The sequence below is a fragment of the Acinetobacter sp. COS3 genome, from assembly GCF_000475335.1.
GTDB lineage: Bacteria > Pseudomonadota > Gammaproteobacteria > Pseudomonadales > Moraxellaceae > Acinetobacter > Acinetobacter venetianus.
Genome location: NZ_AXCD01000007.1, coordinates 1 through 115,343, shown reverse-complemented (window position 1 = coordinate 115,343; position 115,343 = coordinate 1). Strand labels below are relative to the sequence as shown.

Annotated in this window: 119 protein-coding genes and 1 pseudogene (1 of these 120 running past the window's edge); 81 read left to right on the top strand and 39 right to left on the bottom strand. The window is 37.5% G+C overall.

What is annotated here, in order from left to right; translation table 11 throughout:
• From IO68_RS21405 to IO68_RS21300, 23 genes are all read left to right on the top strand, one after another.
• Nucleotides 1-133, top strand: the 3' end of a protein-coding gene (locus tag IO68_RS21405) for a ParB/RepB/Spo0J family partition protein (protein ID WP_019384476.1). It extends 755 nt beyond the left edge of the window; 133 of the gene's 888 nt are visible here — the last part of the coding sequence; the start codon falls outside the window, past its left edge; it ends in the stop codon at nucleotides 131-133.
• A gap of 47 nt (nucleotides 134-180) precedes the next feature.
• Nucleotides 181-810 (top strand): MotA/TolQ/ExbB proton channel family protein, encoded by a 630-nt coding sequence (locus IO68_RS21400; RefSeq protein ID WP_023012876.1) that lies wholly within the window; start codon nucleotides 181-183, stop codon nucleotides 808-810.
• A 15-nt stretch (nucleotides 811-825) separates the two neighbouring features.
• Entirely contained in the window at nucleotides 826-1,254 is a 429-nt protein-coding gene (locus tag IO68_RS21395) for an ExbD/TolR family protein (protein ID WP_004879903.1), read from the top strand.
• Nucleotides 1,251-2,978, top strand: a complete 1,728-nt coding sequence (msbA, locus tag IO68_RS21390) for a lipid A export permease/ATP-binding protein MsbA (RefSeq protein ID WP_023012875.1) — start codon at nucleotides 1,251-1,253, stop codon at nucleotides 2,976-2,978. The genes IO68_RS21395 and msbA overlap by 4 nt, the downstream gene beginning before the upstream one ends.
• A 2-nt stretch (nucleotides 2,979-2,980) precedes the next feature.
• A complete protein-coding gene (gene lpxK, locus IO68_RS21385; RefSeq protein WP_004879898.1) occupies nucleotides 2,981-3,994 on the top strand; it encodes a tetraacyldisaccharide 4'-kinase in 1,014 nt (337 codons plus the stop codon).
• Between the two features lie 9 nt (nucleotides 3,995-4,003).
• The gene (gene kdsB, locus IO68_RS21380; protein WP_023012874.1) at nucleotides 4,004-4,765 is read left to right on the top strand and encodes a 3-deoxy-manno-octulosonate cytidylyltransferase; all 762 of its coding nucleotides are present in this window, start codon (nucleotides 4,004-4,006) and stop codon (nucleotides 4,763-4,765) included.
• 6 nt (nucleotides 4,766-4,771) lie between these two features.
• Nucleotides 4,772-5,755, top strand: coding sequence for a DNA polymerase III subunit delta' (locus IO68_RS21375; protein WP_023012873.1), 984 nt, complete (start codon nucleotides 4,772-4,774; stop codon nucleotides 5,753-5,755).
• 312 nt (nucleotides 5,756-6,067) lie between these two features.
• On the top strand, nucleotides 6,068-6,412 hold the full coding sequence (locus IO68_RS21370) for a PilZ domain-containing protein (protein WP_004879891.1): 345 nt from the start codon (nucleotides 6,068-6,070) through the stop codon (nucleotides 6,410-6,412).
• A 25-nt stretch (nucleotides 6,413-6,437) separates the two neighbouring features.
• Entirely contained in the window at nucleotides 6,438-7,211 is a 774-nt protein-coding gene (locus IO68_RS21365; RefSeq protein WP_023012872.1) for a TatD family hydrolase, read from the top strand.
• A 40-nt stretch (nucleotides 7,212-7,251) separates the two neighbouring features.
• A complete protein-coding gene (locus tag IO68_RS21360) occupies nucleotides 7,252-7,860 on the top strand; it encodes a TetR/AcrR family transcriptional regulator (protein WP_017196661.1) in 609 nt (202 codons plus the stop codon).
• 306 nt (nucleotides 7,861-8,166) lie between these two features.
• Nucleotides 8,167-8,742, top strand: coding sequence for a type II secretion system protein (locus tag IO68_RS21355; protein ID WP_031234712.1), 576 nt, complete (start codon nucleotides 8,167-8,169; stop codon nucleotides 8,740-8,742).
• Complete coding sequence (gene gspI / locus IO68_RS0116830; protein ID WP_023012870.1) at nucleotides 8,732-9,238, top strand: type II secretion system minor pseudopilin GspI; 507 nt, start codon at nucleotides 8,732-8,734, stop codon at nucleotides 9,236-9,238. Before IO68_RS21355 ends, gspI begins: the two co-directional genes overlap by 11 nt.
• Nucleotides 9,238-9,975 carry a type II secretion system minor pseudopilin GspJ gene (gspJ, locus tag IO68_RS21350; RefSeq protein WP_023012869.1) on the top strand — a complete coding sequence of 246 codons (738 nt, stop codon included), beginning with the start codon at nucleotides 9,238-9,240 and terminating at the stop codon, nucleotides 9,973-9,975. Before gspI ends, gspJ begins: the two co-directional genes overlap by 1 nt.
• 2 nt (nucleotides 9,976-9,977) lie before the next feature.
• A complete protein-coding gene (gene gspK, locus IO68_RS21345; protein ID WP_007481842.1) occupies nucleotides 9,978-10,934 on the top strand; it encodes a type II secretion system minor pseudopilin GspK in 957 nt (318 codons plus the stop codon).
• A gap of 107 nt (nucleotides 10,935-11,041) precedes the next feature.
• Nucleotides 11,042-11,638, top strand: a complete 597-nt coding sequence (locus IO68_RS21340; protein ID WP_023012868.1) for a 6-pyruvoyl trahydropterin synthase family protein — start codon at nucleotides 11,042-11,044, stop codon at nucleotides 11,636-11,638.
• A 44-nt stretch (nucleotides 11,639-11,682) separates the two neighbouring features.
• Complete coding sequence (gene ung / locus IO68_RS21335) at nucleotides 11,683-12,396, top strand: uracil-DNA glycosylase (protein WP_023012867.1); 714 nt, start codon at nucleotides 11,683-11,685, stop codon at nucleotides 12,394-12,396.
• Nucleotides 12,396-13,517 carry an enoyl-CoA hydratase/isomerase family protein gene (locus IO68_RS21330; RefSeq protein ID WP_004879873.1) on the top strand — a complete coding sequence of 374 codons (1,122 nt, stop codon included), beginning with the start codon at nucleotides 12,396-12,398 and terminating at the stop codon, nucleotides 13,515-13,517. Before ung ends, IO68_RS21330 begins: the two co-directional genes overlap by 1 nt.
• Nucleotides 13,518-13,523: 6 nt before the next feature.
• Nucleotides 13,524-14,033, top strand: a complete 510-nt coding sequence (gene tadA / locus IO68_RS21325; RefSeq protein ID WP_031234708.1) for a tRNA adenosine(34) deaminase TadA — start codon at nucleotides 13,524-13,526, stop codon at nucleotides 14,031-14,033.
• 66 nt (nucleotides 14,034-14,099) lie between these two features.
• Nucleotides 14,100-14,540, top strand: coding sequence for an SRPBCC family protein (locus IO68_RS21320; protein ID WP_023012865.1), 441 nt, complete (start codon nucleotides 14,100-14,102; stop codon nucleotides 14,538-14,540).
• A gap of 13 nt (nucleotides 14,541-14,553) precedes the next feature.
• Nucleotides 14,554-15,234 (top strand): (d)CMP kinase, encoded by a 681-nt coding sequence (cmk, locus tag IO68_RS21315; RefSeq protein WP_007481837.1) that lies wholly within the window; start codon nucleotides 14,554-14,556, stop codon nucleotides 15,232-15,234.
• Nucleotides 15,235-15,348: 114 nt separating this feature from the next.
• On the top strand, nucleotides 15,349-17,031 hold the full coding sequence (gene rpsA, locus IO68_RS21310) for a 30S ribosomal protein S1 (RefSeq protein WP_004879865.1): 1,683 nt from the start codon (nucleotides 15,349-15,351) through the stop codon (nucleotides 17,029-17,031).
• Nucleotides 17,032-17,188: 157 nt separating this feature from the next.
• A complete protein-coding gene (locus tag IO68_RS21305; RefSeq protein ID WP_004879864.1) occupies nucleotides 17,189-17,491 on the top strand; it encodes an integration host factor subunit beta in 303 nt (100 codons plus the stop codon).
• 17 nt (nucleotides 17,492-17,508) lie between these two features.
• Nucleotides 17,509-17,874, top strand: a complete 366-nt coding sequence (locus IO68_RS21300; protein WP_004879862.1) for a lipopolysaccharide assembly protein LapA domain-containing protein — start codon at nucleotides 17,509-17,511, stop codon at nucleotides 17,872-17,874.
• Between the two features lie 70 nt (nucleotides 17,875-17,944).
• Here the strand turns inward: IO68_RS21300 and IO68_RS21295 are convergent, their stop codons facing one another.
• Together IO68_RS21295 and IO68_RS21290 are read right to left on the bottom strand one after the other, a co-directional pair.
• Nucleotides 17,945-18,271, bottom strand: coding sequence for an AzlD domain-containing protein (locus IO68_RS21295; protein ID WP_023012864.1), 327 nt, complete (start codon nucleotides 18,269-18,271; stop codon nucleotides 17,945-17,947).
• A complete protein-coding gene (locus IO68_RS21290) occupies nucleotides 18,268-18,924 on the bottom strand; it encodes an AzlC family ABC transporter permease (protein WP_023012863.1) in 657 nt (218 codons plus the stop codon). The genes IO68_RS21295 and IO68_RS21290 overlap by 4 nt, the downstream gene beginning before the upstream one ends.
• An 89-nt stretch (nucleotides 18,925-19,013) precedes the next feature.
• On the opposite strand from IO68_RS21290, the gene IO68_RS21285 reads away from it, so the two are divergent.
• Together IO68_RS21285 and pyrF are read left to right on the top strand one after the other, a co-directional pair.
• The gene (locus IO68_RS21285; protein ID WP_007481830.1) at nucleotides 19,014-19,562 is read left to right on the top strand and encodes a helix-turn-helix domain-containing protein; all 549 of its coding nucleotides are present in this window, start codon (nucleotides 19,014-19,016) and stop codon (nucleotides 19,560-19,562) included.
• A gap of 108 nt (nucleotides 19,563-19,670) precedes the next feature.
• Nucleotides 19,671-20,351 carry an orotidine-5'-phosphate decarboxylase gene (pyrF, locus tag IO68_RS21280; protein WP_023012861.1) on the top strand — a complete coding sequence of 227 codons (681 nt, stop codon included), beginning with the start codon at nucleotides 19,671-19,673 and terminating at the stop codon, nucleotides 20,349-20,351.
• Between the two features lie 72 nt (nucleotides 20,352-20,423).
• Here the strand turns inward: pyrF and IO68_RS21275 are convergent, their stop codons facing one another.
• Together IO68_RS21275 and IO68_RS21270 are read right to left on the bottom strand one after the other, a co-directional pair.
• The gene (locus IO68_RS21275; protein ID WP_023012860.1) at nucleotides 20,424-21,341 is read right to left on the bottom strand and encodes a lysine exporter LysO family protein; all 918 of its coding nucleotides are present in this window, start codon (nucleotides 21,339-21,341) and stop codon (nucleotides 20,424-20,426) included.
• 47 nt (nucleotides 21,342-21,388) lie between these two features.
• Nucleotides 21,389-22,903 (bottom strand): flavin-containing monooxygenase, encoded by a 1,515-nt coding sequence (locus IO68_RS21270; RefSeq protein ID WP_023012859.1) that lies wholly within the window; start codon nucleotides 22,901-22,903, stop codon nucleotides 21,389-21,391.
• 157 nt (nucleotides 22,904-23,060) lie between these two features.
• Between IO68_RS21270 and IO68_RS21265 the strand changes: the two genes are divergently transcribed.
• The 5 genes from IO68_RS21265 (at nucleotide 23,061) to IO68_RS21245 (ending at nucleotide 29,328) form a co-directional block, all read left to right on the top strand.
• The gene (locus tag IO68_RS21265) at nucleotides 23,061-24,080 is read left to right on the top strand and encodes an AraC family transcriptional regulator (RefSeq protein ID WP_026094098.1); all 1,020 of its coding nucleotides are present in this window, start codon (nucleotides 23,061-23,063) and stop codon (nucleotides 24,078-24,080) included.
• 118 nt (nucleotides 24,081-24,198) lie between these two features.
• A complete protein-coding gene (zapE, locus tag IO68_RS21260; RefSeq protein WP_004879846.1) occupies nucleotides 24,199-25,344 on the top strand; it encodes a cell division protein ZapE in 1,146 nt (381 codons plus the stop codon).
• A gap of 295 nt (nucleotides 25,345-25,639) precedes the next feature.
• Complete coding sequence (locus tag IO68_RS21255) at nucleotides 25,640-27,802, top strand: malate synthase G (RefSeq protein WP_023012858.1); 2,163 nt, start codon at nucleotides 25,640-25,642, stop codon at nucleotides 27,800-27,802.
• A gap of 175 nt (nucleotides 27,803-27,977) precedes the next feature.
• Nucleotides 27,978-28,598: a 2OG-Fe(II) oxygenase gene (locus IO68_RS21250; RefSeq protein WP_023012857.1), complete on the top strand. Its 621-nt coding sequence runs from the start codon at nucleotides 27,978-27,980 to the stop codon at nucleotides 28,596-28,598.
• Nucleotides 28,599-28,665: 67 nt separating this feature from the next.
• On the top strand, nucleotides 28,666-29,328 hold the full coding sequence (locus IO68_RS21245; RefSeq protein ID WP_023012856.1) for an SOS response-associated peptidase family protein: 663 nt from the start codon (nucleotides 28,666-28,668) through the stop codon (nucleotides 29,326-29,328).
• A 64-nt stretch (nucleotides 29,329-29,392) separates the two neighbouring features.
• On the opposite strand, the gene IO68_RS21240 is transcribed toward IO68_RS21245, so the two are convergent.
• Together IO68_RS21240 and IO68_RS21235 are read right to left on the bottom strand one after the other, a co-directional pair.
• Entirely contained in the window at nucleotides 29,393-29,857 is a 465-nt protein-coding gene (locus IO68_RS21240) for a MarR family winged helix-turn-helix transcriptional regulator (protein ID WP_004879839.1), read from the bottom strand.
• Nucleotides 29,858-30,542: 685 nt separating this feature from the next.
• Entirely contained in the window at nucleotides 30,543-31,400 is an 858-nt protein-coding gene (locus IO68_RS21235; RefSeq protein WP_023012855.1) for an alpha/beta fold hydrolase, read from the bottom strand.
• A 131-nt stretch (nucleotides 31,401-31,531) separates the two neighbouring features.
• Between IO68_RS21235 and IO68_RS21230 the strand changes: the two genes are divergently transcribed.
• Nucleotides 31,532-31,987, top strand: a complete 456-nt coding sequence (locus tag IO68_RS21230; RefSeq protein ID WP_023012854.1) for a hypothetical protein — start codon at nucleotides 31,532-31,534, stop codon at nucleotides 31,985-31,987.
• A gap of 11 nt (nucleotides 31,988-31,998) precedes the next feature.
• Here IO68_RS21230 and IO68_RS21225 read toward each other — a convergent pair whose 3' ends face one another.
• Nucleotides 31,999-32,259 (bottom strand): hypothetical protein, encoded by a 261-nt coding sequence (locus IO68_RS21225; RefSeq protein ID WP_004879833.1) that lies wholly within the window; start codon nucleotides 32,257-32,259, stop codon nucleotides 31,999-32,001.
• A 393-nt stretch (nucleotides 32,260-32,652) separates the two neighbouring features.
• Nucleotides 32,653-33,954 (bottom strand): branched-chain amino acid transport system II carrier protein, encoded by a 1,302-nt coding sequence (gene brnQ, locus IO68_RS21220; protein WP_023012853.1) that lies wholly within the window; start codon nucleotides 33,952-33,954, stop codon nucleotides 32,653-32,655.
• Nucleotides 33,955-34,313: 359 nt separating this feature from the next.
• Here brnQ and map point away from each other — a divergent pair, with 359 nt between their 5' ends.
• The gene (map, locus tag IO68_RS21215; RefSeq protein ID WP_023012852.1) at nucleotides 34,314-35,111 is read left to right on the top strand and encodes a type I methionyl aminopeptidase; all 798 of its coding nucleotides are present in this window, start codon (nucleotides 34,314-34,316) and stop codon (nucleotides 35,109-35,111) included.
• A 20-nt stretch (nucleotides 35,112-35,131) separates the two neighbouring features.
• Here map and IO68_RS21210 read toward each other — a convergent pair whose 3' ends face one another.
• Nucleotides 35,132-36,055 carry a LysR family transcriptional regulator gene (locus IO68_RS21210; protein ID WP_023012851.1) on the bottom strand — a complete coding sequence of 308 codons (924 nt, stop codon included), beginning with the start codon at nucleotides 36,053-36,055 and terminating at the stop codon, nucleotides 35,132-35,134.
• Between the two features lie 128 nt (nucleotides 36,056-36,183).
• Here IO68_RS21210 and IO68_RS21205 point away from each other — a divergent pair, with 128 nt between their 5' ends.
• Entirely contained in the window at nucleotides 36,184-36,507 is a 324-nt protein-coding gene (locus IO68_RS21205; protein WP_023012850.1) for a hypothetical protein, read from the top strand.
• A gap of 52 nt (nucleotides 36,508-36,559) precedes the next feature.
• Here the strand turns inward: IO68_RS21205 and grxD are convergent, their stop codons facing one another.
• Nucleotides 36,560-36,901 (bottom strand): Grx4 family monothiol glutaredoxin, encoded by a 342-nt coding sequence (gene grxD / locus IO68_RS21200; protein WP_004772459.1) that lies wholly within the window; start codon nucleotides 36,899-36,901, stop codon nucleotides 36,560-36,562.
• Nucleotides 36,902-37,064: 163 nt separating this feature from the next.
• Here grxD and IO68_RS21195 point away from each other — a divergent pair, with 163 nt between their 5' ends.
• On the top strand, nucleotides 37,065-38,279 hold the full coding sequence (locus tag IO68_RS21195; protein WP_023012849.1) for an aspartate aminotransferase family protein: 1,215 nt from the start codon (nucleotides 37,065-37,067) through the stop codon (nucleotides 38,277-38,279).
• Between the two features lie 46 nt (nucleotides 38,280-38,325).
• Here the strand turns inward: IO68_RS21195 and IO68_RS21190 are convergent, their stop codons facing one another.
• From IO68_RS21190 to IO68_RS21180, 3 genes are all read right to left on the bottom strand, one after another.
• Nucleotides 38,326-38,757 (bottom strand): CBS domain-containing protein, encoded by a 432-nt coding sequence (locus tag IO68_RS21190; RefSeq protein WP_004879821.1) that lies wholly within the window; start codon nucleotides 38,755-38,757, stop codon nucleotides 38,326-38,328.
• A gap of 136 nt (nucleotides 38,758-38,893) precedes the next feature.
• On the bottom strand, nucleotides 38,894-39,271 hold the full coding sequence (locus IO68_RS21185; protein WP_004879819.1) for a DUF2750 domain-containing protein: 378 nt from the start codon (nucleotides 39,269-39,271) through the stop codon (nucleotides 38,894-38,896).
• 472 nt (nucleotides 39,272-39,743) lie between these two features.
• On the bottom strand, nucleotides 39,744-39,977 hold the full coding sequence (locus IO68_RS21180) for a hypothetical protein (protein ID WP_004879818.1): 234 nt from the start codon (nucleotides 39,975-39,977) through the stop codon (nucleotides 39,744-39,746).
• Between the two features lie 226 nt (nucleotides 39,978-40,203).
• Here IO68_RS21180 and IO68_RS21175 point away from each other — a divergent pair, with 226 nt between their 5' ends.
• The 7 genes and pseudogenes from IO68_RS21175 (at nucleotide 40,204) to IO68_RS21145 (ending at nucleotide 44,928) form a co-directional block, all read left to right on the top strand.
• Nucleotides 40,204-40,563 (top strand): hypothetical protein, encoded by a 360-nt coding sequence (locus tag IO68_RS21175; protein ID WP_004879816.1) that lies wholly within the window; start codon nucleotides 40,204-40,206, stop codon nucleotides 40,561-40,563.
• Nucleotides 40,564-40,674: 111 nt separating this feature from the next.
• A complete protein-coding gene (locus tag IO68_RS21170; protein WP_007483435.1) occupies nucleotides 40,675-41,004 on the top strand; it encodes a hypothetical protein in 330 nt (109 codons plus the stop codon).
• 118 nt (nucleotides 41,005-41,122) lie between these two features.
• Nucleotides 41,123-42,238, top strand: a complete 1,116-nt coding sequence (gene ftsY / locus IO68_RS21165; RefSeq protein ID WP_019384505.1) for a signal recognition particle-docking protein FtsY — start codon at nucleotides 41,123-41,125, stop codon at nucleotides 42,236-42,238.
• A 177-nt stretch (nucleotides 42,239-42,415) separates the two neighbouring features.
• Complete coding sequence (locus tag IO68_RS21160; RefSeq protein ID WP_004879809.1) at nucleotides 42,416-43,012, top strand: nitroreductase family protein; 597 nt, start codon at nucleotides 42,416-42,418, stop codon at nucleotides 43,010-43,012.
• Between the two features lie 225 nt (nucleotides 43,013-43,237).
• Nucleotides 43,238-43,912: a DUF2057 family protein gene (locus IO68_RS21155; protein ID WP_023012848.1), complete on the top strand. Its 675-nt coding sequence runs from the start codon at nucleotides 43,238-43,240 to the stop codon at nucleotides 43,910-43,912.
• 81 nt (nucleotides 43,913-43,993) lie between these two features.
• Nucleotides 43,994-44,512, top strand: a pseudogene (locus IO68_RS21150) (GNAT family N-acetyltransferase).
• Nucleotides 44,512-44,928 carry a hypothetical protein gene (locus IO68_RS21145; RefSeq protein WP_023012845.1) on the top strand — a complete coding sequence of 139 codons (417 nt, stop codon included), beginning with the start codon at nucleotides 44,512-44,514 and terminating at the stop codon, nucleotides 44,926-44,928. Before IO68_RS21150 ends, IO68_RS21145 begins: the two are co-directional and overlap by 1 nt.
• 132 nt (nucleotides 44,929-45,060) lie before the next feature.
• On the opposite strand, the gene IO68_RS21140 is transcribed toward IO68_RS21145, so the two are convergent.
• From IO68_RS21140 to IO68_RS21105, 8 genes are all read right to left on the bottom strand, one after another.
• Entirely contained in the window at nucleotides 45,061-45,357 is a 297-nt protein-coding gene (locus IO68_RS21140; protein ID WP_019384511.1) for a cyd operon YbgE family protein, read from the bottom strand.
• Between the two features lie 4 nt (nucleotides 45,358-45,361).
• A complete protein-coding gene (cydX, locus tag IO68_RS33545; protein ID WP_000270276.1) occupies nucleotides 45,362-45,463 on the bottom strand; it encodes a cytochrome bd-I oxidase subunit CydX in 102 nt (33 codons plus the stop codon).
• A 14-nt stretch (nucleotides 45,464-45,477) separates the two neighbouring features.
• A complete protein-coding gene (cydB, locus tag IO68_RS21130; RefSeq protein ID WP_019384512.1) occupies nucleotides 45,478-46,623 on the bottom strand; it encodes a cytochrome d ubiquinol oxidase subunit II in 1,146 nt (381 codons plus the stop codon).
• Complete coding sequence (locus IO68_RS21125; RefSeq protein WP_004879794.1) at nucleotides 46,620-48,197, bottom strand: cytochrome ubiquinol oxidase subunit I; 1,578 nt, start codon at nucleotides 48,195-48,197, stop codon at nucleotides 46,620-46,622. Before IO68_RS21125 ends, cydB begins: the two co-directional genes overlap by 4 nt.
• Nucleotides 48,197-48,388, bottom strand: coding sequence for a cytochrome oxidase putative small subunit CydP (gene cydP / locus IO68_RS21120; protein ID WP_023012844.1), 192 nt, complete (start codon nucleotides 48,386-48,388; stop codon nucleotides 48,197-48,199). The genes IO68_RS21125 and cydP overlap by 1 nt, the downstream gene beginning before the upstream one ends.
• 563 nt (nucleotides 48,389-48,951) lie before the next feature.
• Nucleotides 48,952-49,563, bottom strand: a complete 612-nt coding sequence (locus IO68_RS21115) for an OB-fold-containig protein (protein WP_019384515.1) — start codon at nucleotides 49,561-49,563, stop codon at nucleotides 48,952-48,954.
• Between the two features lie 22 nt (nucleotides 49,564-49,585).
• A complete protein-coding gene (locus IO68_RS21110) occupies nucleotides 49,586-49,891 on the bottom strand; it encodes a Rieske (2Fe-2S) protein (RefSeq protein WP_019384516.1) in 306 nt (101 codons plus the stop codon).
• A gap of 16 nt (nucleotides 49,892-49,907) precedes the next feature.
• Nucleotides 49,908-50,921 (bottom strand): adenosine kinase, encoded by a 1,014-nt coding sequence (locus IO68_RS21105; protein WP_004879785.1) that lies wholly within the window; start codon nucleotides 50,919-50,921, stop codon nucleotides 49,908-49,910.
• Between the two features lie 489 nt (nucleotides 50,922-51,410).
• On the opposite strand from IO68_RS21105, the gene IO68_RS21100 reads away from it, so the two are divergent.
• Genes IO68_RS21100 through IO68_RS21090 form a run of 3 tightly spaced genes read left to right on the top strand, consistent with a single transcriptional unit; the run spans nucleotide 51,411 to nucleotide 56,069 of the window.
• Nucleotides 51,411-54,350 carry an insulinase family protein gene (locus IO68_RS21100; protein ID WP_023012843.1) on the top strand — a complete coding sequence of 980 codons (2,940 nt, stop codon included), beginning with the start codon at nucleotides 51,411-51,413 and terminating at the stop codon, nucleotides 54,348-54,350.
• A gap of 21 nt (nucleotides 54,351-54,371) precedes the next feature.
• Nucleotides 54,372-55,541, top strand: coding sequence for a phospholipase A (locus tag IO68_RS21095; protein ID WP_023012842.1), 1,170 nt, complete (start codon nucleotides 54,372-54,374; stop codon nucleotides 55,539-55,541).
• Nucleotides 55,542-56,069, top strand: a complete 528-nt coding sequence (locus tag IO68_RS21090; RefSeq protein ID WP_023012841.1) for a cysteine peptidase family C39 domain-containing protein — start codon at nucleotides 55,542-55,544, stop codon at nucleotides 56,067-56,069.
• Here IO68_RS21090 and IO68_RS21085 read toward each other — a convergent pair.
• The 3 genes from IO68_RS21085 to ilvA form a co-directional block, all read right to left on the bottom strand.
• Entirely contained in the window at nucleotides 56,057-57,394 is a 1,338-nt protein-coding gene (locus IO68_RS21085) for a TrkH family potassium uptake protein (RefSeq protein WP_004879777.1), read from the bottom strand. The genes IO68_RS21090 and IO68_RS21085 overlap by 13 nt on opposite strands.
• A 1-nt stretch (nucleotide 57,395) precedes the next feature.
• Entirely contained in the window at nucleotides 57,396-58,046 is a 651-nt protein-coding gene (locus tag IO68_RS21080; RefSeq protein WP_004879776.1) for a potassium channel family protein, read from the bottom strand.
• Nucleotides 58,047-58,208: 162 nt separating this feature from the next.
• Complete coding sequence (ilvA, locus tag IO68_RS21075) at nucleotides 58,209-59,753, bottom strand: threonine ammonia-lyase, biosynthetic (RefSeq protein WP_171068558.1); 1,545 nt, start codon at nucleotides 59,751-59,753, stop codon at nucleotides 58,209-58,211.
• 98 nt (nucleotides 59,754-59,851) lie between these two features.
• Here ilvA and rpiA point away from each other — a divergent pair, with 98 nt between their 5' ends.
• A complete protein-coding gene (rpiA, locus tag IO68_RS21070) occupies nucleotides 59,852-60,523 on the top strand; it encodes a ribose-5-phosphate isomerase RpiA (RefSeq protein ID WP_023012839.1) in 672 nt (223 codons plus the stop codon).
• Nucleotides 60,523-61,212, top strand: coding sequence for a M48 family metallopeptidase (locus tag IO68_RS21065; RefSeq protein ID WP_023012838.1), 690 nt, complete (start codon nucleotides 60,523-60,525; stop codon nucleotides 61,210-61,212). Before rpiA ends, IO68_RS21065 begins: the two co-directional genes overlap by 1 nt.
• Here IO68_RS21065 and IO68_RS21060 read toward each other — a convergent pair.
• Nucleotides 61,209-62,732, bottom strand: coding sequence for a hypothetical protein (locus tag IO68_RS21060; protein ID WP_023012837.1), 1,524 nt, complete (start codon nucleotides 62,730-62,732; stop codon nucleotides 61,209-61,211). The genes IO68_RS21065 and IO68_RS21060 overlap by 4 nt on opposite strands.
• 333 nt (nucleotides 62,733-63,065) lie before the next feature.
• On the opposite strand from IO68_RS21060, the gene argC reads away from it, so the two are divergent.
• The 5 genes from argC to IO68_RS21035 all read left to right on the top strand — a co-directional run bounded on the left by argC (nucleotide 63,066) and on the right by IO68_RS21035 (nucleotide 68,580).
• Nucleotides 63,066-64,115, top strand: a complete 1,050-nt coding sequence (gene argC, locus IO68_RS21055) for an N-acetyl-gamma-glutamyl-phosphate reductase (protein WP_023012836.1) — start codon at nucleotides 63,066-63,068, stop codon at nucleotides 64,113-64,115.
• Nucleotides 64,116-64,196: 81 nt separating this feature from the next.
• Entirely contained in the window at nucleotides 64,197-64,946 is a 750-nt protein-coding gene (locus tag IO68_RS21050) for a DUF6776 family protein (RefSeq protein WP_023012835.1), read from the top strand.
• Between the two features lie 21 nt (nucleotides 64,947-64,967).
• Nucleotides 64,968-65,384, top strand: coding sequence for an ATP-dependent Clp protease adapter ClpS (gene clpS, locus IO68_RS21045; RefSeq protein WP_023012834.1), 417 nt, complete (start codon nucleotides 64,968-64,970; stop codon nucleotides 65,382-65,384).
• Nucleotides 65,385-65,932: 548 nt separating this feature from the next.
• Nucleotides 65,933-68,218, top strand: coding sequence for an ATP-dependent Clp protease ATP-binding subunit ClpA (gene clpA, locus IO68_RS21040; protein WP_007483394.1), 2,286 nt, complete (start codon nucleotides 65,933-65,935; stop codon nucleotides 68,216-68,218).
• Nucleotides 68,218-68,580, top strand: a complete 363-nt coding sequence (locus IO68_RS21035; protein WP_023012833.1) for a YnfA family protein — start codon at nucleotides 68,218-68,220, stop codon at nucleotides 68,578-68,580. Before clpA ends, IO68_RS21035 begins: the two co-directional genes overlap by 1 nt.
• 56 nt (nucleotides 68,581-68,636) lie before the next feature.
• Here IO68_RS21035 and IO68_RS21030 read toward each other — a convergent pair whose 3' ends face one another.
• A complete protein-coding gene (locus tag IO68_RS21030; RefSeq protein WP_023012832.1) occupies nucleotides 68,637-70,211 on the bottom strand; it encodes an ATP-binding cassette domain-containing protein in 1,575 nt (524 codons plus the stop codon).
• Nucleotides 70,212-70,833: 622 nt separating this feature from the next.
• On the opposite strand from IO68_RS21030, the gene IO68_RS21025 reads away from it, so the two are divergent.
• Nucleotides 70,834-71,877 (top strand): 3-deoxy-7-phosphoheptulonate synthase, encoded by a 1,044-nt coding sequence (locus tag IO68_RS21025; protein ID WP_023012831.1) that lies wholly within the window; start codon nucleotides 70,834-70,836, stop codon nucleotides 71,875-71,877.
• 53 nt (nucleotides 71,878-71,930) lie between these two features.
• On the opposite strand, the gene IO68_RS21020 is transcribed toward IO68_RS21025, so the two are convergent.
• Complete coding sequence (locus IO68_RS21020; protein WP_031234706.1) at nucleotides 71,931-72,851, bottom strand: alpha/beta fold hydrolase; 921 nt, start codon at nucleotides 72,849-72,851, stop codon at nucleotides 71,931-71,933.
• A 2-nt stretch (nucleotides 72,852-72,853) separates the two neighbouring features.
• Nucleotides 72,854-73,411, bottom strand: coding sequence for a PadR family transcriptional regulator (locus IO68_RS21015; protein WP_023012829.1), 558 nt, complete (start codon nucleotides 73,409-73,411; stop codon nucleotides 72,854-72,856).
• A gap of 123 nt (nucleotides 73,412-73,534) precedes the next feature.
• Here IO68_RS21015 and IO68_RS21010 point away from each other — a divergent pair, with 123 nt between their 5' ends.
• From IO68_RS21010 to IO68_RS20995, 4 genes are all read left to right on the top strand, one after another.
• Entirely contained in the window at nucleotides 73,535-75,559 is a 2,025-nt protein-coding gene (locus IO68_RS21010; RefSeq protein ID WP_023012828.1) for an NADPH-dependent 2,4-dienoyl-CoA reductase, read from the top strand.
• A gap of 78 nt (nucleotides 75,560-75,637) precedes the next feature.
• Nucleotides 75,638-76,048, top strand: a complete 411-nt coding sequence (locus IO68_RS21005; protein WP_023012827.1) for a nuclear transport factor 2 family protein — start codon at nucleotides 75,638-75,640, stop codon at nucleotides 76,046-76,048.
• Nucleotides 76,049-76,084: 36 nt separating this feature from the next.
• On the top strand, nucleotides 76,085-76,804 hold the full coding sequence (locus tag IO68_RS21000) for an SGNH/GDSL hydrolase family protein (RefSeq protein WP_023012826.1): 720 nt from the start codon (nucleotides 76,085-76,087) through the stop codon (nucleotides 76,802-76,804).
• A 15-nt stretch (nucleotides 76,805-76,819) separates the two neighbouring features.
• Nucleotides 76,820-77,908, top strand: a complete 1,089-nt coding sequence (locus tag IO68_RS20995) for a YheT family hydrolase (protein WP_019384534.1) — start codon at nucleotides 76,820-76,822, stop codon at nucleotides 77,906-77,908.
• A gap of 60 nt (nucleotides 77,909-77,968) precedes the next feature.
• On the opposite strand, the gene IO68_RS20990 is transcribed toward IO68_RS20995, so the two are convergent.
• Nucleotides 77,969-78,406: a hypothetical protein gene (locus tag IO68_RS20990; RefSeq protein ID WP_019384535.1), complete on the bottom strand. Its 438-nt coding sequence runs from the start codon at nucleotides 78,404-78,406 to the stop codon at nucleotides 77,969-77,971.
• Nucleotides 78,407-78,774: 368 nt separating this feature from the next.
• Here IO68_RS20990 and IO68_RS20985 point away from each other — a divergent pair, with 368 nt between their 5' ends.
• The 14 genes from IO68_RS20985 to IO68_RS20920 all read left to right on the top strand — a co-directional run bounded on the left by IO68_RS20985 (nucleotide 78,775) and on the right by IO68_RS20920 (nucleotide 89,360).
• Nucleotides 78,775-80,412 carry a CTP synthase gene (locus IO68_RS20985; RefSeq protein ID WP_023012825.1) on the top strand — a complete coding sequence of 546 codons (1,638 nt, stop codon included), beginning with the start codon at nucleotides 78,775-78,777 and terminating at the stop codon, nucleotides 80,410-80,412.
• Nucleotides 80,413-80,444: 32 nt separating this feature from the next.
• Nucleotides 80,445-81,302 (top strand): 3-deoxy-8-phosphooctulonate synthase, encoded by an 858-nt coding sequence (gene kdsA, locus IO68_RS20980; RefSeq protein ID WP_007483084.1) that lies wholly within the window; start codon nucleotides 80,445-80,447, stop codon nucleotides 81,300-81,302.
• A gap of 45 nt (nucleotides 81,303-81,347) precedes the next feature.
• Nucleotides 81,348-82,637: a phosphopyruvate hydratase gene (eno, locus tag IO68_RS20975; RefSeq protein ID WP_023012824.1), complete on the top strand. Its 1,290-nt coding sequence runs from the start codon at nucleotides 81,348-81,350 to the stop codon at nucleotides 82,635-82,637.
• A 125-nt stretch (nucleotides 82,638-82,762) separates the two neighbouring features.
• Nucleotides 82,763-83,134 (top strand): cell division protein FtsB, encoded by a 372-nt coding sequence (ftsB, locus tag IO68_RS20970; RefSeq protein ID WP_004879733.1) that lies wholly within the window; start codon nucleotides 82,763-82,765, stop codon nucleotides 83,132-83,134.
• Nucleotides 83,118-83,819, top strand: a complete 702-nt coding sequence (gene ispD, locus IO68_RS20965) for a 2-C-methyl-D-erythritol 4-phosphate cytidylyltransferase (RefSeq protein ID WP_023012823.1) — start codon at nucleotides 83,118-83,120, stop codon at nucleotides 83,817-83,819. Before ftsB ends, ispD begins: the two co-directional genes overlap by 17 nt.
• Nucleotides 83,820-83,959: 140 nt before the next feature.
• Nucleotides 83,960-84,436: a DUF6438 domain-containing protein gene (locus IO68_RS20960; protein WP_023012822.1), complete on the top strand. Its 477-nt coding sequence runs from the start codon at nucleotides 83,960-83,962 to the stop codon at nucleotides 84,434-84,436.
• 77 nt (nucleotides 84,437-84,513) lie between these two features.
• Nucleotides 84,514-84,768 carry a hypothetical protein gene (locus IO68_RS20955; protein WP_007483090.1) on the top strand — a complete coding sequence of 85 codons (255 nt, stop codon included), beginning with the start codon at nucleotides 84,514-84,516 and terminating at the stop codon, nucleotides 84,766-84,768.
• A 3-nt stretch (nucleotides 84,769-84,771) separates the two neighbouring features.
• Complete coding sequence (locus tag IO68_RS20950; protein WP_023012821.1) at nucleotides 84,772-85,518, top strand: zeta toxin; 747 nt, start codon at nucleotides 84,772-84,774, stop codon at nucleotides 85,516-85,518.
• 82 nt (nucleotides 85,519-85,600) lie between these two features.
• Nucleotides 85,601-86,020, top strand: coding sequence for a YeeE/YedE family protein (locus IO68_RS20945; protein WP_023012820.1), 420 nt, complete (start codon nucleotides 85,601-85,603; stop codon nucleotides 86,018-86,020).
• Nucleotides 86,017-86,427: a DUF6691 family protein gene (locus tag IO68_RS20940; RefSeq protein WP_023012819.1), complete on the top strand. Its 411-nt coding sequence runs from the start codon at nucleotides 86,017-86,019 to the stop codon at nucleotides 86,425-86,427. The genes IO68_RS20945 and IO68_RS20940 overlap by 4 nt, the downstream gene beginning before the upstream one ends.
• Nucleotides 86,428-86,437: 10 nt before the next feature.
• Nucleotides 86,438-87,310 (top strand): MBL fold metallo-hydrolase, encoded by an 873-nt coding sequence (locus IO68_RS20935; protein ID WP_023012818.1) that lies wholly within the window; start codon nucleotides 86,438-86,440, stop codon nucleotides 87,308-87,310.
• 237 nt (nucleotides 87,311-87,547) lie between these two features.
• Nucleotides 87,548-88,246: a histidine phosphatase family protein gene (locus IO68_RS20930; protein ID WP_023012817.1), complete on the top strand. Its 699-nt coding sequence runs from the start codon at nucleotides 87,548-87,550 to the stop codon at nucleotides 88,244-88,246.
• Nucleotides 88,247-88,262: 16 nt separating this feature from the next.
• Nucleotides 88,263-88,847, top strand: coding sequence for a uracil-DNA glycosylase family protein (locus IO68_RS20925; protein ID WP_023012816.1), 585 nt, complete (start codon nucleotides 88,263-88,265; stop codon nucleotides 88,845-88,847).
• 66 nt (nucleotides 88,848-88,913) lie between these two features.
• Nucleotides 88,914-89,360: a DUF6334 family protein gene (locus IO68_RS20920; RefSeq protein ID WP_023012815.1), complete on the top strand. Its 447-nt coding sequence runs from the start codon at nucleotides 88,914-88,916 to the stop codon at nucleotides 89,358-89,360.
• 1 nt (nucleotide 89,361) lies between these two features.
• Here IO68_RS20920 and IO68_RS20915 read toward each other — a convergent pair whose 3' ends face one another.
• Nucleotides 89,362-90,870, bottom strand: a complete 1,509-nt coding sequence (locus tag IO68_RS20915) for a phospholipase D family protein (RefSeq protein WP_031234705.1) — start codon at nucleotides 90,868-90,870, stop codon at nucleotides 89,362-89,364.
• A 298-nt stretch (nucleotides 90,871-91,168) separates the two neighbouring features.
• Here IO68_RS20915 and IO68_RS20910 point away from each other — a divergent pair, with 298 nt between their 5' ends.
• The 10 genes from IO68_RS20910 to IO68_RS20865 all read left to right on the top strand — a co-directional run bounded on the left by IO68_RS20910 (nucleotide 91,169) and on the right by IO68_RS20865 (nucleotide 103,540).
• On the top strand, nucleotides 91,169-91,444 hold the full coding sequence (locus IO68_RS20910) for a metal/formaldehyde-sensitive transcriptional repressor (protein ID WP_007483111.1): 276 nt from the start codon (nucleotides 91,169-91,171) through the stop codon (nucleotides 91,442-91,444).
• 20 nt (nucleotides 91,445-91,464) lie between these two features.
• Nucleotides 91,465-92,574, top strand: coding sequence for an S-(hydroxymethyl)glutathione dehydrogenase/class III alcohol dehydrogenase (locus IO68_RS20905; RefSeq protein ID WP_026094101.1), 1,110 nt, complete (start codon nucleotides 91,465-91,467; stop codon nucleotides 92,572-92,574).
• A gap of 59 nt (nucleotides 92,575-92,633) precedes the next feature.
• Entirely contained in the window at nucleotides 92,634-92,990 is a 357-nt protein-coding gene (locus tag IO68_RS20900; RefSeq protein WP_023012813.1) for a winged helix-turn-helix domain-containing protein, read from the top strand.
• 249 nt (nucleotides 92,991-93,239) lie between these two features.
• Complete coding sequence (atzF, locus tag IO68_RS20895) at nucleotides 93,240-95,066, top strand: allophanate hydrolase (RefSeq protein ID WP_023012812.1); 1,827 nt, start codon at nucleotides 93,240-93,242, stop codon at nucleotides 95,064-95,066.
• Nucleotides 95,067-95,083: 17 nt separating this feature from the next.
• Entirely contained in the window at nucleotides 95,084-98,689 is a 3,606-nt protein-coding gene (uca, locus tag IO68_RS20890) for an urea carboxylase (protein ID WP_023012811.1), read from the top strand.
• A 6-nt stretch (nucleotides 98,690-98,695) separates the two neighbouring features.
• Complete coding sequence (locus tag IO68_RS33795) at nucleotides 98,696-99,388, top strand: GntR family transcriptional regulator (RefSeq protein WP_004879699.1); 693 nt, start codon at nucleotides 98,696-98,698, stop codon at nucleotides 99,386-99,388.
• 133 nt (nucleotides 99,389-99,521) lie between these two features.
• Nucleotides 99,522-100,397, top strand: a complete 876-nt coding sequence (locus IO68_RS20880; protein WP_023012810.1) for an AraC family transcriptional regulator — start codon at nucleotides 99,522-99,524, stop codon at nucleotides 100,395-100,397.
• 7 nt (nucleotides 100,398-100,404) lie between these two features.
• Entirely contained in the window at nucleotides 100,405-101,409 is a 1,005-nt protein-coding gene (locus IO68_RS20875; RefSeq protein ID WP_023012809.1) for an NAD(P)H-quinone oxidoreductase, read from the top strand.
• A 109-nt stretch (nucleotides 101,410-101,518) separates the two neighbouring features.
• Nucleotides 101,519-102,391 carry a glyoxalase III HchA gene (gene hchA, locus IO68_RS20870; RefSeq protein WP_023012808.1) on the top strand — a complete coding sequence of 291 codons (873 nt, stop codon included), beginning with the start codon at nucleotides 101,519-101,521 and terminating at the stop codon, nucleotides 102,389-102,391.
• Between the two features lie 141 nt (nucleotides 102,392-102,532).
• A complete protein-coding gene (locus IO68_RS20865; protein ID WP_023012807.1) occupies nucleotides 102,533-103,540 on the top strand; it encodes a 2-dehydropantoate 2-reductase in 1,008 nt (335 codons plus the stop codon).
• Between the two features lie 62 nt (nucleotides 103,541-103,602).
• Here the strand turns inward: IO68_RS20865 and IO68_RS20860 are convergent, their stop codons facing one another.
• Nucleotides 103,603-104,478 (bottom strand): bile acid:sodium symporter family protein, encoded by an 876-nt coding sequence (locus tag IO68_RS20860; RefSeq protein WP_023012806.1) that lies wholly within the window; start codon nucleotides 104,476-104,478, stop codon nucleotides 103,603-103,605.
• Nucleotides 104,479-104,731: 253 nt separating this feature from the next.
• Nucleotides 104,732-106,243 (bottom strand): aldehyde dehydrogenase family protein, encoded by a 1,512-nt coding sequence (locus IO68_RS20855; RefSeq protein ID WP_004879686.1) that lies wholly within the window; start codon nucleotides 106,241-106,243, stop codon nucleotides 104,732-104,734.
• A gap of 139 nt (nucleotides 106,244-106,382) precedes the next feature.
• Between IO68_RS20855 and IO68_RS20850 the strand changes: the two genes are divergently transcribed.
• Nucleotides 106,383-107,564 carry a hypothetical protein gene (locus IO68_RS20850; RefSeq protein WP_004879685.1) on the top strand — a complete coding sequence of 394 codons (1,182 nt, stop codon included), beginning with the start codon at nucleotides 106,383-106,385 and terminating at the stop codon, nucleotides 107,562-107,564.
• A gap of 214 nt (nucleotides 107,565-107,778) precedes the next feature.
• Here IO68_RS20850 and mdh read toward each other — a convergent pair whose 3' ends face one another.
• From mdh to IO68_RS20815, 7 genes are all read right to left on the bottom strand, one after another.
• The gene (gene mdh / locus IO68_RS20845; protein ID WP_023012805.1) at nucleotides 107,779-108,951 is read right to left on the bottom strand and encodes an iron-dependent methanol dehydrogenase; all 1,173 of its coding nucleotides are present in this window, start codon (nucleotides 108,949-108,951) and stop codon (nucleotides 107,779-107,781) included.
• Nucleotides 108,952-109,127: 176 nt separating this feature from the next.
• Entirely contained in the window at nucleotides 109,128-110,330 is a 1,203-nt protein-coding gene (locus IO68_RS20840; RefSeq protein ID WP_227502877.1) for an OprD family outer membrane porin, read from the bottom strand.
• A 102-nt stretch (nucleotides 110,331-110,432) separates the two neighbouring features.
• Nucleotides 110,433-111,797, bottom strand: a complete 1,365-nt coding sequence (locus IO68_RS20835) for an aromatic acid/H+ symport family MFS transporter (RefSeq protein ID WP_023012803.1) — start codon at nucleotides 111,795-111,797, stop codon at nucleotides 110,433-110,435.
• A gap of 181 nt (nucleotides 111,798-111,978) precedes the next feature.
• Complete coding sequence (gene pcaD / locus IO68_RS20830; RefSeq protein WP_023012802.1) at nucleotides 111,979-112,752, bottom strand: 3-oxoadipate enol-lactonase; 774 nt, start codon at nucleotides 112,750-112,752, stop codon at nucleotides 111,979-111,981.
• Nucleotides 112,753-112,762: 10 nt separating this feature from the next.
• Nucleotides 112,763-113,977 (bottom strand): 3-oxoadipyl-CoA thiolase, encoded by a 1,215-nt coding sequence (gene pcaF, locus IO68_RS20825; RefSeq protein WP_023012801.1) that lies wholly within the window; start codon nucleotides 113,975-113,977, stop codon nucleotides 112,763-112,765.
• A gap of 411 nt (nucleotides 113,978-114,388) precedes the next feature.
• On the bottom strand, nucleotides 114,389-115,042 hold the full coding sequence (locus IO68_RS20820) for a 3-oxoacid CoA-transferase subunit B (RefSeq protein ID WP_023012800.1): 654 nt from the start codon (nucleotides 115,040-115,042) through the stop codon (nucleotides 114,389-114,391).
• A gap of 10 nt (nucleotides 115,043-115,052) precedes the next feature.
• On the bottom strand, nucleotides 115,053-115,343 hold a 291-nt coding region (locus tag IO68_RS20815; protein WP_023012799.1), incomplete at its 5' end, for a 3-oxoacid CoA-transferase subunit A.

The following is a 115,343-nucleotide window of genomic DNA, read 5'->3' as shown; positions in this document are numbered from 1 at the left end:
TCAGAGGCTTTCAGAGCGTTTCGGAGCAAATGTAAAAATTGACCATAATCAAAAAGGCAAAGGGAAAATGGTCATTCATTACCACTCATTGGATGAGTTGGATGGTATTTTGAATATTTGTTTACCTAACTAATATTTAGGGTGCATCCTGTTATATTTTAAATATTATTGGGGAATAATATGTGGGAACTCGTAAAGGCTGGCGGTTGGTTAATGCTGCCTCTCATTCTCTCATCAATTTTTACGGTTGCGATTACATTGGAGCGTTATCTTAGATTAAAGCGCTCACGAGTTTTACCACAAGATTTACTTGTAAATGGTGCTGATTTAGAAACACTTGTTGCTAAGTTAGAACAAGAACAGGCAATGCGCAGTCCATTAGGACGAATCCTAAAAGCTGGTTACGATCATAGGGATCAAGGTGAACAGTTTACTCGTGCTCAAATGGAAGCAGCAGCATCTCAAGAAATTACTCATCTAGAAAAGAATATCAATTTTCTCGGTACACTAAGTGCAATTGCACCGTTACTTGGTTTGTTGGGTACTGTATTAGGTATTATTGAGTCATTTCTAGTGATCGATGTTGGTTCAGCAGGTAATGCAAGTACAATGATGCCAGGTATTTCTAAGGCGCTAATTACAACTGCTGTGGGGATGCTTATTGCAATTCCAGCGATGATTGCTTATCGATATTTCCAACGAGTTGTTCATGAGTATGTTGCTGAACTCGAGCAACAATCAACTTTGTTTCATGCAGCACTTTTCTATAAAAAAGTACCACATGTTCAAGAACATCGCCGTGCAAGCTAAAGCATAGGTGATCTCATGAAATTTAAACGTTCTCAAGTTGAAGATATTCATATTAATTTGACACCAATGATTGACTGTATGTTATTTATTTTGGTGTTTTTATTACTTTCAACGACTTTTAGTCAGCAAAGCCGTATAAATCTAACATTGCCAGATGCTCAGGGTGTTCCACCTAAACAATTCGATCATAAAATTGAAATCATGGTAGACTCCACAGGGCATTATTCCGTGAATGGTCAAGCATTATCCTCCAAAGATGTTGCTGATCTCAGCACTGCAATTAAGCAAGTTGCACAAGACCGCAGAGATTTTATGTTTATTATTGCGGCGGATGCTAAGGCAACTCATCAAGATGTAATTCGAGTTATGGATGTTGCAGGCCAACTAGGTTTTGTAAACGTCAATATCAGCACAAAAGTTCCAACTAGAGGTTTCACCGAGTGAATCAAGATTTTAAGGTTTATGTTCGCCTTTTAGCTTATTTAAAATCTTATTGGGGCGTAGCCTTATTTGTATTGATCGGTTTTGGAATTAATGCTGCTACAGAAGTTTCTGTTGCGAAACTCCTTAAATATATTATTGATGCGATCCAAAATGGTAGTCGTGAAAACTTAGATTGGTTTCCAGTACTCATCGTTTTGTTGATGTTTTTTCGTGGTGTGGGTTTATTCCTTGGTGGGTACTTTACAGCGGTTATTTCAAGACGTTTGGTATTTAGTATTCGTCAAGAAGTCTATGCAAAGCTATTAAGACTTCCTGCACAGTATTATTTAGATAATACCTCAGGCCATATTAGTGCTAAGTTGATGTACAACGTTCAACAATTGACAGCCGCATCTTCTGATTCATTACAAACCCTAGTTAAAGATGGCTTGATCGTCATTGGTCTATTAAGTTATTTGCTTTATACCAATTGGCGTTTAACACTTTGTATTATCGTTTTCATGCCTGTGATTGGAATCCTTGTTCGCGTAGCGGCTAAACGGATGCGTAAGCTGTCTGTTCAAGTTCAAAATACGATGGGTGATGTAAACCATGTCGTGCAAGAAACGATTAACGGTAACTCTGTTGTAAAGAGTTTTACTGGGGAAGCATTTGAACAACAACGTTTTTATAAATCATCTGAAGAGAACCTTCGTCGTGGTTTAAAAATGGTTGTTGTTCAAAATATTAACAGTCCAATTGTTCAATTGATTCTGTCATGTGCGATGGCTGTAATTCTTTGGCTCGCTCTGAGACCACAAGTGTTTGGTGACACCTCTGCAGGCGAATTTGTTTCATATATCACTGCCGCTGGTTTAATTTCAAAACCAGTTAAAAACTTAACTGATATTAATGAAAAATTACAGCGTGGACTAGCAGCGGCACATTCTGTTTTTGAATTACTCGATTTACCTGAAGAAGAAAATAATGGTCAGCTTAAACCTGAGCTAAAGGGTAACATTCGCTTTGATCAAGCAAGCTTGCAATATGAGGATGGCACGAAAGCGATTAAAGATTTTTCTTTAGATATTCGTGCAGGGCAAACAGTTGCGCTGGTCGGACGGTCGGGAGCAGGAAAAACTTCTCTAGTAAATATGTTACCTCGCTTCCAAGAGTTGAGCAGTGGGCAAATTTATTTTGATGATATTCCCGTAAAAGATATTGAATTACTTTGTTTACGCTCACAAATTGCGATGGTGAATCAGCAGGTTGTGCTTTTTAATCGTTCAGTTCGTGACAACATTGCGTATGGTCAATTACAAGACGCAAGCGATGAGCAAGTGATTGCTGCGGCGAAAGCGGCTTATGCACATGATTTCATCATGAATCTACCACAAGGTTATGACACTATTTTGGGTGCGCAAGGGTTAAATCTTTCAGGTGGTCAACGTCAACGTCTTGCAATTGCGAGAGCGATTTTAAAAGATTCACCTATTCTGATTTTGGATGAGGCGACGAGTGCCTTAGATAACGAATCTGAATATTTTATCCAGCAAGCATTTGATGAGGCAATGCAGGGTCGTACTACGATTGTGATTGCACACCGTTTATCTACTGTTGAAAATGCAGATTTGATTGTGGTGATGGACAAAGGACAGATTGTTGAGCAAGGTACACATGCAGAATTACTTGCAAAAAATGGTATGTACTATCAGTTGCATGAACGTAATTTTGAGGAAAACTAAGGATGTCTTTAGCGCAACATATACAGGATGCTTGGAATAAACAAGCCTCATGGTTAATTGTGTTGCGTCCATTATCATGGTTGTATCGACTCGGATTTAATCTGAATAAATCTCTGTATAAATCTGGCATTAAAACTGTTTATAAAGCGCCAGTACCAGTGATGGTGATTGGTAATATTACTGTAGGCGGTAGTGGTAAAACACCTTTATTAATTCAGTTGGTTAAGCATTTACAACAGCATAATATCCGCGTTGGCGTGATCAGTCGTGGTTATGGGGGGCAAGGGCCTTTCCCAGCATTGGTTAATCGTTTATCAGAACCAGATACTGTTGGGGATGAGCCAGCATTGATTGTACAGTCTACCAGTGTGCCTATGGCTGTTGGGCCTAATCGCCAAGCCTCTATAGAGTTGTTATTGCAATCTCATACATTAGATTTGATTATTAGTGATGATGGTCTTCAGCATTGGGCACTTGATCGTCAGATTGAATGGATCGTGCTAGATCAGAATCGAGGTTTGGGTAATGAAAGATTATTACCTGAAGGTTATTTGCGTGAACCAAAAGCTCGTTTATCGCATAGTACTGTTATTTACCATACCAAAGCTAAAGCTGCTCAAGTTTCCAATAATATGCATTTACAAATAGGCTTGCCTTATCTGTTAAATAAAAATCTTGATTCTGTTTTGTTTGACCGAGAAAAATATTTTAATGCTGTCGTAGGAATAGGTTTTCCTGAACGTTTTTATCAAACATTGAGTCAAATTGGCGTGATTCAGTACCAAGCACATGAATTTCCAGATCACCATGATTATGAGATTTCAGACTTAACTTTTGATAATCAGGATGCAATCATTACGACTGAAAAAGATGCTGTGAAATTTAAGGCATTATTATCACAAAACCCTAATTTTAATATCCCGATTTGGGTTGTTCCTGTTGAAGCAGTTTTATCATCCGATTGTTATGAGTTGTTGAAACAACAATTACAACAAGTCGGTATTCAATTTTTTTAGAGCACTATCATGAAACATATTGTTATTCCTGCTCGTTTTGCGAGTTCACGTTTGCCAGCGAAGCCATTATTACTAATTCATGGTCGTCCAATGATTTTACGTGTGGTGGATCAAGCTAAAAAAGTAGCAGGGTTTGATGATTTGTGTGTTGCTACGGATGATGAGCGAATTGCAGAAGTTTGTCGTGCAGAGGGGGTAGATGTTGTATTAACAAGTGCGGATCATCCTTCTGGTACAGATCGTCTCAGTGAAGTTGCTCGTCTAAAAGGCTGGGCGCAGGATGATATTATTGTCAATGTACAAGGTGATGAACCATTATTACCTGCACAACTAGTACAACAAGTATCTCAGCTCTTGGTTGATAATCCGCAATGTTCGATGTCAACTTTATGCGAATCGATCCATAGTTTGGATGAGTTTCATCGTGATAGCATTGTAAAAGTCGTCATGAGCAATTGTAATGAAGCATTGTATTTTAGTCGAGCAACCATTCCTTATGATCGTGATGGCGCAAAAGAAACAGAAGCTAAACTACATGATCAAGCGTTTCGTCATTTAGGCTTATATGCCTATCGTGTGAAGTTACTACAAGAATATGTAACTTGGGATCAAGGTAAGCTTGAAAAGTTAGAAAGTTTAGAGCAGCTACGTGTATTAGAGAATGGTCATCGTATTGCAATAGCCGTAGCTGAGGCTAACTTACCGCCAGGTGTAGATACGCAAGCTGATTTAGATCGTCTAAATGCAATGCCTGTAAGCTTATTTGAATAATATATAATGGTCGATTTACAACATCCGATGATTTATCCATGGCATGAACAAACTTGGGAACTGTTAACAACACGTTTTCCCGATATTGGGCATGGCTTACTTTTCTATGGCAAGAATGGCTGTGCAAAACGAGAGTTTGCACAACGTTTTGTCGCTTGGGTGCTGTGTTTAAATAAAAAAGCTCAATCAGCGTGTGGCGAGTGTAGTAGCTGTCAGTGGTTGAAATCGGATACACATCCTAATTATGTTCACATCACAACAGATGAAGAAAATAAGAAACAAAATGCGAAAATAAAAATCGAAAAAATTCGAGATTTGCTTCCATTTGTTCAACAAACCGGTGAGGGCTGGCGTGTGGTTGTGATCGAACCAGCTGAAGCACTCAATATTGCATCCTCTAATGCTTTACTAAAAACATTGGAAGAACCTGGTAAGCGCGTTGTTCTTATTCTGTTAGCAGATCACTATTTAAAATTACCGGCGACGATTCGTAGTCGTCTACAGCATTTTGCTTTAGATCGTTTAAGTATTCAGGATGCTCAGCAGTATGTTCAGCAACAATTACCAAATATTTCTGTAGAGCAAATTTCATTGCTGCTAAATTTGGCAAATGATATGCCATTGAGTGCAATCGAACTTCAACAAAGCGAATGGCTTTCTAAAAGAAATAACTTTTTAAGTGATTGGCTGAAACTAGTCTCTGAAAAAAATATGCCTTTGAACTATTCTGGTAAGTGGTCTAAAGAATTGAATTTTTCAGAGTTTGTCACCATGTTTGAATATCTGCTAGGTGATTTGATTAGTTTGAAGCTCAATCAATCAACGCGTAACTATGATTTGGATTTTCAAGCATTAGCCGAATGCTATGATTTAGAAAAACTTTTTGAGATTTATAGTGATTTACAACATAAAAAGCTGATGGTAGAGCAAAATGTTCAAACTCAATTGGCTATGGATGAGTTGTTTATTCAACTTATGAATGTTTCCTAACATGATTGCGTTATGAGTTGTTACATAAGAACAGAGCATAGGCTCTGTTTTTTATTTCACTAGATGTGTTATGAAAAATATGTGTTTAATTGCTGTGCATATGCAGTTTGATGAGGGAGTTAGATGCAAAACATTGTTTGTTGTTTCATCTAATGTTTCTTATAATCAAATCAAGAAATAACGTAATTTTTGTCTACGGTTTTTTGCAATCTGATTATTCATAATCAATCAAATGGCACATATATTTGATCGATTTTTAGAATATTTGGTTATATAAGAATGATTTAAGTTTAAATTTAACAGGGGAATGTTATGCAGCCGCAAATGATGGGTGGGATTATACAGGTAAATATTCCTGATAAAGCAACCTTGCAATCTAGCTATATGCCTTTTGTTCAAGGTGGTGGTTTATTTGTTCCAACTAAACAAGCTGTGAAAATGGGGCAAGAAGTTTTCGTGTTGGCGACCTTACCAGAACAATCTCAGAAAATACCACTCACAGGCAAAGTAATTTGGATTTCTCAAAAACATACACATTTTAAACCACAAGGCTTTGCAATCCAGCTTGTGGGAGAAAAAGGTGTGTATTATAAAAATGAAGCTGAAAAATTGTTGGCAGGATCTAAGGCTTTAGATCGCCCAAGTTATACAATGTAATTATAGTCGTAGATAGGAAAAAATAGTGTTTGTTGATACGCATTGCCATTTAACCATGTTGGATTTAAGTCCTTATGAAGGAAACTTAGATCAAGCACTTGAACAAGCTCGACTTGCAGGTGTTTCGAAGTTCATGGGGATTTCAGTTGATCTTGATGATCATATTAAATTGGCAGAAATCGCATCTCGTCATCACGATGTTGGATATACCGTAGGCGTGCATCCTTGTGAAGATGATCATGTGATGGCAAGAGCAACAACAGACTATTTGGTTGAACTAGCCCAATCTGAAAAAGTTTGGGCGCTAGGTGAAACTGGCTTGGACTATTATCACAGTACAGATTTTATTTCAGAACAAAAACAATGCTTTGCTCGTCATATACAGGCTTCAAAAATAGTAAAGAAACCAGTTGTTGTACACACCCGATCAGCTAAACACGATACCGTTGATATCATTAGAGCTGAACAATCGACACATGGTATTTTACATTGCTTCACTGAAGACTGGGAAACAGCCAAAGCTGTGCTGGATTGTGGCTACTATATTTCTTTCTCAGGCATTATTTCATTTAAAAGTGCCCAAGATTTGCGAGATGTTGCAAAACAAGTACCTCTTGATCGAGTGCTAATAGAAACAGATAGTCCTTATTTAGCACCTGTGCCATATCGTGGTAAAACGAATGAACCAAAATATGTTCCTTATGTAGCAAAAGCACTAAGTGATGTATATGATAAATCGCTTGAAGAGATTGGTATGATTACCACACAAAATTTCGAGAATCTCTTAAATTTGAAATAAACGGTTATTGTTGTACTAGGAAGAGAGTTATCACGTGAAAATGGATCGTCAAGCTCAGTTTAGAGCACGAGAAGTATTAATTTTTCAAATCGCTGAGCAACTCCTATTAGAAAATGGTGAAGCAGGCATGACCTTAGATGCTCTTGCAGCAGAGCTAGATCTTGCCAAAGGCACATTATACAAACACTTTCAAAGTAAAGATGAATTGTATATGTTGTTGATCATTCGTAATGAGCGAATGCTTTTGGAAATGATTCAGGACACTGAAAAAAGTTTTCCTGAACATTTAGCTTTCTTTATGTTGCATCATTTACATCATCCTGAACGCACAGCATTATTTCATCAGATAGAAGAACGTTTATCGACAACAGGTCAAGGTATACAGCTATTATTTAGTGAGTTATATAAAGTTCGTCGACAACGTTTACGCATTATTATTCGTATGACAGAAAGCTATTTGTTGGATATTAATAGCACGATGACAACTCGTGATTATTTAGCATCCATTTGGTCTTTGACTTATGGCGCTGCCGTTATTCTCAATTCAAGTTTTTACCAGCGTTATCTTGGTTCAAGAGATACTCTGCGAGTTGCATATATCGAACAAGCTTTAGCCATGCCGAAGCAACTTGAAACAATTACGACATAGTTGGTCAATACAATGAACTGCTCGCAGCATAGTCGACAAACAAGCAAACGACATCTTATTTCTCGGTTTGCTAAAGTTTCAAGCTATGCTCGATTTAAATGCGTCAACCCTGAGCATAGTTCTATGTCTAACACCCAGACAAAATTTCATCTTGTTCATCCTCACACTCGAAGTGTAGCTTCTTGTGCAGTAGAACCGCGCGTTGTTAGACGAAAATTTGCTCACTTCGAGCATAGAGCTTTGCCTTCTTGCGAAGCTGGGCTTCTTAGAGAGAAACGTTGTTTTACTCATCCTGTAACTCAAAGCATGGCTTCTAGTCTTGCGACACGATCGAGTGTTGCTCGATTTAATCGTGTCTCAGGATTTACCTTGATTGAGGTCATGGTCGTTATTGTGATCATGACGATTATGGCATCTTTAGTTGTATTGAATATTGGTGGTGTTGACCAACGTAGAGCGATGCAAGCCCGTGAGATGTTTATTTTAGATCTAAAAAAGATTAATAAAGAAGCAACGGATCAAGCTAAGGTATTTGCTTTAAATACCCAGAATGCGACTGATGTCGCACCGTTTAGCTATAATTTGTTCGAATATCACGATCAGAGCAAAGAACAAATTCAACAAGAAGATCGGACTTGGCAGCCTTATGCAGAATTCAAAACACGTCAGCTACCTGAGCAAGTTTCATTTAGCATTGAAAGTCTGGATAATGAGAGTTATCCAAAAGCTAACAATGAAGATTTGTTGGGTGGTAAAGCACCTCAGTTAATTTGGTTTGGCAATGGTGAGGTTAAACCTGTTCGAATTCAGTTTTATTATCAGCAACAAGCAATTGGGCACGAATTCGAGTTAGATCACTTGGGTAAAGTAAATGAAAATTAGATACTCAAAACATAGTGCTCTTTCAGGTACTCAGACGAAACTATGTTTTGCTAATCCTGCAACTCAAAGCATAGCTTCTCGTCTTGCGACACGATCAAGCGTTGCTCGATTTAATCGTGTCTCAGGATTTACCTTGCTTGAAGTTATGGTCGCATTGGCTATCTTTGCAGTCGCAGCAATTGCTTTAACAAAAATAGCGATGCAATACACTCAGTCGACTTCAAATGCAATTTTACGGACCAAAGCACAGTTTGTTGCTATGAATGAAGTTGCCACGATGGAAATGAACCAAGAGTGGCTAGATGGAACTCAATCTAAACAAGTGACCTCTCAAGGTGAAACGTGGCAAATTGATAAAAAAGCACAATCAACGATTAGCCCTAAAGTACAACGTATTGAACTGCAAGTTAGCTTATTTAATGCTGATCAAGGCAAAGTAGAAGCGGGAATTACTAATGTTGTATTTTTTAATTATCCAGCAAAAGCTAGAACATAATGAATAATAAAAATGTGTTTGTAATTTCATCAGTTTCTAATGCTCAACCAAAGTTTGACTTGGTTAATTCAAACACTCGAAGCTTAGTTCCCTGTTTTGCAGTAAGGTCGAGCATTGCTCGTCAGAAATCAGTTTTAGGATTTACCTTAGTGGAGCTGTTGGTTGCGATCGCAATTTTTGCTGTGCTTTCAATGATGGGTTGGAAGGTTTTTGATTATCTGCTTAAAGTCAAAGATCGTAATGCTGAACATGAGACACATTTATTTGAATTGCAAGATGCGTATCAGCAAATTTTAAGAGACAGTTTGCAAATTATTCCTTTAACAGCAAATGATGGGAGGCAAATACAGGCTGCTTTGGTGCTCAACGATAGAAGTTTTATGTTCAGTAAGGCGGGTGTCTCAGATCCTCTAAAGCAAGGTTTGTCACCTTATGAGCGAATAGAGTATCGTTATGATTCGGCACAGAAAAAAGTATATAGACTTAAATATTCAAACTTGAATATCCCAAATCGTATTCAGCCTGTTTCAAGTACTTTGCTTGAAAATGTAGATCAATTTAAAGTAACTGTTTTGAATCCTCAAGAATTAACCCAATGGCCAGAAAATCTCAATGATCCAAATAATGTAGTAGAACTAAAAAAGCTACCATTAGGATTGAAAATCCAGCTTACGGTAGCAGGAACAGATTATGAATGGATTTATAGTCTGCTTCGTACCAATCAGGATGGTCAATAATAATGATAAAGAATCAATCACAACATGGCGTTGCATTATTAACGATTTTGGTTATGGTTGCTTTAGCGACTATTTTGGCTGCAACTATCGCAAAACGACAGTCTAATACTGCTGAAAATACAGGATATTTGATGCGGCAAGATCAGTCTTTACTATATGCCAAGAGTGCTGAAGCTTTTTTTTCTGAGTTATTGATTCAAGACAGTGATAACGGCAGCAGTATTGATCATTTACAGGAAAATTGGGCAAAGCCTATGCCCCCATTTTCAGTTGAAGATGGTGCTGTATCTGGTCGTTTATTAGATGAATCTGGTAAATTTAACCTGAATAATTTGGTTAAATCTGATGGTAAAGTTGATGAAGCAGCCAAGCGTTGGTTTGAAAAACTTTTGCAGCGAGTTGGGCTTCCAGCAGAATTAAGTCAGGCTGTAATTGATTGGCAGGACAGTGATGATGAAACGACTGGTGCAATGGGTGCCGAGAGTAACTACTATCAAGGTTTAAATCCGCCTTATTTGGCATCGAATACAATGTTTCATAGTGTTGATGAGTTGAAGCTTGTCAAAGGCTTTGAAGGTAAAAACTATGATTTGATTAAGCCTTATGTGACGGCTTTACCAGAGCAAACCAAAGTCAACATGAATACTGCATCGGCCTTATTATTGGCAAGCATAGATCCAAGAGTGGATGTAAACGCACTTGATCAAGAATTAAAAGCAAAACTCTCTAATTTAACTTATTTTAATAATGTTGATGATTTGTGGAAGTTAAATGCTTTTTCTGGGGTTGAGGATCAGACAAAAAATGATGTTGCAGGGCTGTTAGATAGCAAATCAAATTATTTCGCTGCTCAAATTGAAGTTGTTTTAAGCGAACGGAAACGCCAATTTACTAGCTCTATGGTGAGAAAAGATAGGCAAGTTACTGTTTACTCAAGAAGTCTTGCACCTTTTAATTAATTTTCATCATTGAGTTTGCAAATGGTGACAAGATTTAAAATCAATCCCAATGCTAGTTCTTTTGCTTTATAATAAAATTCGTTTGCAGATAAAGATTAGCTTGGTGCATGTTAATTCGTAAATTATTTAAGTTTGAAAATGCTCATATTGTACGAAATTGTACATCGGATCGTTGTAAGCGTTCGATTCATGGGCATAGTTATAAAGTTGAATTATTATTAAAAGCGTCAAAGCTTGATCATGGACAAATGGTTTATGATTTTGGTCTTTTAAAAGGCGTCATTAAAGAGTTGTTTGATAGTTTTGACCATGCGATTTGTTTCTGGCAAAAAGATGATGCCGCTTACATAGATGCATGTAAAACGTTTAGTGCTCGCTGGATTTCTTTACCTGTTTCACCTTCGGCAGAGCAGTTCTCACGTATTTTCTTTTTCCTTGCTCAACAAGTATTAAACTCGACTTCTACTCAGAATGGTGAGGGTGATGTTGAGGTGTATTCTGTGATCGTGCATGAAACAGATACGGGCTATGCTCAAAGCTTTCAAGAAGATATTGATAATGAGCAAATGGGCTTGTTGAATTTAGAGCAAATCATTTTTTCTGAACAAGTACAGTCTGAGTGGAGCGATACGCAGATGTATGAAAAACTGAAAAAAGGTATGAAGTTTCAAAACCCGAATGTAGAACTACAAGTAAATATTTAAATACTTTATCAATTTATTGAGCGAATTAATTTCAAGGAATTTTGATGCAATTTACTGAACAACAGCAGGACAAATTAAATAAAGTTCAGTTGGATGACTCATGGAAAACTTCACTATCAGATTTTCTTCTCAGTCAGAAGATGGATAATTTGCGTGAATTTTTGCAACAAGAGATACTTGCACAGAAAACGATTTTTCCGCCAGGTAAGCAAATTTTTAATGCATTCAATACTACGCCGTTAAATAATGTGAAGGTCGTAATTTTGGGACAAGATCCTTATCATGGCCCAAATCAGGCGAATGGCTTAAGTTTTTCTGTACAAAGAGGGGTTGCATTACCTCCATCTTTGCGTAATATTTTTCATGAGTTACATACTGACTTAGCTGTGCCTATTTCTCGTCATGGAGATTTAAGTAAATGGGCGGCTCAGGGTGTATTGTTATTAAATAGCGTACTTACAGTTGCTGCTGGGCAGCCGACATCACATCAAAAGCAAGGATGGGAAGACTTCACCGATGCTGTGATTGATACGTTAAATGAACAACGTGAGCGAGTTGTCTTTATCTTATGGGGTGCTTATGCGCAACGTAAAGGGCAACGAATTGATCGCAATAAACACCTTGTGCTGACTGCAGCGCATCCATCTCCGCTTTCAGCGAATAGAGGTGGTTTTTTTGGTTGTAAAGTGTTTTCAAAAACAAATGATTATTTGAAACAACATGGCATTGAGCCTATAGACTGGCAATTGGACGCATAATGACTTCTCCCGATTTAAGTAGCTATCATCCTGATTTAGTTATCGAACAGGCAAAAAATGGTTGGCGTATTGTTCGCCTTAACAGACCAAAATCTTTACACGCATTAGATGAATCTATTGTTAGCGCCTTGTTGAAAGTGTTTGAAGACTTTCACGTCGATGAAAGTGTAAAAGCGATTTGGTTTGATTCAACAACGCCTAAAGCATTCTGCGCAGGTGGTGATGTTCGTAAACTTCGTCAATTGGTTATTAATAATGAAGTTGATACTGCAAACAAATTTTTTGAGCAGGAATATGCTTTAGATTTATTACTTCATAATTATGCTAAGCCAATTGTCGTTTGGGGTGAAGGCTATGTGATGGGTGGTGGTCTTGGGTTGTTTATGGCAGCTCCATTTCGTCTAGTTACGCCATATTCACGTTTGGCAATGCCAGAAATCAATATCGGTTTATATCCAGATGTAGGCGGTAGCCGCTTTTTAGCTGATCGTGGACAAATTGGCTTATTTACAGGGTTGACGGGTTCGATCATGACGGCTGCTGGTGCATTTAGCATTGGCTGGGCGACACATATTTGTGAGGCTCAACGAGATAACGTGCTTCAAAAAGTTCTCAATGTTGACTGGAATCATTATCCAGCAGGCGCATTTCGTGCAATTGATGACACTTTAAATAGTTTACACAGACCTGTAGCTTCTGGGCCATTGCAAAATTCTATTGATGTTATTCATAGCGTATGTCGTGGACAAAGCTTTGAATATGACTATCAAGCCATCATCGGTTTGAGCGAAGCGAGTAGTGACTGGTTACGTCAAGCAAGTGAGAATTTACAGAAGGGTTCTCCAAGCACTGCCGCAATCACATGGTTGTTATGGCAGTGGGGTAAGCAAGGTCATGCTTGGGATGAAGTTTTTGCATTAGAAGCACAAATTTCAGATTGGAAAATTCGCCATCCAGACTTTGTAGAAGGCGTCCGTGCACGTTTGGTGGATAAGGATCTTTCACCAGAATGGAAAGCTGCTGAAAAAATTACCTTAAAAGATATTTTGTCAGATCATCCTCCAGTAACAGATATTGATAGTTGGAATGCGCTGTTAAGACAATATGGCGTTGTTTCATAATTTATCATGACTGAAAGAAATATAGACGATGAATATTGGATGCAGTTTGCTTACGAGCAGGCTGCATTAGCTGCGGCAGATGGGGAAATTCCAGTTGGAGCAGTGATTGTAAGTGATGGTAAGATTATTGGTGCAGGTTATAACGCTCCGATTAAACTGTCTGATCCGACAGCTCATGCTGAAATTCAAGCATTACGTTCTGCTTGTACATCAATTCAAAATTATCGCCTTCCTGATGATGCTGTTCTTTATGTAACCCTTGAACCTTGTACGATGTGCGTAGGTGCATTGGTTCATGCGCGTGTGCAAAAAGTTGTTTTTGCAACAACCGAACCTAAAGCTGGTTCTTTAGTGAGTGCTCGTCAGTTACTTGAGAACGGATATTACAACCATAAGTTTACATTTGAGCATGGCTGTATGCAGCAGCAATGCTCAAATCAATTAAGTGATTTTTTTAAGAAAAGAAGAGATGAAAAAAAGAAAAATCGTTTATCTAAAACGTCCTTAAATGATTAAAAATGTCTCATTAGTTGTGGCACACTAGGCCTCCCATGATTTTGATTAGATCAAAAAGGCGAAGCTATGCGTAATGCAATCACTGTAAAAAAAGAATTTAATGCCCCGATTTCTGAAGTTTTTGAATTATTGTCAAAACATTCAACTTACAACAAAGCTTTCGCTCCAGTTCAAGTGATACGTGTAAAAGATTCTGCTGATCCGCAACGTCCTGATGGTGTTGGCTCTGTTCGTCGTATGGGTTTTGGTCCAATTAAGCCGCTGCAAGAAGAAATTACTTTATTAGAAGAAAATAAACGTATCGAATATAAGTTGATTAATAACCCATTGGTAAAACATCATTTGGGACAAATTGACTTTAAAGAAATCACGCCATACATCACGCTTGTGACTTATAAGATTGAATTAACAGCAAAAGCACCTTTTGTAAGCAAATTAGTTCTTGCACAACTAAAAGCAGCCATTACACTAGGATTCTCTAAATTAGCCAAATCAGTTGCTTCATAAAAAAGAGATTGGAATGACAGTTCATATTATTACGATTGATGGTCCGAGTGGATCTGGTAAAGGTACATTGGCTGCAAAAATTGCCGCACATTATCATTTTAATTTATTAGATTCTGGCGCACTCTATCGTTTGCTTGGGCTGTCATTGTTTCAAAAAGAATTGTTGGATCAGCTTGATACAGCACTTAGCCAATGTGTTGATTGTGCATTGAATTTAAATATCGAATTCAAGTCAACTGAAAACTCGATTTTGGTTTTCCTAGATGGAATTGATGTAACAAATACGATTAGAACTGAACAAGTGGGCGAGTACGCATCTAAAGTTGCTGCTGTTCCTGAATTGCGTAAAGCATTATTTGAACGGCAACGCGCATTTATTCAAGCACCTGGTCTAGTTGCTGATGGCCGTGACATGGCAACTTCTATTTTTCCAGAAGCCCAAGCGAAAATTTATTTAACTGCTTCGGCTGAGTCTCGGGCTGAGAGACGCGTAAAACAGTTGCAGGGCATGGGTCTTGATGCTAAAATAAGCGACATTTTATCTAACATACAAGCTAGAGATAAGCGAGATATGGAGCGCACAGTTGCTCCTCTCAAGCCAGCTGATGATGCGTATATCATTGATAGTTCTAGAATAGGTATCGATGAGGTGTTTCAGTTAATGGTTGACTATATCAATAGCTGTATAAAATAGATACACAGTTTTTTATCAGTTGAAGCATTGCTTGATCAGATTTTTTGGACAATGTAACAACTTAACTAAACCGGCCTTGTCTGATCCAAGACCGCGGACTTTATCAGGTATATCATGACCGAATCTTTTGCAGCCCTCTTTGAAGAAAGTGAATTAAACCTCAACGTTGAAAAGGGTGCAGTCATCCAAGGTACTGTTGTTAGTATCGATTCTGACTGGGTTACTGTTGACACTGGCCTTAAATCTGAAGGCGTAGTTGACCGTGCTGAATTTTTAAATGAACAACGTGAACTTGAAGTTCAAGTTGGCGATACTGTTGACGTAGTTGTTGAAGCACTTGACAACGGTATGGGTCAAACAGTTTTATCACGTGAAAAAGCGAAGCGTGCTGAAACTTGGACTAAACTTGAGAAAATCTTTGAAGACGGCGAAATCGTTACTGGTGTTATCTCTGGTAAGGTTAAAGGCGGTTTCACTGTTGACATCGGTCCTGTACGTGCATTCTTACCAGGTTCTTTAGTTGACACTCGTCCTATCCGTGACACAACTCATCTTGAAGGTAAAGAGTTAGAGTTCAAAGTAATCAAACTTGATGCTAAACGTAACAACGTTGTTGTATCTCGTCGTGCAGTTATGGAAGCTGAATCTTCAGCTGACCGTGAAGCATTACTTGCTCAACTTGAAGAAGGTCAAACAGTTACAGGTACGATCAAGAACCTTACTGATTACGGCGCGTTCGTTGATCTTGGCGGTATTGATGGTCTTCTACATATCACAGATATGGCTTGGAAGCGTATCAAGCATCCTTCAGAAGTGGTTGAAGTTGGTCAAGAAGTTACTGTTAAAGTACTTAAGTTTGACCGTGAGCGTAACCGCGTATCTTTAGGTCTTAAGCAATTAGGCGAAGACCCATGGTTAGCGATCATGAGCCGTTATCCTAAAGGCTCTATCGTTAAAGCACGCGTAACTAACTTAACTGACTACGGTTGCTTTGCTGAAATCGCTGAAGGCGTTGAAGGTTTAGTACACGTTTCAGAAATGGACCACACAAACAAAAACATCCACCCATCTAAAGTAGTTCAGATCGGTGACGAAGTTGATGTTATGGTTCTTGAAGTTGACGAAGAACGTCGTCGTATTTCTTTAGGTATCAAACAAACTCGTGCTAACCCATGGGAAGAGTTTGCTAAGTCTAATGAAAAAGGCGAAAAAGTTTCTGGTACGATCAAGTCAATCACTGACTTCGGTATCTTCATCGGTTTATCTGGTGGTATCGACGGTTTAGTACATTTATCTGATATTTCTTGGAACGAACAAGGCGAAGAAGCTATCCGTCGTTACAAGAAAGGTGACACAGTTGAAGCAGTTATCTTATCTGTAGACGCTGAAGGTAACCGTATCAGCCTTGGTATCAAGCAATTAAACAGCGACCCATTCAATGACTTCTTAGCTGCGAATGAACGTGGTGCTTTAGTTAAAGGTACTGTAACTGCTGTTGACGCTAAAGGCGCTACAGTTAAGTTAGCTGATGACATCGAAGCAACTCTTAAAGCATCTGAAATCAACCGTGATCGCGTTGAAGATGCGACTAAATTCTTAGAAGTTGGTCAAGAAGTTGAAGCGAAGATCATCAACGTTGATCGTAAATCACGCTCTATCAACTTGTCTATCAAAGCGAAAGACGAAGCTGAAGAGAAAGAAGCTGTGAACAACGCTCGTCAAGCTGCTGCTACTCAAGCTGCAGAAAGCAATGGTCCTAAGACTATTGGTGACTTAATTAAAGCTCAAATGAAGTAATTTGTTAAAAGGTACGTTTCTTGTAACAGAGACGTACTTTTTTATACAAAAATACTGTAAACGGTAGCGTAGTATTGATGTACTGCGCTACCGTTTTGTATTTAAACAGGTTATTATTAAAAACATTGAGAAGTAGTGATAATTAAAGAGGTCATCAATGACGACTGAAGCACTTAATAAATCTGATTTAATTGAACGGATTGCACTTAAAAACCCACACTTAGCTGAACCTTTAGTTGAAGATGCAGTTAAGATCATGATTGATCAGATGATCGAAGCACTTTCGAGTGGTGATCGTATTGAAATTCGTGGTTTTGGTAGCTTTGCTTTACATCACCGTGAACCACGTTTAGGTCGTAATCCTAAGACAGGTAGAGCAGTTGATGTTGCGGCAAAAGCAGTTCCTCATTTTAAACCTGGTAAAGCACTTCGTGATGCGGTAAACGAATCAGCTAAATAAAAAGAGAGGTGCAGCTTATGCGCTATGTATTAATTGCATTACTCGTTGCTATTTTTGGCTATGCTTTAGCCTTGGTTCTTCAGAATCCAGCGGAATTACAAGTAGATCTATTATTTACTCAAGTTCCTGCAATGCGTTTGGGTTTATTACTTTTGTTAACCCTAGCATTAGGAATTGTTGTTGGTTTATTGTTGGGTGTTCAGGTTTTCCGAGTGTTCCAAACAAGTTGGGAAATCAAGCGTTTACGTAAAGATATTGATCACCTTAGAAAAGAGCAGATTCAACTTGCACAACAGGCTGCTGCTGAAGCTGCTGCAAGTGTAAGGCATGAGAAAACTGTTCTGGATATTAATCCTGAAGGTCAATCTCGTACTCCACTGTAATTAAAGAATTCTAAGATTATTTATAATCTAAAAAATAGCTCTTTGTGTTAATCAAGGAGCTATTTTTTTACTAAGAAAAACCTAAATATCTTAAAGTTGCTGTTACTACGATTGCGACTAAAATAACAACAATCAAAGAGTATCTTTTCCAAGCAAATAAAATTGCAACCGAAACGCCAATTATTTTGCTTATTCCACTAAATTCATTCTCTGTAAAAATTGTATTGAATATAGCTAGTGTAAATAAAAGAACGCAAGCTGAATCTGAAAGCATTTGTCGATGATGCTCTTTAAAGGCAATTCGATTCGCAAGGTAAATGCCAGAATATCGAATGAGATAAGTTCCGATTGATAAGATCGCAATGCCTGCAACCATGTAAACTGTATCGTATTTCATTTTGATTTTCTCCCTAGGAGTAAACCAAACATAGAAAGTAAAACTGGTAGGCCTGTCGGTAAAAAAGGAATAGAGGCTAAAGATAACCCACTGCCTAGAAATACTCTGTTTCGAGTCGTTTTATTTTTCAACAGAGGAAGTATCAATGCAAAGAGAATCGCAGGAAATGCCGCATCAATCCCGAAGGCATGAATATTTGGAATATTCTGACTTAATAAATAACCAATGATTACGCCGACTGGCCAAAGAATAGCGATACCTATTCCACACATCCAATATGCTGATTTTTTTATAGCTGGTTGTTGTTGGCTCAATCCAAACATAACACTTTCATCATTCATGATGTGACATGCAATAAAACGGAAAGAATTTTTTTCTATAAAGTCAGCAACAGATAGCCCAAAGGGTAAGTGACGTAAATTAATCAGAATCCCTGTGAATGCAGCAAAAATGGGGTTTGCACCCGTTGCAATCATACCAATAAAAGTAAATTCAGCAGCACCAGCGAGAACTGTCAAAGAAAGCGCGAGCGGAATCCAAAGCGGAATATTAAAACTAGCAGCAACAGCACCTAATGAAATACCAACGATCCCTGTAGCTACAGAGATCAAAACAATTGCTTTAATTAGGTCATATTGTATTTTATTAGACATATCTGATTTCTATATCAAACGAACGTGCGATATAATAGTGCATTGTCATGATGTTCGTCAAAGCGAACAATCGTTTTTTATGGTGTACTATGTCATTGCCAATTGAAATAGTTGCAAAAGGTTTGCAGAGAGAGAGACAAAAAGCTGGATTATCATTAGCAGAAGTCGCTAGACGTGCTGGTATTGCAAAATCAACTTTATCTCAGTTAGAAGCCGCACAAGGAAATCCTAGTTTGGAAACCTTATGGGCATTGTGTGTAGCTTTGGACATTCCATTTGCTAAATTAATGGAAAGCAATATTGCTCAAACCCAAGTCATTCGTTTCGGCGAAGGCCCGTCTGTTTCATCAGAAGTAGCACATTATCAAGCAATCTTATTAGCAAACTGTCCAACAGGTGCAAGACGTGATGTTTATATCTTGACAACTCAGCCTGGTGAGCCGCGTTGCAGTAAACCGCATCCGATTGGTAGTGTTGAGCACATTATTATTATGAAAGGTAAAGCGAAAGTCGGCTTGATTACTGAACCAATGATATTGGAGGAAGGAGATTATATTTGTTATCCTGCTGATCAAGATCATATTTTTGAAGCATTAGAATTAGATACACGTGCAATATTAATTTCCGAACAAAGATGATTTAGGTTTGATAGAAATGCTTTTTTTCATTAAGCGTGTTTTCATACTTTGTTCATTTTATTATTCACTCTATAATTAAGCCGATTTTTATGTGATGGAACTAGATTCGTGAGTATTATTGTTGCCTTAGACGCAAAAAGCCAATATGACGCCTTAACAATTGTAGAACAGCTTGATCCGTCACTTTGTCGCGTCAAAGTTGGTAAAGAATTATTTACGCATGAAGGGCCATCGGTTGTTAAAAATTTACAAGATAAAGGCTATGAAGTATTCCTTGATTTAAAATTCCATGATATTCCAAATACGACAGCCCAAGCTGTATGCGCTGCTGCTGACTTAGGTGTGTGGATGGTCAATGTACATGCATCTGGTGGTCGTAAAATGATGGAAACCTGTGTAGAGCGTTTAAAAGCAGGTAACTATAAGACTCAACTCATTGCAGTCACAGTTTTAACTTCAATGGGTCGTGAGGATTTACGTGATATTGGTTTAGATATTGAACCAGTCGAACACGTAAAACGTTTAGCGAAATTAACTCAAGAAAGTGGTTTAGATGGTGTTGTATGCTCAGCACAAGAAGCAAAAATTCTACGTGACATGTTGGGTCAAGAGTTTGCATTGGTGACGCCGGGTATTCGTCCTGAAGGTTCAAATGCAGATGACCAAAAACGCATTGTCACACCTAAACAAGCAATCTTAGATGGTTCTACTCATCTAGTGATTGGTAGACCAATTACTAAGGCTGAAAATCCTACTGAAATGTTGAAATCGATTTTAGCTTCTATCTAACTCATTTGTTTTATAAAAATAGGTGGTATGAATTGCCACCTATTTTATTTGAATTGCATAGTTTTTTAGTAATTAGAAATTTAAGCTCAAAAATAAACTAATTAATAATGGTGCAAGTAACGATAAAATTAATCCACTCATCATCGCATGAGGAACATAATGCGTACCGCACGATTGTTTTACCATCGCAAGTGTAACGTCCATTGAGGTGGCACCTGCACTCGAAATTGCAGAGCGAGGGAAACGCCAACCTAAACAGTACATCAATAAAATTGCAAAAATTTCTCTAAATAGATCTGTTAATAAGGCAATTCCACCTAGCTTAGGTGAGTGCAATTCAGTGAATAAAATTCCAGACATTGAATACCAGCCGTAACCTTGGGCTAAGGCCATAACTTCATTTAGATGATACTGCTTAGACAAGAGTAAATAATTAAAGAGTGCTGCAAGGCAAGAGCCGATAAAAGCGGCTAGAGGTACTAAGAGAATTCGCCAGCTTAACCAGCTACGGTCAAATTGTGTAAACGCCAGTTCGACACCGATGAGAAAAATAAAAATGAGTAATAAATACCAACTATTGAACTCAAATTGTATTTCAGACCTATTTATTAATATACCTAGTAGAATACCGATAATTAGCGCTAGAAATGCTTTGGCTATATTTTTTAAAGCATCCACAAATAGGTGTAATGAAATCTTGCCTTGTACGCTTTGCCGATCAATCAATTTGTACGTCAATAAACAAACAAAGAATGAACCAATCGAGGTCGTAAAAGCAATCAAGATTGCTGGCGGAAGGATAGTTGTAGGATGATCAATATGATTGAGCGCTTGGGTCAATTCAAATGCCACACTTACTAATAGAATATAAGAAAAATAAGGAAGAATTTTAAATACAAATTGCTTTAGATTTTTAGAAAGATGGGGTGCTATAAAATAGCCTAAGCTAATCGCAATAAATATTTGGAAGATTAGAATAAATGAATGCATAAAAAAAGCAGGTTATAAATAACCTGCTTATTATGAAGAATTATTGATTAAGCTGCATTGTTTTTTGCATTTGCTGTTGTGCTCATAAAGTTATAATCAGCAACATTCACTTTGCGAGTTTCTAGCCAATATTTCCAAGTATAAGTTGGCCATAAAGAGAAGTTTTTACCATCAGCCGCTTGATACCAACTGCTGCAACCGCCAGCTTGCCAAACTGTTCCTTTCAGTTGTTCTTGTACGCGTTCATTAAACTGATCTTGTACATCATGTTTGATTTCAACAGCTTGTGTGCCAGTTTTATCTACGGTTTGAATGAGCTGTAAGATGTAATTCACTTGTGACTCGATCATGAAGATTACCGAGTTATGACCAAGAATCGTATTAGGCCCTAAGAGTTGGAATAGGTTAGGGAAGTTCTTAGTGCTTACACCATAATAACTTTCTGCACCATCTTTCCATGCTTGTTTAAGCTCAATCCCATTACGACCGACACAGTTAAAGTGCTTTAAGTAAATACGCGGGTCAGTAATAAAGCCTGTACCGTAAATCAAGCAATCAATCTGACGCTCTTGACCATCTTTGGTAATGATCCCGCTTGTAGTCACTTCTTGAATGCCATCAGTTACCAATTCAACATTTTTACGATTAAAGGTAGGGAAGTATTTGTTTGAGATCAAAATACGTTTACAACCCATAACAAAGTCTGGGGTTAGTTTTTTCGCCAATTCCTTGTCTTTCACTTGGAAACGGATAAATGCTTCAGCAAGTTTTTGTCCATATTTCATAATTTGTGGTTGTACAATCGGTACAACACGTGATTCATTAGTCCAGTACAGGCGAGTGCGGTGAATTTGACGATAAATATTTGAAGCTTTAAAGAGTGATTTACTCAGTTGTGAATATTTACGTTCGTCACGCGGAATCACCCATGCTGCTGTGCGTTGAAACACATAAAGTTGTTTAACATCTTTCGCAATTTCAGGGATATATTGAATAGCACTGCCGCCTGTACCAATGGATGCAACAGATTTACCTTCTAAACTATAGTCGTGATCCCATTGTGAAGAATGGAATACTTTGCCTTTAAATTTCTCTATTCCTTTAAGATGCGGAACTTGAGGAACGTGTAAAGGTCCAGAGGCAAAGATAACAAATTGAGCTTCAAGAGTTGGCTGATCTTTTAACTCTAAAGTCCAAACATTACGAGTTTCGTCGAACTCGGCATTGGTCACTTCATGATTAAACTTACAATAATCTTTTAGTTTATATTGCTCAGTAATATCTTGAATATATTCAAAAATTTCATCTGCCTCAGCGTAACGCTTTGACCAGTCTGTTTTAGGTGCAAATGAAAGTGAATACATATGTGATTGAACATCACAAGCTGCACCAGGATATTGGTTTTCACGCCATGTACCACCGACATCATTGGTCTTTTCTAAAATTACAAAATCGTTGATTTGACTTTGTAATAGTCGAATTGCCATTGCTAATCCACCAAAACCAGCACCAATAATTGCAACTTTAGTTTTTTGAATCGCATTTTGGGATACTTCACGCATAGCCTACGCCCTATATACAGCTAAATTTTGCTCAATTTTAAAGGTTTTGTTGAGATTAAATATGATTGTATAGACGCAAAACTTGATCATTTCGGCAATTTATTTGCTCGTTCTTTTGTAGTACAACATTAAAGTTTTGAGAATTGTATTTGATGAGATGAAAAGATCTATCCTCGGATTGATGTATTTGATTCAAGGCATGCGGCATGTCGGTATTGATGTGGATGCTCGCCTCGCAGATATGGGAATTCAAGCTGATGCTTTAGATCCAAGCTCTATTATTCCAGATGCAATTGAATGGGATATTTTACAACATATTAGTCAGGATCTTCGTGCTGAACAAGGTCTGTTTATCGGTCAGCATTATGCACTCGCAGGTTATGGGCCTTTTCTCATGTTGTTGGTAACAAGTGAGAATTTACATACTGCTTTGCACAATGGTGTCCGTTTTCAGCGTTTAACTCATCTTTTTGGTTCATTGGATCTCAATATTACTGAGCATCAAATCTATTTAGATTATCAGCCTGTTCAATTGGACACTCACTTAGGTCATTTAAGAGCACAATGCGAAATTTCAGGTACTTATAAGTTTTTGCAAGATATTTTCAAGATGATGGGGCTTGAAACGCCTAAAATTAAAATTGAATTACCATTTCAAAGACCTGCTGATTTATCATTATTATCTGCATATCAAGAATATTATGGACAAGATGTCAAATTCGACTGTAAACAAGCATCGTTTATTCTGAATGATATCGAAATTTTAAAAGTAAAAATTCCTTCTGCTGATGCGATTACTTGTCGTGTTTATGAAGAAAAATGCCTACAAGACTTAGCGAACTTGCAGAAAAGTGAAAAGCAAAAACTTACTGTTGTTGAGTATGTCGAAGATTATTTAGAGCTGCAAAATGGAATCATTCCAACGATGGCAGAAACGGCATGTGCTTTACATATTCCTGAGCGTACATTAAGACATCAATTGCAGCAAATGCAGACCAGCTATAAAGAAATTCGTGAACGTCTGATCAAACAGAAGGCAATAAAATTTATAGAAGACAGTTCATATTCGATTGAACAAGTGGCAGAATTGCTTGGTTATTCTGAACCAGCAGCGTTTAATCATGCGTTCAAAAGATGGTTTGGACAGAGCCCAAGACAATATAATCGAAATAATTAAATGATTAAAAATGGTACATTATGATGTTTAAACTCTATGATAATTAAGCCTAAAATCTAATGTCTTTGAACTCAATGTTCGATATAATTTTCACCAATTAAAATTGCAATAACACCTTATGTCAAATTCTAAACCAGACTCATATAGCACTGCATTTATCCCAACATCACCTGCAGAGCGTTATGCTCAAGCACTTGATTCAGGACAATTCATGCCAGATGAAGCGCAAGCTGAGGCAGTGCAAGAGTTAGATCGAGTATGGAAAGAGTTACTCACTCGCTATAAAGCATCAAAGAAGGCATTTCGGCGTTTCCGTCGTCAGACCTATCCAAAAGGTGTTTATATGTGGGGTGGTGTAGGTCGTGGGAAAACATGGCTAATGGATCAGTTCTATGATGCTGTTCCATTTCGTCGTAAAACACGTATGCATTTCCATCATTTTATGCAACATGTTCACAAAGAGTTGAACAAGTTATCTGGTCAACGCAATCCATTGGATTTGGTAGCTGATCAGATCTATAAAAATGCTGTTGTGATTTGTTTTGACGAATTCTTTGTGTCGAATGTTACCGATGCGATGATTTTAAGTGATTTATTTCAAAAGCTATTTGAGCGCGGAATTACTTTGATCGCCACATCAAATATTGCACCAGAAGGATTATATAAAAATGGTATTCACCGCGATCGTTTCTTACCAACAATTGAGCTAGTACAAAAAAACTGTACGGTTTTGAATGTTGATGCAGGTGTTGATTACCGTTTACGTGTTTTAAAGCAAGCACAATTATTTAAGTATCCATTAACCAATGATGCACAGTCTTGGTTATCGGATCGCTTTAAGGCATTGACGCAAACACAAGTTCAGTCGAATTCTCCAATCATGATTAATAATCGTATTGTAGAGACCTTAGGTCATACCGAAGATGTTTTGTGGTGTGAGTTTTCTGAACTATGTTTCAAACCAAGAAGTCCAGCGGACTTTATTGAAATTGCGAATATTTACAACACCGTTTTAGTGAGTAACGTACCTCATTTAACAGATTTCTTATCCGAAGGTACGCGTCGATTTATTTATTTGGTCGATGAGTTCTATGATCGTGGTGTAAAGCTTTTGCTTACCTCTGAAGACTCAATTATTGAACTATACGAAGGTTCAAAATTGGCTTTCGAGATTGAACGGACTAGATCACGTTTACTCGAAATGCAATCTGATGATTATTTACATTCTGAGCATCGACAAATACAAGTCGCAAAAACTTCATAAATGAAAAGGCATTCTACGGAATGCCTTTTTTTATAAATTCGATACAGAGAAGGCTTTATTCTTGGTTGAATTTTGTTATAAATAAATGGCTTTAATGGAAATAAGTAAATTACAAACTAGAAAGGGATTTTTCTCCGTATATTTGATGTTTTGTCAATAACATAAAGTTAAGCTTGTCAATACTTCTAATGGAGAAAATGCTTACTATTTAGGAATGTGATATTACTATTCAGGCTAGTATAAATCGGTATACTAGGTTTCTTGTTATAAAAAGTTAGCACCATCAGGAAAGACAATGACTGTACGTATTCAACAAGGCAAGCTAGCGATTGCTAAAGAACTTTACGATTTCATCGAAAATGAAGCTTTACCAGGTTCTGGTTTAGATAGTGAAACTTACTGGAAAAACTTCGAGCAAGTCGTTGTCGACCTAAGCCCAAAGAACAAGGCGCTATTGGCTAAACGTGATGAACTTCAAGCAAAGATTGATGAATGGCATCGCAACAATAAATTTGAATTAAATGCATATAAAGCATTCTTAACAGAAATTGGCTACCTTGAACCAGAAGTTGCAGACTTTAAAGTAACGACTGAAAATGTAGATGAAGAAATTGCATTATTAGCAGGTCCGCAACTTGTTGTACCAGTACGTAATGCACGTTATTGCTTAAATGCTGCAAATGCACGTTGGGGTTCATTGTACGATGCGCTTTATGGCACAGATGTAATCTCAGAAGAAAATGGCGCAGAAAAGGGTAAAGGCTATAACCCTGTTCGTGGCGACAAAGTGATTGCATTCGCTAAAGATTTCTTAAATCAAACTTTCCCATTAGCGCAAGGCTCACATGCGGATGCGACTAAATACGCTGTTGTAAATAACGGCTTAGCAGTAACACTTAAAGATGGTTCTACTACATCTTTAGCGCATGAATCTCAATTTGTAGGTTTCAATGGTGATGCTGCTAATCCAACAGAAATCGTTCTGTTGAACAATGGATTACACGTTATCATTGATATCGATGCGAATAGCCCAATTGGCAAAACTGATGCAGCTGGTGTAAAAGATTTAACACTTGAAGCCGCAATCACAACGATTCAAGATTTAGAAGACTCTGTTGCAGCTGTAGATGCTGAAGAGAAAGTTGAAGGCTATCGTAACTGGTTAGGTTTGATGAAGGGTGATCTTCAAGAATCTATCGAGAAAAATGGTAAAACGATTACTCGTACTTTAAATAAAGACCGTACAGTTCAAAACTTAATTGGTGGTACGACAACTTTACATGGTCGTTCGCTCATGCTTCTTCGTAACGTTGGTCACTTAATGACGAATCCAGCGATCCTTGTAGAAGGTGAAGAGGTATTTGAAGGTATTATGGATGCGTTGGTAACGCCGTTACTTACAATCTCTGATATCCGTGGTCAAAACGAGAACCATAACTCTCGCAAAGGTTCTATGTATATCGTTAAGCCGAAAATGCATGGGCCTGAAGAAGTTGCTTTCGCCGTTGAATTATTTGAGCGTGCTGAACAAGCAATTGGTTTACCAGCTAAAACGCTTAAAATCGGTATTATGGATGAAGAGCGTCGTACATCAGTGAACTTGAAAAACTGTATTGCTGCTGCTAAAGATCGTACCATCTTTATCAACACAGGTTTCATGGACCGTACAGGTGACGAAATCCATACATCTATGGAAGCTGCTCCAGTTGTTCGTAAAGAAGCTGTTAAAACACAAAAATGGATCGCTGCTTACGAAAACCGTAACGTTGCAATTGGTCTAGCGTGTGGTTTGCAAGGTAAAGCTCAAATTGGTAAAGGCATGTGGCCAAAACCAGACAGCATGAAAGATATGTTAGCAACTAAAACTGCTCATCCAAATGCTGGTGCGACTTGTGCTTGGGTTCCATCACCAACTGGTGCAGTACTTCATGCATTGCATTATCATCAAATCAACGTTAAAGCACGTCAAGATGTATTAGCTGCTGAAGATATGTTGACACTTGATGACTTGTTAACACCTCCATTTGCACCAGAAACAAACTGGACTGCTGAAGAGTTGAACAATGAGCTTGAAAATAACTGTCAAGGTATCTTGGGTTATGTAGTTCGTTGGGTTGACCTTGGTGTAGGTTGCTCTAAGGTTCCAGACATTAACAATGTTGGTTTAATGGAAGATCGTGCAACTTTACGTATTTCTTCACAACACGTTGCTAACTGGTTACGTCACGGTATCGTAACGCGTGCGCAAGTTGAAGAAGTACTTAAGCGTATGGCTGTAATTGTTGATCAGCAAAATGCGAATGATCCACTTTATACACCAATGGCGCCAAACTTTGATGGTATTGCATTCCAAGCTGCTTCCGACTTGATCTTCAAGGGTGCTGAGCAACCATCTGGTTATACAGAGCCATTGTTACACGCTGCTCGTTTAAAACTTAAAGGTTATACAGGTGATTAATATCATCTAAAATGAAAAGCCTCTTCGGAGGCTTTTTTTTGTTAATAAATTCATGTTTTTAAAAGTGAAATTTATTTAACAACTCCTCCAGATTGAAAAACAGGATTAAACATCTTACTAATAAAATTTTTGCTATAATCTATTTTGATTTTTATCATTCAGTCGAATCATAACGATGTCACATATTTTAAAATTAGATGCTCTCAAAGAAGCGCAAGTTTCAACTTCACCATATCCTTATTTTGTGGTTGAAAACTCAATTGTAGATGAGGAAGTTAAGGCGGTAATTCAAGATTTCCCTAAGATCGAGCAGGGTGGAAGTTATAACCTTGCAGATGTAGAGTTGAAGCCAAATTTTGATCGTTTTCTAAAATCATTAGATTCTAAAGAATTTCGTCAAATTCTGACAGATAAGTTTGATGTGGATGTTATGGAACATCCAATGATGATTACTTTGCGTGGCTATTCACGACAAAAAGATGGTCGTATTCATTCAGATTCAAAAACCAAGCTTCTTACAATTTTGATTTATTTGAATGAATCTTGGGATGCTCCAACAGGTCGCTTACGTATTCTTAATGATGAAAAGAATATGGATGATTATGTTGAAGAAATTAATGCTGGCCCTGGGACTTTGGTTGCTTTTAAAGTGACAGATAATGGTTGGCATGGTTATGTACCTTATGAAGGGCAACGTCAATCAATCCAAATCAACTTTTTAACCAGTGACAAAGCAAATGCTAAACATCGTTTTGTGCATGGGTTAAGCGCGAAGATGAAAAAGTTATTTGGATAATTAGAATTATATGAAAAGGAGGGCAACCTCCTTTTTATTTTTAAATCTGAGCTAAACGACATAATACATGTGTGCGAACTATAAACCATTAACCATTGAACAGTCTAAGCAACTCGAATTGCCACTGATTCCATTTGAATATACAGAGGAAGTTTATCCTAGCTATAAAACGCCTTTGTTATTTAAATCTGATCATGGTTTGGAATGGCGTGAAGTGTTGTTTGGATTGGTACCGAAATGGTCTGAAGATATCAATATTTCAAAGCATACCTATAATGCTAGACATGAGACAATTTTTCAAAAGCCAAGCTTTCAGAATGCTGCTTACAAATGCAAATTTGGTGTAATTCCAGTTTCGGAATTCTATGAAAGCAAGTATATCGAAAATAAGCCGCAACGCTGGGGTGTTAGACGCAAAGATGGTAAAGCATTTTATATCGCAGCACTCTATGAAATTCGTAAGTTAAATGATCAAATTATCCGCTCAGCGGCGATGCTTACGATGGACGCAATTAATCATCCGATGATGAAAGATTTCCATGAACCAGGTGATGTAAAAAGATCAGTCGTTGTGATACCTGACACACGTTTGGATGATTGGTTGAGTTTAAAGCAACCGTATCAACTTAATGAGTATATGAAAGGTTTTCCTGTTGAAGAGTTCGAGTGTTCACATGTACCAAAAGCAAGAATTGAAAAGATCACACCGCAGTTGAATATGTTTGATTAAATGAAGATTATTTCAAATAAAAAAAGCTTCTTTAAAGAAGCTTTTTTTATTATGTTTAAATGATTTAGCGAGCAAGGTTTTTAAACATATGGCGTAAAATTTCCATCGTTTTTTCAATTTGTAATGGTGTTAAACCATCAAAAGACTGCTCTAGGATGACAGAGGTTAGATCATTGATCTTCACAATCATTTCTTGACCTTTTTCTGTTAAATGAACACGGGTAATACGCCCATCTTCCTTACACGAATAAGTCTCGATATACCCTTCATCTTTCAAACGATAAACGATTTTTGTCGTTGTCGACATTTTGGAAATTACCATATCTGAAAGTTCAGAAACGCTTGCATGAGGTTTTACGTTCAATGCAAGTAAAATACGGCGGCGAGAATTGTCTAAACCATACTTCTTAAGTACGTTATCGATGTTTTGGACGTACTGAGCATTTACTTGAGAAATCCAGTAAAAAGGGAAGTCTTCTAAGTTAAATGATTCGGCTGTAGGTAAAAAACGCGCATATTTTTTAGGCATCTACATATTTCCTATGCTTGTTACGGTGAGCTAGAAAACCTAGCTCTTAGATTCCATGAAATGTCTATAATACCTGTTAGAAAAGACAATAAAACTTGAATTTTCTACCATTCCATTTATAACAAATCTTCCTTAAAGAAGCTCTATTGCTATCTTTATTATGTATAAGTAAATTATCGAAAAAACATATAAAAATTTTATTTATGATGATTTTACCTATGCATTTGCCCCCAATGATGTACCTTAAGTTTTGCATCTTAGCTACTGTTCGGAACAAGTGTATTGTAGAAAATAAATACAAATTATGACGTGACTTTTTTATAAAAAAATTCTGTCTCAAATGTCATAAAATAATTAAATAAATTCATTCATAAAATAAATGACTGTTAATACAGCACTTTGGTTTAAACGGTTGGTTAAAAAGTGGCTTGTTAAACTTCATTTATAAGATGAATAAATACATTCTTTATCACATTTTTAGGAGTTTTTTAAACAATTAAAAGTTTCAAAATTATACGAGTGTAGTTTTATTAACCAATCTTTAGTTATTTTAATGAATATCTTATAAATCATAAATTTGCTTAAACAAGAAATTTCATGCCTCAATTTCTTCAATAAAAAAGCGCATCTAAACAGGATTACAGGTTTAGATGCGCAAAGCGTAAAACTTTATGGTGAATCAAAACTAAATCGCTAATTCCTTTTCTAATAGTGGCCATAGCTTATGATGAGACTTTTTGAACATCGCCATGTGTCCGATTTGCTTATATCCATATTTGTGAGGGTTGAGTTCAATAAATTTTGTCTGGGCATTCGGATATAAGCGCAAAAGATCTTGTACATTGGTTTCTGTCGCAATCTCGTCATCTGTTGCCCAGAAAGATGTGATTGGAATTTGAATTTCTTGATGATAGTCATCAAAAATAGTTTTTCCAATCGCATTCATTATATAACCAGGTTTACTACAAAATTCGGCCCATTGTTTTGCAACATTTTTAGGTAGGTTTTCACCCATTCCGATGAATTGGGTTGCACCATATCCTTTTACAAAACTTGAAATAGGAAAGATCACGTTAAACATCAGTGGTGCAAGGAGCTTTGTTTTGCCTTTTAGGCCTTTGACATGTCCAGTTGATCCAGCGATTGCGAGGACTTTGGCAACTTTATTGTAATGTGGATTGATTCCAAGTAATTGTCCACCCGCACTGTGTCCAATGATAACGACCTTTTCCGATTGTGTTCGATTTAAAAGTACTTCAATCGCAGCAGGGATGTCTAATTGCCCCCAATCATTAATACTTGCATTCGAGTCTTTTAATTTTCCATGTAGGGACTGTCCAATACCACGAAAGTCAAAACTTAATACATTGTAGCCTTGCTGATTTAACCATTCGGCAAAAGCATGATAAAAGTTTTTTGTGATTCCAGTTGCAGGGCAAATCAAAATAGGAAATTCTTTGGTAGATTTTTCCGTTGGGTAATACTGTGCAGCAAGTTGGTAGCCATCTTTACAGCTAATCCATAGAGATTCAAAGGTATTCATCAAGCAATACTCTTGTGTTTGTATTTTTCTACTGTACATCAGTTCTAAAAAGAAACTTGATTATTTAATGACTAAAAAGTCAAAAATTATGTAATATACCGTTTTAAAAAAAGAAACATGTAGGATACGAGATGTTGGTTTTAACAACTGCAACCGAATTGGCAATTGTTTTTAGTGGGATCTTTCTTTGGGTTGGAATGATTACTGGCGTCTGGAAATACTATCAAATTCGAAATTCTGCTCTGGCACGAGCACATTACTATGTTGACATTGCTCATCGCAGTAGTCTTTTATACGCAGCAGCAAGTTTGATTTTAGCTGTACTGAGCTATTTTACGATTCTATCAAATGAATTAAGTCTGTTCTGTGTGGTTGCAAATCTTTTCTTTTTCTCAATGTCGATTTTAATTTATATCGTTCATGGGTGTTTAAAAGATACAACTAACCAATTTAAGCAGCCACATCAATTAGGAAAATGGACGCTTCCGGGCTGGTGTATGACAATTATGATGTTAGGTTTAATTGTAGTAGAGCTGGGTGCTACAGGGATTTTATTGTTTGGAACTATTTTTAGTTTTTGGAATTAAAAAATGGATGATTACTCATCCATTTTCCCTACAGAAACTTTTTGGCGCTGGGCGCTCATCTGTCGAAACTTACGATCGACAATCCCCCACGTACAAAAGGCAACAGAAACAATCAGCGCATAAGCAAAATATTCAGGTTTGAGATTACCTTTAATTGTGCCTTGAAATAACAACGTGGCCATCAGTGCTAGCGGTGTTATTGCATATACGATTGAATCGTTAGCCTTCAGAGTGTTAATGAAGACTTGCTTGTTGAAATGTAATGATAACATCTCCATCCCTCCTTGTGTCGTGATGACAAAAACCAAATCATTTTTGTCAGAATTATTCTTAAAGTTGTACTGCTAATTTCTAAGTATTTCAATAGGTATGCTGACTATTTTTTAAATAAATTTATGAATGTATTGATTTCTATAGTGTTTAACTATTTTTTTAGTGAATTTATGCTATTTTTATTTTAAATATAATGCAGAAATTTTACATTTTGAAAAGTTTAGTAAAGATCGGATTCTAGCTAATTTCTGCTTAAAAACTTAAATTGTGCTTAAAAGACTAAAATTAAAAAAAGATTTGTCGTAAACAAAAAATGAACATTGGGTAAAAGAACATCTTTTGTATAGCTAAAATCATGTTTGGGTAAAACATTATTTTAACGACAAATCATTTTAACTTTTTTGTTTAATCGCTCGATCAATCACAATCGAAATAAACAAAACAGCCAGTGAAGGTAATAACCAAGCGAGGTTTTGTTCATTCAATGGTAAATGGGCAATAAATTGTGGTAATTGCTCAGTGAAACCAGCTGCTTTAATCGCCTCGATAATACCGAATAGAAAAGCTACGGCAGTAACTGAACCAACGACTAATGATGGTTTATTCCAACGTTTCCAGAAGAAGCTCAACATAATCACGACAATCGCTGGAGGATAGATTGCACTAAGGACAGGTACTGAAACTGCAATCAATTTAGTCAAACCTAAGTTTGAGATTACTAAAGAGAAGCCGATTAGAATGAAAACGAGAAGTTTATAGGGTAAGCCTGTAAGTTCAGTGAAATATTCAGCACATGCGCAAGTTAAACCAATTGCTGTAACCATACATGCAAGAAAGATTAGACCTGTGAGGAATAGCGAACCTAAATCACCAAATGCATGTTGTACATAAGCATGTAGGATGATTGCACCGTTGTCAGCATTTGCTGCAACTTCATGACTTCCTAAGCCAAGTTTAAATAAGCTGATATAAACAAGGGTTAAACCAACGCCTGCAATCAAACTGGCGATAATTGCGTACTTCGTGATCAGTTTCGAGTCAGTGACACCGCGTGATTGAATAGCTTGGATAATGACAATACCAAATACCAATGCGCCCAAAGTATCCATGGTTAGATAACCATTTACGAAGCCTTCTGAAACTGGACTTGAAACATACTTGTTAATTGGCGGTGAGATGTAGCCCGTTGGAATCACAATTGCAGCAATACCAAGTATTGCAAGTGCAAAGATTTTTAAAGGAGCAAGTACGTGACCGACGGTATCTAAAAGTTTATTTGGATATAAAGAAACAGCTGTTACTAAAGCAAAATAAATAACGCTATAGATAAATAAACTGCTACCAGATGTTCCGAAATAGGGTGCAAAACCAATTTCATAAGAAACCGTTGCTGTTCGAGGTGTGGCAAAGAGTGGACCAACAGACAAATAACAAACGATAGTGAGCAATAAACTTGCGAAACGACCTAAGGGGGAGCTGATAATTTCAATAGAGCCTTGCATTCTCGACAAAGCCATAATCGTAATGACTGGTAGACCTACTGCGGTGATCAAAAATCCAAATGCAGCTAGCCATACGTGCTCACCAGCTTGTTGAGCAACAATGGGAGGAAAAATAATATTACCCGCACCAATAAAAAGTGCGAAGGTCATAAAACCTAAAGCAATAATATCTCCTGTACGAAGATGGTTCATAAAACAGGGAGGAATAAAATAAAAGTGCGAATTCTAGAACATAAATGTAGTCATTTGAAACTAATTTTATGTGAAAATTGGTTTATTTTTGACTAAAAAGAAATTATTAAAATCATAGGATTAGCATTGGTAAACTTAATTTGTTGAAAAGGTTTTAAAACTAAAAAAATGGGAGTTTTTATACTTTTTTCCTATCCCCATAGTCGGAATTAAATGTAAAATAGTGATTAGATTCAATTCTGAAAGGATTGAACAATTTATAGCTAAAGCGTACAACTATTGATAAACGCTAAATAGAACAGATATAGATATATGATCTGTATTTTTATTTTTGATTTTTTAAATAAGGAATATCTCGAATGAGAGCTTCTACTGTGACCATCAAAACGGAACAAGACATTGAGAAACTTCGTATCTCAGGGCGTTTAGCGGCACAAGTTTTAGAAATGATAGGACCTTATATTAAGCCGGGCGTCAGTACGGAGTATTTAGACGATATTTGTAATGATTATATTGTAAATACATTGCAAGTTATTCCTGCAAATGTTGGATATCACGGCTTTACCAAAACGACCTGTATTTCTGTAAATGAAGAGGTTTGCCATGCTATTCCTTCTGCAAAAAAGATTTTGCAGGATGGTGATATTTTAAATATTGACGTTGCCGTTATTAAAGAAGGCTATTTCGGTGATACAAGTCGAATGTATTTTGTAGGTCAAGTTAGCCCTGAGGCTAAAAAACTTGTGAACACAACTTATGAGGCAATGCTAGCAGGGATTCGTACAGTAAAGCCAGGCGCGACATTGGGTGATATTGGATTTGCCATTCAATCCGTTGCACATCGTGAAGGTTATAGTATTGTTCGTGAATACTGTGGGCATGGAATTGGCCGTGTTTATCACGAGCAACCGAATATTCTGCATTATGGCCAAAAAGGTCAAGGCATGGTTTTGAAAAAAGGTATGGTCTTTACGATTGAACCTATGGTGAATGCAGGTAAACCATACGTAAAAGAGCTAAATGATGGATGGACTGTTGTTACACAAGATAAGTCCCTATCAGCTCAATGGGAGCATATGGTTGCGGTGACAGATGATGGCTTTGAATTATTAACGCCATGGCCTGAGGGAACTGGCGATTATCCCGCTATTTCTTGATGAAAAAGCGAAAGGCTCGATTATAAATCGGGCCTTTTTTTGGTAGAGCACAATGTCAGTTGTTCGACAAGATAATCAATAAATACACGAACTGCAGGTAATAAGCCACGTCGTGATGGATAGACAGCATGGAAAATACCATGTGGCGCAGTCCATTCAGGTAGAACCTTAACCAGTTGACCTGTTTTAATGAAGTCTTGAGCAATACTGTCTGGAAGTAGAGCAATACCACAACTTTGACTGGCCAATTCTGCAAGCATTAATAAGTTTGAACCCATGATAACGGGATTAACTTTAATTTTCTTTTGTTGATGATCAGGACCTGTGAGTAAGAAGTTTTGATCTAGATGCTCTTCTGCCATGCTAATGATGCGATGTTCACTTAGTTGTTCTGGTGTAGACAAATGACCAAACTCATTTAAATACGCTTGACTTGCGAAGAGACGCTGTTCGATTGCTTCAAATTGTCTTAAAACAAGGTTTGGATCGTCGTCTAATTTCGAGCGAACGCGTAAAGCGAGATCAATTCCTTCATTGATGACATCAACACGACGATTACTGACCATCATCTGAACACGAACTTCAGGATATTTTTTAAGGAATGCTGGCAATATTTTTGCCATTTGGTTTTGAGCAATATCGACAGGTACGCTAACTTTGATCACACCGCGAGGTTCACTACTTAAGTGGTTGACTACGTCGTGGGCTGCCTGAGCTGCATTCATCATCACTTGCGCATGACGATAAACATCCATACCAATATCAGTCACAGCAAAATGACGCGAACTGCGTTGGATCAGACGAACACCGAGTTGTTCTTCAAGATTATAAACTCTGCGGCTTAATTTAGATTTTGGAATATCTGTTGCTCGTTCAGCTGCACTGAAACCACCATGCTCAACAACGAGCGCAAAACAATAAAAATCATCTAAATCCGTCAACATTATTCAATTCCATTTCTGCAACATTTTTTATTTTATATATTTATCGTTGCAAAAATAAGAGCTTATTCGATATTTTTTGTATTGGTAAAATACTTCTATAATGGCAGAAATTTTTTTGATGAAATGCTATGTCTTTCCAACTCATTGAGGTTGCAGATGCAACTGTAAATATTCTATGTCCACATTGTCATCATGCTGTATTAGACTGGAACCAAGAACAATACATTCAGCCTTGTGAGCACACTTTGTTTATGGCAATGGATTTGGGTTTTGAATTTATTGCAGATCGTTTTGAAGAGGTTTTACCTCAATCTGTCGATGAGATACATGAAGATCCTAATATGAATGTTTATGTTTGTGTTAGCCAAGCAAACTATCCTGATATGCAAATTTTCAAAGCTGATTTGGGTGTAGAGGGAATGTACAGATACGTTGGATTTAGTGAAAATTAGAAAGCCAGAAATAAAAAAGCCAATCATTTGATTGGCTTTCTATGTTTACAGCTTATGCTTCAGGTGCAGGGCTGTATTGTTCAACTAATGGTTTTAACTCACCATTTTGGAACATTTCAAGCATGATATCGCTACCACCAATTAACTCACCGTTTACCCATAATTGTGGGAAAGTAGGCCAGTTCGCAATTTGAGGTAAAGTTGCACGAATATCTTGATTTTCCAAGATATTTACATAGGCAAATGGGCGACCAATTTGGCTAAGTGCTTCTACTGCACGAGCAGAAAAACCACATTGCGGGAATTGTGGAGTGCCTTTCATGTAAAGTAAAACAGGGTGTTTCGCAATTTGATCACGAATTAACGCTACTGTATCACGCGCTTGTTCCGTCATAGATAGATCCTCAACTAATCTCCGTAAATTATATACCGAAAAAATCACTTGGGGCTATTGATAAAGATTTTTCTTGTATAAATGTGAGTTTAAGCTTTCAATCTACTCAAGTTTTTGCTTATATAACTTTTTCCACTACAACTAACGATAGATTGAGTTTGTTATGACTAATATCACTCTTGCTCCTGTACAACCTGATCAACCATCACATCTTATGGCTACTTATGGTCGCCAAGCGATCAGCTTTGTACGAGGACGAGGGGCATACTTATATACAGCAGATGGAACTGAGTACTTAGATGCTTTAACAGGTATTGCTGTATGTGGTTTAGGTCATGCTCACCCAGTGATTGCGGAAGCAATTGCTGAGCAAGCTGCAACATTAATTCATACTAGTAATTTATTTGAAATCCCTTGGCAAACCGCTGCGGCTCAAAAACTTGCTGAAGTTTCTGGTATGGAAGAAATTTTCTTCTCAAATAGTGGTGCAGAATCAAATGAGGGTGCGATTAAAATTGCACGTAAATTTGGTGCTCAACAAGGGATTAGCAATCCTAAAATTCTAGTTGCCGAGCAATCATTTCATGGCCGTACATTGGCGACTTTATCTGCAACTGGGAATAAAAAAGTTCAAGAAGGTTTTGCACCATTAGTTGAAGGTTTTATTCGTGTTCCATTTGGTGATGTGGAAGCGATTCAAGAAGCTGCAATCCATCATCCAGATATCGTTGCTATTCTGATAGAACCGATTCAAGGCGAAGGTGGTGTGAATACAGCACCACAAGGCTTTAGCTATTTGGAAGACGTGCGTGCCTTATGTAATCAACATAATTGGTTGATGATGCTCGATGAAATTCAAACAGGGAATGGTCGTACAGGTAAATACTTTGCTTACCAACATACCAATATTGTGCCTGATGTAATGACAACAGCAAAAGGTCTAGGGAATGGCTTTCCAATTGGTGCGGTGATGACTCAAGGTAAAGCTGTCGGTTTACTAGGTGCTGGAAGCCATGGTTCAACATATGGCGGTACAGTATTGGGCTCTCGCGTAGTCTATACAGTGATTGATACGCTAAAGAAAGAAAATGCAGTTGAAAATGCAGCTACAGTTGGTACTTATATTGTTGAGCAGCTCAAGGCAGAATTAACAGAGCATAATGTACAAGTACGTGGTTTCGGCATGATGATCGGTATTCAATTACCGAAAGATTGCCCAGAGCTTGTAGGGATCGCACGTGATGAGTATCAATTAATTGTGAATGTTACAGCAGGTTCTGTAGTGCGTTTGCTTCCGCCATTAAATATGACTCAAGATCAAGCAGATGAATTGTTGAAACGTCTTGTTCCTGCAATTAAGAATTTTTTAAAAGCTTAATTCTACAAATAAAAAAGGGCAATTAATTGCCCTTTTTTATTGCTTATTATCCTGAGATGTACTGCTGAAGTTGCTCAATTAAAATGCGTTGATCATCCATTGCTGCTTTAACGAGATCGCCAATCGAAATAAAGCCTACAAGTTTCTCTTGTTCTAAAACAGGTAAATGACGTAAATGCCGATCAGTCATAAGTTGTAAACATTCTTCTACAGTATGATTCAGCCCAACTGAAATAACTTTAGAAGTCATAATGTCTGAAACAGGGGTGTTGTTTGATGAACGCTCCATCAATGCGATCTTACGTGTATAGTCACGTTCTGAAAAAATTCCGATGACTTTTTCATCTTCTGCAACGACTAATGCACCAACACCTTTCTCTGCCATAATTTTAATTGCTTCAAGTACAGTCGCATTTGGTGAGATTGTAAAAATTGATTGTACTGCTTTATTCTTGATGACTTGAGCAACGATTGTCATTGTTTATCCACCTATGTTGTATTGTCATTTTCATTTAACTTAACGGTATTTTTTTTAATTGCAAAGCCCTAATTTACTTACAATGATAACTTTTTCTCATAAATGCTTAAAAAGTCATCATTGTACGTTGTCGCACTTAGGCAGGCATAACTGCTGCATCATGCATAAAAAAGAAATGCTGCATTTGTTGGGTTGAAAGCTTAAATTTACGATGTGATGAATTGAAAAGAGCAGGCTCTACTTGCAAACGAGTAAGTGTCGGTAAAAGAGATTCATGGAAATCTTTCGGGGTGATTTTTCGTGGTTTGTAATGCTTCCAATGCGATTTTGCATAACGATGTGCTTGAACGCCATTTAGCCAAAATGGGAAAACTGGACCATCTTGATCAGACTTGATTGCCCAACCCTGATGATATAATCCCCAAAGAACACCGCAATACATCATTGTTTTTAGAATTGAAATTTTAATCATCAACTCTTTAGAGACTGGTTGAAAATGGTTAAACCGATACATGTTATTAAACTAATAGTATTCAAACTTATGTTTTATTATAAGAAATCTAGATGGCATTTATGTTTAAACAGTTCATGTAAATCGTAAGCAAATATTCTTGTTTATAAGAAAATTAAGACTTGCATCACCATTAATAATATAAATTGCGACTTTGATTTAAAAGGGGGTGTTTTGTTGATCAAGGAAATCGAAAACTAATACATAGAAAATTGTTAAAACTCTCCATCGTGCAAGGGCTTCTAGCTACTTTGTATAATTAGTGAATAAATCTACATCTAAGGATGCCTTGGCATTTAGAACTCTAATAAGCTCTGTAGCATTAAACCGATGCTAAGAAGAATTGTATTTATAAAATGTAAGATATTAAAAATGCCACCTGAGCAAGTCAAAGCAACTAAGCTTTGGCGCAGTGCGAGTAAGATGATAGGGGATGAAAGAAGGTATTAAAAAACGCCACCTAAGTGACGTTTCTTTATGCTTGTAAGGTTGCCATCTTCTGCCAATACTGTGCTTTCAGGGAATCACGTTCTACACGGAAGCCTTGATAATACAACTCTGCTAAAAATAATGCCGCTTTACCGTGACCTGCTTTTGCTACTTCTTCAAGCTCTTTCACTGCATCTTGGAAGTTTTTTTGCGACTGAATTGTATTTACCGCATTAGCATATACATGCTCTAATTCATGGTTAGTAAAATGTTGAATCATATATAACTCCTTATTTTAATTATGATTACCGCAATTTCTATTCAAAGATACTTTACTTTGAATTTAAGCTACTTTAACTTTGAATTGTTAAAGTATTATGACAATAATGATTGAATTGTCAAATATTTTGGGTGTCATTTCGTAAATAAAAGCTTACACGATTAAACATTTGCGGGAAATAATTTTAAGTAGAATCAATATGAGAATAATAGAAAAGGAGAATAACATGTCAAATGTAATTGATGGTGTAAACTTGGATGTGCCGCCATTAGAAAGCCAAATTATCGAACTTGCAGATCATCATCGAAAACTGCTTGATGAAGCTATATTTCATCAGGAAATTCATTTAGGTGATTACTGCTTAGCTCAGCGTAAACGTGTTTATGATTTTGCAAGTCATTTAAGTCCTGCTGAAAAAGATCGCTTTTATCAAATCTATGATGGTGAGCTAAGAAGTATTGCAGATGATGATGATTTACATCCTGCTGATGCAGAAAGTGGGGTGGGAATGTTTGCTATTTTTATCAGTCTGGTGATCATTGCCTTCATTCTCTATTTTGCATTTGTTCGCAGTTTAATGAGCTAGCCTATCTGAATTTTACTACGTTCAATGAGTTGCGAAATCGTGACTTGTTGAATGTAGGGCTTGTTGAAAATGCGTATGACACATAAACTACAGATAATTCTGAGGTAGGTTATGCTGTCGATACTTTCTAAACATAAACTTTTACAGTCAAAATTTGGAACCAAAATAGATCAATTTAATAATATTTTGGTATCTATTGTTATTGCTGCGATTTTCATACTTGCATACAGTGCACTTTTACGTCCGATTAACCAACTTCAATATCAAAAAGTCATTCAATATTCTCAACAAGCGAGCCATCCGAAAACTCAAGATATGGCAGAATCAATACTGAAACATGATCAAATTCGCCGTGTAGAATATTTGAAACTTTTAAATGCTTATCAGTTCGAATCAAATCGTATTAAGCAATATCCTGCAATGGCACAAGATGATGAATGAGTTTTAATCAATTCATTTTTATTTAGAAATGAATGGGTTGCCCGTATCGGGTAAAAGAAATCAATTTGTGCTAAACTCGCCCACATTTAAAAAGCTGCTTTTTTCTCAAGGAATCGACATGCAACAGCAATCGAATATGCAAAACAAATTCTTGATAGATGCTGACATCGGTGATGATGATGTTACGTTACCAAGTTTACCTGCTGTTGATGTGCCGATTGTTGAACCTGTACAGCAGCAAACTCCAGTAGAAGCTCCAATTGTTGCTGTAGAAGAGGTTTCTAGTCCAGCAGTTCAAGAAGAAGCAAAATCAGGCTTCTTTGGTCGTATGAAAGATGGCTTGACCAAAACACGTCGTAGTTTTACGGATGGTATGGTCAATATCTTAATTGGCGGCAAAGAGATTGATGATGAGTTGTTAGAGGAAGTTGAAGAACAACTTCTTGTTGCTGACATTGGTGTAGATGCAACCAAAACAATCATTGCAAATCTTACGGAAAGAACGGCACGTGGTGACTTGATCTATTCACATGCACTGTATAAAGCATTGCAGGAAGAGCTGGTGGCTTTACTTGCTCCGCGTGTAAAACCTTTGCATATTGATCCGAACAAATCACCTTATGTGATTCTTATGGTTGGCGTAAATGGTGTTGGTAAAACGACAACCATTGGTAAGCTTGCAAAGCGTTTACAAGGTGAAGGTAAGAAAGTCATGTTGGCTGCGGGTGATACTTTCCGTGCAGCAGCAACTGAGCAATTGCAAATTTGGGGCGAGCGAAATGACATCCCAGTAGTTGCACAAGGTCATGGTGCAGATAGCGCATCAGTCATTTTTGATGCTTTTGAAAGTGCGCGTGCCAAAGGCATTGATGTCTTAATTGCAGATACTGCAGGGCGTTTGCAAAACAAGTCTAACTTGATGGAAGAGTTGAAAAAAGTTAAACGTGTGATGCAAAAAATTGATGCAACTGCACCGCATGAAATTATGTTAATCGTTGATGCTGGTACAGGTCAAAATGCAATTAACCAAGTTCAACTGTTTGATGAAGCGGTTGGTTTAACTGGTATTACCATTACTAAATTAGATGGTACGGCAAAAGGTGGCGTGCTATTTAATATCGCAAGTCGTACTCATGTGCCAATTCGCTATATTGGTGTAGGTGAGAAAATTGATGATTTACGTCCATTCTCGGCTAAATCATTCGTTGCTGCATTATTTGAAACAGATAAGTAATCATTTGTGGTTAGGATAGACTCCACCTCGTGTGGAGTTTTTTTATTTATAATAAAATTTCACCGTTGCAAAAATAAAACGATCTGTCATGTTTTTTAGGCTATAACAAAAAAATGTACCGTTATACACTACATTCAATCCAAGATAACACCCGAAGGGTACAAGAGGCATAACAACATGAGTAACTTCTTAAATAGCATTAAATCACGTCGTACTATCTATGCAATTGGTAAAAATCTTTCAGTTGATCAAACTACAATTGAAGAGACGATTCGTGAAGCTGTTAAGCAAAGCCCGTCTTCATTTAACTCACAAACTTCACGCGTTGTGACGTTATATGGTGAGTCTCATACAACATTCTGGAATATTGTTCGCGAAACTCTACGTAAAATCGTACCAGCTGAAGCTTTTGAAGGTACAAATGCAAAAATTGATAGCTTTGCAGCTGGCTTTGGTACAGCATTATTTTATGAAGATCAAGATGTAGTAAAAGGCTTACAAGAACAGTTTGCTCTTTATGCTGACAATTTCCCAGTATGGTCTGAACATTCAAGTGCAATCGCTCAATTTGCGACTTGGACAGCTTTATCTGAAATTGGTGTGGGTGCCTCATTACAACACTACAATCCAATTATTGATGAAGAGGTTGCGCAAACTTTTGATATCCCAGCAAACTGGAAATTACGTGCACAGCTTGTATTTGGTTCAATTGAAGCAGCTGCTGGCGAAAAAACTTATATGGATGATGCTGCACGCTTTAAAACTTTTAACTAAGTTTCATCCGTACCTAAAAAAGAGCACGTTAACGTGCTCTTTTTTTATGTCATTAAATAGAAATATTCGCCTAAAGAATGATGGTGTATATCATTAAAAATAATGTATATATCTTAAAAAAGCCGAATTGATAGAATAGACAGTTTGGTTTATTGTCATAAAATAGTCACAATCGCATTGCATAGTGCATACGATTTCATAAATGTTTATATCGAGAAGAGTCTAATGTCTTTAAGAGTTGGTGTTGCTGCTTTCGGGTTATTATTAAGTAGTTCAGTTTTTTCAGCAGTTACAATCACTGCACCTGAAGAGATCGTGATTCTTGCTGTAAATGGTCAAGAAGTAAATAATGGATTGATTCCGTCTAAGAAGAATAACTACCAAGTAGATCCAGGTAATCTAACTGTAAATGTTCGCTATCGTGAATATTTTGAGCATTTGAATGGTGAGCATGACATCGTAAAATCAGGTGTCGTTACAATTCAAGCACCAAATTTACAAGACAATTCATCATACCGTTTAGCATTAGTTGGCGCTCCAAAAAGCTTTGATGCTGCCAAAAAATATGCTGATCAACCAACGGTTGGGTTATACGATCAAAATAATAAACTCGTAGTTCAGCAAACAGGTGCGAATAATGAAACACAACCTTGGTTCTCTGGTGGCAATTTCTTAAGCCGTACGCTTGATTTGACGCAAAAAAATAAGAACAACACAGTCAACCAACCAGCGCCAGTTTATGCTGCTAATGCGCAAGCTGCGGCACCTGTTGTCGTGACAACAGCAGCAGTAGCTGGTACTGCTAAAACAACAGATCAACAACTGGTAGATTTATGGCAGAAGGCTTCTAAAGCTGAGCGTCAAAAGTTTATGGCTTGGTTGGCAGGTCAAACGAACTAGTTTATTTAAGAACTAATTCTTTTAAAGTTATACAAGAACCGATGTTATCATCGGTTTTTTATTGTGTTTAAAATTCTAAAAATGCCTTTAAATATTAGAAAAGCGCTTACAGACGACATTGAGCAATTAACCAAACTGATCAATTCAGCCTATAGAGATCAATTGAGTCGAAGTTGGACTACTGAGAAATCTTTTGTTCAAGGAAATAGAATTACTATTCAGCAATTAGAAAGAGATTTGGAACAAGAGAATTTTCAGTTGTTAATTGGTGAGAATGAACAAGGTTTGATGGTGGGGTGTATTGGTTTAACTTTTAATCAAGATACGGTTGAAATAGGAACTTTTGCCATTGATCCAAAGGTTCAAAATTCAGGTTATGGGCGTGAAATGCTTGGATTTGTAGAAAATTATGTTCCTAATCATCATCCTGATGCGTCTTAATTCATTATGTATGTATTAGATGTGAGAGTTGAATTGATTTCATTTTATGAGCGCCGTGGATATTGCAGAACAGATCGTATAGAAGCTTATCCGATAGAGGCAGAAGTAGGGCAGCCATTAGTGCCAATTCAGCTTATTGAAATGAGAAAAGCAATTTAATGAAACATGTAAAAAATCGAAGAAAATATATTGTCATTTTGACTTTTGGTATTTTATTCATCGCTTATTATTTTTTATGGTTAGGTCAAAGAGACTTTTATCAATTAGCTAATATGGATGAGGTAGAAAAGGGTTGCTATCGATATGAATCCGATGACGGATTAAAAAATATAGCACGACACGAGATTATTCGTTTGTACGGAAAGGATGCCTTAAATGAACAAAGAAAACTTTATGTTTATCATATTAAGTACACAAATGAAATTGCGGTAGGCGGTAGACCATATGGGTTTTTCAAAGCTTTTTATTTTTATTTCTTTGCTAATAACTATCTTACGCCACTGACGGTTATTCTAGTTAATAATCCAAATAGTATGTGTATATCTGTACAATCCGCTTTATATCAGAAAAATTAATAAATTATTTAATAATAATCATAGGGTTTTTATTTATAACAAGTACATTGTCATTTATTTGTAATTACAAGTAAATTCTAAAGTAATAAAAAGAGGAAGCAATTTGCTTCCTCTTTTGTTTGGATTTGAAAATTAATTACCCAACCAAATGTAGTAACCTAAAATCATTAAAGGCCATGCAACATAAGGGCTAAATAACCATTTCCATAACCAGAATCTTGGTATAAATCCAACGCCGTGAATGAAGCCACCAGAGATACCGATCATCACAAGCATTAACAGGCTGTGATTATAGTGTCCATTTGCATCAAGCATTAACGAAGGATGTACCAATAAAATAGCAGCAAGTGGCAATGCCAACAAAAACGAAACGGTCATTGCAAGCACTTGAGCTTTACTATTCTTCGGTGTTGTCATTGCTTCAGCCATTTTATTATTCCTCATCTAAATTTTGATGATGTTCGATATAGAGTGCACTAAGTACACCAGCAAAACATGCCATCAAAATGCCTAGAATCCATGCAAAATACCACATTTCACATCTCCTCATTAGTACAAACTATGTGAATTTTCTTGAATATGTTTGTTTGTAATAACACCCCACATTTTGTAATAAGACCAAGAGGTATAGATCAAAATGAGAGGAACGAAAATACATGCAGCAACAGTCATTACACCAAGTGTTTTGTGACTTGAAACAGCATCCCACATAGTCAAGCTTGATGTAGGATCAATGCTGGATGGTAATAGGAATGGGAACAATGCAAAACCAGCAGTTAAGATTGCACCAACCACCATTAAACTCGTACCTGTGAAGCTCATAGCAGCTTTGTGTTTAGCCGCACTGATAATCACTAATAATGCACCCAAGATAGCAATGATTGGGGCAGCCATTGTGATTGGATAAGTTGAGTAGTTATTCATCCAACCATGATTTGCATTTGTCACAACATCTTTAGCAAGTGGGTTTAATGCAGCATTGGTATTTACAGCAGTCGCATAGCTATAACCATCGATATTGCCGAAGAATAACCAAGCACCTGCCGCTAAGAAACATACGAGGAATACAATTGCCATAATCTGTGTTGCTTTAGCAGAACGATTATGTAAATCACCATCTGTACGGAGCATTAACCAAGCGCCACCATGAGCACATAGCATCGATAAGCTCACAATACCGCAAATCAATGCAAATGGATTTAGTAGGGCAAAGAAGCTACCTGTATATTGTGAACGTAGTGTTTCATCTAAAGTAAATGGCACGCCTAAGAATAAATTACCGAAAGCAACGCCGAATACTAATGCAGGTACAGCACCACCAACGCAAAGCCCCCAGTCCCAAGAATTACGCCATTGTGTATTTTCTAACTTGGAACGGTAGTCGAAACCGACGGGCCGTAAGAATAGGGCAAACAAGACTAAGAGCAGCGCCCAATACATTCCAGAGAAGGCAACGGCATAAACCATTGGCCATGCGGCAAATAAAGCACCACCCGCAGTAATAAACCAAACTTGGTTACCATCCCAGTGTGGTGCAATCGTATTGATTGCAGCACGACGTTCTGAGTCAGTTTTACCGACAAATGGCATGAGTGCCATAGAGCCCATATCGAAACCATCAGTGAGCGCGAAGCCAATCAGTAGTACACCTACTAAAACCCACCAAATAATTTTTAGGAGTTCATATTCGATCATGACTGAGCCTCCCCAGCTTTAGCTTCTAATTTCTCAAAGTGGTATTTACCAGTATGCAATGAACTTGGTCCTAAACGAGCGAACTTGATCATTAAGTACATTTCAATAATGAGAAGTACGGTATAGAACGCAGCGAGTGCAATAATCGAACCCCACACATCACCTGTACTTACACTTGAAGCGGATAAGTGTGTTGGTAAAATTTCACCAATTGACCAAGGTTGACGACCACCTTCAGCAACGTACCAACCTGTTTGTGCAGCAATCCATGGAAGTGGTAAAGCAAATAAAGCGAACTTCAATAACCAAGGTTTGTTTTCTGCATTACGTTTAGCGACAGACCATGTAGCGAGAACAAACAGCAATAGCATTAAGAAACCTGAAGCAACCATCGCACGGAAAGAGAAGAATAGTGCGGCAACGTTTGGAATAGTATCTTTAGTTGCAGCTTGGATGTGTTCTTCAGTCGCATCAACAACATTCGGGGTATATTTTTTCAATAACAGACCATAACCTAAGTCTTTTTGGTTCTGTTCAAATGAAGCAAGTAAATCAGGAGAGCGGTCGCCAGCACGAAGCTTTTCTAACTCGCTATAAGCCACCATACCGTTGCGAATACGCACTTCATGTTCTTTCATAAGGTCTTTTAGACCTGTTACTTGTTTGTCAGTAGAGCGTGTCGCAATAATACCCATAACATATGGAATCTTAATTGCGTAGTCAGTTCGCATTTCTGCTTGATTTGGAACACCAAATAGAGTGAATGCAGCAGGGGCTGGTTCTGTATGCCATTCTGCTTCAATCGCAGCAAGTTTAGTTTTCTGAACGTCACCTAATTCATAACCAGATTCATCGCCCAGTAAGATTACTGAAAGAGTAGATGCCAAACCGAAAATCGCGGCAATTGCGAATGAGCGACGAGCAAAAGGTAAGTCGCGTTTTTTCAATAAGTAGTAGCTAGAAATCGCGAGTACGAAAATCGCACCGGTGACATAACCTGCTGAAACCGTGTGAACAAATTTTACTTGAGCAACTGGGTTAAAGATTAAGGCACCGAAGTCAACAAGCTCCATACGCATGGTTTCAAAGTTGAATGCTGCACCGACAGGGTTTTGCATCCAACCATTGGCAATCAAAATCCATAAAGCGGACATGTTCGAGCCAATTGCAACGAGCCACGTTACACCTAAATGTTGAACTTTAGAAAGGCGATCCCAACCAAAGAAGAATAAACCAATAAATGTTGATTCTAGGAAGAATGCCATCAGGCCTTCGATGGCAAGTGGTGCGCCAAAGATATCGCCGACATAGTGAGAATAATATGCCCAGTTAGTACCGAACTGGAATTCCATGGTTAAACCAGTGGTTACACCTAGAGCAAAGTTAATCCCAAAGAGTTTCCCCCAGAACTTAGTCATGTCTTTATAGATTTCTTTACCTGAAATCACATATGTGGTTTCCATAATGGCAAGAATGAAAGCTAGACCTAATGTTAGAGGGACGAAAAGAAAGTGATACATTGCGGTCATTGCAAATTGGAACCGCGAAAGATCGACCACGCTTTCAGAAATCATCAACGTGTCTCCTGATTGTTGGACATGTCACCAGCAATACGCTCGGCAACTTCATTGTTAAAATCTTTTGGAATCGTTGGGGCATCAAACCAGATGTTCTTAATCACCATAAGGATCGCAACTTTAATAATAAGAATTATTGCTATTTCACGGATTAAGCGCCGATTTGGATCTTGAGAACTCGTGTTCATTGGAACCTAGCCTCATATTTTAAAAAGATGTAAAACATTATTAAATAAAATTCATTAAAAATAAACCTTTAGGATATTTAAAATAATTCATATGTGTTAAGTTTATATAAAACAATATGTTATGTTGTTTTTATTGGTTTTTATAAAATAAGTATAATTAACCTACTAAAACAATAGGGTATAGATTTTAAATCCGATTAAAACAATTGTATTTATAATTTTAAACCTGATTAAAAAGATATGATTTATTATTATTTAAATATAATTAAAACCTAGTAAAATAGTATGAATATAAAATAATTAATATTTACATGGGCTTAGATCTTTAGTTACATAAAGAAGTAATAAGTGTAATGAAAACACTATAAAACCAAGTGTATTACTAGAGTTTATTGTTGAAAATGTGATGCATTTCTCTATCAAAAACTGCTTCAAACTTCTGAAAAGAAAGCAAGTAGGGCATTACGGAAAATAATGAATAAAAACACCGTTAAATTTGTAACATTTTGTAATTTTTCTTGCTATGGCTATGTCGAACTTTAATAAGGTCTAATCTTATTTAATTAATCTGCTGTAAAAAGCTTATTTGAGAGTGAAATCTTTTTTGCTAAATAATGAGAGTTGGATTTTTGACTAATCAATAAGACTTGTGACTGTAGCTCTAATTCACCAAACTCTGGTTCAACTTGTACATAATAAAGTTGACCAAACTCATCTCTTACACGCGCCTGTGCAGAAAAACCAGGACGAGCATTGCCTGTAGAGATTGTAGCTAAACGACCTACTAAGCTAGTGTGTGTATGAGTTACCTTTGGCTTAATGACCTGATCGAGACAATGGATCATAAATACGGTGAAGAAGATATCAATGATTAATGCTGGAATAAAAAGATAATAAGGTGAAATGAAGTAGTGCTGTAATGCGAAGAAAGATAGCTCTAAAAAATATCCAGCAAAACTAAAATTGATGAGTAAGAAAACAAAAATTAAATATTTTGAAAACTTTACGTCTAGTAAAGGAGAGTTCAGCAGCCATTCAGGTGTGAGTTTTTTGACTAAATGACTTGGACGTAAACCGATGAATATCCCGATGGTTTCTGCGATGCTGAGAAAAATCAAAGCAACTACGCTCATGTGAAATGGCATAAGGTAGTAATTTAGAAAAAACTCAGTCATAGCAGAATTCATAATTCAGGTATTAGTCAATATAAATACCACCATCAGAGTGGACTTCCAAATTTACCTTTTCAAGGAAGTCACCCAAACAAGGCCCTGATATACATTCACCAGTTTCAACAGAAAACAATGCACCATGAGTAGAACATTGAATATACTCACGATCTTGATCTAGAAACTGGTTTTCTAAGTATTCAAGTTCCGTTTGTAAGTGCGGACAAACATTTTGGTAAGCATAAAAGCTACCATCTTTTTGGGTAATAAAGATTGTTGTGCCTTTCATCGTGTCGAATGCGCGTGATTCACGTTCAGGCACTTCCTCAGTCATGCAAATCTTTTCCATGTTATGCACATTCCTGTTGAGTCGCTTTAAATTGTTCAAAGAGTTTAGCGTAGTTTTCAACGCTTAAACGAGGGCCGAATTGTGCTACGACTTCACTTGAAATAAGAATAGCAAGTTGCGCAGCAGCCTCCAAGCTGAGACCTGCATTGATCGCATAAAGGAATGCACCTGCAAAGGCATCACCAGCACCATTAGTATCAACAGCTTCTACTTGACGACCAGCTACATGGAATTGCTTTGATGGATCGATAATCATCGCACCATTTGCACCCTGCGTAATCACAATGTGTTGATTATTGACTTTTAATGCTTCGATAGCCGCATCAAGATTGTCTGTATTGGTGAACATCAATGCTTCTTGTTCATTACAGAAAAGTAGATCAACGCCGTCATCTAATAATTCTTCTAAGCCTGAGCGAGCATATTGAACCATTGCTGGATCTGAAAGTGAGAGTGCAATTTTCACTCCGTGTTGCTTTGCTAATTCACGAGCTTGTTTAACTGCAACTCGTGCAGTATCACTTGTAGACAGGTAGCCTTCGATATAAATCCATTTCGCAGTTTTTAGTGGTTCGAAATCAATTTGTTCAGCAGATAACTCAGCTGTAATTCCAAGAAAGGTATGCATGGTACGTTCAGAGTCAGGGCTGATTAGAACCATGCAGGTGCCTGTAACACCTTCGCTGATTGATTGTTTCGCTGTCTTGATACCTGCATCATTAAGACCATTCAGATAAATTGAACCTAGTTCATCATTACCGACACGGCAACCATAAAAAGCAGTACCACCTAGAGCACTAAACGCAACCGTTGTATTTGCTGCTGAACCACCGCTTGCTTGACCTTTATAGCTTTGGCTATCTTGAAGCTGTTGATATAACGCTGCTTGAGTTTCACCATCGGTCAACTGCATTGTGCCTTTTTGCAAAGCTTGCTGTGTTAAAAACTCATTTGAGACTTTAAATTCTTGGTCAATGAGTGCATTCCCAATTGCAAAAAGATCAACAGTCGCCATGTTTGTCATCACATTAAAATTCAAAATGCAAAGTTTACACTAATGCTCTGGATTACAGTAGTTTGTTGAAAAGAATACAGCTAATAAGTGCATAGTTTAGGATAAAGATATAGATGATTTTGATTAAACAATTACAAATTGTTGATGTGCTAATTCATTTAGATTCGCTATTCATCTATTGCAAAATGAAGGCTTAGGTTTTATTGATAGATTTAAACAAAAAAATTTAAAGTCAAAAATCGCTTAAAGCGAGTAGGAGGAGAAAAGCTATCGAGATTAAGTTGAGCCAACAATTTTATTTAAAGTTTATTATTAGACCTTGAATTTCAGTGATGTAAATTTAAAAGAAATTGCTCTGCATAGGTATATTGCTTAGTCGATGAATTTTTCTACAAAAACATAGTAATTTACATGGATATCTCTATCTATTCTTCGGTAGACTCTCTAAAGTAAATTGTAATCATTTAATGTAGATAAATTGGAGATAACATGACTGTAGATGTTACTGAAAGCATTACTCAAACTATTCATCCTGCGTTTCAGCTATTACGTCAACATCATGTAGAAGCACTTGATATCCAAGTTTCAGAATATAAGCACAAAGTTACTGGTGCAGTTCACTATCATTTAGCTACTAGTCATGATGAAAATGTATTTTTAGTAGCATTCAGAACACAACCTATGGACTCTAAAGGCACAGCACATATTTTAGAGCATACTGCACTCTGTGGTTCTGAAAAATTTCCTGTACGTGATCCATTCTTTTTGATGATTCGCCGTTCTTTGAATACATTTATGAATGCATTTACAGCGGCGGACTGGACAGCATATCCATTTGCTACACAAAACAAAAAAGATTTTCAGAACTTACTTTCTGTGTATTTAGATGCAGCATTTGCAGCTAATTTAAATCCGCTGGATTTTGCACAAGAGGGTATTCGTATTGAGTTGGAAAATGATCAAGCTGTTTATAAAGGTGTAGTCTTTAATGAAATGAAAGGAGCAATGAGTTCTCCTACAGACCAACTTTACCATCAGCTAGCACATCATTTATTCCCAGAGACAACGTATCATTATAATTCTGGTGGTGATCCAAAGGATATACCAGACTTGAGCTATGAGCAGCTTGTTGAGTTCTATAAGACACATTACCACCCGAGTAATGCAGTTTTCATGACCTTTGGTAATGAAAGTGCACATGACCTTCAAGAGCAATTTGAAAAATTAGCTTTACATAAGTTCTCTAAAGGGACAACTTTATATTCAACGCCTGAAAAACGTTTAACTGCACCAGTTGAAGTGACCGAAAGCTATGCGGTTGATAGCGAAGATTTAACAGACAAGACTTATCATGTAATGTCTTGGTTGTTACCTGAAACCAGCGATATTAAGCTGCGTTTAGGGATGCGTTTGGTTGAGGGGATTCTGTTAGAAAACTCGGCTTCTCCATTACGTCATTATTTAGAAACCTGTGGTTATGCTCAATCAACGGGCCCACTCATGGGTGTTGATGACAGTAACTTTGAAATGACTTTCTATTGTGGTGTTCAAGGTTCAAATGCTGAACACGCTGAAAGTTTCAAAAATGGTGTATTACAAGTTTTAAATGATGTTGCTTCTGCACCTGTGGATACAGATCTTGTCGATGCAATTCTTCACCAAATTGAGTTGCATCAACGTGAAATCAATGGTGATGGTACACCTTATGGCTTAAGTCTAATTCTAAACGGCTTGGGCAGTGCAATTCACCATAATGATCCGATTCATGTATGGGATGTTGATTCTGCGATTGAACAAGTCAAAGAAGAACTCAAAGACCCAATGTGGTTGTCTAATTTGATTCAAACGCATTTGTTAGATAATCCACATCGTGTACAAATGACGCTTGTTCCAGATGCAAGTAAGTCTGTGAAAGAACAGCAAGAGGAACAAGCGCGTTTGGCTGAAATTACGGCTCATTTGACTGATGCACAAAAAGTTGAAATCCAAGAAAAAACTGAAGCGCTTAAAAAGCGTCAAGATACGCCAGATAACTTGGAACTGTTGCCAAAAGTTGGACTCGAGGATGTGCCTGCTGATCTACAGATCGTACAGGGGCAATTACGAGAAATCATTTGTAACGGTTTGGATACACCGCTCAATCTTTATCATGCAGGTACTAATGGGATTTATTACCACCAGGTCTTGATTCAAATTCCTGATGAAATTGTTCAATCACCATATTTCAATTTACTCTCAATCCTCATGGGTGAAGTGGGTGCTGGCGAATATGATTATCTTGAATTCCAACAAATCCAAACTGCGGTTAGTGGTGGTCTCGGTATGGGCGCATCTTTGCGTAGTAAAGTTGATGACAAAGAGCGCATCAGTGCTTGGTTAACTTTGACTACGAAATCGCTTACTCAAAAATTTGATGCGATTCAATTGTTGAAACTGGCATTTGAAAAACTACGCTTTGATGAGAAAGATCGTATTATCGAATTATTGCAACAACGTAAAACTCGTTGGCAGTCTCGATTGTCTGGTTCTGGGCATAGTTATGCAATGCAAGCCGCTTCTCGTCAAATGAGTGCTTTAGCTCGTCGTGATTATCACAACACAGGACTTGGCGCATTAAACTGGTTGAGTGATTTAGTTAATAAAATTGATCAAGATGAAACAGCATATCAATCCTTGATTAACGAATTACAGGCCATTCATCGAAAGCTTTTACAAGCGCCTAAACAGTTCTTGCTTGTGTGTGAAGAACATCAATCTGATCGTCTGGTCGAAGAAATCCAAAATGTTTGGGATAAATTAGAAGTTAACAAAGAACCTGTAAGCTTAACCCAAGTTGAACGTGTAGAAAGTTCAGAAGATGAAGCTTGGTTGATTCAAGCCAATGTTCAATTCTGCTCGTCAGCATATCAAGCAGTTGATGTGGCGCATGCAGATGCCGCACCTTTAATGGTACTTGCAGCATATTTACGTAATGGCTTCTTACATAGTGCAATTCGTGAAAAAGGTGGAGCATATGGTGGCGGTGCAAGCTATGATGGAAATGCATGTTCATTCCGTTTCTATAGTTACCGCGACCCACGTTTAGTTGAAACATTTAATGATTTTGAAGCAAGTATTCAATGGTTATTGAATACTGAGCAGCAACCTCATCAACTAGAAGAAGCAATTCTTGGTTTAGTTGCAAGTATGGACAAACCAGGTTCACCAGCGGGTGAGGCAATTACAGCTTGCTATGCCTTGCTTCATGCACGTACACCTAAATTCCGTAGATTGTTACGTGAACGTTTGTTAAACGTTAACCTAGATGATGTAAAACGTGTAGCTACACAATATTTGTTAGAGCAGACACCTGTGAAGGCAGTAGTTGCACCATTTGCGAAGCGTGAAGAGTTACAGAAACTTGGCTTTAATATTCAACAAGTAAATTAAAAGAAAAAATTGGAGAAAAATATGGCGTTCAAATCATTTGAACGTAGTCATTTAGAACTAAGTATAGTCACTATACTTAGTTCTTTTGCTACGGCTGGTGCAAATGCTCAGGCAACCACGCCTGCTAGTCCAGCAACTGTTGATGCCTGTGTTGCCTTAGCTTCTAATGCAGAGCGTTTAGCATGTTATGACAGTCTTTTTAAAGCACCAACCATTATTCCAACACAAGCGCAAACAGATGCCGCACCAGAGGTTGCTGCAGCTGTACCTGTAGTTGAGCCGAATGAGACAAATAAGCCTGTGTCTTTGAAAGATAAGGTGGTTCAAAAGGTTAGCGACTTACATGTATTAGGTGCAGCGCCTAAATTTGATCCTAATGTTTCTCTGCTTGATCGCCGTTGGGAGTTATCAGAAGAAAGTAAACTTGGTGTATGGAATATTCGTGCTTATCAGCCTGTTTATTTGCTTCCTGCGTTTTGGACAAGTGATAAAAATGAATTTCCTAGCAGTCCAAATCCCAATAATACAGTTACTGACAAACAGAATTTAACGTCAACAGAAGCAAAGTTCCAAATTTCCTTGAAGACAAAAGCATGGGAAAATATTTTTGGAAACAATGGTGACTTATGGTTAGGTTATACTCAGTCATCTCGATGGCAGGTCTTTAACTCGGAAGAATCACGCCCATTTCGTGAGACAAATTACGAGCCTGAAGCAAGCTTGATGTTTAGAACAAATTACGAAATTTTGGGTCTAAATGCTCGTTTGCTTGGCGTGACACTCAACCATCAATCAAATGGGCGTTCTGACCCGTTATCACGTAGCTGGAACCGTGTGATTTTCAATTTAGGTTTTGAAAAAGACAATTTTGCTTTGATGTTACGTCCATGGTATCGCGTTGAAGAAAATGCGAAAGATGATAATAATCCAGATATCAAAGACTATATTGGTCGTGGTGATTTAACCGCTTTTTATCGCAAAGGTGATAATGATTTTTCTTTGATGTTACGTCACTCTCTTAAAGGCGGTGATCGTTCTCATGGTGCTGTACAGTTTGATTGGGCATTTCCAATCAAAGGTAAATTACGTGGACATCTGCAATTATTTGATGGGTATGGTGAGAGCCTAATTGATTATAATCATCGAGCAACTTATGTTGGCTTGGGTGTATCGTTAATGAATTGGTACTAAATGAGTTTAAATATTCCAGAGCCACTATTACAGCTTGAAGCAAATTGTGGTGTGTTCGCAATTTGGTTGATTTTAAAACAGTATCAAACGCATATTGATATTGCTGACCTGATTAAATTATCTGGTCATGATCAAATTGATGGAACATTTACGATTGCTTTGGCTGTTGCATTGAAAAAACTAGGGTTTGAGGTTTCTTTTTATACTGCACCAGACCCTAATGTTGATGAAAAAGAAAAGCAAATTTTTGTTGAAGCGAAACAACTTCAGATTCCAATTGGAGCTGCCTTAACTTATGCTGAAATTCAACAAGCATTTGAAGAGGGTAAGTTTATTATTGTGTTTTATGACACATTGGAAGGTACAGGAAATCAATCTTTAATCTACTCAATAGATGAGCATGAAATTAGCTTCTGTGATCATTTTGATGTGATGACTAAAGCAGTATTTGAAAGGCAACGACAAGCTGACGGTATATGTCAGCAGGTCATTGTCATTGAGCAGCCTGTAGAGCATTATCCAATCTGAATATTGGCATTTGCATGTTTTAAACGGCTCTTCTTCGGTGTTGCAATTAAGTAGGCCAGCGTAAGAGGGCCTAATCTTCCAGTAAACATTAATATGCTGAGCACGAATAAACTGCCATCATGTAGCTCACCTGTAAGGCCACGTGAAAGACCAACGGTACATGCTGCTGATACGACCTCAAACATCAGATCAAAAACATCAAGCTCTGGTTCTAAGACTAATAAAATAAAATAACCGAAGAACACCAACATTCCTGTTATCGCCGTGACTGCAAGCGCTTTATATGTTGTTTCATGTGAAATTGAATGATTGAAAATGCGTATTTCTTCATTGCGTCTCAAGAAAGAAATGACGCATAAAAATAAAACAACGAATGTGCCGACCTTAATACCGCCAGCTGTACTGAGTGATCCACCGCCAATAAACATTAATAACATGGTGAGAAGCCCAGTGCTGTGATTCATCGCTCCAGTATCAATTGTGTTAAACCCTGAGGAGCGTGGGACTGTTGCTTGAAACCAAGCATTTGCAGCTTGCTCACTAAAGCTCATAGGGCCGAGCGTTAAAGGATTATTTGACTCTAAAATCCAAACCAATATAAAAGCAACCAAATTTAAAATTGCAATCGCACTTAAAATTAACTTGCTGTTCGGACTTAATTTGCTCCAGCGCTTATGCTGTTTTATATCCATCAGTACAAGGAAGCCGATACCCCCTAATATATAAAGTGAGCTAATAGTAATACTGATTAAATAGTTGTGTTGAAAATTCATTAAACTATTGTCAAATAATGAAAACCCAGCATTATTAAAAGCTGAAACACTATAAAATACAGCATAGTATAGACCGCGTGCAAAGCCATAAATAGGTGTAAAAGCGGTCGTTAAAATGATGACCCCAATTAACTCAAAAAGCAGTGTATACGCCACAACGCCTTTTGCAACAAAGGTAACTTTCGATAAGCTGGTTTGTCCTAAACTATCTTGGGCCATCATTTGTTGCTTTAAGCCGACCTTGGGGGAAAGGCTAAGTGCAGCTAGAATTGCAAACGTCATGAACCCCAAACCACCAGATTGAATCAACAGCAAAATCACAAATTGGCCAAGGTGGTTAAACGTATCATTAATATTTACGACAGAAAGTCCAGTAATAGTTACCGCTGACGTAGCGGTAAACAGCGCATCCATCCAGCTCAATTCTTCTTTTTGCATAAATGGGAGTTTAAGCAATATTGTTCCAATAACAATAAAGCTTAAAAAACCAATCGCAAGTAAGGATGGGGGGCTTAGGTTAAAAATTTTCTGGGAATTCATTTGCATTGACATTCTAGCTGAAACATCCTGAAAGTTTTTTAAGATGGTTGAGCAAGCCTTCTAAGATCAGGACGTCACCTGTTTTTAACGTAAAGTTGGTATCTGTTTCATAAAGAATTTGTTGATCCCGTTTCAATAACAGTAATTTAATATTTGGTTCTTGAGCAAGGATGCCTGAGAGATTTACATTATTGAGTTTTTCATTCACAGGGACTTTAATAATATAGTGATCATGATCAAGTGACATATAGCGACTGACCATTGGGTAATTTAAAGCTTGGGCAACACGTACCCCCATATCTTCTTCTGGATGAATAATCTTAGTGATATCTAAGTGAGACAAAATTGTATGATGTGCTTTGGTTTTTGCTTTTACTAATATCTTTTCTACACCTAAACTTTTTAGGTTCAATACACATAAAATACTCGCTTCAATATCCTCACCAATTGCAACAATGACCGCATCACAATTTTGAATATTTAGTTCTTCCAAAACATGTTCGTCAGTCGCATCTGCAATAACTGCGTGTGTAATTTGATCTGCCAGATTCTCAACATTTCTTTTTAGTGTATCAATACCAATAACATCATGATGAAGTTTGGTGAGTTCTAATGCGACAGTTGCTCCAAAACTACCTAAACCAATGACTGCGAACTGTGCCATATCTATCCTTAACTAAATGATAAAAATATACTTTTATCTATTTTAAATGGAATAACTCGTCGATTTGTAATGATTTTGTTTGTCAAATCTTCAAGAAATTCTACACTCATTTAATATAAATAAAGCCGACATAAAGTCGGCTTTATCACTATCTTTATACGCTTATTTAAGGAAGCGCTTATAGCCAATATTATCGCTAATTTCAGCATAAGGATATGTAATTTGCTCTAAAGTCTCTACAAGACCATCTGGATTCTGTTTTGCATCAGTTGCTTGTAATCCGACGAGAACACGACCTTCAGCTGCACCGTGATTGCGATAGTGGAATAATGTGATGTTATGTGTCGGGCCTAAACGCTCTAGAAAAGTTAAAAGAGCACCAGGGCGTTCAGGAAATTCAACACGGAATAAACGCTCATTTTCCAAATTGGCATGACCACCAATTAAGTAGCGGATGTGAAGTTTAGCAACTTCATCATCAGATAGATCATCCACTTCATACTGCTGTTTGAGCATTTCATGAATTTCATGGCGTTCAGTTTCGCCACCTTTTAAGCTAATGCCAACAAATACTTGTGCTTGATTACTATCGCTTGCACGGTAGTTAAACTCAGTAATGTTTCGACCTTGTAAGGCGCGACAAAAATGTAAAAATGCACCTTTTTGTTCTGGGATCGTGACCGCATAGATCGCTTCTTTGCGTTCTCCTAACTCCGTACGTTCAGCAATATAACGTAGACGATCAAAATTCATGTTGGCACCACAAACAATTGACACCATGTTTTTGCCAGTCAATTGATGCTCAGCAACATATTTTTTAATACCAGCTAAAGCCATTGCACCAGACGGTTCAACAATACTGCGGTTTTCATCAAATGTATCTTTGATCGCAGCACAGATTTCATCTGTATTTACGGTGATGATATCAGGTTCAACGATAGGTCCAGAATTATCAGATTTGCGCAAGCGAACCATTTCAAAAGGTAATTCACCGATTTGAGCAACAGCAGTGCCATCAGCAAATAAACCAACATGAGGTAAAATCACACGTTCATTTGTTTCCAGAGCAGCTTTAAGACATGCTGACTCTTCATATTCAACACCAATGACTTTTACATGCGGTGCAACTTCACCTAAGTAAGCAGCGACACCAGCAATCAATCCACCGCCACCAACAGCAACGAAAACGTATTCTACATCACGCCATTGACGCAATAACTCATTGGCTATTGTACCTTGGCCAGCAATCACAAGTTCATCGTCATAAGGTGGAATGAAAACTAAGCCTTCTGTTTCGGCACGTTGTTTAGCATATTTATTCGCAACATCAAAGCTATCGCCATGAAGAACAACTTGACCACCAAGGCTTTTAACTGCTTGAACTTTAATATCAGGCGTTGTGCTTGGCATAACGATAATGGCTGGAATACCTAATTTTTTTCCAGATAATGCGACACCTTGAGCATGGTTACCTGCTGATGCGCAAATAACACCACGATCTAGTTGATCTTTCGGTAATTGACTAATACGGTTATAGGCACCACGTAGTTTGAAAGAGAACACGGGTTGTAAATCTTCACGTTTAAATCGAATGTTATTATTAATTTTTTGACTAATTCGTGGAGCTGCTTCAAGCGGTGTTTCAATCGCAACATCATAAACCGTTGCTTGTAAAATTTGTCGTACCACACGAGACAGCATGTTCATCTTCCCTATAACAGTTTAAAATAGGTGAACATTGTAGCAAACCCCTGTGCATTTGCGCTGTTTTCTTGCAGCAAATGTCAAAATAGTTGAGTGAAGTCATGAGTCTATATGCAACCCAAGATGAAAAAAAACAAGCTGCAGCAAAAGCAGCATTGAAACATTTGCCGAAAGGCGGCATTTTGGGCGTAGGAACAGGAAGTACAGTTAACTTTCTAATCGATTTATTACCTGAGCTGCAATTAGAAGCAGCCGTAGCAAGTTCAAATGCAACAGCTGAGCGTTTGAAAAAGCTGGGTATTGAAGTTGTAGACATGAACTCGGTTGGTGGATTAGGTGCTTATGTTGATGGTGCTGATGAGATTGATCGTCATATGCATATGATCAAAGGTGGCGGCGCAGCTTTGACCCGTGAGAAAATTGTTGCTTCGATTGCAAAGAAATTTGTTTGTATCGTTGACGACTCAAAATGGGTGGATCAATTGGGTCGCGACTTTCCACTTCCTGTAGAAGTTATTCCAATGGCACGCTCTGCGGTTGCACGTAAGATTGTTGCCTTAGGTGGTGATCCTGTCTACCGTGAAGGTGTTGTAACAGATAACGGTAACGTTATTTTAGATGTTTTTAATTTAAACATTTTGAATGCAATTGAATTAGAGAAAACGATTAACAACATTCCAGGTGTTGTAACAAACGGAATTTTTGCTTTAAATGCGGCAAGTATTGCGATTGTTGCTACAGATAATGGTATTGAAGAGCGTACTGCGCAGTAATGCAAGCAGTCTCATCAGAAGCATTTTTACCTGAGATTAAAATTGTTCGACACGCAAGGGCAAGAAACCTGCGCTTGCGTGTTGAGCCATCGGGTATACGGCTTACTGCGCCACTATTTGCCTCAACAAGACAAATTCAACATTTTCTTAATCAATCTGAACAATGGTTAATTGAGACATGGAATAATCAGCAAAATAAGTTTAGCCAATCAGTTGCTATACCTGAAGATTTAAAATTATTTCATCACGTAGAAGCATTTAAGCTTATTCAACAAAAACAAAGACAAATATTTAAATTTGATTTTGAGCAGCATTGTCTTTTTGTAAGAAATGAACAATTTGAGAAAGCTTTACAAGCAGCAGTGATTGCTTATGCGAAACACTTTTTGCCTGAATATTTAAAACAAATAAGTTTAAGTATTGGGCTACCTTTTCAAAAATGCTCTATACGTAAACCGAAGACACGTTGGGGGAGTTGTAGTGCTAAACATGACATCATGCTCAATGCCGCTTTGGTTTTGATGCCTGAGCACATAGTTCGGTCTGTATGTATTCATGAACTAGCACATACGATACATTTTGATCATAGCGCTGCTTTTTGGAATAAGGTTGCTCAATATGATGAGAACTATTTAGAAAATCGCAAGCAATTAAAAAATATTCAATTGCCTGCTTGGTGGTATATCTAGCTAAAATTACACTGAAGCTGAGTGGTTTGTAATTGGTCTGGTGCTTTTCTGCTATCGAGACCAGCACTCGCACTTTGCACTTGATTTTCTTTGATTTTAACCTGTACGAAAGAATAATCTAATGAAGTATTATTTGGTTCTGTAGAGCTACTATTAAGTAAATACTCACGGTTTGCTTTGTCTACTTGTAATAGGTTGTCAGTACTATCAGCATCAAGTACAGAACGATAAATTTGAGACCCCTTGATCAATTCAAGTACACCATTTGCACGAATATTTAGCTGACAATTATTTGCTGAATCTTCATAGTGACCAATCAGATATTCGATAGAAGGTAAATTTGGATTGACAATATTGATTCCAGTAATGCCTTGTTTACATGGATATCTCGAGCCATTACACGTTGCCGTGGTGTCTACAAAGCCGACTGCTCTTCTGTAGTCACCTGCACCAGAAACACGAAAAGCTGATAATGAGTTTACTATAGGCGAATTACCGGAATATGTTTTTTGTTCAAGTAAAGCGTAACCATCAGGATTAGTTGTTTTCTGCTGGAAAGTCGTCGCTAATTGAAGTGTTGCTTGTTTTAAAGAGTTTGCAAAAATTGTGCGACTATTTTCCTGTAGCTTAGTAATATCAAGTAGATTGTTTTTTGCAGGGTCAATGTTATCTGGTGTTGAAGTTACAAGGGAGGCAAGGGATTCATTCTCGCCATGAATTTTTTTTGCATCCAACTGACCATCTTTTAAATCGATGGCAAGATTTTTAGTAAATTCAGCAAAAGTATGGTTTGGATTGCTATTTGCCCATTGTTGTATATATCCAAAACTAAAAAATGTATTTACAAATAGGTTAGAGCCGGCAGTTGTGCTTAAGTCTCCTGGACCAAAAATATTTAATTGATAAGAATGGTTAAGATTTGGAGCGTTAATTTGATTGAAAGCGTGTAAGAGAGCAAGATTTACTTCTTGTGATGCGAGACTCAAATGTAATTTTGAAACTTCTAACGGATTTTCAACCTCGTTTGGAAGCTGACCAGAACGTATGAGTGCACGCTGATAAATTGCTTCAGAGTTTGGATTAAGATAAATAGTCTGAGTGAGATTGCTTACATCAACGCTAACAATGCTATGTAAACTCATTGAAACACTTTCATATTGTCCATTCAGGAAATTGTAAATAAGAGAACTTGGTTTTGTAGATAATTCAATTCGATATAGGCGGTTTGTATTTAAAACTTTTGGGAGTGTTAAGCTTAGGTTTGACGTAGTACTAACTTGCTGTTCAAGTATCAATGTATTATCAAAATTATCATATACTTTAACCACAACATCCCGCATTTCTACAGGTGTCCTAATTTCAAAATTCTTTGGTTTTGGGACAGTCACGATAGGAGTGCTATCATTTTTGGCACCACTCTCACCACTTCCACAGCCAACCAATGCTGTACCAAGTAATAGAGTGCTTACACCTAAACAGATAAATTGATTTAATCTTTGTTTTGATTTCAAAGAAGGCATCCCAGCTCTCCAAAAATTCTACATCCATGAAATTTATTATTACCACATCGCTTTTTATTTTATGCGAATAGATTGCTGATTCAATAGTATTTCTTGACCAGCGGTAAAATCTTTACAGTCAAAGCCTTTTTACACTGTTTTAGCTCGAATAGCTATTTTTATGATCAAATAAGCCATTTTAAGAGATAAAAAATTTAATTTTAAAATTTTAATCAAACACTAAGCTTTGAAATTTATAGTTAAAAACACGATATAACTTATAGGTTTATAGATTGTTAAAAGTCAATCAAACTGCCATACTATTCACACGATTCAAAGTTTGAGGTGGAACACGTGATTTCTGTTGGAATTGTTGGCGGAACTGGATATACAGGTGTCGAGTTATTGCGTCTATTATTAAGACATCCACAAGCCCAAGTACGTGTTTTAACATCTCGAACAGAAGCAGGGAAAGCTGTTGCTGATATGTTTCCTAGCTTACGTGGTCACACTGATCTTGAGTTTTCTGATTTAAACCTCGAAAATTTAAAGCAATGTGATATTGTATTTTTTGCAACACCGCATGGGGTTGCGATGCGGCATGCTGAAGAGTTAATTACAGCTGGCACTAAAGTAATTGATCTTGCTGCGGACTTTCGTTTACAGAATTTAGACCAATTCGAAAAATGGTATGGAATGCAACATCATTGTCCTACTGTTTTAAAAGAGTCTGTCTATGGTTTAACAGAGTTAAATCGTGAAAAAATAAAACAAGCGCAAGTGATCGGAAATCCTGGTTGTTATCCAACAACAGTTCAATTGGGTTTAGCACCTTTATTAAAATCTTCTAGCAAGCTTGTAGATACGCAAAGCATTATAGTTGACGCTAAATCGGGTGTTTCAGGTGCTGGACGAAAAGCAAGTTTAGGTATGATATACAGTGAAAATGCTGATAATTTCAAAGCGTATGGTGTCGCAGGTCATCGCCATCACCCTGAAATTGTTGAAGCTTTAGAAAATATTTCAGGCTTGAAGGGACAATTTGATCATTTGATTTTTGTTCCACACTTAGTACCGATGATTCGCGGTATGTTAAGTACAATTTACATTGATTTAACTGAACAGGGCAGCCAAGAAGATCTACAAGCACTCTATGAAGATTTCTATAAATCTGAGCGTTTTGTTGATGTTATGCCTGCTAATAGCTCGCCTGAAACACGTAGTGTACGTGGTGCAAATGAATTGCGGATTGCTCTTTATCGCCCACAACCAAATAAACTCATCATACTTGTCGCTCAAGATAATTTAGTTAAAGGTGCTGCAGGTCAAGCTGTACAAAACATGAACTTAATGTTTGGTTTTGATGAAGCTGCTGGGTTAAATGGTATTGGTTTATTACCATAAAAAACGCTTTTTTACTTCACACACATTTAAATTTGGATTTAAATGTGTGCTTTGATGTAGATCATAACGATAGAGATAATGATGGAAAACGCTGAACCGACTGTTTCACCGGACAGTTCCGTTAAAAAAAATAAATTCCTAAAAACGAATTTACCTTTAGTTATAGCAGCCACTTTACTGATCGGTAGTAGTTTTGTATTGGGTTACACCGTTGGTCATCGTCAAGGTTTAACTGTTGTTGGTTATGACGCTGATGCCGAACAATTGGTTGATGTGGTTCAGAAACAGAAAACGGCATTAGATTCGATGACTAAAAGTCTAAATTCTGCTGTGCAAGAGCGTGATATGGCTGTAGATAATGCTGATGAGCTATTCAAAGGTATTAATCAAGCAAATGCAGATAAAGCTCAGTTCGAGACAATGAATACAATTTATCGTGAGACTTTAAGGCAGCGTGGTGGGGTTAGCTTAACTGTACAGAACTTAGCGATTAAATCACTGCCTGAAAACGCTTTTGAATATCAAATTGACCTAATTCAAGTGAGTCCAAGTAAACGTCGTGCTGTAGGTTCAGTTGAATTACGTCTAATTAAAGATTCTGAAGTTTTGGTTGTACCACTGGAAGATAAGAACTTTAATTTTGATGACTTTGAGCGTTTGACAGGTCGTTGGACTATGCCTAAAGGTTTTACTCCTCAGTTTATTGAAGTTCGTTTAACTGGTTACGGAACACCAGTGATTAAACGTTTCAGTTGGCAGCGTGGTAAACCTGTTGATGTAAGTTCAGCATTCGTGTCTGAAATCCCACAAGCCGAAGCTAACGCTCAATAATATATAGATTAAGAATTGAATATGCGAAGATACAAACGTCAAATGAATTTAAGTGAAGTGAAAAATTCTTTTCATCAATCAGGTTATGTAGATTGGCACTTGAATCCACGATTAAGTGATTCGCAAGAAGATCATGAGGGCGAGGTGGTTGTACAAACAGCCCCTCCTGAATTAAAACGTCCTCCGCTATATGCAGTTGTCTTGTTAAATGATGACTACACACCAATGGATTTCGTTATTGAAGTATTACAAAGTTATTTTTCGATGGATTTAGATCAAGCAAGCCAAGTGATGTTAAGGGTTCACTATGAAGGTAAAGGAACAGCTGGCATATATCCAAGAGATATTGCAGAGACAAAAGCTAATCAAGTAAATAATTATGCACGTGCACAAGGTCATCCTTTATTGTGTCAAATCGAACCTGAGCGAGGTGAGTGAATATTCAAATGAAATTTGAATATGAAACGTAAGAAAGCAACGCTTTGTCCGAGCGCAAGACGAACAGCTGTGCTGTGAGTAAAAGAGGTGAGTGAATATTCAAATGAAATTTGAATATGAAACGTAAGAAAGCAACGCTTTGTCCGAGCGCAAGAAAAAAACACTTTTAGTCGTGTAAGGCGAGCCTTTAATCTAGTTTTGATAAGTCAGGCAAAAGTAATTAAATTGAATAATAGGTGAGCCTAAAATTATTCAATATTTAAAGCATTTGGATGGGTAGCAGTCATTTATTCAAAAATAAGAGATTTGTTTTATTTTTAATCAATTTGCTGCTTTTATTCCCTTTGTAATTGAATTTTTACAACAATACTTTGTTTTGAAACTTGACCAAGATACTCAACTAATGCTAACTGTAGAATATGAAGCAAAGAGACTTGTAGACGGGTAATTTATAACGATTACAAAAGCTCAAGCGGATCAAGTCAATTATTAGCTTTTGATAAAAAGATGCTTCTTTTTTGAGAAAGCCCAAGATATAAGGGGGTTACATGCTCAGTCGTCAATTAGAAGTATCGTTACGTTTGGCTGTTAGCATGGCTCGTCAAAAGAGACATGAGTTTCTGACAGTTGAACATTTGTTGCTTGCCTTACTTGATAATGATTCAGCCGTAAATGCACTAAAAGCATGTGGTGCTGATATCGTTACTTTACGTAAAGAATTAGAGGAATATGTAGAGCAACATACCCCAAAACTTGGTGATAATAGTGAACAAGCTCCACATCCAACAGAGAGCTTTGATCGCATTTTGCAACGTGCAATTTTCCATGTTCAATCGAGCGGTGGTGATCGTACAGTTGAAGGAGCAGATGTACTTGTTGCGATGTATTCTGAAAGAGATTCTTTCGCGGTTTACTTACTTAAACGTCATCAAATTAATCGCTTAACTTTGACTCAATATTTATCTCATGGGACACGTAAAGATGAGATTCAAGTTGAAGAAGAAGTAGAAGATATTGAAGGTGAAAGTGCAGCTTCAGCAAATGCTGGACCACTTGAGCAATATACACTGAACTTAAATATCGAAGCGCAAAAGGGCAAAACAGATCCTTTAATTGGTCGTGAAAAAGAAATTGAGCGGGCAGCACAAATTCTATGTCGTCGCCGCAAAAACAACCCGTTGTTAGTAGGTGATCCGGGTGTAGGTAAAACATCAATCGCTGAGGGTTTAGCTTGGCTAATCGTTAATGGCAAAGCACCTAAGCCTCTAGCAAATGCTGAAGTTTATAGTTTAGACATCGGTGCGTTAGTCGCAGGAACAAAATATCGTGGTGACTTTGAGAAGCGTTTAAAACAGTTATTAAATGCTTTGAAAAAGAATCCGAATGCTATTTTATTCATTGATGAAATTCATATGATTATCGGTGCTGGTTCGAGCATGGGTAGTACTATGGATGCATCGAATCTAATTAAACCAGCCTTAGCAAATGGTACTTTACGTTGTATTGGTTCAACTACTTTCCAAGAATATCGTCAGGTATTTGAGAAAGACCATGCTTTATCACGTCGTTTTCAAAAAATTGATGTAAATGAACCAAGCATTGGTGAAACGATTGAAATTTTACGTGGCTTGAAAAGTAAGTTTGAAGATTTTCATCATGTGGAATACGACGATAAAGCTTTAGTTGCAGCTGTAGAGTTATCGGCTAAATTTATTCATGATCGCTTTTTACCAGACAAAGCAATCGATGTTATTGATGAAGCTGGTGCACAACGCCGTTTAAAAGCAGAAGTAGATGGCTCAACAATTTCTGTTGAAAACATCGAAGATATTGTTTCTAAGATTGCTCGTATTCCTCCAAAAACAGTGTCTAAAGATGACAAGACTGTGCTTGAGAATTTAGAACGTGATTTGAAACGTGTTGTCTTTGGGCAAGATGAGGCGATTACAGCACTTGCGTCAGCAATTAAATTATCTCGTGCAGGACTTAAAGCGCCTGATAAACCAGTGGGTAGTTTTGTATTTGCAGGCCCAACTGGTGTTGGTAAAACAGAGGTGACGAAACAGCTTGCTAAGTTACTTGGTGTTGAGTTTGTCCGTTTTGATATGTCTGAATATATGGAGCGCCACGCTGTTTCTCGCTTGATCGGTGCGCCTCCTGGTTATGTTGGATATGATCAAGGTGGATTGCTCACTGATGCAATTCATAAGAATCCACATTGTGTTTTATTACTTGATGAGATTGAAAAGGCACATCCTGATGTATTCAATCTTTTATTACAAGTCATGGATCATGGTGCGTTAACAGACAATAATGGTCGTAAGTCTGATTTTAGAAATGTGATTATTGTTTTAACAACTAATATTGGTGCAGAAAGTATTTCTCGTGCAAGTATTGGTTTTACTGAACAAGATCATAGTGCTGATAATCAAGATGCGATGAAGCGAGCATTTGCTCCAGAGTTCCGTAACCGTTTGGATGGCGTGATTCAATTTAAATCACTTCCTACTACTGTGATTGAATCAGTAGTTGATAAATTCTTAACAGAGTTACAAGCACAATTAGATGAAAAACAAGTTGTGCTTGATGTGGATCAAAGTGCGCGTGATTGGTTGTCTGCAAATGGATATGATCGCCTAATGGGTGCTCGTCCAATGCAGCGTTTAATTCAAGAGCATTTGAAAAAACCGCTTGCTGAAATGATCTTATTTGGTGAACTGGCAGAGCATGGTGGTAATGTTGCTGTTTCTGTGAAGAAAGAAGATGGAAAAGACGTTGGATTGAAACTTGAAGTATTTGAGGATCATATAAATCCAAGTGCTGAACCAGCTTAATGTTAGAGTTTACATTTTCTATAACCCGAGTACTGAGTGTATTCGGGTTATTTATTTTAACGGCTATTGCAGAAATCTTGGGATGCTATTTTCCTTACTTAATCTTGAATCAAGGAAAATCTCATTGGTTGTGGATACCAACAGCACTTAGCTTAACGGTATTTGTTTGGTTGCTGACATTGCATCCAGCGGCATCTGGAAGGATATATGCTGCTTATGGTGGAATATATATTTTTACTGCACTGCTATGGTTACGTTATGTCGATCAGGTGATTCTGACACGTTGGGATATTTTAGGTGGTTTAACTGTATTGGTCGGTGCAAGTCTTATTATTCTGCAACCTCAGGGCTTGGTTCGTTAGTTTATGAAGCATGACTACTTAATGCTAAGTGTAATGCTTCATTATTCAATTAAAAACTATTTTAAATGATATGAATTCGTGATTTCACATGCGTCAATAAATGAATCATCGTGAGATACCAGTAGTACAGAACCATTAAAGTGCTTAATTGCGTGTGCTAATAACTCTCTAGATTCAATATCCAGATGATTTTCAGGTTCATCTAAAAGCAGAAGCTCCACATGCTGAAATTTTAAAGCCAGTAAAGCGACTTTTAAGCGTTCTCCACCACTTAAATTTTTTAATGGTATAAGTGCTTTGTCTCTACGAATTTTCATGTTGCCAAGCGATGTTCGTATTTGCTGTTCTGTTAGATTTGCATTGATAGTCTTTAAATATTCTGTTGCAGAAATTTCACCAGCTAAAAAAGATAAGTTTTGATCGAGATAAGCTGTTTGTACATTACAGTACATTTTGCCATCATGAGACTTAATAAGACCTTGAATTGTCTTCAATAAGGTAGATTTACCTATTCCATTTTCACCTTGTATATGAATTTTTTCTGAAGCATTCACTGCAAAATTGATTGATATAGAAAGATTAAAATCAAGTGTTAAATCTTGGCAACGTAAGATTTCTCCTGTTTTTTCGGTGATATGGTTAAACTCAAAAGACTGTGATTTTAAATGTTCAAGTTGAGATTGTTTTTGCATTAAGTTATCTTTTGCATCTGCTAGTCGCTTGATTTGCTGGTTGCGTAAATGAGAAAGCGATTGCTCAGCTTGTTCTTTTTTTGCATCTAATAAGATAGGCGCTTGAGAGCCTGAGGCCCTTAATTTTTCACCTGTTTTTTTCCGTTTTTGTGCTTTCATTTGGTTTTGATGTTGCTGTTCTTTAAGCGCTCTAATTTCTCTTTTTTCTTGATGCACAGCCTTTGATAGAGCTTCAACCTGTAGTAGATGTTGTTGCTGATAGTGTGAATAGTTCCCACCGTAGTAGTGTAAATCTAGCTGATTTAAAGCAAAAATACCCTGTACCTGATCTAAAAGTTGTCGATCATGGCTAATAATTAGCCCGCCAGTTAGGTGCTGACTCATTTGATCAATTAACCAGTTACGCCCTTGAGTATCTAAATGATTGCTTGGTTCATCTAAAAGTAAATAATGATCTTTAAGAAGAAATAAACGGCATAGTGCCAGTTTGGTTTTTTGTCCTTCGCTCAAATCTTGAATACGAGTATCAAGGTCAATCGGTAAATTTGCGCTTTCTAGCAGTTGTTGCCAATGAACAGGTAAATGCCAGAGATTTTCAACTTGATCATAATCTGAAAATGAAGCAATGCCTTGCTTTATACGTTCAAAACAAAAATATAATTCATGAATATTTAAAGCTTGGGCAATTGTGCTTTCTTTAATTCGCTGTAGTTGAGTGAGATGTTGATGAGGACATTGCCACAAGATTTCACCAGAATAAGCAACCTCACTTTTCTTCTGCAAATGTAATATAGACATGAGCAAGGATTTACCTTGTCCATTTTTTCCAACTAGGCCTGAAAATGAATTTAAAGGTAATTGGAAAGAAATGTTGTCAAAAATTTTTTGTTGTGGAAAATCAAGCGTTAAGTTGGAAATAATACATGCCTGTTGGGTCATAAGAAAACCTCATAAAAACAGGATATGCAAAATAGAATAATAAGAATTAGTTTTTAGAATAGAAATTACTAAAAGATAGATAAGCCTATTTTGCACATCAAAAAAGAAAGGGTATTTGATGTTAAAAAATAGAACTTACTTCATTGGTATAATCTCAAATTGGTGTATTTTTCCCCTATTTTATGAGCTAAATGTTCTGAGGTCAATTCTTCTTATTTTGAAGCTATGTTTAAAAAAATATAAAAAGTGCTTGTCAAACGAGGAAATAGTGCGTAATTTAATACTTAGGAACAGTTTTTTAGATATTCGAAATAAACATGTTAAAGCATACTGTAAACACAAACGCATATTTTTATTTTTGGCAATATATTTAGTTGCCTGACGCGTTTCGGGCATCGGAAAGGTTGCCCAACCAGTTAATACCTGATCGGCAACACCGATCAGGTTTTTTTATGCTCTAACAATCATTACTTTAGGAGAAATACCATGTATAAATTTAATAAGTCATATTTTAGCAGTTTTTATTGGTTCTACTTTAGCCAACATCAATTATTGCTTAGATCCCTATTGCTCAAATAAATGATCTGGACTGCGAAAAAGGTCAGTCCAAAGGAAATGAATAATGAACGCTTTAAATACTGCTTTGACACAACCAGAAACTCATTCAAAAGAATCAATGCTTAGCTTGCCATCACAACTCAAAGCGCAGTATCCCTTGTCTGCCACTTTAGCGCAGCAAATTTCAAAACATCGTCAGACGATTCATAATATTTTATCTGGACATGATCATCGTTTAATGGTGATAACAGGACCATGTTCAATACATGATCCAGTTGCAGTGCTTGAATATGCTGATCGGCTACAAAAATTACAAGAACAAGTCAAAGATCAAATTTTCCTCGTGATGCGTGCATATATTGAAAAACCACGTACCACGGTAGGTTGGAAAGGTTTTTTATACGATCCGAATTTAGATGGATCATCAGATTTACAACTTGGTTTAGAAAAATCACGTCAGCTTTATTTACAGCTTATTGAGAAAGGCTTGCCGATTGCGAGTGAAATTCTTAGTCCGATGGCAACAGGCTACTTCGATGATCTATTAGCTTGGGGCGCTATTGGAGCGAGAACCAGTGAGTCTCAGATTCATCGTGAGATTGCAAGCCATATGCCGTACAGTATCGGCTTCAAAAATGGTACAGATGGTTCTATTCAGATTGCTTTAGATGCGATTCAGTCCGCATTAAATGGACATCAATTTTTAGGTATGACACAACAAGGTTTACCTGCGATCCTTCATAGCAATGGTAATCCATTACCACATTTAATTTTACGTGGCTCAAATCACGGAACAAATTATGATTTAGCCTCAATTCAGGCGATGCATTTCAAACATAAACATATGCCTGCTTTGGTGATTGATTGTAGTCATGGAAATAGCGGTAAAGATCCGTTATTACAACCAAAAGTTTTGCAACAAATCATCGATGAGCGTGCGGAGTCAAAAGTTCGTGGTGTAATGATAGAAAGTCATTTAGTAGATGGAAATCAAAAGATTTCATGTGATATGACCTATGGTCAATCTGTAACTGATGGCTGCCTAGGCTGGGATAAAACAGCACAAGCTTTATTGGATATTGCTGAGCAGATGAGATCAAAAGTATAAAAGTATATAAAAAAGCCAATCATTGAGATTGGCTTTTTTATATCTATGTTGATTTAGGCAGCATGTTTGGACTGAGCATTAAGGAAATGTCCAATTTCTTGGCTGAATTTTCTTGGTTCTGTAATTAGAGGTGTGTGCCCTGAACGCTCAAAGTAAACGGCTGTTGCATTGCTTAACGAGTTCGCAATCAGTGTTTGTCCTGTTTCAGGGTAAAGCGTAGATTCACGACCAATAAAGAAGGTCGTTGGGCAATCAACATGACTGATTGCTTCACGATAATCTTCATCGTGATTTAAATAGTTCTCTACATACCAAAGTAAGTAATCTAGGCGTTGAATGGGAAGTAAATACTTTTGCAAGAACGGACGATTTAATGCGAGTTTGAAAATCTTAGGGCTGTAATTGTTGCTGCTCTGAAATTCAATGAATCCTGCCCATAAACTTACTAGCTTATAGCGGATATCATCTGGCAAATCCTCTAACTTCTGAGCGTATTTATAATTTAGCAGAAGTGTTTGTATGTCGAGGAGTAGCTTTTTAAATTGAGGTTGTTTATGTCCAAATAAGCCATATTGCCAAGAATCATCAACTGCGATTTTGGGTGTTTGGTCAATATGTAGATAGGCTTTTAACTTACTTGCTAGGTTGCCATGTTTCATACCATGCATCGCGGTCGTTGCGCCCATGGAATAGCCCATTAAGATGAATTGATCTAATTTTAATTGTTTGATCAATGCATTTATATCATTCCAATGGCTTGAAATGGCATTCATTTCAGGAATGGCGCAGTTCTTTGAGCCACCAAAACCACGCCAATCGGGAATAATAAACTCATATTGCTTACGATTTGCAAATAGGAAAGGTAGCCATTGCCAACTATGCATACCAAGTCCTGACAATACGAGTACAGGTTCACCTTCGCCAACACGACGTACAAAAAGTTTTTCTTGGTCAGGCATAGTGTAAAACGGCATTATTATTCTCCAATTTTGTCTGATTGCTCAAATTTCTTGAGTTGAGGAATCATTTGTTCTAACCATTTTATCCATTCATTTTCTTTAATGATACCGAGTTCAAGGATCATTTTATGGATAAAGAGGATGCGATTAGTCGGTTCATGATTCTTAAAATCTTTATCATGAATTGCTTGGTATAAGCTTAATTTTTCCTTATGTAGCTCAAGATGACGCTCAAGTTCAGGTAAAATATTGTTACCACCGAGTTGAGCTTCAGCTCTTAATCTAACCATAAGGTCATCGCGCAGTTGCGCAGGTTCACTTTGTTGTTCAATCCATGAAGCGAGTTGTATTCTGCCGAGTTGTTCGACTTGGTAGGTCTTTTTTCGGCTATTCGCAGCTTGTTCTTCTAGTGTAGAAATCCATCCTTTTTTCAGCATTCCATTGAGTTCCCGATAGATTTGCTGATGAGTCGCATTCCAAAAGAAGCCCATTGAACGGTCAAAGCGACGAGCTAATTCAAAACCAGTACTTGGCTTTTCTAATAAGCTTGTCAATAAAACATGGGCAAGTGACATAATATTCCGTAATAAAAATGACTCATTAGAATTATGCAATATGTTGCATAAAAATCAAATCTTGTTTATAACTTTATGCAACAAGTTGCATTAGCAAGCAGATTGCTAGCCAAAGGAGAAAACATGTCAGCTTACCCACATTTATTAAAGCCACTTGATTTAGGCTTTACGACTTTAAAAAACCGTGTGCTTATGGGGTCTATGCATATTGGTTTAGAAGAAGCACCGCAAGGATATGATCGTATGGCAGCATTTTATGCTGAACGTGCAAAAGGTGATGTGGGTTTAATTGTAACGGGCGGTGTTTCTCCAAATGATGATGGCGTTGTTTTTTCGCACGGTACAAAATTAGATTCGATCGAGGAAGCTGAAAAACATAAAGTGATTACCAAGGCGGTACATGACGCTGGTGGTAAGATTGCTATGCAAATCCTGCATACGGGTCGTTATTCTTATCAAGCAAATAACGTTGCACCATCTGCTATCCAAGCACCAATTAACCCAATAAAACCTAAAGCGTTAAGTTCAGCGGAAGTACAACAAACAATTGATGATTTTGCTAACTGTGCCAAGCTTGCTCAATACGCTGGCTATGATGGTGTCGAAATCATGGGTTCAGAAGGCTATCTAATTAATGAATTTATTGCTGCACGTACCAATCACCGTGATGATGAGTGGGGTGGTAGCTATGAAAACCGTATTCGTTTTCCGATTGAAATTGTAAAGCGTACCCGTGCATTAGTTGGTGAGAACTTCATTATTATCTATCGTCTATCGATGCTTGACTTGGTTGAGGGTGGTTCAAGTTTAGAAGAAGTTATTCAACTTGCTAAAGAAATTGAAAAAGCAGGTGCAACGATCATTAACACAGGGATTGGCTGGCATGAAGCACGCATCCCAACGATTGCGACTAAAGTACCTCGTGCAGCATTTACTTGGGTGACTGAGAAGCTAAAAGGTACAGTTTCTATTCCACTGATTACATCGAATCGTATCAATACACCTGAAATGGCTGAGCATGTTTTAGCATCAGGTCATGCTGATATGATTTCAATGGCACGCCCAATGTTAGCAGATGCTGAATTTGTATTAAAAGCTAGTGAAGGCCGTAGTGATGAAATCAATACATGTATTGGTTGCAATCAAGCATGTTTAGATCATATTTTCTCTATGAAAATTGCAACTTGTTTAGTGAATCCGCGCGCATGTTATGAAACTGAGCTTATTTTTAAAGAAGCAAACACAGCAAAAAATATTGCGGTGATTGGTGCGGGACCAGCTGGTTTGAGCTTTGCAACCTATGCTGCAAGTCGTGGTCATAAAGTAAAAGTATTTGATTCAAGCAATCAGATTGGTGGCCAATTTAACATTGCGAAAACGATTCCTGGTAAAGAAGAATTTTATGAGACTTTACGCTACTTCAAACGTCAAATTGAATTACAACCGAATATTGAGCTCGTACTGAACCACACCGCGACTTATGAAGAGTTGAGTCAAGCAAACTATGATGACATCGTCGTTGCAACAGGTGTTACACCTCGCCAATTACAGTTTGAAGGTATTGATCATCCAAAAGTATTGAGCTATATCCAAGTATTAAGAGAGCGTGTGCCTGTAGGTAAGCGTGTCGCAATTATTGGTGCGGGTGGTATTGGTTTCGATACTGCGGAATACTTAACGCATGAAGGTGATAGTGGTAGCTTGAACCCACAAAAATTCTATGATGAATGGGGTATTGATACATCATATGAAAATGTGGGTGGTTTAAAACCTGCTGAGCTTGAAAAATCAGAGCGTGAAATTTACCTTTTACAGCGCAAAACCGCTGCGGTTGGTGCTAGTTTAGGTAAAACGACGGGTTGGATTCATCGCACTGGCTTGAAACATCGTGATGTGAAAATGATTGCAGGCGCTAGCTATGACAAAGTTGATGATCAAGGTTTGCATATTACGGTTGACGGCCAAACACACATACTCGAAGTAGATAATGTCGTAATTTGTGCAGGACAAGAATCATATACAGCAATGTACGACCAACTCAAAGCAGATGGGAAGAATGTACATCTGATCGGTGGTGCGAAAGAAGCGGGTGAGCTAGATGCAAAACGTGCGATTCGCCAAGGCGCAGAATTAGCAGCAGTCGTATAACTCAATTAAGGGCATTCTTCCAAAGAGGAATGCCCTTAAATATATAAATCACAGCATAATTTACAAAGGAATATAACAATGACACTCGCAACAACGAAACATTCTTTAGAACAATGGCATGAGATGATTAATACTCGTGATTTGACAAGCTTAAATGATTTATTAGCAGAAGATGTCGTGTTTCGTTCACCAGTGGCATATAAGCCTTATGAAGGGAAACATGTTGTTTTCTTTATTCTCACAAATGTGATTCAGGTGTTTCAGGATTTTATCTATCACCGTGAGTTCTATACTGAAGACGGTGAAAATGTGGTGCTTGAGTTTAGTGCCAATGTCAGTGGTAAGTCATTAAAGGGAATCGATATGATCAAATTTAATGAACAAGGTAAAATTATTGATTTTGAAGTGATGATTCGTCCAATGAGTGGATTGGCTGCTCTTGCAGAGCAAATGGGCGCTCGATTTGCTCAATATCAAGCGGATGCATAAAAACACCAAATAGCCTAAGTAAGTTGAGGTTTGAAGATGTGGTTAAAAATTACGACATTTGCGTTACTTCCTATTGTTGCTATACAAGGAATCAAAGTCCGTAAAAATACGCCACGTCTTCCAGAAGCAAGTGGTGATAGAGAAGGAGTAGTAGGCAGTGGAAAACCACTTTCATTGCTTATTATTGGTGATTCTGCCGCAGCAGGTGTTGGGGTAGAAACGCAACAAGATGCTTTATCCGGTGCGATCATTACAGAACTTGGCAATGAATTTACTTTGACGTGGAAGTTACAAGCGCAAACAGGTAATACGACACAACAAGTGATTCAGACAGCTAAACAAATAAGTGATCAGCAGTACGATATTGTCATTACATCAATAGGAGTGAATGATGTTACGAAATTCACTTCAGCGAGATCATGGTTAAAACAACAAAAACAATTGTTTGCAGATATACAAAACCGCTTTAAACCAAAATTAATCATTGTGTCTGGTGTGCCACCAATGCAACATTTTCCTGCTTTGCCTAATCCTTTGGCATGGTTGTTTGGAAAATATGCAGCGCAAATGAACCAAGTATTACAACAATGGTTAATGCCGCAGGATAAATTTAAATTTATCCAATATGATATAAAAGAGTTTCAGGCATTAGATTTGCCTATGGCAAGTGATGGTTTTCATCCGAGTAAAGAAATTTACGCAATTTGGGGGCAAAAAGTCGCATTTTTAGTGCGAGAAACATTTACTTATCGTTAAAGGTAGTGATCGGTTATGGGTATTTCAGCTTTAAATAAAATTAAAGTATTAGGTTCAGAATTATTTGATGCAGTTGTTGGTGCTGAACAACCCAAAATGTATTATGACCCAAAAGGAAAAATTAAAAATACACTCGAAAAGCTACCCCAATTACGAGAAAAATATCGCCCAACGCCGTGGTTGAGTAATACCCATCTTCATTTACTTTATTTTGATGTGATTCGAAAGAAAACTATAAAGCTTGAATATGATCGTGTTGATCAATTAACGATGCAGGATGGAGGTATCACTGCGATTGCTTGGTATGGATATGATTTACCAGCAGAGACTCCAACAGTGGTGATCATGCATACAATTACGGGAACACCTGAAAGTATGCGTGAGCTTGTCAAAGATTTACATGAATATACAGGATGGCGTATCGCACTCTGTTTACGCCGTGGTCATGCAGGTTTACCTATGCCTGTCCCGCGTATTTCCTTGTTCGGATCGACGAGTGATCTTCGGGAACAGTTACTGCATATTCAAAGTTTATTCCCTCAAACAGAACTATATGCGGTTGGCTCTTCTGCGGGAACTGGATTATTGGTTCGGTACTTGGGAGAACAAGGCTGTGACACACCTTTCAAAGCAGCTTTTGCGATGTGTCCCGGTTACAACACGGAAATTGGATTTAAAAATGTTCACCCGTTTTATAGCAAAATGATGACTAAAAAGTTATTCAAATATTTTATTCAACCTTATCAAGATATGTGGAATCAGGTTTCTTCAATTGAGAAAGTTCTTGCAACTACGAATTTAGAGGAATTTGAAAAAGTTTATTTTGAAATGGCAGGGTATCAAGATTATCAGAGTTATTGCCAAGCTATAAATCCAATCTATGTTTTTGAGAATATCAAAATTCCGTTGATGATTCTAAATGCTGAAGATGATCCTGTGTGTTCAATTAAAAATTTAGAACCTTATAAAGATGCGATTCAGCAGATGGATAATATTGCAGTTGTAACGACGAAAAAAGGCAGTCATTGTGGTTTTTACGAAAGCTTTAGTGCTAAATCTTGGGCTTCGCGTTTAATTGCAGACTTCTTTAAAAGTACAAGTTAAGAGAATGAGTGAATAAAAAAGCCAGTTGGAGGCAACTGGCTTTTCAATCTAATGAATAGATTAATTATTTAAAGCAGGTGTTGCTGCCGCAATAGCAGCAGCTACAGCATCATCTTCAGTTTGAGATGGACCAGTAGAGCTTTGAGTTTTTACAGGTTGTTCTACTTTGGCTGGTTTTGGCTGTTCAGTACGTGGAGTTTCTTGAGTAGCTGTTTCATTAGAAGTTTGTGCTGGACGAGTTTCACGACGAATTTCAGTCGTTGTGTTTTCAGTTTCTTCACGAGTTGTTTCAATTACAGGAGCAGGAGACTCTTGTGTATCTGCGCTTTCTAAAGCTTGAAACTCTTGAGCTTTTTCTGGTTCAGGTTGTTGAGTTTCTTGAGTCTCAGTCGCCTGTTCTTGCTGCTCTTCGTTTTTAGGTTCTTCTTTTTTCACACAAGCCGTCAATAAAAGACCTGCTGCAAGTGCTGCACAAATTAAAAGTTTTTTATTCGCCATTGCCAAAACAACATATTAAATTAGGACAGCGGAATTATAGCAGTAAAATTATTAGAGTGAATCACTGATCATTATTCAGTTTGTTGATATTTTATAAACGCTTAACCAATTTTCTTTTTTAAAGAAGCTTCGAATAGTTCATTTCATAGGTTATTTTCTGACAGATTCAGTATTTTGGGTTAGAGAAAACTAAATTAAGTATGAAAATTCCACAAATCCCATAAATTTTTATCGAAAATGCTGATAGAATAACCAGTTGTTTATAGTTCTTTGAATTGATGCGGTTTGACTTTGCTTTATAGGGGCAGAGTACAGTAAAATTGCCCAACATTGTAGGCCGATTTCGGCTCGATTGTACGAGAAACTCAATGACCCATTTTATTTTTGTCACTGGTGGTGTTGTTTCATCACTAGGTAAAGGTATTTCTGCTGCTTCTGTTGCTGCACTTTTGGAAGCTCGTGGCTTAAAAGTCACTATGGTAAAAATGGATCCATACATTAATGTCGATCCAGGTACCATGAGCCCATTTCAGCACGGTGAAGTTTTCGTCACAGAGGATGGTGCTGAAACTGACTTAGATTTGGGATATTACGAACGTTTCTTACGTCGTGCAAAAATGACTAAGTTGAATAACTTTACAAGTGGTCGTGTATATCAAGACGTTTTAAATAAAGAGCGTCGCGGTGACTATCTTGGTGGAACTGTTCAAGTTATTCCACATATCACAGATAATATTAAAGAACGTGTACTTCGCGCGGGTGAAGGTTATGACGTTGCGATCGTAGAGATTGGTGGTACTGTAGGTGATATTGAATCACTTCCATTTATGGAATCAGTACGTCAGTTAATGGTTGAATTAGGTCATAAACGTACAATGCTTATGCATTTAACTTTATTGCCATATATTAAATCTGCTGCTGAGTTAAAAACTAAACCTACACAACATTCTGTAAAAGAACTTCTTTCTATTGGTATTCAACCAGATATTTTGATCTGCCGTACAGAATATGATGTAGATGCTGATACAAAACGTAAAATTGCATTGTTTACGAATGTTGAAGCGCGTGCAGTTGTTGTATGTAAAGATGCAAAAACAATTTATCAAATTCCTCGTAACTTCTCCGAACAAAAGGTTGACGATTTAATTTGTGAACGTTTTGGTTTTAATGATCTTTCTGAAGCAAATCTTGAAGATTGGGACAATGTGGTAGAAGCATTATTAAATCCTGAATATACCGTTCGCGTTGCGATGGTTGGTAAATACGTTGAATTGCCAGATGCATATAAATCTGTCAATGAAGCGCTTTTACATGCAGGTATTCAAAATCGCGTTAAAGTTCAAATTGACTACGTCAATGCTGAAGATCTAGAACAACAAGACATCAATGTTTTGAGTACGGCTGATGCAATTCTTGTACCGGGTGGTTTTGGTGAGCGTGGTACCGAAGGGAAAATGCGTGCGATCCAATATGCTCGTGAAAACAAGATTCCTTTCTTAGGTATTTGTTTAGGCATGCAATTGGCTGTAATTGAATATGCTCGTAATGTTGCTGGTATTCCAGAAGCAAGTTCTACTGAGTTTAATCGTTCTACAAAGTCTCCATTAATTGGCTTAATTACTGAATGGTTAGATGAACGTGGCGAATTACAACAGCGTAGTCTTGAATCAGACTTAGGCGGAACGATGCGTTTAGGTGCTCAAAAGTCTGAACTTGTTGAAGGCACGAAAACACGCGAAGTTTATGGTAAAGCTGAAATTACTGAACGCCATCGCCATCGTTATGAAATGAATGATCGTTTCATTCCTACGCTTGAAGAAGCGGGTATGAAAATTTCAGGTTATTCTTCAGTACAGCATTTAGTTGAAACTGTAGAAATTCCTGAACATCCTTGGTTTATTGCTGTACAATTCCATCCAGAATTTACAAGTTCACCACGAGATGGACATCCATTATTTGCTGCTTTCATTGACGCTGCAAAAAAACAGCACAAACAAGGTAAATAAGGCAGTTCTTTAAATAAACTGGGAAAGTTTAAATGTCACAATTAAAACCACAAGAAGTTGTACGTTTAGGCGATATACAAATGGCAAATCATTTGCCATTTGTATTATTTGGCGGAATGAACGTACTCGAGTCAAAAGATTTAGCATTTGAAATTGCTGAAACTTATATTGATATTTGCAAACGCTTAGAAATCCCTTACGTGTTCAAGGCAAGTTTTGATAAAGCGAACCGTTCAAGCTTAACTTCTTTCCGTGGACCGGGTTTAGAAAAAGGGATTGAATGGCTTGCGGATATTAAAAAACAATTTAATGTTCCAATCATTACTGATGTACATGAACCACATCAAGCTGCGCCAGTTGCTGAGGTAGCTGACATCATTCAGCTTCCAGCATTTCTAAGTCGTCAGACTGATTTAGTTGAAGCAATGGCGAAAACTCAAGCCATCATCAATATTAAAAAAGCACAATTTTTAGCTCCACATGAAATGCGTCATATCTTGCATAAATGTTTAGAGGCTGGAAATGACAAGCTTATCCTTTGTGAACGTGGCTCAGCATTTGGTTATAACAACTTAGTTGTTGATATGCTCGGCTTCGATATCATGAAAGAAATGAATGTTCCTGTATTCTTTGATGTGACTCATGCATTACAAACACCAGGTGGTCGTGCTGATTCAGCAGGTGGTCGTCGTGCTCAAATTACGACTTTAGCTCGTGCTGGTATGGCGACTGGACTTGCTGGTTTGTTCTTAGAAGCACATCCAGATCCTGAAAAAGCGAAATGTGATGGGCCTTGTGCTTTACGCTTATCACAGCTTGAGCCTTTCTTGGCACAATTAAAAGAATTGGATACTTTAGTTAAAGGATTCAAAAAGTTAGACACTCATTGATGCAGCTATTTGCATCTTGTTATTCAATCAACAGAGGAATTGTTCATGAGCCAAATCGTTGACATTCGTGCACGCGAAATTTTGGATTCTCGTGGTAACCCAACCATCGAAGCAGACGTAATTTTAGAATCTGGTGTTGTTGGTCGTGCATGTGCACCATCTGGTGCTTCAACTGGTTCTCGTGAAGCTTTAGAACTTCGTGACGGTGATAAATCTCGTTACCTAGGTAAAGGCGTTCGTACTGCTGTTCAAAATGTAAATAGTTCAATTCATGAATTACTTGTTGGTCAAAATGTTTTTGAGCAAAAATTGCTTGATGACAAAATGATTGCATTGGATGGTACTGAAAACAAAGAGAAATTAGGTGCAAATGCAACTTTAGCAGTATCTTTGGCTGCTGCTCGTGCTGCGGCATCTGAAAAAAAACTTCCATTGTTCCAATACATTGCAAACTTACGTGGTCAAACAACTTTGACTATGCCTGTTCCAATGATGAACATCTTAAACGGTGGTGAACACGCTGATAACACTGTTGATATTCAAGAGTTCATGATTGAGCCTGTAGGTTTTACTTCATTTGCTGAAGCATTACGCTCAGGTGCAGAAGTTTTCCATGCTTTGAAATCTGTACTTAAAAAACAAGGTTTAAATACTGCAGTTGGTGATGAGGGTGGTTTCGCACCGAACTTACGTTCTAACGAAGAAGCTATTCAAGTTATTCTTCAAGCGATTGAGTTGACTGGTTATAAAGCTGGTTCAGATATGATGCTTGCTTTAGACTGCGCGTCTTCAGAATTCTATAAAAATGGCCAGTACGTTTTAGAAGGTGAAGGTAACCGTGCATTTACAAGCCATCAATTTGCTGATTATTTAGCTGGGCTTGTAAATCAATATCCTATTATCTCAATTGAAGATGGTCTTGATGAGTCTGATTGGGAAGGTTGGAGCTACTTAACATCAATTCTTGGCGATAAAATCCAATTGGTTGGCGATGATTTATTCGTGACGAATCCTAAGATTTTACAACGTGGTATTGATGAGAAAGTAGGTAACTCTATCCTTATCAAATACAACCAAATTGGTACATTAAGCGAAACCTTAGATGCAATTTACCTTGCTAAAGCAAATGGTTATTCGACTGTAATCTCTCATCGTTCTGGTGAGACAGAAGATTCAACAATTGCTGATTTAGCTGTTGGTACAGCAGCGGGTCAAATTAAGACTGGTTCACTTTGCCGTTCTGACCGTGTTGCGAAATATAACCAATTGCTTCGTATTGAAGAATTAACGAAAGCAGCTTACCGCGGTAAGGCTGAATTCAAAGGTCTAAAATAAGGTCAATTTATCTATGTTGAATACTTTTGATCATCTTTCTTTACAAAAGAGAGAAACTCTGCAAATTCATAATCCTATAGAATTTGCGGATAATCTTCCTTTGAGAAAGATGTAGAGAGTTTTTCATGATAGAGATGTTTCGATCTACTTCAAGTAAGTTGATTCTGTTGCTTGTAATCGCATTGGTTACAAGCTTACAGTACCAATTTTGGTTTGGTGAGGGAGGCTATCTTGCTCACCAAGCGCTTACGCAGCAAATTACCCAACAATCAGAAATAAATACTGAGCTTAAAGAGCGAAATCGTATTTTAGCGGCCGAAGTTTTTGACTTAAAAAATGGCACAGAAGCGATTGAAGAACATGCTCGTCTTGATTTAGGTTTAGTTAAACCTAATGAAACTTTTGTTCAAATGAGCACAATTAGCACGCATTACAAGCCAATTTATATTGATCCAAATGCAAAAGTAGATACAGCGACGAATGAAAACCCAGACTAAACTGTGGGCGGTTGTACCAGCAGCAGGTTCTGGCAGTCGTTTTTCTAAAACAGAATTAAAGCAATACCAATATATTAACGATCAGACTGTACTTGAACATACAGTTAATCGCCTTAACTCTCTTGATCTAGCTGGTTGCGTGCTTGCAATAGGCGAACAAGATAACTTTGCAAAAGCGCTCTCTTTTCAAAATCAAAACAAAGTACATTTTTGTTTAGGTGGAAAGGAGCGTGTTCATTCGGTTTTAAATGCCTTAATCTATTTATCTGAAATAGCGGCAGATGATGATTGGGTACTTGTTCATGATGCAGCAAGACCTTGCATAACTCAGCAGAATTTAGAGCAATTGGTTGTATCTGCGATTAATGCAGATCAAAGTTCTATTTTAGCAATACCTGTTCGTGATACTTTGAAATTGGTTCAAAGCAATAATCTGATTGCAAAGACCGTAAGCCGTGACTTATTATGGCAAGCTCAAACGCCTCAAATGGCTAAATTAAAAACATTAAAATCTGCAATTGAAACTGCTTTGGCAGACAATGTTTTAATTACTGATGAAGCAAGCGCTCTTGAATATGTAAATGAACTCGTACAAGTTGTACAAGGTCGTTCTGATAATATTAAAATTACTTATAGTGATGATTTAGAGCTTGCTCGTTTAATTCTTCAGTCGCAAAATCCATAGTTAAAGCGTAAATACAGGTCATATCAACCATAGTATCGCAGATAAATAAGTTGAAAATTAAAGCTTTTAACATCAATATAAATGACAACTATTTCACTATTTGTTAAATTTGAATAACATACTTTATAACGGATCAACAAATGAAAAAATTATTACTTGCAGGTCTTTTTACATTTTCTTTAGTCGGCTGTGCAACGACACCCGACCAACCACAAGATACCATGCAAGAAACTATACGTTATTCTTCTAGTCCTTGTTTTGGCGCTTGCCCAATTTATTCTGTAGAGGTTTCGCCATCTGGGGCTGTGCACTTTGATGGTAAGCAATATACGAAAGTTATTGGTACTCAAGATCTTACAGTTGATCTTTCTGTTTATAAAAAGCTCCAACAGGAACTTAAGACATATCGTCCTGAAACTGGTGCGAATGTCAAAACAACAGGTTGTGTGCAAACTGCTACTGATCAACCTAGTGCTTATTTTTGGTGGAAACGCCCAGATGGTACTATTACGCGTTTAAGCCATTATCAAGGTTGTATTTCTCCAGCAAATGCTGAGTTGAATAAGTTAATTGAGAGATTACCGACATTGATTGGAATTGAAGATTTAGTACGTTAACTGATGCTGTAAAATTAGACAAAATTCGCAGTTATGTTAGTATAACGATACAACGCAATAATGCGGAGGGTTCACAAATGACAGCTTTTACAAACATGCAAATGACAATGCAAGAAGAAGATAATCTTCCAAATCTTGCTGTTCAAGCATTTCGTGATGCTTTTAAGCAAGCTAGTGAATCTTCTACTGTCGTTTTCGCAAAAGATCATCAATTAATTGAGAAGTTACCTTCTGGTAAGATTAATGTGATTAAAGATATTTCTGCGGCATATACGTCGATTACAGCAACTCAAAAAGTACTTAAGCGTAAGAGAAAACAGGCTGTTATATAATAAATGCGACAACCTCGTATTCGTATGTTTGCTGGGCCAAATGGTTCTGGTAAGAGTACAATAAAAGACTATCTATTGCCCCGACATATCGGGGCATATTTAAATGCAGATGAATTAGAAAAAGTTTTAAATCAAACACAAGTTTTAGATTTAGAGAGCTACCATAATCACCTTGAGCCACTAAAACTGCTTGAGTTTTTACGAAGTAAGAAGAAAAAATTAAACCACAGTACATTTGCTTTACTTAGTCAAGAACCTCAGCAAATAAGTGAAAAGAAAATACGTTTTGGTCATCAAGATGTTGATTCATATTTAGCGGCTCGAATTATTGATTTTATTCGTTTAGAGTTTCTAAGATTAAAAATAAGCTTTACTTTTGAGACCGTGATGTCTCATATCAGTAAAGTCGAGTTCTTGAAAGAAGCACAAGCTCAAGGATTTAAAACATACTTATATTTTGTCTCTACTGTAGATCCTGAGATTAATATTGCTCGAGTTAAATATCGAGTAAGCACAGGCGGGCATCCTGTACCAGAACAGAAAATTCGTGATCGATATTTTAGAAGTATGGATTTACTTATGCAGGCGGTAGAAGTTACAGACAGAGCATTTTTATTTGATAATTCATCTGATGGACAAAAAGCTGCTTTTTTAGCTGAAATAGAACATGCAGAAATATTAAAATTAAATCAAGTGGTTACTGAATTTCCAATATGGTTTGCAGATAAAGTTCTTTCAGAGTTTGAATAATTTGTATCAAAATGAATAAATAGCTTTAATGATTATACTTAATAATATATTATAAAAACATATAATGTTTTGAGCAAAGCATATGTCTAGCATCATCTCAGCTTTAATCGGTGGTGGAATCCTTGGAATCGCAGTCGTAGGCTACCTCTATGTGAATGGTCGGATTGCGGGTATTAGTGGTCTACTTGCACAAGTATTACAACCAAAATCACTTTTAGCGAATCCAGCATTGTGGTTCTTGCTTGGATTATTTCTCACGCCATTTTTTTATGGATTGTTTGTACAACCTGAAATTAAGATTAATGCAGCTCCATTTAGCTTGATCATCGCAGGTCTTTTAGTTGGCTTTGGTACACGTTTAGGTTCAGGCTGTACCAGTGGGCATGGTATCTGTGGTATGAGTCGTCTATCAATACGCTCAGTGATTGCAACGATGACATTTATGCTTGCTGGCATTGTGACTGTGTATGTGATTCGTCATGTTTTAGGAGCGGTAATATGAAAAATGTATTCGCTTTTATCTTTGGTAGCTTATTTGCTCTAGGTTTAATGATCTCGGGCATGTCGAATCCAGAAAAAGTTCTAGGATTTTTAGATATTTTCGGTCAGTGGGATATTAGTTTAATGTTTGTGATGGTTGGCGCAATTGCAATCGCGATCATTCCATTCCAAAAAGCAATCCGTAATCCTAAAACTTTGTTTGGTGAAAAAATTTCTTTACCTACAAATACCCAAATCGACAAAAAGTTGATTTTAGGAGCAGTCATATTTGGTGTAGGTTGGGGGATTGCAGGGATTTGTCCAGCACCAGCAATTACTTTAATTGGTTTAGGTTATTCTGAAGCTTGGTATTTTATCGCTTCAATGTTACTGGGTATTTTTATTCACCGTTTGTGGGCTGAACGATAGGAGCGTAAACATGCAACATCCTCAAGTTAAAGCTTTCTTTGATGAAAACACCAATACTTTTAGCTATGTGGTCAGTGATCCACAGACATTACAATGCGCCATTATAGATAGTGTGTTGGATTATGATCCAGCATCAGCTTCAACATCGACACACAGCGCTGATCATATTATTAAGTTTATTCAAGAAAATCAGCTTAAAACTGAGTGGATTTTAGAAACACATGTCCATGCGGATCATCTCACAGCATCTCAATATCTAAAATCGCAACTTGGTGGAAAGATTGCCATGAGCGAAAAGATTAGTATTGTTCAAGAAACATTTAGCGCAATTTATAATATTGATATTAAAACGTTGAATAGCCATCAAACATTTGACTATCTTTTTAAAGATCATGAGCATTTTAAAATTGGTGATCTAGATGCGTATAACATTCCGACGCCAGGACATACGCCTGCGTGTCTAAGTTATGTCATTGGTGATGCAGTTTTTGTTGGAGATACGTTGTTTATGCCCGATTATGGAACTGCACGTTGTGATTTTCCGAAGGGCAGTGCGGATATTTTATTTGAGTCAGTGCATAAGCTTTATCAATTACCTGACCAGATGCGAGTTTTCTTGTGCCATGACTATAAGCCGATCGGACGAAATGAATATCAATCTGAAACCAGCATTGCAGCGCAAAAACAGACAAATATTCATCTTAATGTGAATACTCAAAAGCAAGATTTTGTTCGCATGCGTAATGCTAGAGATGCAACGCTATCCATGCCAAAATTGATTTTGCCATCCATTCAAATCAATATGGATGCTGGTCGTTTTCCTGAACCCGAGCCGAATGGTATTCGTTATCTGAAATTGCCTTTTAACTATTTTAAGCACTAGTTTTTTAATAAATGTCATTTTGCGGAATGGCATTTTTATATTTCTAAAATAGCCTAAGCAAGATTAAGTTTTAATTTTAGATCTTTTGGATACCTCTTTATTACCAAGAACAAATATAAATCTCATTATTAAGAAACCAAAATATAAGAACTTAAACAAAAAATCTTTGTCTTCAATAAAAAAGCTATGCTACAAATACATCTCATTTTAGAACTGGTAATATTATAAGGTAATTTAATGACCACAATCTATTTAGTCAGACATGGTCAAGCTTCTTTTGGCAAAACAAATTATGATGAGCTTTCAGAAAATGGAGAAGCTCAAGCCAAAATCTTAGGGCAGTACTTTAAAAAAACGATAACTGAACAGCCACTGATTATTTCTGGAGCAATGCAACGTCACCAACAAACAACTCAAATCGCATTAAATGAGTGTTTTCCTCAGGCTAATTATCAAACTAGTGCTTTGTGGAATGAGTTTAATCATCAACAAATTTTTTCACGTTATGAGCCTAAATTTGAACAGCCAGAGTTATTGAAACAAGAGATTCATAACGAAATAGATCCAAGAACTTATTTAGCACAAATTTTTGATCAAGCGATACAGCGTTGGACAGATGAATCCTATCATCATGAATATGACGAGTCATGGATTGTATTCAAAACTCGTGTAGAAGTTGCATTACAAAATTTATGTACTGAATTGCAAAACACTCAAGCAAAAGAAGCTATTGTATTTACTTCTGCTGGAGTTATTTCAGTGATTGTGGGCAAATTACTTGAGTTAAATGTACAACGTACTTTTGCTTTAAGCTGGTCGATTGCAAATACGAGTATCACAACTTTAAAGCTGTTAAATGATGAACTACAACTTTTCAGTATGAATGAACATCAGTTTATTAAGTCACAAAATCCCGATCTTTTGACATGGTTATAATTGAGGTTTAAAGATTTTGATCGAAGTAGAAACACATCCATTAAAGCCATTTTTGCCTTCCAATGCAAAGTTGTTAATGTTGGGAAGTTTTCCTCCACCTCAAAGTCGTTGGAAAATGGACTTTTATTATCCAAATTACCAAAATGACATGTGGCGAATATTTGGTTTAATCTTTTTTAAAGATAAAAATTATTTTTTAGATTTAACCAATAAAAATTTTCAAGAGCAAAAAATTCGTGAATTTTTGACTGAAATTGGTGTGGGGATATTTGATACGGCGTTCCAAGTAAAACGTCTACAAGGTAATGCATCAGATAAGTTCTTAGAGATCGTCACACCAACTAACCTGACTCAATTGCTTAAACAGATTCCGAAATGTCATACCATTATGACAACAGGAGATAAAGCTACCGATACATTGATGCTAAATTTTCCTGAGCAGAGTAATAAGCCCATGATTGGTCAGTCGGTACAAGTCCATTTTGAGAGTTGTGAACTTAATTTATACCGTTTACCATCTTCATCGCGTGCATATCCATTGGCTTTAGAGAAAAAAGCAGAAGCTTATCAGCATTTTTTTGAGCGGATTGGTTTGGTGTAGTTGGTTGTTATGAAAATGACCAATCATGATTATAAGCTACTACTATAAAATAAAAGGAATATAAGTATGATTCATAGTAATGTTTTTGAGGCTATACAGAATGAAAGTGGTATCAGAAGGATCAATAATATTTATATAGATAGAGATGGAAATAGTGAAGACAACTCATTTTCTATAGAACAATTAATGATTGAAATTGATTTTAAGCTTTGGGTCTTTCAAGTAAATCGAGAATTTGATGAAATTGAATTAATCCTTAAAAGTAAATTAGAGATCAATTTTGAAGAGTATAAAGAATTTAATAGCCTTTCTAATTTAAAAGGCTTAGAGATTGGATCATTGTTTGCAATTATTAATGAAAGAGGTTACACCGATGGAGTTAAGTTGAAATTATTTAGTGGGATATTAACTAGTGGAACTCCTCCTTTTTGTGGAACACTCACATTGATTTCTTTAGCTTCAGGTCTACAATATGAGTTGAGTTCGGTAGGAATTGATACATATCTAATTTAATTTACATCATCCATTCCACTGGAAAATAAGACACAAAGTGCATGGTAAAACGCTGAAATTTCGTGCTTTCAGGATCATGATCATGTTTTATCACTTCACCATCTGATCTATGTTCATACCAAACAATATTGCCATTTTCATCAAGTTTAAGTTGGTAAGCGACTTGTAATAAATGTTGATCAAGCAAAGCTGTAATTTGATCTTGTAAATGATCTGACTCAACCACTAAGCCAACTTCAGTATTTATATGAGCAGAGCGAGGGTCAAAATTAAATGAGCCGATAAAAACTTTACCATCAACATCAAAAAACTTGGCGTGTAAGCTAGAGCGGTTTTTACCTTTTTTAGGAATTACGCTACCAGTAGCAATTTCGTACCACGTTCGTTTATTGCGTTCAATATTTGGCTTAAATTCATAGAGTTGTATATCATTTTTTAATAATGGTTTACGGTATTTACTATAAAAAGAATGCACAACAGCGACATCATTTGCCACCAAACTATTGGTTAAAACTCTTACTTTGATGCCATTCTGAGAAAGCTCACTGAGATATTGGGTACCACGGTGTGTTGGAACAAAATAAGCAGAAACAAGCTCCATATGCTGTGCAGGTTTGCCCATGATTTTTAAAACTTGGGAATACAATAATTCCTGATCTTTTGCTTTTCCCAAGGCTTTATTGGGATGATCTGCTACAAAATGTGCCTTTGCCCATTGAATAGGGTAGTTCTGCAGACGAATTTTTAAATAATCTTGAGCGGCCTCTAATTTTTCTTCTGTAGGTGTATTCACTTCATCCAAAGCTTGATAGGTTAGTTTCAAACTTTCCAATTGTTGCGGTTTACCATCACCCAAAAGTTGTTCTGTTGAATAACTGAGAGGATCATTCCAGAATTCTTCAAACACTTGTTCAGCACGATCTACAGCTTTGCCGTAGAAGAGAATGTCCATATCACTAAACTGGAACTGATCACTTGCCTCAAAATATTCACTACTAATGTTACGACCACCTGTTACTGCAATAGAAGCATCGGCAATCGTTAATTTATTGTGCATACGATGATTGATACGATTTAGTCTAAAAAAATAGTCAATAAAACGTAAATGTCTAAATTTATATGGATTGAAAATTCGAATTTCAAAATTTGGATGTTGTGAAAGGGCTTTCAAGGTTTTATCGAGTTTAACGCCATTCTGATCATCGATTAACAATCTAACTTTAACGCCTCGATCAGCTGCATTAAGCAATTCATGCAGCATCAAGTTACCAATGGCATCGTCATTCCAAATGTAATATTGTAAATCGAGATGATGTTTTGCATTTCGAATGAGATGAATACGCGAGGCAATACTTAAAAAGGCATCATCTAATGCTAAAAAAGCCGTTAAACCGTTTTCAATATTAAGATCGGCTTGAGGATCATTCATCCATTTTGTTTTTGTTTGCAAGGATTTACTCCGATCATGGATTTGATTGGGAGGCAATGAACAGCCACTTATTCCTAATATGATAACAAGCGTTGTAATCTTGAAATGGTATGAATTGTTTATCATTTTATTTATCAAGCGTATGAATCCAATAGCAATTTGCATGTGATTGATTTTGTTATATATCTAAACGCTTTTTGTTTCCAAGGGTTAAATGTAATTATTAATTTAATCAATGACTTATGGTTTTAATTCAACTAACTAAATAAGGTTGTTAGAGCTAAATGAATAGAATATTAAAGTATATAAATCAATAAATATTGAGACAAATTACTATACTGGTGTATAGTATATTTTTAGATTTAATGTGGTCGACATTATGCCTAAACAGATAGAGGATAAAAAAAAGATTCTCACACGTGTAAAACGAATTCAAGGTCAAGTTCAAAGTGTTGAGCGAGCTTTGGAAAATGACACAGAATGTGCTGATATTTTGCAGCAAATCTGTGCAGTTCGTGGAGCATTAAATGGTTTGATGACTGAACTTCTCGAAATTCATTTAAAAGATACATTGGTTGTCGGTGAATCTTCAGAGTTGCAACGCAGTCAAGAGCTAACTCAGGTCAGTAAAATTCTTAAATCTTATTTAAAGTAAAATTCAGGAGTGTCATCGTGATTAAATCTCGTGCAGCCGTTGCTTTTGCCGCTGGTGAACCATTACAAATCGTAGAACTTGATGTTGAACCACCTAAAGCAGGTGAAGTCCTCATTAAGATTAGTCATACTGGTGTATGCCATACGGATGCTTTTACTTTATCTGGTGATGATCCAGAAGGTGTTTTTCCAGCTGTATTGGGACATGAAGGTGCAGGTGTCGTTGTGCAGGTCGGTGAAGGTGTAACCAGTGTTGCTGTTGGTGACCATGTCATTCCACTATATACGGCAGAGTGTAAAGAGTGTTTATTCTGTAAGTCAGGTAAAACTAACCTTTGTGTTGCTGTACGTGCAACTCAGGGTAAAGGTGTGATGCCTGATGGTACAACACGCTTTTCTTATAATGGTCAACCGATCTATCACTACATGGGCTGTTCTACTTTTAGTGAATATACGGTTGTTGCTGAAGTATCTTTGGCCAAAATCAATCCAGAAGCCAATCACGAACAAGTGTGTTTGTTGGGCTGTGGTGTAACGACAGGTATTGGTGCGGTACACAACACAGCTAAAGTACAAGAGGGTGATAGTGTTGCTGTATTTGGTTTAGGCGGTATCGGTCTTGCAGTTGTGCAAGGTGCTCGTCAAGCCAAAGCAGGACGAATTATTGTGGTTGACACCAACCCTGAAAAGTTTGAACTTGCAAAACAATTTGGCGCAACAGATTGCTTAAATCCAAAAGATTATGATCAACCAATCCAACAAGTGATTGTTGAAATGACAGGTTGGGGTGTAGATCATTCATTTGAATGTATCGGAAATACCAACGTTATGCGTTCAGCTTTAGAATGCGCACATCGTGGTTGGGGGCAATCTGTGATTATCGGTGTTGCTGGTGCTGGCCAAGAAATATCAACACGTCCATTCCAGTTAGTGACTGGTCGTAAATGGATGGGTACAGCATTTGGTGGCGTTAAAGGACGTACACAATTGCCAAAAATGGTTGAAGATGCAATGAAGGGTGAAATTCAACTTGAACCATTCGTAACGCATACTATGCCATTGGAAAATATCAATGAAGCATTTGACTTAATGCACGAAGGTAAATCGATTCGTACAGTGATTCATTTCTAAATCGTATTATTTAGAATAGATGACGCGCAATGTGTCATCTATTCTTTGAGTTTAAATCAATGTCAAAACCTCGTTTAAAACTACATGTTCGAATATTGTCTAATGATGAGATTGCATTTGGTCCAGGTAAAGCTGAGTTATTAGAAGCAATTCAATGCACAGGTTCTATTTCTCAAGCAGCAAAGTCGATGAACATGAGTTATCGACGCGCATGGCAGCTTGTAGATACCATGAACCAATGTTTCGACACAGCACTCGTTGAGACTCAAACGGGCGGAACGCATGGTGGTGGTGCAGTCGTAACTGAATTCGGTCAAACGATCTTAAAAAAATTTAGAATAATGGAGAATCAAGCTGCGCAAGCGATCCAACAGGATTTTGAAGAATTGTCAGGTTTATTAAAACGAAACGAATAACCTAGATATTGAAGATTTATAAAAGTAATAATGCACAGTTTAGAAGCCAATTTGCTTATGCCTTTTTAATTTGCTGAATTATGGAGCAAGCAAAATTCATAGAAGCTCTTTTTCGTATCATCGCAAAGCAAAAATTTTTAATGAAAATTATAAAATAACGATAAATTGTTATTTTTTATAACAAAAATAAGGTTGGCATACTTTCTGCATTTATTAATTCAAACTTGTATACAAGATAGGATTCATAAAGTGCGTGAGATAAAAACTTTAGGCTGGACAGTTTCTGAATGGCAAACAGCTTATTTAAAAAATGAAATCCAGTTAGATAACTTGAAAGAATTAGTGACGGCAATTGCTCCACAAGATTGTGCGTGGATTTCAGTAGCGAGTACAGATTTAATTGAACAACAAATCCAAGCACTGAACGCTTTAACCCAAAACGCTGAAGACTTACAAAAACAATTTCCATTGTATGGCGTTCCGTTTGCAGTTAAAGACAATATTGATGTTACAGGCTTTGTGACGACAGCTGCATGTAAGGCATTGACTCAAATTGCCGACCAAGATGCTGAGACAGTTCGTTTGCTCAAACAAGCAGGTGCGATTGTGATTGGTAAAACCAATCTCGATCAATTTGCAACAGGGCTTGTTGGAACACGCTCTCCATTTGGTGCAGTGCCAAATACATTTAAATCTGAATATGTGAGTGGTGGTTCAAGTTCAGGTTCAGCAAGTGTCGTTGCACGAGGCTTTGTTCCTTTTGCTTTAGGTACTGATACGGCTGGCTCTGGTCGTGTTCCAGCAGGTTTTAATAACATTGTTGGATTGAAACCAACCAAAGGCCGTTTTTCTAATCGTGGTTTATTGCCTGCATGCAAAACGCTGGATTGTATTTCGATCTTCGCATTGACTGTGAGCGATGCTGAGCTTGTCGCCAATGTTGTTGAGGCATACGATGCACTCGATAGCTATTCAAGAAAACATCCTAAAAATGTTCCAGCACGCTTTTCGAGCAAAATGAAATTTGCTGTGCCAGCACAACTTAACTTTTTTGGTGATATTCAAGCAGATACTGCATTTCAAAAAACCATTCAACTGCTTGAATCACTGAATGCTGAAATCACAAAGATTGATTTCTCTGATTTTGAAAAACTTGCTGCTCAACTTTATCAAGGCTCATGGGTCGCGGAACGCACAGCAGCCGTTGAAGCCTTACTCAAAACCAATGCTGATGATTTTGATCCAACTGTTTTAGAAATCATTCAACAAGGTGAAAAATATACGGCGATCGATGCATACAATGCTGAATATTTAAAACAAGATTTGGCACGAAAAATTCAAGAAACATTGGCTGAATTTGATGCCTTAATCGTACCAACAACACCGACGATTTATACCATTGAAAAAGTACAGCAGTATCCGATCGAGTACAACGCACATTTTGGAACGTATACCAACTTTACCAACCTTGCTGATTTAAGCGCATTGGCTTTACCCGCAGGCTTTAGAGCAGATCATTTACCCTTTGGTATTACCTTGATTGCACCTGCTTGGCACGATGCTGCGCTCGCGCATTTTGGTAAAGCTTGGCAAAACTATTTAGCGCTGAAATTAGGTGCTTTGGACAAAAGTGTACCGTCAAATAGCTCGACTGTTATTTCTCCACATCATATTCGCGTTGCCGTAGTAGGAGCACACCTCACAGGTATGCCACTGAATTTCCAACTCACCACGCGTGATGCAGTTCATGTGGAAACCACAAAAACCTCTAAGAATTATGCGCTTTACGCACTCAATGGAACGATTCCGCCTAAACCGGGCTTAGCACGTCAAGAAGATGGTCAAAGCATTATCGTTGAATTGTGGGATGTGCCAACAGCGCGTTTTGGCGAATTTGTAGCAGAAATTCCAACACCTTTAGGCATGGGAAATGTCGAACTAGAAGATGGTCGTTGGGTGAAAGGCTTTATCTGTGAGCCTTATGGCTTAGGTGATGCGGAGAATATTAGTCACTTTGGTGGTTGGAGAGCTTACATCCAGCACCGCAATAGCCAAACAGCAAATACAACACTTTAATTTTTTGGGGAATCATCATGTTTAAAACAGTACTTATTGCAAACCGTGGTGAAATTGCTGTTAGAGCAATTCGAACGCTTAAAAAATTAGGTATTACCAGTGTAGCTGTATATTCAGACAGTGATCGTTACGCGCAGCATGTTGAAGATGCTGATATTGCTGTTGCTTTAGAGGGTTTGAAACCCGCTGATACCTATTTGAGCATTGAAAAGCTGATACAAGCTGCGAAACAAACAGGTGCAGAAGCCATTTTTCCCGGCTACGGTTTCTTGTCTGAAAGCGCTGATTTTTCACGCGCATGTGAAGAAAATAATATTGCTTTTATGGGGCCAACGGCGGAGCAAATTTTAGAGTTTGGGTTAAAGCATCGTGCGCGTGAGTTGGCGGCCGCTGCAAATGTGCCAATGACACCGGGAACAGGATTGCTGGATAGTTTGCAAGAGGCTTTGGCTGCGGCTGATCGAATTGGTTATCCGATCATGTTAAAAAGTACTGCTGGTGGTGGTGGTATTGGTTTAACACGTTGCGATACTCCACAAGCATTAACGGATGCTTACGAAAGTGTAAAACGCTTAGGCGAGCAATTCTTTAAAGATGCGGGCGTATTTATTGAATGCTTTATTGATAAAGCACGTCATGTCGAAGTCCAAATTTTTGGTGATGGTCAAGGTCAAGTGGTTGCATTTGGTGAGCGTGATTGTTCATTGCAACGACGTAACCAAAAGGTAGTCGAAGAAACACCTGCTGCAAATCTACCAGAAGCAACCCGCAAAAAATTGCATCAGGCGGCGGTGGAACTCGGACAATCTGTAAACTACCGCAGCGCGGGTACAGTTGAGTTCATTTACGATGCAAAACGTGATGAATTCTATTTTCTTGAAGTCAATACACGTTTACAAGTTGAACACCCTGTGACTGAAATGGTGACAGGCTTAGATTTAATTGAATGTATGTTGAAAGTTGCTGCTGGCGATGAATTGGACTGGAATTATTTAAGCAATATTCAGCCGCAAGGTGCTGCAATCGAAGTTCGTGTTTATGCTGAAGACCCAGCGAAAAACTTCCAGCCAAGTCCGGGTGTTTTGACCGAAGTTGCATTCCCAGAAGATATTCGTGTTGATACATGGGTGAAAACGGGAACAGAAATATCGCAATATTTTGATCCAATGATCGCCAAAATTATTGTCCATGCAGATGATCGTGCAGCTGCAATTGAAAAGTTAAAAACAGTATTGGCTGAAACTCGCTTAAATGGCATCAGTACCAACTTAGATTATGCACGTGCCATTGTGTCCGATGAGCGCTTTGAAAGTATGCAAATCTGGACACGGATGCTCGATGATTTTAACTATGCACCGAATGTGATTGAAGTCGTACAAGCAGGTACTTTGAGTTCGATCCAAGATTATCCGGGTCGTACAGGATATTGGGATATTGGTGTACCACCATCAGGTCCAATGGATGATTATGCATTTCAGCTTGCCAATCGAATTGTAGGTAATGATGCAAAAGCCGCAGGTTTTGAATTTACACTTGTCGGGCCAACATTAAAGTTTCATGCAAATACGACGATTGCACTCACGGGCGCAAGCTGTAAGGTATTGCTGGATGAAACTGAAATTGATTTTTGGCAACCCATTACAGTTAAAGCAGGTCAAACTTTAAAAATAGGACAAGTTGAATCAGGTTGCCGTACATACTTAGCGGTGCGTGATGGTTTAGATGTTCCATTGTATTTAGGTAGTCGTTCAACATTTGCACTGGGTAATTTTGGTGGTCATGCAGGGCGTACTTTACGCGTTGGTGACATGATCAAATTAGTTGATCCTGCATTTGCCAGTGTTGAGCTACCTGTTGCAATTGATACACCGCAAGCATTATCGACTGATTTAATTCCTGAATATGGCAATGAATGGGAAATCGGTGTTTTATATGGACCGCACGGCGCACCTGATTTCTTTAAACCTGAATATATAGAAGAATTTTTTGCATCTGAATGGACAGTACATTTTAACTCAAACCGTTTAGGTGTCCGTCTTTCTGGCCCTACACCAAGCTGGGCACGAGAAAATGGCGGTGAGGCAGGTCTACATCCATCCAATGTGCACGACTGTGAATATGCCATTGGTGCGATCAACTTTACGGGTGATTTTCCTGTCATTTTGGCAAAAGACGGCCCAAGCTTAGGCGGTTTCGTTTGCCCAGTCACTATTGCTAAAGCAGAGCTGTGGAAAGTCGGACAGCTCAAAGCAGATGATAAAATTCGTTTTTATCCGATGTCAGTTGAGCAAGCAAATGCGCTTGAGCTTAAACAAAAAGCCAATATTGAAAACTTTGCAAACGCTGAAAATGCTGCTGAAATTATTGAACCAACTGAAAATGTCAGTACCACCATTTTAGCGCAACGAGATGAAACAGACGTTTCTCCGAAAACTGTGTATCGCCAAGCAGGTGATAGTTATATCTTGCTTGAATACGGTGAAAATGTTCTAGATTTAGCATTGCGTTTACGCGTACATCAATTGATTCAAATGATTCGTGATGCTGACATTGCAGGGGTATTGGAACTGTCTCCGGGTGTGCGTTCACTACAAATCAAATATGATGGTCTCGTGATTCTACAAGCTGATTTAATTAGCAAACTTCTTCAGCTTGAAGCAGAAATGGGCGATTTGAGTAACCTTAAAATCCCATCTCGTATCGTTCATTTACCTATGGCATTTGAAGATAGTGCAACACTAGGAGCTGTTGAACGTTATCAAGAAAGCGTATGTGCCAAAGCACCTTGGTTGCCAAATAACGTCGATTTCATCCAACGCATTAATGGTTTAGCACATCGTGATGAAGTCAAAGATATTATCTTTGATGCCAATTATTTAATTTTGGGTTTAGGCGATGTGTATTTAACCGCGCCATGTGCTGTACCCATCGATCCACGCCATCGTTTATTGAGCTCAAAATACAATCCTGCGCGTACTTTTACGGCTGAAGGCACTGTGGGTATTGGTGGGATGTACATGTGTATTTACGGTATGGATTCACCCGGTGGTTATCAATTGGTTGGACGTACTTTGCCAATTTGGAATAAGTTTAAGAAAAATAAACAGTTTGGTGACAAACAATGGTTTTTAAAATTCTTTGACCAAATTAAATATTTCCCCGTCACTGAGGATGAGCTGAATCAGTGGCGTGCAGACTTTGAAAATGGTCGTGCTGAAATCAAAATCGAAGAGACTGAGTTTGATTATGCCGCTTATGTAAACTTCTTGGAAAATGAAGCAGAGAGTATCGCTGCATTTAAAGAGAAACAACAACACGCATTTACAACTGAAGTCAGCCGTTGGAAAGAAGAGTTCTCAACTCAGGCAGAAGAACAAATTGAACTTCCAAATGACGTGGATTACAGCCATCTTTCCTCACTTAATGCTTCTATGACAGGTAATATCTGGAAAATTTTTGTAGAAAGTGGGCAAGAGGTTAAAAAAGGTGAAACTGTTGCTATTATTGAAGCAATGAAAATGGAACTCCCTGTGTATGCTGAGGAAGATGGCATAGTGAAGGCAATTATTTGTCGCGCAGGGCAAACTGTTCACAGCGGTGAACCGTTGGTGTATATGGAATAGGTGCCAATGAAAGAGACAAAAATAACAACCAAAGGCTCAGACAGTTTGTCTGAGCTGGTTTACCAACGCATCAAGAATGATATCTTTGATTTCAAATTGATGCCCGGTGAACGCTTTACTGAGTCCGAAGTTGCAAAAGCCTATGATGTGAGTCGTACCCCAATCCGACAAGCATTGTATCGTTTGCAACAGGAAGGCTATGTTGATGTGAGTTTTCGTAGCGGTTGGCAAATCCGACCGCTGAATTTTCGTTATTACGAAGAGCTTTATGATGTGCGGATTGTGTTAGAAAAAGATGCCATTCGAAAACTTTGTTATATCGATCATCAAAACTCGGTTGAACTGTCTGTTTTAAAAGATTTTTGGATGGTTGAACCAAGCCAATATTTGAAAGATATCAAGCAACTTTCTCAACAAGATGAAGATTTTCATTGTGCTTTAGTTCGTGCTTCTGGAAATAATGAAATGGCACGGATTCATCGAGACTTGAGTGAACGCATTCGTATCATTCGTCGCTTAGATTTTTCCAAAGATTATCGTGTTGAGGCAACTTATCAAGAGCATCAAAAAATTTTAGGTTTTATCTTTAATCGAAAAGTTGATGAAGCGATCAATGCAATTGAAGCGCACATCATGCAAAGTCGTGATGAAGTGAAAAAAATTACCTTGCAGATGTTAGATTCGAGTCAGTTTTATTAAACTTTTCGAATATTAAAAAAGATTTATTATCATGAAAACTGTTAGTTTTATGCCTAATTCTGCATAAAACTAACAGTTTCCATTGTTTTACTATTTAATAATAAAAATCAAATTCCAAATCATCAGATTACCTATGATGAATCAACAACAGCTTATTTCTTTATTCCTTAAACTGGTCCGTAAAGAAGGTTTCTTTGCCACAGCGATTGATGGTATTACGCTGATGCGCGTAGATCACAACACACCTCCAATTTCGGTATTGCAAGAACCAACGCTTGTTTTCGTTTTACAAGGTAAAAAGCGCGGATATATAGCAAAAGAGACTTATTCATTTGAACAAGGTGAATGTTTAATTGTATCTGTTTCAATGCCATTTGATTGTGACACGATTGCAAGTTCAGAACAGCCGATGATTGCTGTTAGCATGAAGTTAGATGCCGATACCGTGAATGAATTGCTTGCTAAAACTTATTTTGAGAATTATCAATTTACCCCACTCACAACTGGGATGAGTGTCATTCAATACGATGAAACAATTTCATCTGTGCTTTTGAGACTATTAAATACCTTAACTTGCGAACAAGACATATTAATTCTCGGAGATCAAATTAAGCGTGAGCTGTTATACCGAGTTATTCAACACTCTGGGGCAGATGCTTTAAAGGGGCTTGTTGTACAGGGAAATCTAAGGCCTATTTATAAGATTTGTGAATATATTCAACATCATTTTACTGAAAAATTGACAGTTGAAATGCTTGCTGAACAAGCAAATATGAGTACATCTGCCTTTCACAAAGCATTTAAACAAGTTACTCAACATTCACCACTGCAATATTTAAAAGTTGTTCGGTTGCATAAGGCAAAACAATTGTTGCAAAACGCAGACCAAAGTGTTGCCCAAGCCGCTTATGCTGTTGGTTATCAAAGTTCTTCTCAATTTAGTCGAGAGTTTAAAAAACAGTTTGGTTTTTCTCCTAATCAGACTGAAGTAAATATAGATAAGGAATGATTAAATCATGAATCAGAATAGTAGAGAACAAATGCAATATATCGAAATTACTGAAGCAGGCGGTCCTGAAGTTCTAAAAGTTGTACAGGGTGAGAAACCTGAGATTAAAGAAGATGAAGTATTAATTGAAGTTTATGCAACGGGTATAAATCGACCAGATATTTTACAGCGGCAAGGACTTTACCCAATGCCTAAAGGCGTAACTTTAATTCCCGGTTTAGAAGTTGCAGGTGTTATTGTCGAAGTTGGTTCGGAAGTAGAAAACTTTAAAGTTGGTGACAAAGTCTGTGCACTTACCAATGGCGGTGGTTATGCAGAATATTGTGCAGTACCCGCTAATCAAACCTTAACAATGCCCAAAAATTTAAGTTTTGTAGAAGCAGCCGCTATTCCAGAAACTTATTTTACGGTTTGGGCAAATTTATTTCAGATTGGTCATTTAAAAAAGAATGAAACAGTGCTTATTCATGGTGGAGCAAGCGGAATTGGCTCAACAGCAATTAGTCTATGTCATGCGATGGGTATTCAATCTTATTCTACAGTTGGACATGATGATAAAGTCGAAAAATTGGCTTCTATGTCAAATGTTATCAATTACAAAACCCAAGATTTTGAAAAGGAAGTTTTAGCATTAACTGATGGAAAAGGGGTTGATGTCATTCTCGATATCATTGGAGCAGCCTATTTCAATCAGAACTTGCGATTGTTAAAACGTGATGGTCGATTGGTCATTATTGGTTTTATGGGTGGTCGAAAAGTAGATGGTTTTGATATTCAAGAATTAATGTTGAAACGAGCTGTCGTGACAGGATCGACCATGCGAGCCAGAACAAATGATGAAAAAGCAAAAATTACTCGAGAGCTTGAGCAATTTGTTTGGCCATTGATTGAAGCAGGACAATGTAAACCAATTATTTATAAAACATTTGCTTTTGAAGACGTTGCTCAGGCACATCAGTGCCTTGAGAGCAGCCAACATATTGGTAAAGTGGTATTAGAACTTAAATCTTAGTTTATGCCTAATTATGTTCATTCCATGCCTGTTTATATTCAAAACTTGAGCATGGCGAAGGCTTTAAGCAGTATGTGTTTAAACAAAACATGTGATGAGGAATCTCAAAATGACTACAAATTTAGATGATCGTAATCCAACTCCAGATCTTGCTGAAGATAATGCTTTTTTCCCGTCTCCGTATTCACTTAGTCAATATACTTCAGCCAAAACAGATTATGACGGCACAACTTATCCTACTCCATATGAAGGCAATAAAAAAATCTTAATGATTGCAACGGATGAACGCTATATCTTGATGCAAAATGAGAAATTCTTTTCAACAGGAAATCATCCTGTAGAAATGTTATTGCCAATGTTTCATCTAGATAATGCAGGTTTTGAATTTGATATTGCTACACTTTCTGGAAATCCTGTAAAACTGGAAATGTGGGCAATGCCAAATGAAGAGCAAGTTGTGTTGGATACTTATAAAAAGTATGAAAAGCAATTAAAAGCACCACTTAAACTTGCTGATATTTTAGAAAATGCATTAAGTGTTGATTCGCCATATGCAGGCGTATTTATCCCCGGAGGTCATGGTGTACTGGCAAAAATACCACATAGCACAGAAGTAAAAGCGTTATTAAAGTGGGCAATCGATCATGATAAATATGTGATTACTTTGTGTCATGGTCCTGCATCTTTACTCGCTGCTGCTGTAGGTGAAGTACCAGAAGATTTTATTTTTAAAGACTATCAAGTTTGTGTATTTCCTGATGCTTTAGATAAAGGGGCAAACATTGATATTGGTTATATGCCAGGACAGCTTCCTTGGTTAGTTGGTGAAAACCTTGAAAAGTTAGGCGTCAAGATTTTGAATAAAGGGATTACAGGTCAGGTACATAAAGATCGAAAGCTTTTAACGGGAGATAGTCCGCTAGCGTCCAATAATTTAGGTAAGCTTGCTGCAACAACGTTATTGGCTGATCCAAATCTTTAATGAATACTACATAGTAAAAAGCTCAACTTAATGTTGGGCTTTTTTATGAAAATTAAAAACTTTGTAAGGTAAATGACAAACTGACCAATAAAAATTGTTTAAATTAATAAAAGTTGGAAATTAGAAGCCGAAGGGAAGTGAATGAAAGTATGTATTTACGGTGCAGGGAGTATTGGTTGTTATCTTGGTGGGAGATTGGCTGCGGTAGGAGTTGATGTCGATTTTATCGTTCGTCCTTCAGTAAAACAACAACTTCAACATCACGGTCTGACTGTCTCAGATTATTTAGGACGAAGACAAACAATTTCAGTGGATGCGCTTCAGTTATACGATTCGGCGGATCTTGCTAATCAGGCAGACATCATTTTTGTTTGCGTAAAATCAGCTGCAACTCAACAAGTTGCAGCTGAGTTAAATATGATTTTAAAGAAAAGAACCATTATTATTAGTTTCCAAAATGGTTTAAGCAATGTAGGTGTCTTAAAACAGTTTCTAGATGGTCATACAGTGCTAGAGGGTATGGTGCCTTTTAACGTTGCAACTCTTGGAAATGGGGTATTCCATCAAGGTACTGAAGGAACTTTATCTGTTAAGAAAAATGATGGTTTAACTGAATTAATCCAAGCCTTTCAGCAGGCACATTTAGCAATAAAATTAGAACAAGACATGCAAGCGATTCAATGGGCAAAATTACTACTAAATCTAAATAATTCAATTAATGCATTATCACAATTACCATTAAAACAACAACTCTCTATTCGTGAGTATCGACAGTGTTTAGCAATAGCCCAACTAGAGGCATTAAATTTGCTAAAAATAGCAAAAATAAAACCCGCCCAGTTAACCACGATACCGGCTCGCTTCATTCCAAATATTTTGAAATTACCAAATCCTATTTTTAATCTTGTCAGTAGGAAAATGTTGGAAATTGATCCCCATGCAAGATCATCAATGGCTGATGACTTACTCTCTGGAAAGAAAACAGAAATTGACTGGATTAATGGCGAAGTTGTAAAACTAGCAGAACAGCTAAGTTTAAAAGCACCGATTAATCAGAAGTTAATTGAGTTGATTAAACAAGCTGAATCAACAATACAATCAAAAGCATGGTCAGGAGTAGAGCTTAAATCAGAGTTAATGTCTCTATAATCGCTTTCGCATAAAAAAGCGTATAACTTATATACGCTTATATTTAGATTAATATTGTATGTTTATTGGGCAATTACAGCATCTTTAGGGCCGAATTTAGTAATCAATATTCCAAATATAGTCGCAAAAATATACATGAATATTGAATAGACTGCTGCTGGCATAGCAATGGTAGTACTTGCCATAATCGTAAGCGCAATGGTCATTGCTAAAGTACTGTTATGAATACCAATTTCAAATGCACATGCTCGTGCTTGATATGAGCTAATACCCATAATACGTGGTACAAAATATCCAACCATAAGACTGATCGCGCAGAATAGTGCTGTTGCAAGACCAATCTGGCCAAGATAATCAATTAAATTATTTCGCTCTTTAATAATCGCACCTAAAATAATAATTACGAGAAATACTACCGCGAAGATTCGGACAGGACGATTTAGCTTCTCAGCAATTTGTGGCGCATAGTGACGAATAATCATCCCAATACATACAGGCACTAAAATAATCAAAAAAACTTGTAAAACCTTAGTGAATTGTAGACCGACTTGCTGGCCTTCATTCATGAAATGCAAGATTGAAAAGTTCACAATAAAAGGCAGAAAAACGGCTGCAACAATTGCATTTATTGCAGTTAAAGTAATATTCAGTGCGATATCACCTTTATATAAATAGCTAAATAAATTGGCGGTTGTTCCTCCCGGTGAAGCTGCCAACAGCATTAATCCCACTGCTAAAAGTGGGGGAAGTGCTAATATTTTGCAAATTAAAAAAGCAATACCCACCAATAGAATCAACTGGCAGAACAAAGCGATTAAAACTGCTTTGGGATGTTTGCTAACTCTTGCGAAGTCTTTAAGTGTTAATTCTAAACCCATACCTGCCATGACGATCGCTAAAGCAATAGGCAAAAATATTGTGATCAATCCTGAATCCATAACCGTACTTTCCTAAGTCATATTCTTTTGATAAATAATTGCTGTTTTATTTGATTTGGTCATTACCAAGAAAAATCTTGAATGATCTAAATTTGATTTAGTACTTTAAACATATATTTATTTGAAAATCTGTCAACTACACGACAACTGATACTTTTACTTATCTTTTTGATTAAAGTAAAAAGGCAAGTACAGCTTGTGTACTTGCCTTGGTTTAAATTGACTTACCTAAAAAGTAAATGTCTTTTAATTTTTAAAAGAAACCTGCTGGTTTAGTTGAATAACTTACCAAAAGATTCTTAGTTTGTTGATAATGATCTAACATCATGCGATGGTTTTCACGACCAATACCTGACTTTTTGTATCCACCAAAAGCTGCATGTGCTGGATAAATGTGATAGCAGTTAGTCCAAACACGACCAGCTTCAATTGCACGGCCTGCACGATATGAAATATGTGCTGAACGTGACCAGACACCTGCACCTAAACCATAAATAGTTTCATTTGCGATTTTGATCGCTTCGTCAAAGTCCTTAAACGTTGTTACTGAAAGTACTGGTCCGAAAATTTCCTCTTGGAAAATTTGCATACTGTTGTGACCTTTAAAGACAGTCGGTTCGATATAAAAACCTTCACCTACTTCTTGACGAGCACTACCACCCGTGAGGACTTCTGCACCTTCTTCACGACCAGTGCTGATACAACGTAGGATTTTCTCTTGTTGTTCTAAAGATGCTTGAGCACCAATCATGGTTTCCGTATCTAAAGGATGACCTAATTTAATACGTTTCACACGTTCAATGGCTTTTTCTAAAAACTTATCTGCGATACTTTCTTGAACAAGCGCACGAGAAGGACAAGTACATACTTCACCTTGGTTTAAGGCAAACATTGCAAAACCTTCAAGTGCTTTATCAAGATAGTCGTCGTCTTGATCCATTACATCTTCAAAGAATAAGTTTGGAGACTTACCACCAAGCTCTAATGTAACAGGGATAATATTTTCAGTTGCGTACTGCATAATTAATTGGCCAACTTGTGTTGAACCAGTAAAGGCAATTTTTGCAATACGTGGGTTTGTTGCTAGTGGGCGGCCAACTTCTGCACCAAAACCATTAACTACGTTAAGTACACCAGCAGGTAAAATATCTTGAATCAGTTCAAGTACTAATAAAATACCAACAGGCGTTTGCTCAGCAGGTTTTAATACCACACAGTTTCCTGCTGCTAGTGCAGGTGCAAGTTTCCATGCCGCCATGAGGATAGGGAAGTTCCAAGGAATGATTTGCCCCACCACACCTAAAGGCTCATGGAAATGGTATGCAATTGTATCTTCATCAATTTCAGAGATTCCGCCTTCTTGTGCACGAATACATCCTGCAAAATAACGGAAGTGATCAATTGCCAGTGGAATATCAGCTGCCAAAGTTTCACGAACTGGTTTACCGTTGTCCCAAGTTTCTGCGACTGCAAGAAATTCCAAGTTTTGTTCCATACGATCAGCAATTTTTAATAAAATATTTGAACGTGTTGTTGGAGAGCTTTTATTCCATTCAGCTTTCGCTTTATGTGCCGCATCGAGAGCAAGTTCAATGTCTTCAACTGAAGAACGCGGGATTTTTGTAAACACTTTGCCATCGACAGGTGAAACATTATCGAAGTATTCTCCTCTTACAGGAGCTACCCATTGACCGCCAATAAAGTTTTCATATTGAGCTTTAAACTGGACTTTAGAGCCAGCTTGATTAGGATCGATGTAACGCATATTAGATTCCTTTGCTTATAATTGATCTTAAATATCTACAGCTTTGGTATAAGGTACTTTTGTACGCTATTTCATTAGGATATAAATGAGAAGGTTGGAGAAAGGTTGGAAATCAGGGTCATGAGTGAGGGATACACAAATGTTTACAAAACAAGACCTGCTGCAACAACGTAAGTCGGTAGATCAACTAAAACGACAAAATAGTTTATCGCCGCAAAATGCTGAAAAACTTGGACAAAGTATTGCTAGCTCATGGCAGAGATCGGCTTCGTCTGCTATTCCTAAAGAGCGTTTAGCCGCACCTTTGTTGAGCCAAAATAGTAAAAATAAAACCAGTTTAGATATGGCTTTAGAAAGTTGCTCAAATGAACTGAGCCATATTGCTGATCAATCTTCAATGGTGATTGCGGTTGGTGATGTTGGTAGTACGATTATTTGGACAGCATCAAGCTCACAAATGCAAAGTGCAGCTGAAAAAGTCCATTTCATTGCTGGCGGACAATGGGCAGAGGATGTTGTGGGGACAAATGCATTGGCTTTGTCATTGAAAACACAACAATCTAGCTGTGTATTTTCCAATGAGCATTACATGGAATCTGTGCATGATTGGGTATGTTATGCAGCGCCGATCATTGATCCATATTCCAAACAAGTGCTTGGTGTGGTTGATTTATCTACGACTTGGAAAAAGCATAACACTTTGGGCATGTTAGCCGCTGAGCGTTGTGCATCTATTATTCAAACGGCTTTGATTGAGCAACAACGCCAACGTTTATATATTCGTGCGTTCGCTACGCCACAAATTATTTTTAATCAAAAATCGTTAGTTTTAACCCCACGTCAAGTCGAGATTTTGGTCATCCTCGCATTGTGTCCAAACGGATTGAATCTTGAGAATCTTCATCAAGCTTTATATGGCGAACGCAAGGTGAGTATCGGTACTTTAAAAGCGGAAATGTCGCAATTAAGAGATATTTTAGGGGGAATGTTAGGTTCTCGACCATATCGATTATTGGCAGATGTTGAAGCAGATTTCTTATCGGCAGAACAAGCACTTGACTCAGGCTATGTGGCATCAGCTTTGCAATTGTATAAAGGTGTTTTTCTTTCAAAAACTGAAAGCCCATTTTTATGCGCATGGCGAGATTGTTTGGAGTCTCGTTTAAGTGATGCAATTTTTAAGACCAAAGAAACTGATCTTTTACTGAAGCATGTTGCACATTTCCCAGAAGCAATTGATGCTGTAGAACGTTTGATGGAACTATTGCCAGAAGATCATCCAGCCCATTTATCTCTGAATAAATTTAAAGATATTTACTAGAATCAGTTCGTGAAAATTTAATATGTGAAAGTTGATTACTTGAAATGAAATCTGAAAAATGATCAAGAAGTTTCTTAGTTACTGAATTTTTAAAAAATAATTCTTAAGATCATAATTTTTATAAATAAAAAAAGTGGGAATATAACCTTTTTAATATTCCCACAAAAAAGTAAGCCAATTTCTCGGAGTTTTGGCTTACTTTTGAGAGGAACTGTTATAACGCAGCTTTGAAAATTTCTACCACTTGAGCATGTGTTGCTTTACGAGGGTTAGTCAACATACATGCATCTTTCTGAGCATTTTCAGACATGATTGCAAGATCTTCAGTCTTAACGCCTAACTCAGTTAAACCAGATGGAATTCCAATTGAAGAAGATAATTCACGGATAGCATCAATCGCGGCAAAAGCAGCTTTAGTTTCAGTGAAACCTTCAACATTAACGCCCATCAACTCAGCAATTTTAGCGTAACGATCTTGGCAAGCGATTAAGTTAAATTCACATACATGAGGTAATAAAACGGCATTACATACACCATGTGGAAGATTGTAGAAACCACCTAATTGATGTGCCATCGCATGAACATAACCCAATGACGCATTGTTGAATGCCATACCAGCAAGATATTGTGCATAGCTCATTGCATCACGAGCTTCGATATTCTCACCATTGGCGACAGCAGGACGTAACCATTGACTGATCATCGTAATTGCTTTTTCAGCGCATGCATCGGTAATTGGGTTTGCCGCAGTTGATACATAAGCTTCAACAGCATGTGTCAATGCATCCATACCTGTTGCAGCGGTCAAACCAGCTGGTTTTGCAACCATAAGTTTTGGATCATCGATGGCGATCAAAGGCGTACAACGCCAATCTACAATTGCCATTTTTACGTGAGTATCAGTATTGGTAATAATGCAGAAACGCGTCATTTCTGATGCAGTTCCAGCAGTTGTGTTTACAGCAATCAGTGGGGTCATCGGAACAGTACTTTTGTCGATACCTTCATAGTCACGAATATGTCCGCCGCCAGCAGTCACAAGACCAATCCCTTTCGCACAATCGTGTGATGAACCGCCACCTAATGAAACGATAAAATCACATCCATTGTCGTTATAGGCTTTAACACCGTTATGAACATTAATATCAGTTGGGTTGGGTTCAGCACCAGGGAAAACATGGCTATCTACACCAGCATCTTTTAAATATGCTGAAATCGTATCTGCTACGCCAAATTTGAATAGACCTTCGTCTGTGACGATCAGTGCTTTCTTTGCACCAAGGTTTTGCGCTTTTATGCCGATTTCTTTAGCACAGCCGGGGCCAAAAAGTGAAACGCAAGGGATATAAAAACCGTTTGTTTGATCTGCAATATTTTTAAAAGCCATGGAGTGATTCCTTCTTCCATATTCCATAATTTGTTATACAGGTGGTCTAGCACCTTGGACTTAGTATGGAGTGCTTTAAAAAATTTCCTACCTACCAAAAACCTACCAAAGAAATTTTGTTTTTAATCATAAGGATATGGGTGCATTAGCACCCATAATTAAACATTTTTCTGAGATTAGAACCGCTTTGTATAGTTCACAAATAGACGATCTTCACCAAAATCATTACCGTGCTCTACATTGTAATCAATACGAATATATTGTAATGCTAAACCTTTAAGAAAGGGTTGTTGAAAAGCATAATTTAAAATAATGTTAGATTCACTTTCATTATTTTCTTTACCATCGGCTGTTTTGAAGCTATCTCCATATACATATTTGACTGCTGCATTGAAGCCCGGAATATAATCTTTAAAATTATATCCATAGATAAAATGATATGATTTTTCATCCTTTTTAAAGAAACCCGTTGCATTCCAGTTAATAAAATAAGTTTCAGGTAAAAAACCATCTGGTAGAGGATATGCAGATTCACCAATAATTTGTTGATAACCTAATCCAAAAGTATGATTGTTTACTTTTAGTGTTTCTAATAAACCTATATTTTGTGCATCAATATTGAAGTTATTGCCATCTTCTTTTGCATTAAAATATTTAAATTTTGAGCCAAGAGTAAAATTTTCTGTATTAAAACTATGATCTAAACCAAGATAATGCTTATTATACAAATCTTGCATATTGCCAAAATAGTATTCAGCTTTTAAAGAAGGCATAACCTGATAGCGTAAATCAATGTAGTTTAAACCATCTGAATATTCAGTTTTTCCATTTGAGGTAAAAGAGAATTTCTGAAAATCTTCAGCATTTCGTGGTGAAACTTTTTCTACACGACCAATTTCTGCATAGAGTTGATCAGTAAGCTGAGATTTTAAGTTCGTTCCCCAGTAGGAAGTAAGCAACTGACGACTTGCATCTACAGCCGTAACAGGTAGATCTAGCCAAAGTTCACCCACACTTAATAACGTTTTATCATAACCAAGTTTTAATGTTGCTCCATGCTTTAAATAATCTGGTGCTTGAGACTGAGTTTCTCTATCGAAGGGAAGGACGGTATCTGCGACATGCTTATCCGAACTTAGACGCACCGCATATTGAACGGATGCATCCACACCGATCTTTAACGGCTTATCAGCAATAGTAAGCGGAGTGTCTACCATTCTTGAATTATAAAATAATGATGCTGCTTGAGACCAACTCCCTGTATCTTTTAAATTTTCATTTTCAAAATTACGGTTGATATAGGCATTTTTTAAGGTAAATTTCCATTCGTCTTTAGCTGTATCCTCAGCAAATGCAGACATACTTGTGCAGCTCACCATCAGGAAAAATGTGGTTATAGCAATACGATTTAATTTAAAGATAGGCATTCTTTCATCATCCATTTAAAAGTTAAGTTGCGCCAATCCTAGGCGCAACAAGTTTTACTGTTGGCTAAGTGAAGTTTGAGGTTGAAGAGTGTTCTTTGTAGATTCAGTCGCGTTGACAGAAGCTTTAAGATTCACTAAGAAGATTGCTAATGCAGCAATTACACCGGGAATCGCAATTGCTAAGAAGTTCATTTGATGTGGTAATTCAAAGGTAAGTAATGCACCTGTTAAGACTGGCCCAATAATTGCCCCGATACGACCAATTCCTGATGCCCAGCCCATACCTGTTGAACGGACAGTGGTTGGATAAAACTGTGCGACGAAAGTATAAAGTAAGATTTGAGAACCAATCGTTGCTGCGCCAGCGAGTGCAATTAAGCTGTAGAGAATGAATTGAGGGCTGTTGAAACCTAATAAAATCAATGAAGCTGCACCTATGATAAACATAGCGGTAATCACAGGTTTCAAATGGAATTTATCTGCCAAAGCGCCACCGCCAATCGCACCAACCATTCCACCGATATTTAAGGCAAATAAGAACAGCATACTTGCACCTAGCGAATAACCCGCTTGCAGCATTAATTTTGGTAACCAGCTACCCAGCGCATAAACCATAAGCAGACACATAAAAAATGCGATCCAAAACATAAATGTGCTGAATGCTCGACCTTGTTGAAATAACGCACGTACAGGTGCATCTGTGTGAATATTTTCATTAAATACAAGTTGAGTTTCTTGGTTGATTTCAGCATTGGGCGCAAGTTTCGAGACGATCTGCTTTGCTTGATCGTGATGTTCCGACTTGATTAGAAATGCTAATGATTCAGGTAGGAATTTCCAGATAACAGGCAAGAGCAGTAATGGAATACCTGCAAGAATAAACATGATCTGCCAACCCATGTCTTTAACTAACCAAGCACCCAATAATGCTGAAGTCATACCACCGATTGCATATCCACTAAACATAATTGCAACTAAGGTGCTACGAATCTTTTTCGGTGCGTATTCAGTCATGAGTGCGACGACATTTGGCATAACACCGCCAATGCCTAGACCTGCTAGAAAACGCAAAATAGCGAATTCGACAGGATTATCAGCAAATGCACCAATAAATGTGAAGCCACTGAATAATGCAACACAAATCATAATAGTTTTCTTTCGGCCTAAACGATCTGAAATCGTGCCGAAAATCATTGCACCAAACATCATTCCAAACAGCGCGGCGCTTGCTAATAAGCCTGCTTGCACAGCAGTTAAAGACCATTGCTGCATTAATAATGGCAGAGCAACACCATAAATAACTAAATCATAACCATCGAATATAATAATTAATAAACACCATATTAAAACCTTCCAATGAAATGGGTTAAATTTAGCATTATCAATAATCTCATTAATATTGACATTTGACATATTCATCCTTCACCTCCAATTTGTGAAGCATCTGTTATTTTGTAATTAAATTATTTTGTTATGTGTTCTGAGTCAAAAACTTAATTGATATATCTTTATGTCATTAAAGTATTAATATTTATTCTATTTAAATTAAAAACGACAAAAAGCAGAGTATTTAAACCCTGCTTTTTTATCAAATGGTATATTAAATAAATTTATCTATTAACTGATTAAAATCATCTGGCAGTTCAACATTTGAAATATGCGATGCATTAATTTCTGCTAATAGTGCATTTGGAATTTGTTGTTGTATAAACTCTCCATCAGCTACGGTTGTTACAGGATCTTGTGTCCCTGCAATAATTAGCATAGGAATAGAGATTTTTTTTAGTTCTGTGCGAACATCCGCTTTAGCCAAAGCCTCACAACAATTTGCATAACCTATTGCGCTGCCAGCACTTAAATCGTTACATAGGTTCGTTACAACTACTGAGTGACTTTGGATAAAGGGATCAGTAAACCATCTTGAGGCTGCCGTGGCCGCAATAGGTTGTAAACCTTGTTCACGAACAAGCTGTGCTCGATCTTGCCATGCTTGTTCCTGTCCAATCTTCGCTGCGGTATTAGCAACGATTACATGGCTAAACCGTGTTGGATAATGAATCGCCAGCCATTGTCCTGTGATTCCACCCATTGAAATACCACAAAATGCTGCTTTAGAAATATTGAGGTGATCTAACAAAGCAATCACATCTTTTCCAAGCTGCTCTAATGTGTAAGATTCTTGTGGTGCTGTAGAAGAACCATGACCTCGTGTGTCATAGCAAATTACAAAAAAGCGTTCTTTAAAATAATTAAACTGCTTTTGCCACATCCCATAATTTGTGCCCAACGAGTTTGAAAATACAAGTGCAGGGGAGTTTGGATCACCAAAAGTTTGATAATTGATTTGAGCATCTTGAGATTGAAAAATAGGCATAAAATGCTCCTTAAACTTGTTCAACACGTTGAATAATGAGCGCAATGCCTTGACCCACACCAATACACATCGAACACAATGCATACTGCCCTTGAATCTGTTCAAGCTGGTTCAATGCGGTGGTGACTAAGCGTGCGCCTGACGCTCCTAACGGATGACCTAATGCAATCGCACCACCATTCGGATTGATACGTGCATCATCATCCGCCAAACCTAAATCACGGGTCACTGCTAAAGCTTGGGCTGCAAAGGCTTCGTTTAACTCAATCACATCCATCTGCTCTAATGTCAGATTGGTCTGTTGCAGTAATTTCTTAATTGCAGGTGCAGGCGCAAATCCCATAATGCGTGGTTCAACACCCACCGTTGTTGCAGCAATAATTTTGGCGCGTGGTTTCAGTTGATAGTGAGCAACCGCTTCATCTGAGGCGATCAAGAGTGCTGCTGCACCATCATTAATCCCTGATGCATTACCTGCTGTCACTGTGCCATCTGCTTTTACCACACCTTTGAGTTTAGTTAAGGCTTCAATCGTGGTTGATGCGCGTGGGTGTTCATCGGTATCTACCACAATCGCATCGCCCTTACGCTGAGGAATAGTGACGGGCACGATCTCTTGTTTAAAAAAGCCTTTGGCTTGCGCTGCTGCAGTACGTTGTTGGCTCACCAAGGCAAACTGGTCTTGATCGGCACGATTGATATTGAATTGTTCTGCCACGTTTTCAGCCGTTTGTGGCATGGTGTCCACACCATACATTTCTTTCAGTTTTGGATTGATAAAACGCCATCCCATGGTGGTGTCTTCAACCTTTTGACTACGTCCAAATGAACTCTCTGATTTACCCATCACGTATGGGGCGCGGCTCATGCTTTCCACACCACCAGCAATGATCAGGTTTGCTTCATTGGCTTTGATCGCACGCGCTGCCATAGCAATGGCATCTAAAGATGAACCACATAAACGATTCACTGTGGTTGCAGGAACTTGATACGGTAAGCCTGCTAATAATGCAGACATACGGCCCACGTTACGATTGTCTTCACCCGCTTGATTGGCACAGCCATAAATCACGTCATCTACTTGTTGCCAATCGACCGTTGGATTTCGTTGTATTAGGGCTTGAATCGGAACTGCACCGAGGTCATCTGCACGTACAGGCGCTAAACCACCTGCATAACGGCCAAATGGAGTACGAATGGCATCAATGATATAAGCGTTTTTCATAGTCTTACACTTCCATATTTCAATCTGTTGTGACCACTGCCACAAATTGCGGGTTCAGTCATACTTCCTTTGCGTAAGTAATGCCTCACTGTTGACAGGGCAAAAGTGACAAAACCCATTGTTGAACAGAGGAGGCTTCCTTGCCTCCCTGTCCAACGGACGACATCCATGTCGCCTGTCACGATAGTTAGTTACTGGAAAAAATCTAAATATAAGTGAGTAAAAAACTGCATTTAAACCATTCCAATCAATATTTCACGGTGGCGACATGGATGTCGCCTCGTTACTCAGCACAACACGGATGTTGTGTCTGAGTAACAAAGGATTTTTGTTACTTTTTATCCTTAAAAAGTAAGGCAATGCCTATACAAAAAACTTTCGCTTTAACCCGTAATTAGTGGCTGGTCAACATTATCCCTGCGTCGCATCAATCAACTGAGCACCTGTCAAAGCCTGTAATTCCTCAAAGCTCAGACCATCCACTTTTTCAATCACCTTTAAACCGTCTGTGGTCACATCAATCACACACAGATCGGTATAAATACGATCAACACATTTCAATCCTGTTGCTGGGTAAGTGAGTTCTTCAACAATCTTGGGTTCACCTTGTTTAGTGACATGATCAGTCGTGATAAACACTTTCTTTGCACCAACGGCTAAATCCATTGCACCACCCACAGCAGGAATGGCATCGGCTGCACCTGTGTGCCAATTGGCAAGATCACCGTTGGCTGCAACTTGGAATGCACCGAGTACTGCAATATCCAAATGTCCACCGCGCATCATGGCAAATGAATCACCGTGATGGAAAAAGCACCCACCTGTTAGCATAGTGACGTATTCTTTACCTGCATTAATCAGTTCAGGATCTTCTTCACCTTTGGCTGGGGGTGGACCAAAGGCCAACAAACCATTTTCAGAATGCAGAAACACATCTTTATCCGCAGGTAAGTATTTTGAAATCTTGGTCGGTAAACCAATGCCTAAATTGACATAAGCTCCATCTGGAATATCTTGTGCAACACGTTCAGCAATCTGATCACGGTTGAGTTTTTGATAGCTCATGTTGTTCTCCTTATGCTGATACAGGTGAAGTTGCTTCAACGGCAACTACATGTTGGACAAAGATGCCTGGGGTAATAATGTGTTCAGGATCAAGCTGACCCAGTTCCACCACTTCAGAGACTTGAGCGATGGTGACATCTGCTGCCATCGCCATGATTGGACCGAAGTTACGTGCAGATTTATTGAAAACTAAATTGCCCCAACGATCGCCTTGATAAGCTTTGATCAAAGCAAAGTCGGCTTTGATTGGGTATTCCAGTACATAGTCTTTGCCATCGATATGACGGGTTTCTTTGCCTTC

Bases quoted from the DNA above. Each gene is read 5' to 3' on its own strand.
- IO68_RS21010 (WP_023012828.1), top strand. From the start codon at position 73,535: ATGTCAGCTTACCCACATTTATTAAAGCCACTTGATTTAGGCTTTACG.
- IO68_RS20930 (WP_023012817.1), top strand. From the start codon at position 87,548: ATGACCACAATCTATTTAGTCAGACATGGTCAAGCTTCTTTTGGCAAA.
- IO68_RS20855 (WP_004879686.1), bottom strand. From the start codon at position 106,243: ATGCGTTACATCGATCCTAATCAAGCTGGCTCTAAAGTCCAGTTTAAA.
- IO68_RS21195 (WP_023012849.1), top strand. From the start codon at position 37,065: ATGACTAATATCACTCTTGCTCCTGTACAACCTGATCAACCATCACAT.
- IO68_RS20850 (WP_004879685.1), top strand. From the start codon at position 106,383: ATGTTTACAAAACAAGACCTGCTGCAACAACGTAAGTCGGTAGATCAA.
- hchA (WP_023012808.1), top strand. From the start codon at position 101,519: ATGACTACAAATTTAGATGATCGTAATCCAACTCCAGATCTTGCTGAA.
- IO68_RS21155 (WP_023012848.1), top strand. From the start codon at position 43,238: ATGTCTTTAAGAGTTGGTGTTGCTGCTTTCGGGTTATTATTAAGTAGT.
- IO68_RS21050 (WP_023012835.1), top strand. From the start codon at position 64,197: ATGGAAAACGCTGAACCGACTGTTTCACCGGACAGTTCCGTTAAAAAA.
- mdh (WP_023012805.1), bottom strand. From the start codon at position 108,951: ATGGCTTTTAAAAATATTGCAGATCAAACAAACGGTTTTTATATCCCT.
- IO68_RS20865 (WP_023012807.1), top strand. From the start codon at position 102,533: ATGAAAGTATGTATTTACGGTGCAGGGAGTATTGGTTGTTATCTTGGT.
- zapE (WP_004879846.1), top strand. From the start codon at position 24,199: ATGTCAAATTCTAAACCAGACTCATATAGCACTGCATTTATCCCAACA.
- ispD (WP_023012823.1), top strand. From the start codon at position 83,118: ATGAAAACCCAGACTAAACTGTGGGCGGTTGTACCAGCAGCAGGTTCT.
- clpS (WP_023012834.1), top strand. From the start codon at position 64,968: ATGCGAAGATACAAACGTCAAATGAATTTAAGTGAAGTGAAAAATTCT.
- ftsB (WP_004879733.1), top strand. From the start codon at position 82,763: ATGATAGAGATGTTTCGATCTACTTCAAGTAAGTTGATTCTGTTGCTT.
- IO68_RS21125 (WP_004879794.1), bottom strand. From the start codon at position 48,197: ATGATTTCTGAAAGCGTGGTCGATCTTTCGCGGTTCCAATTTGCAATG.
- IO68_RS21270 (WP_023012859.1), bottom strand. From the start codon at position 22,903: ATGCGTGAAGTATCCCAAAATGCGATTCAAAAAACTAAAGTTGCAATT.
- IO68_RS21185 (WP_004879819.1), bottom strand. From the start codon at position 39,271: ATGTATCGGTTTAACCATTTTCAACCAGTCTCTAAAGAGTTGATGATT.
- IO68_RS20840 (WP_227502877.1), bottom strand. From the start codon at position 110,330: ATGGTGAGCTGCACAAGTATGTCTGCATTTGCTGAGGATACAGCTAAA.
- ftsY (WP_019384505.1), top strand. From the start codon at position 41,123: ATGCAACAGCAATCGAATATGCAAAACAAATTCTTGATAGATGCTGAC.
- IO68_RS21290 (WP_023012863.1), bottom strand. From the start codon at position 18,924: ATGTCTAATAAAATACAATATGACCTAATTAAAGCAATTGTTTTGATC.
- IO68_RS21025 (WP_023012831.1), top strand. From the start codon at position 70,834: ATGAACGCTTTAAATACTGCTTTGACACAACCAGAAACTCATTCAAAA.
- IO68_RS21180 (WP_004879818.1), bottom strand. From the start codon at position 39,977: ATGATTCAACATTTTACTAACCATGAATTAGAGCATGTATATGCTAAT.
- cydP (WP_023012844.1), bottom strand. From the start codon at position 48,388: ATGAACACGAGTTCTCAAGATCCAAATCGGCGCTTAATCCGTGAAATA.
- IO68_RS21115 (WP_019384515.1), bottom strand. From the start codon at position 49,563: ATGACTGAGTTTTTTCTAAATTACTACCTTATGCCATTTCACATGAGC.
- map (WP_023012852.1), top strand. From the start codon at position 34,314: ATGAGAGCTTCTACTGTGACCATCAAAACGGAACAAGACATTGAGAAA.
- IO68_RS20820 (WP_023012800.1), bottom strand. From the start codon at position 115,042: ATGAGCTATCAAAAACTCAACCGTGATCAGATTGCTGAACGTGTTGCA.
- IO68_RS21090 (WP_023012841.1), top strand. From the start codon at position 55,542: ATGAGTTTAAATATTCCAGAGCCACTATTACAGCTTGAAGCAAATTGT.
- IO68_RS21065 (WP_023012838.1), top strand. From the start codon at position 60,523: ATGCAAGCAGTCTCATCAGAAGCATTTTTACCTGAGATTAAAATTGTT.
- IO68_RS20995 (WP_019384534.1), top strand. From the start codon at position 76,820: ATGGGTATTTCAGCTTTAAATAAAATTAAAGTATTAGGTTCAGAATTA.
- IO68_RS20950 (WP_023012821.1), top strand. From the start codon at position 84,772: ATGCGACAACCTCGTATTCGTATGTTTGCTGGGCCAAATGGTTCTGGT.
- cydX (WP_000270276.1), bottom strand. From the start codon at position 45,463: ATGTGGTATTTTGCATGGATTCTAGGCATTTTGATGGCATGTTTTGCT.
- IO68_RS21240 (WP_004879839.1), bottom strand. From the start codon at position 29,857: ATGCCTAAAAAATATGCGCGTTTTTTACCTACAGCCGAATCATTTAAC.
- rpiA (WP_023012839.1), top strand. From the start codon at position 59,852: ATGAGTCTATATGCAACCCAAGATGAAAAAAAACAAGCTGCAGCAAAA.
- IO68_RS20990 (WP_019384535.1), bottom strand. From the start codon at position 78,406: ATGGCGAATAAAAAACTTTTAATTTGTGCAGCACTTGCAGCAGGTCTT.
- IO68_RS21210 (WP_023012851.1), bottom strand. From the start codon at position 36,055: ATGTTGACGGATTTAGATGATTTTTATTGTTTTGCGCTCGTTGTTGAG.
- IO68_RS21370 (WP_004879891.1), top strand. From the start codon at position 6,068: ATGCAGCCGCAAATGATGGGTGGGATTATACAGGTAAATATTCCTGAT.
- IO68_RS21205 (WP_023012850.1), top strand. From the start codon at position 36,184: ATGTCTTTCCAACTCATTGAGGTTGCAGATGCAACTGTAAATATTCTA.
- IO68_RS21095 (WP_023012842.1), top strand. From the start codon at position 54,372: ATGGCGTTCAAATCATTTGAACGTAGTCATTTAGAACTAAGTATAGTC.
- IO68_RS20955 (WP_007483090.1), top strand. From the start codon at position 84,514: ATGACAGCTTTTACAAACATGCAAATGACAATGCAAGAAGAAGATAAT.
- IO68_RS21100 (WP_023012843.1), top strand. From the start codon at position 51,411: ATGACTGTAGATGTTACTGAAAGCATTACTCAAACTATTCATCCTGCG.
- IO68_RS21295 (WP_023012864.1), bottom strand. From the start codon at position 18,271: ATGAAATACGATACAGTTTACATGGTTGCAGGCATTGCGATCTTATCA.
- IO68_RS21360 (WP_017196661.1), top strand. From the start codon at position 7,252: ATGGATCGTCAAGCTCAGTTTAGAGCACGAGAAGTATTAATTTTTCAA.
- clpA (WP_007483394.1), top strand. From the start codon at position 65,933: ATGCTCAGTCGTCAATTAGAAGTATCGTTACGTTTGGCTGTTAGCATG.
- IO68_RS21235 (WP_023012855.1), bottom strand. From the start codon at position 31,400: ATGAATACCTTTGAATCTCTATGGATTAGCTGTAAAGATGGCTACCAA.
- cydB (WP_019384512.1), bottom strand. From the start codon at position 46,623: ATGATCGAATATGAACTCCTAAAAATTATTTGGTGGGTTTTAGTAGGT.
- IO68_RS21225 (WP_004879833.1), bottom strand. From the start codon at position 32,259: ATGTTATCATTACATTTCAACAAGCAAGTCTTCATTAACACTCTGAAG.
- IO68_RS21255 (WP_023012858.1), top strand. From the start codon at position 25,640: ATGACTGTACGTATTCAACAAGGCAAGCTAGCGATTGCTAAAGAACTT.
- IO68_RS21000 (WP_023012826.1), top strand. From the start codon at position 76,085: ATGTGGTTAAAAATTACGACATTTGCGTTACTTCCTATTGTTGCTATA.
- IO68_RS20935 (WP_023012818.1), top strand. From the start codon at position 86,438: ATGCAACATCCTCAAGTTAAAGCTTTCTTTGATGAAAACACCAATACT.
- IO68_RS21035 (WP_023012833.1), top strand. From the start codon at position 68,218: ATGTTAGAGTTTACATTTTCTATAACCCGAGTACTGAGTGTATTCGGG.
- IO68_RS21015 (WP_023012829.1), bottom strand. From the start codon at position 73,411: ATGTCACTTGCCCATGTTTTATTGACAAGCTTATTAGAAAAGCCAAGT.
- lpxK (WP_004879898.1), top strand. From the start codon at position 2,981: ATGTCTTTAGCGCAACATATACAGGATGCTTGGAATAAACAAGCCTCA.
- IO68_RS20985 (WP_023012825.1), top strand. From the start codon at position 78,775: ATGACCCATTTTATTTTTGTCACTGGTGGTGTTGTTTCATCACTAGGT.
- IO68_RS21330 (WP_004879873.1), top strand. From the start codon at position 12,396: ATGACTTCTCCCGATTTAAGTAGCTATCATCCTGATTTAGTTATCGAA.
- eno (WP_023012824.1), top strand. From the start codon at position 81,348: ATGAGCCAAATCGTTGACATTCGTGCACGCGAAATTTTGGATTCTCGT.
- grxD (WP_004772459.1), bottom strand. From the start codon at position 36,901: ATGACGGAACAAGCGCGTGATACAGTAGCGTTAATTCGTGATCAAATT.
- IO68_RS21355 (WP_031234712.1), top strand. From the start codon at position 8,167: ATGGCTTCTAGTCTTGCGACACGATCGAGTGTTGCTCGATTTAATCGT.
- gspI (WP_023012870.1), top strand. From the start codon at position 8,732: ATGAAAATTAGATACTCAAAACATAGTGCTCTTTCAGGTACTCAGACG.
- IO68_RS21170 (WP_007483435.1), top strand. From the start codon at position 40,675: ATGCTGTCGATACTTTCTAAACATAAACTTTTACAGTCAAAATTTGGA.
- cmk (WP_007481837.1), top strand. From the start codon at position 14,554: ATGACAGTTCATATTATTACGATTGATGGTCCGAGTGGATCTGGTAAA.
- IO68_RS21305 (WP_004879864.1), top strand. From the start codon at position 17,189: ATGACGACTGAAGCACTTAATAAATCTGATTTAATTGAACGGATTGCA.
- IO68_RS21145 (WP_023012845.1), top strand. From the start codon at position 44,512: ATGAAACATGTAAAAAATCGAAGAAAATATATTGTCATTTTGACTTTT.
- IO68_RS21340 (WP_023012868.1), top strand. From the start codon at position 11,042: ATGTTAATTCGTAAATTATTTAAGTTTGAAAATGCTCATATTGTACGA.
- uca (WP_023012811.1), top strand. From the start codon at position 95,084: ATGTTTAAAACAGTACTTATTGCAAACCGTGGTGAAATTGCTGTTAGA.
- IO68_RS21105 (WP_004879785.1), bottom strand. From the start codon at position 50,921: ATGGCGACTGTTGATCTTTTTGCAATTGGGAATGCACTCATTGACCAA.
- IO68_RS21030 (WP_023012832.1), bottom strand. From the start codon at position 70,211: ATGACCCAACAGGCATGTATTATTTCCAACTTAACGCTTGATTTTCCA.
- IO68_RS33795 (WP_004879699.1), top strand. From the start codon at position 98,696: ATGAAAGAGACAAAAATAACAACCAAAGGCTCAGACAGTTTGTCTGAG.
- IO68_RS21080 (WP_004879776.1), bottom strand. From the start codon at position 58,046: ATGGCACAGTTCGCAGTCATTGGTTTAGGTAGTTTTGGAGCAACTGTC.
- IO68_RS20940 (WP_023012819.1), top strand. From the start codon at position 86,017: ATGAAAAATGTATTCGCTTTTATCTTTGGTAGCTTATTTGCTCTAGGT.
- IO68_RS21395 (WP_004879903.1), top strand. From the start codon at position 826: ATGAAATTTAAACGTTCTCAAGTTGAAGATATTCATATTAATTTGACA.
- IO68_RS21400 (WP_023012876.1), top strand. From the start codon at position 181: ATGTGGGAACTCGTAAAGGCTGGCGGTTGGTTAATGCTGCCTCTCATT.
- IO68_RS20945 (WP_023012820.1), top strand. From the start codon at position 85,601: ATGTCTAGCATCATCTCAGCTTTAATCGGTGGTGGAATCCTTGGAATC.
- ung (WP_023012867.1), top strand. From the start codon at position 11,683: ATGCAATTTACTGAACAACAGCAGGACAAATTAAATAAAGTTCAGTTG.
- IO68_RS20860 (WP_023012806.1), bottom strand. From the start codon at position 104,478: ATGGATTCAGGATTGATCACAATATTTTTGCCTATTGCTTTAGCGATC.
- IO68_RS21060 (WP_023012837.1), bottom strand. From the start codon at position 62,732: ATGCCTTCTTTGAAATCAAAACAAAGATTAAATCAATTTATCTGTTTA.
- pcaD (WP_023012802.1), bottom strand. From the start codon at position 112,752: ATGCCTATTTTTCAATCTCAAGATGCTCAAATCAATTATCAAACTTTT.
- IO68_RS20920 (WP_023012815.1), top strand. From the start codon at position 88,914: ATGATTCATAGTAATGTTTTTGAGGCTATACAGAATGAAAGTGGTATC.
- IO68_RS21175 (WP_004879816.1), top strand. From the start codon at position 40,204: ATGTCAAATGTAATTGATGGTGTAAACTTGGATGTGCCGCCATTAGAA.
- gspK (WP_007481842.1), top strand. From the start codon at position 9,978: ATGATAAAGAATCAATCACAACATGGCGTTGCATTATTAACGATTTTG.
- pcaF (WP_023012801.1), bottom strand. From the start codon at position 113,977: ATGAAAAACGCTTATATCATTGATGCCATTCGTACTCCATTTGGCCGT.
- IO68_RS21275 (WP_023012860.1), bottom strand. From the start codon at position 21,341: ATGCATTCATTTATTCTAATCTTCCAAATATTTATTGCGATTAGCTTA.
- IO68_RS21245 (WP_023012856.1), top strand. From the start codon at position 28,666: ATGTGTGCGAACTATAAACCATTAACCATTGAACAGTCTAAGCAACTC.
- ilvA (WP_171068558.1), bottom strand. From the start codon at position 59,753: ATGAACATGCTGTCTCGTGTGGTACGACAAATTTTACAAGCAACGGTT.
- brnQ (WP_023012853.1), bottom strand. From the start codon at position 33,954: ATGAACCATCTTCGTACAGGAGATATTATTGCTTTAGGTTTTATGACC.
- IO68_RS21085 (WP_004879777.1), bottom strand. From the start codon at position 57,394: ATGTCAATGCAAATGAATTCCCAGAAAATTTTTAACCTAAGCCCCCCA.
- IO68_RS21250 (WP_023012857.1), top strand. From the start codon at position 27,978: ATGTCACATATTTTAAAATTAGATGCTCTCAAAGAAGCGCAAGTTTCA.
- IO68_RS21190 (WP_004879821.1), bottom strand. From the start codon at position 38,757: ATGACAATCGTTGCTCAAGTCATCAAGAATAAAGCAGTACAATCAATT.
- IO68_RS21320 (WP_023012865.1), top strand. From the start codon at position 14,100: ATGCGTAATGCAATCACTGTAAAAAAAGAATTTAATGCCCCGATTTCT.
- IO68_RS21020 (WP_031234706.1), bottom strand. From the start codon at position 72,851: ATGCCGTTTTACACTATGCCTGACCAAGAAAAACTTTTTGTACGTCGT.
- IO68_RS20960 (WP_023012822.1), top strand. From the start codon at position 83,960: ATGAAAAAATTATTACTTGCAGGTCTTTTTACATTTTCTTTAGTCGGC.
- IO68_RS21005 (WP_023012827.1), top strand. From the start codon at position 75,638: ATGACACTCGCAACAACGAAACATTCTTTAGAACAATGGCATGAGATG.
- IO68_RS21160 (WP_004879809.1), top strand. From the start codon at position 42,416: ATGAGTAACTTCTTAAATAGCATTAAATCACGTCGTACTATCTATGCA.
- IO68_RS20910 (WP_007483111.1), top strand. From the start codon at position 91,169: ATGCCTAAACAGATAGAGGATAAAAAAAAGATTCTCACACGTGTAAAA.
- IO68_RS20900 (WP_023012813.1), top strand. From the start codon at position 92,634: ATGTCAAAACCTCGTTTAAAACTACATGTTCGAATATTGTCTAATGAT.
- kdsA (WP_007483084.1), top strand. From the start codon at position 80,445: ATGTCACAATTAAAACCACAAGAAGTTGTACGTTTAGGCGATATACAA.
- IO68_RS20875 (WP_023012809.1), top strand. From the start codon at position 100,405: ATGAATCAGAATAGTAGAGAACAAATGCAATATATCGAAATTACTGAA.
- rpsA (WP_004879865.1), top strand. From the start codon at position 15,349: ATGACCGAATCTTTTGCAGCCCTCTTTGAAGAAAGTGAATTAAACCTC.
- IO68_RS21375 (WP_023012873.1), top strand. From the start codon at position 4,772: ATGGTCGATTTACAACATCCGATGATTTATCCATGGCATGAACAAACT.
- gspJ (WP_023012869.1), top strand. From the start codon at position 9,238: ATGAATAATAAAAATGTGTTTGTAATTTCATCAGTTTCTAATGCTCAA.
- IO68_RS20880 (WP_023012810.1), top strand. From the start codon at position 99,522: ATGATGAATCAACAACAGCTTATTTCTTTATTCCTTAAACTGGTCCGT.
- IO68_RS21300 (WP_004879862.1), top strand. From the start codon at position 17,509: ATGCGCTATGTATTAATTGCATTACTCGTTGCTATTTTTGGCTATGCT.
- IO68_RS21265 (WP_026094098.1), top strand. From the start codon at position 23,061: ATGAAAAGATCTATCCTCGGATTGATGTATTTGATTCAAGGCATGCGG.
- IO68_RS21230 (WP_023012854.1), top strand. From the start codon at position 31,532: ATGTTGGTTTTAACAACTGCAACCGAATTGGCAATTGTTTTTAGTGGG.
- tadA (WP_031234708.1), top strand. From the start codon at position 13,524: ATGACTGAAAGAAATATAGACGATGAATATTGGATGCAGTTTGCTTAC.
- IO68_RS21110 (WP_019384516.1), bottom strand. From the start codon at position 49,891: ATGACTGAGGAAGTGCCTGAACGTGAATCACGCGCATTCGACACGATG.
- kdsB (WP_023012874.1), top strand. From the start codon at position 4,004: ATGAAACATATTGTTATTCCTGCTCGTTTTGCGAGTTCACGTTTGCCA.
- IO68_RS21285 (WP_007481830.1), top strand. From the start codon at position 19,014: ATGTCATTGCCAATTGAAATAGTTGCAAAAGGTTTGCAGAGAGAGAGA.
- IO68_RS21140 (WP_019384511.1), bottom strand. From the start codon at position 45,357: ATGGCTGAAGCAATGACAACACCGAAGAATAGTAAAGCTCAAGTGCTT.
- IO68_RS20835 (WP_023012803.1), bottom strand. From the start codon at position 111,797: ATGAATATGTCAAATGTCAATATTAATGAGATTATTGATAATGCTAAA.